This window comes from Streptomyces sp. NPDC055400, assembly GCF_053644375.1.
On the sequence record NZ_JBSHLM010000017.1, the window covers coordinates 1 to 111,838 of the forward strand.

Genomic DNA, 111,838 nt, shown 5'->3' on the forward strand with positions numbered 1-111,838 from the left:
GCCGGTGTTCAGCACCGGCCGCCCACGCGCGTTCCGCCGCTCACATGAAACCGTCCGGCGAACCTGCGTAGGGTGCAAGGAGCCGAGCAGGTGACGACGCGCGGGAGGGAGCCGGAGGGATGGACGAACACAAGGAGACTCTTCGGGTGGGCGCGGCCGTGCGGCGCAGGCGCCGGGCCCAGGAGCTCACCCTCGCCACCGTGGCCGAACGCAGCGGCCTGTCCGTCCCGTTCCTGAGCCAGGTCGAGAACGAACGCGCCCGCCCGAGCCGGCGCTCCCTGGAGAAGGTCGCCGACGCGCTCGGCACCACGGCGGTCGAGCTCCTGGCCGCCGCGGACCCCGCCCACACCGTGGACCTGGTGCGCGCCGACGACACCACGGTCGTCGAGGACGCGTCCCCCGAGGCCGTCGTGCGCTCCCTCGTGCGCGGTCATCACCAGCTGCACGCCGAGGAGTTCATCGGCGACCACGACCCGGGCCGCGAGTTCCAGCTCCGCAACGACGTGCTCATGCATGTCACCGAAGGGGCCGTCGAGGTCGAGGCCGAGGGCAGGGCCTATCGGCTGGGCCGCGGTGACACCCTGTACCTGACCGGTGGCGTACGGCACCGCTGGCGGGCCACCGGCGGGGACGCCCGCGTGCTCGTCGTCGCGGTGGCCGAACACATCGAGGCACTGGACGAACCCGGGCGGTGACCGTGCCCGGCGGCCCGCGCGTCGTCTCCCTCGTTCCCTCGCTGACCGAGGCCGTCGCCGTCACCCTGCCCGGAGTGCTCGTCGGAGCCACGGACTGGTGCACGCACCCGGCGGACCTCGGCAGCGGCCTCGTCCGGATCGGCGGCACGAAGAACCCCGCCGTCGAACGGATCATCGCCCTCGCCCCCGATCTGGTGATCGCCAACGAGGAGGAGAACCGCGCGCCCGACCTCGTGGCCCTGCGCGCCGCGGGACTCGACGTCCTCGTCACCGAGATCCGCGATCTGCCGGGCGCGCTGCGCGAGCTGGAGCGGGTCCTCAGGGCCTGCGGTTCGCCACGCCGGCCCCGCTGGCTGGACGAGGCCGCGGCGGCCTGGGGCGGGCTGGAACCGCCCTCCCGGCGGCTGCGGGCGGCGGTGCCGGTGTGGCGCCGCCCCTGGATGGTGCTCGGCAGGGACACCTTCGCCGGTGACGTGCTCGCCCGGCTCGGCGTGGACAACGTGTACGCGGACCACGGCGAGCGCTATCCGCGCCTGGCGGCCGACGAGTTGCGCTCGGCGGACATCGACCTGGTGGTGCTGCCCGACGAGCCGTACCGCTTCACGCGCGACGACGGGCCCGAGCAGTTCCCGGTGCCCGCCGCGCTCGTCAGCGGGCGTCATCTCACGTGGTACGGGCCGTCGTTGGCGCGGGCGCCTCAAGTACTGGGCGCGGCGCTGCGAGCAGCTCTCCGCTGATCAGGCCGCGGACGGTGGGCACTGCGGCGACGGTCCAGGCGGCGACGAGCACGGCGTACAGGACGACAGCGAGCACGTCGTACACGGCTAGTCCCGTGTGCTTCGCGAGGCCCTGTGCGCCGGTGACACACGTGCCGATGGGGAACGTGAACGCCCACCACGTCATCGCGAACGGCATGCCGCGGCGCCGCGCGCGCACCACGAGCGCCGCCGCGAGCGCCAGCCACAGCAGCGCGAACCCCATCACGGGAACGCCGTACAGCACGGCGAAGACGCCGAACCCCTGCGCGTACGGGGTTGGCAGGACGCCCGGCGCGGTGTCGGCGAACTTGTTGACGGCGGTCGTCGACTGGCCGAGGGGGCCGAGCACCAGGAACAGCGCCGGCGTGAGCATCAGGGGAAGCGGTCCCGCCGTCACCAGGCGCGCGAAGATCACCGGAAGCATCACCGCCGTGGCGATCAGGCTGAGCCCGAACAGGGCGACACAGCCCACGAGCAGCGTCTGCTGCCACTGGCCCGCCGGGAGATGGGGCACGAGGAGCGGGCCGACTGCGGCGGACACCATGGGCGCCACCACCGGCAGCAGCCACACGGGGGAGGCCTGACCCGGCTCGATCCGGTGCCTGGCCACCATGAGGTACGGGACGGTCACCGCCGCGACGAGCCCGATCAGCGTTCCCGCCGTGAACAGCACCGTGTCCAGGGCGACGGCCGCCTGCGTTCCGATCAAGTCCTGGCCGACGAGCATCGTCGCGCCGCCGACGGCCAGCAGTGCCATCGCGAGGCAGCCGTGGAACGGGGCCACGGCCGGGTCGAGCAGATGCTCCTTCGCCCGGTCGCTGTGGTGCCTCCAGTGCAGGGCACGGGCCGCGAGAAGGGCGACGAGCGCCACGAGGGACAGCGCCCACATCGCGGTGCACAGGGCCCGCAGGCCCGGGACGTGTACGGGGAGCGCGGCGCCCGCGTTCGCGATGATCGCGGTGCCCATCACGGACGCGTACCAGTTGGGGCCGAGATGGCGGACGGCGGGACATCGAAGCGACGGGATGCGGGAGGCCCTGATCGGCTGGGCGGCGGTGACCATGACCCCACGGTCGTGGCCGGCCGCTCCCCCCACCAGGGACCATGCCTCTATGAGGGCATAAGCTGGATTTATGAGTGGCGATACGACGGGTACGGCGGACGGTCCGACGACGGGGGCGGGGCTCGCCCACCGGGTCCCGGATCTCGGCGCCCTCGAACTCCTCCTCGCCGTGGCGCGGCTCGGCAGCCTCGGCCGGGCGGCCCAAGAGGTGGGCATCACGCAGCCCGCGGCCAGCAGCCGTATCCGCTCCATGGAACGCCAGCTCGGGGTCGCTTTGGTCGACCGGTCACCGCGCGGCTCACGGCTCACCGACGCGGGCGCCCTCGTCACGGACTGGGCGCGCCGGATCGTGGAGGCGGCGGCGGCCTTCGACGCGGGGGCGCAGGCGCTGCGCGACCGCCGCGACTCGCGGCTGCGGGTCGCCGCGAGCATGACGATCGCCGAGTACCTGCTGCCGAACTGGCTGCTCGCGCTGCGCGCGGAGCGCCCCGACACGGCGGTGTCGCTCCACGCGGGCAACTCGGCCGCGGTCGCCGAGCGCCTGCTGTCCGGCGACGCGGACGTCGGCTTCGTCGAGGGCCTCGCGGTGCCCGCGGGTCTGGACGCCGCCGTCATCGCCCACGACCGGCTCATCGTGGTCACCGCCCCCGGACACCCGTGGGCCCGGCGCAGGAAGCCGCTCTCGGCCGACGAGCTGGCGGCCACCCCGCTCATCCTGCGCGAGCGCGGCTCGGGCACCCGCCAGGTCCTCGACGCGGCCCTCGGCGGCCTGGCCCGCCCCCTCATCGAGCTGTCGTCGACGACCGCGGTCAAGGCGGCCGCGGTGAGCGGCGCGGGCCCCTCCGTCCTGAGCGAGCTGGCCGTCGGCGAGGAGCTCGCCGCCCGCAGACTCGTCGAGATCCCGCTCGAAGGCGTACGGCTGCGCAGGGACCTGCGGGCGGTCTGGCCGACCGGTCACCGCCCGGTGGGGCCGGCCAGGGAGCTGCTCGCGCTCACCCGCGGACCGGCCTGAGCCTCACCCGCGACGTCAGGAGCCGCCCCGCGCCGCCGCGCGTATCAGACCGCCCATCACGCGCGCGTCCTCGCCCATCTCGGGATGCCACTGCACGCCGAGTACCCAGGTGAGGCCCTGGAGTTCGACCGCCTCGACCGTGCCGTCCGCCGCGTGCGCCGACGCGACCAGACCCCGGCCGAGCCGGTCGACCGCCTGATGGTGGTACGTCGGCACGTCCGACTCCTCGGGCACCAGCTCGCCGTACCGCGTCCCGGGCACGGGCGTCACCGCGTGCTTCCCGAAGACGCCGATGTCCTTGACGTGTCCCTCGATGTGCTGGGTGAGCGTGCCGCCGAGCGCCACGTTCAGGAGCTGCATGCCCCGGCAGATGCCGAGCAGCGGCTTGCCGGACGCCAACGCCGCACGGATCAGGGCCAGTTCCCACGCGTCCCGCTCCACCGCGGGCGGCCCCGTGCGGTCCTCGCGCTCGGCGCCGTAGCGGCCCGGTTCCACGTCGGGCCCGCCCGCGACGACGAGCCCGTCGAGCCGCGCGACCACCGAGGGCGCGTACTGGGGGTCGTCGGGCGGCACCATCGCGGCGAGGCCGCCGGCGGACTGCACGAGCCGCGGGTACCCGGCGGGCAGCAGCGCGGCGGGCAACTGCCACACGCCCCAGCTCGCCTTCTCCTCCAGGTAGGTGCTGACACCGATCAGCGGCCTGCTCAACATCTGCCCGTGCTCCCTCACCGTGGTCAATCCCGTTCCAGTTCGGCCTCTGTGGCCGCGAGGCCGCGAACTCCTCCTCGGGGGCCCGCGCACCAGATGCCTGCGGCTGCAGGCCCCGAAGTACCCGATCGCCACCGCGTACACCCCGAGTGCGATCAGCGCCACCGTGACGTCCACCAGGAAGGTGGCGACCAGCGCCGCGCACGCGAGGACCAGCGCCACGGATGACGTGAGCACGCCGCCCGGAGTGCGGTACGGCTGCTCGAGGCCCGGTTCCCGGCGCCGCAGCACGATGTGCGACAGGGACATCAGAGCGTACGAGATCGTGGCGCCGAACACCGCGACGTTCAGCATGCGGGCACCGTCGCCCGTCGCGGCCGCCGGCGCGAAGCCGATCGCGCCCGGCACGAGCAGTCCGAGGTGCGGCGCCTTGCGCCGGCTGGTGAGCGACAGGAAGCGGGGGAGGCGACGAGCAGCGCCGCGACCCCAGCGAGAACACCATGCACGCGTACATGACGCCCATCAGGGCCATCCCGAGGCCGACGAAGCCGCCCTGCGCCAGGCCGAAGTTCCAGCCCGAGCAGTCGCCGGAGGCGACGTACGTGACGCCGAGCCCGGTCAGGAGCAGCCGGCCCGCGCTGCCGCGGCGCAGCGTTCTGCGTTCTGCGTTCCGGATGGTCGTCCCCGTCTCACCGGTGGGGCGGGCGTGCCGGGTGTCCAAGGTCGTGGCGCGGGCTCCCCGTCGTACGGCGGATGCTCAATGGAGCGGATCCATACCTTTGCGGTGAGCGTGCGAAGAAATCAAGACCCCTGCGTTACGCGCCGGTTCATCACCGGCTCAGGTCAGGAAGCCCCGCAGGAGAGCGGCCGTGCCGGCGCAGTGCTCGCGCATCATCTCCCGCGCCCCGTCCGCGTCCCCGTCCAGCACCGCCTCCACCAGGGCCGTGTGCTGGCGCTGCGAATGCTCCAGGTTTCGTACCAACAGCGGGATGCAGTCGAGGAGGTCGTTCACCGTCGCGCGCACCGCCGCGTACTGAGCCGTGAGCGAGGGTGACCCGCACAGCTCGGCGAGCGTGAGATGGAGCAGCGTGTCGAGGCGGCGGTAGTCGGCGAGGGGTGCGTCATGGGTGCGCGCGAGGGCGCCGCGCAGCCGTTCGGCCTGTTCGCCGGTGAGGCCGTGTGCGGCGCACAGGCCGGCCGCCCCGACCTCGAGGACCTCGCGGAAGCGCAGCGCGTCCTCGACGTCGACGTCCTTGAGACGGCGGCGCAGCTCGTCCTCGCCCGGCGCGTCCGTGCGCGCCACCACGAACGTGCCGCCGTAGCGCCCGCGCCGCGACTCGACCAGGCCCTGGTCCTGGAGCACCTTCAGGACCTCCCGCAGCGTCACCCTGCTGATCCCGAGCCGGTCCGCCAACTCCCGTTCGGACGGCAGGCGTTCACCACCCGACACCAGGCCGAGCCGGACGACCTGGAGGATCTGCTCCAGGGCCTCCTCGAATCCGTTGCCCGCCCGCACGGGCCGCAGCACCGGCGTGAGCCGGTCCTCGTCATCGGTGTGCGACATATGGCCGTACCCCCTTCCCAAGCAATGGTTCTCCGCAATACCTTATGGCTTCCGGCTGACCGAAGAAGCCCGAAGGAGGCCTTCCCGTGGCAGACCGCACACCCCCGCTCGGCGTCGAGGAGCTCACGTCCCTCGTCGAGAGTGGAGAGATCGACACTGTCGTCCTGGCCTTCCCCGATATGCAAGGGCGGCTGCAGGGCAAGCGGTTCGCCGCCCGCTTCTTCCTCGACGAGGTCCTCGCCCACGGCACGGAGGGCTGCAACTACCTCCTCGCCGTCGACACCGAGATGAACACGGTCGACGGATACGAGATGTCCTCCTGGGACCGCGGCTACGGCGACTTCGCCATGCACGCCGACCTCTCCACCCTGCGCCGCGTCCCCTGGAACGACGGCACCGCGATGCTCATCGCGGACCTGGCGTGGAACGACGCCTCGCCCGTCGTGGCCGCGCCCCGGCAGATCCTGCGCCGCCAGCTCGACCGGCTCGCCGAACTCGGCTACACCGCCCACGTCGGCACGGAGCTCGAGTTCATCGTCTTCAAGGACACCTACGAGCAGGCCTGGGACGCGGGCTACAAGAACCTCACGCCGGCCAACCAGTACAACATCGACTACTCGGTCCTCGGCACCGGCCGCATCGAGCCGCTCCTGCGCCGCATCCGCAACGACATGGCGGCGGCCGGGCTCGTCGTCGAGTCCGCCAAGGGCGAGTGCAACCCGGGCCAGCACGAGATCGTGTTCCGCTACGACGAGGCCCTCGTCACCTGCGACCAGCACGCCGTCTACAAGACGGGCGCCAAGGAGATCGCGGCCCAGGAGGGTGTCTCGCTCACCTTCATGGCCAAGTTCAACGAGCGCGAGGGCAACTCCTGTCACATCCACCTCTCGCTCCAGGATGCCGACGGCACCAACGCCATGGCGGGGACCGCGGACGACCCCGGCGGGATGTCGCCGGTGATGCGGCACTTCCTCGCGGGCCAGCTCGCCGCGCTGCGTGACTTCTCGCTGCTCTACGCGCCCAACATCAACTCGTACAAGCGGTTCCAGCCGGGCTCCTTCGCGCCGACGGCCGCCGCCTGGGGCTACGACAACCGCACCTGCGCGCTCCGCGTCGTCGGCCACGGCCGCTCGATGCGCTTCGAGAACCGCCTGCCCGGCGGTGACGTCAACCCGCACCTCGCGGTCGCCGGACTCGTGGCCGCCGGCCTGTACGGCATCGAGCAGAAGCTCGAACTGCCCGAGGAGTGCACCGGAAACGCCTACACCGGCGAGTACGAGCACGTTCCCACGACGCTGCGCGAGGCCGCCGAGCTGTGGGAGAACAGTCCCATCGCCAAGGCCGCGTTCGGCGACGAGGTCGTCGCGCACTACCGCAACATGGCGCGCGTCGAACTTGAGGCGTTCGACGCGGCCGTCACCGACTGGGAACTCCGCAGGTCGTTCGAAAGGCTCTAGGGCGAAAGGCTTTAGCGTGCACGACATCCTCAACCCGGCGACCGAAGAAGTCATCGCCACGATCCACGCGACCTCCCGCGACCAGGTCGACGCCGCGGTGCTGCGGGCCCACCGGGCACAGCGCGACTGGGCGGCCGCCGCCCCCGCCGACCGGGCCCGCCTCCTGCGCCGCTTCGCCGCCGTCGTCGACGAGCACGTCGAGGAACTCGCCCGCCTCGAGGTGCGCGAGGCCGGGCACACCATCGGCAACGCCCGCTCGGAGGCCGGCAACGTCCGCGACCTGCTCGACTACGCGGCCGGGGGAGTGGAGCGCCTCACCGGCCGGCAGATCCCCGTCGCCGGCGGCCTCGACATCACGATCCTCGAACCCCTCGGCGTCGTCGGGGTCATCGCGCCCTGGAACTTCCCCATGCCGATCGCCGCGTGGGGCACTGCCCCGGCCCTCGCCGCCGGGAACGCGGTGATCCTCAAGCCCGCCGAGGCGACCCCGCTCACCGCGCTCCGCCTCGCCGAACTCGCCCTGGAAGCAGGGCTTCCCGAGTACCTCTTCCAGGTCCTGCCCGGCGCGGGAGACGTGGCGGGAGCCGCCCTCGTCGAGCACCCGGGCATCGCCAAGATCGTGTTCACCGGCTCCACCCGCGTCGGCAAACAGATCATGGCCAAGTGCGCGGACCAGGTGAAGCGCGTGACCCTCGAACTCGGCGGCAAGAGCCCGAACATCGTCTTCGCCGACGCCGACATCGAGGCGGCCGCCGCCGCGACCCCCATGTCGTTCCTCGACAACGCCGGCCAGGACTGCTGCGCCCGCACCCGCATCCTCGTACAGCGGTCCGTGTACGACCGGTTCCTCGGCCTGCTCGCGCCCGCGATCGAGTCGGTCGTCGTCGGCGACCCCGCCGACGAGAACACCCAGATGGGCCCGCTCATCTCCAAGTCCCAGCTGGAACGGGTCCGTTCGTACGTCGACGGGGGAGCGGCGGCCCTGCGGGGCAGCGCGCCCGAGGGCCCCGGATTCTGGTTCCCGCCGACGGTCCTCACCGAGACGGCACCCGACGCGCCCGCCGCGGCCGAGGAGGTCTTCGGGCCCGTCGCCGTCGTCCTGCCCTTCGACGACGAGGCACACGCGATCCGGCTCGCCAACGCCACCGAGTACGGGCTCTCCGGATCCCTGTGGACCCGGGACGTGGGGCGCGCCCTGCGCGTCGCCGGGGCGGTCCGCGCGGGGAACCTGTCGGTCAACTCTCACTCGAGCGTCCGCTACTCGACCCCGTTCGGCGGGTACAAGCAGTCCGGCGTCGGCCGCGAACTGGGCCCCGACGCCCTCACCGCCTTCACCGAAACCAAGAACGTCTTCATCAGCACGGAGGGTCCCGCACAGTGACAGAGAACATCTGCCGCCGCCTCGTCGGCCGCACCGCCGTCGTCACCGGAGCCGGCAGCGGCATCGGCCTCGCCACCGCCCGCCGCCTCGCCTCCGAGGGCGCTAACGTGGTCTGCGCCGACATCGACGAGAGCGCCGGCAAGAAGGCCGCCGAAGACGTCGGCGGCACCTTCGTCCAGGTCGACGTCACCGACGCCGAGCAGGTCGAGGCCCTCTTCAAGACCGCGTACGACACCTACGGCTCGGTCGACATCGCCTTCAACAACGCCGGGATCTCGCCCCCCGACGACGACTCCATCCTGGACACGGGCCTCGAGGCCTGGAAGCGCGTCCAGGAGGTCAACCTCACCTCCGTCTTCCTTTGCTGCAAGGCCGCCATCCCCTACATGCGGCAGCAGGGCAAGGGCTCCGTCATCAACACCGCCTCGTTCGTGGCGCGCATGGGCGCGGCGACCTCCCAGATCTCGTACACGGCCTCCAAGGGCGGCGTCCTCGCCATGTCCCGCGAGCTCGGCGTGCAGTTCGCCCGCGAGGGCATCAGGGTCAACGCCCTGTGCCCGGGCCCGGTCAACACCCCGCTCCTCCAGGAGCTGTTCGCCAAGGACCCCGAGCGCGCCGCGCGCCGCCTCGTCCACATCCCGGTCGGCCGCTTCGCGGACGCCGACGAGATCGCCGCCGCCGTGGCTTTCCTCGCGAGCGACGACTCCTCGTTCGTGAACGCCACCGACTTCCTCGTCGACGGCGGGATCTCGGGGGCGTACGTCACGCCTCTGTAGGCCGTGCCCCATGTAGGTGTACGGTCCCCAGGCATGCGTAACAGAGATGTTGCCGCGTGGACTTCAGCCGTGGTCACCGCCCTGGTGGCCACGGCTCCCGTCTCTCCTGCGGCCGCCGCCACGTCCGCTCCCACCACCGACCGGGCCTGCCCGCAGCTCTCGGAGAAGCTGCCGTGGTACGGGCAGAACCGGGCCAGTCTCCAGCGCGTGATCGACGAGCGCGGGACCTGCGCAGGCCACCACGGCCCCCGCCCTGTCGCCGCGTTCGACTGGGACAACACCGTCTCCAAGAACGACGTCACCGACGTGACGATCGCCTGGTCGCTCAAGCACGACAAGATCCTGCGGCCCGCGAGCTGGAAGAAGACCGGCAAGTGGCTCACCGACGACGCCGACAAGGCCCTCACCGCCGCCTGCGGCACCGCCGTCCCCGTCGGCGCACCCCTGCCGACGTCCACCGACACCGACTGCACCGACGAGATCTTCAACATCCGTGAATCCGGCAAGACCATGAGCGGAGCGGCCGCGTTCGCCGGCGAGTGGAACCATCGCCGCACCGTGCCCCAGTACGCCTGGGTGCCACAGCTCTTCGCCGGACACACCGTCCCCGAACTGGAGTCGTACGCCGCACAGGCCCGCCGCGAGGCCCTCGCCGCCCCCGTCGGCTCGACCCAGACCCTCGGCACCCACACCATCCCCGGCTACGTCCGCTACTACGAGCAGCAGCGCGACCTCATCCGCACACTGAAGAAGGCCGGGTTCGACGTCTACATCGTGTCGGCCGGGTCCGAGCCCGTGACCGAGGTGTGGTCGCGCGGCCGGGGCGGCGTCGGCATCGACCGCGCCCACACCATCGCCATCCGCTCCGTCCTCGACAGCGAGGGCCGCATCACCACGTACAACGAAGGCTGCGGCGGGGTCGGACGCACCCAGGGCGAGGCCATCCCGTACATCGACGGCAAGCGCTGCTGGATCAACCAGGACATCTTCCGGATCAAGGGCAAGTCCGCCTGGGAGAAGCAGGGTCGGGGCCGGCGCATCGCGCTCGGGGGCGGGGACGCCGACACCGACGTCACCTTCGTCGGCGACGCCTCCGGAGCTCACCTCGTGCTCAACCGCAACAAGAACGAGGTGATGTGCCGCGCCTACGACAACGCCGACGGGCGCTGGGTCGTGAACCCCATGTTCATCGAACCGCTCCCGCGCAAGTCCGGCGGCTACCCCTGCTCCACGGCCGCATACAACAAGCCCGATGGCGGCTTCGGCCCGGTCCTGCGCCCGGACGGCTCCGTCGTGCCGGACCAGGCGGACTCGGTGTACTGACTTTCCCCGCACAACTTAGAGTGCCGGGATGAGCATGACGCCCCCGCCCGGCTGGTACCCGGACCCCGCGGCCCCGCCCACCGAGCGCTGGTGGGACGGGGCCGAATGGACCGAGCACCGACGGCAGCCGCAGAACACCCCGGCCGCGCCACAGGCTTTCGGGCCGCCCGTCGGGCCCCCGCTCCCGGCCACGGGCCCCCAGCGCCCGCCCGCCGCCCCGGGCCGCCGCGCGAAGACCGTCGCCCTGGCCGCCGCCGGGATCGTGCTCGTCGCCTCCATCGCCACCGGCGCCGTCCTGCTCGGCCGCGGCGACGACGACCCCGAGAGCCGTACGTCACCCACCTCGAGCGCCCCGGCACCCACGGACCCGACCGCCACGGCGAGCAGCGCCGGGCCCACCCCCACCGAGGACGCGTCCACCGTCGTCGACCAGCTCAACGGCATCACGCTCCCCGTCCTCGACGGCTGGCAGAAGGCCGAGAACGTCGTCGACGACGACATGCTGATCACCACCCCGCGCACCTACGACTGCCCCGGCGACTCAGGCCTGTGCCGGCACGGCACCGTCGTCTCCCGCACCGTCACCGGGACCGACGAGACCTCACCCGAAGTCATTGCCGAACGGGACATCAAGGACGCCGCCGACGCCTCGTACGACAAGAACGGCATCAACCAGCAGCCCTTCGGCGGCATCGAGTCGCACCAGCAGATCGCTGCCCGCCAGACCGCGGTCGCCGGGCGCGCCGGCTACCTCGTCCGCTGGAAGGTGAAGACCGCGAAGGGACCCGGCGGTTACGTCCAGTCCGTCGTCTTCCCCTCCAGCGCCGGCTCCGAGTCCCTCGTGACCGTCCGCATCACCGTCGACGCCGGCCAGGACGCGCCACCGCTCTCCGACATGGACCGCATCGTCAAGGGCATCAGGGCGGCGGGCGACAGCGGGTCGGACGGCGGCGTGGGCAGCAGCATCGGCCCCACCGTCACGCCGTGAACCGTCCCGGAATCCTCAGAGGAACGTGTAGCCCTCGCCGCGGTACGTCGGCACGGTCGCCGTCACCGTGTCGCCCTCCACCAGGCGCAGCACGTCGAACCGCTCGCACAGCTCGCCGGCCTTCGCGTGCCGGAACCACACCTTGTCGCCGATCAGCAGATCGTCGGCGGGCGCCCCGAGCAGCGGTGTCTGCACCTCGCCCGGGCCCTCCTGGGGGTCGTAGCGCAGGCCCTCCGGGAGATACGGCACCGGCAGCCGGTCGGCTCCCGCGGCGCCCGACGCCGGGTAGCCGCCACCGAGCACGGTCACGACCCCGACGCCCGGCCTGCGCACCACGGGCTGCGCGAACAGGGCTGCGGGCCGGCCCGTGAACGACGTGTAGTTGTCGAACAGGCGCGGCACATAGAGACCCGACCCCGCCGCGATCTCGGTCACCGCGGGCTCGGCCGCGGTGTGCTGCACACTGCCCGTGCCGCCGCCGTTGACGAACTCCAGGTCCGGCGCCACCGTCCGTACCGCGCGCACCACTTCGGCCCGCCTGACCGTCAGCTCCTTACGGGCCGCGGCCTGCATCAGCCGGATCACCCGCGACCGCACCGGGCGCCCCGCGACCGCGTCACCGACACCCGCGACATGACCCTCGTACGCCATCAGGCCCACGAGCCGGAACCCCGGCCGCCGGGCCACGGCGCGTGCCATGTCGGCGACTTGGGCGGGGGAGCGGAGCGGGGAGCGGCGGGCGCCGACCCGCACGCGCCCGCCGAGCACCTGCCACGAGGTGTCCAGTTCCAGACAGACCCTGATCTCCTCGCGCCCGCCGTCCCGCGCGTCGTCGATCAGCCGCAGCTGGGCCGGGTCGTCGACCATGACCGTGACCGCCGCCGCCAACTTCGGATCGTGCGCGAGCTCCGCGAAACCGGCCCGGTCCGCCGACGGATACGCGAGCAGCACGTCCTCGAAACCGGACCGCGCCAGCCACAGGGACTCCGCGAGCGTGAACGACATGATCCCGGCGAAACCGTCCCTGGCCAGGACCCGTTCGAGCAGCGCGCGACAGCGCACCGACTTGCTCGCGACGCGGATCGGCTTGCCGCCCGCCCGCCGCACCAGGTCGTCCGCGTTGGCGTCGAACGCCTCCAGATCGACGATCGCGACCGGGGCGTCGAGATGAGCGGTGGCCCGGTCGTAGCGGGCCCTGTCGGCTGCGCGCGGTGTCATGACCGAAGCCTGCCAGACACGATTACCGCGGGGTAGGGGGAGGATCCGGGCAGATCGTCCTGACCTGCGGTACGGGGTCCCTGCGAGGCCGCGTCAGCCCGTAGAGTGACGCGGACGCAGGACGAGAACGGGACGGAAACGGGGAGGCATGAGCACGCAAGCGCGCCGCGCGCCGATCCCGCCGCGCCCCTCCCAGCCGCCCACGCCGCGCGACGAGTTGACCGACGCCTCGGCCGGCCCGGACGCGTCGATACCCCCGCGCCCCCCGCACACTCCGGCGCCGGACCAGACACCCCCGCCGCCCCCCGCCTCGGCCCGCTTTCCGGACACCCCGCCCGTGCCGGGCGCGCCCGCGGCTCCCGTGAGCGACCGGCCGGCGCACCCCGGCCCCCTGCCGCCCGAGCGCCCGACGGAGACCACGACCAGGCTGCGCCCGATCAGGGACACCGCCGCGCAGAGCCCCGACGGCACGCCCCCGCGCCGCCCCGCCGCGCCGCCGCGCGCCCCCGGCGAACCGCACGTCACCGTCCCCCGCCCCGCCGTGCCCCCGCGCATCCCGGGCGAGCCCCCTGCCGGAAGGCGCCCCGTCGGGGCCGTCGACCTCACCCCGGGACCCGGCACCGGCCGCCCCTTCGTGTTCTTCGCCCGCCCCGCCTCGTACGACGACAGCACCACCCGCCTGCGCCCCATCGGCTCCCGGATACGGCCCCGCGTCGCGGCCGCCGCGGCCTGCGCCGTGCTCGGGCTCGGCCTCATCGGCGGTGCGGCGACCGGGAGTTGGCTGACCGGGGACAGCGGCGGCAGCACCGGCTCACCGAGCTCGTACGCCGCCGCGGGCACCCTGTGGCACAGCGTCCCCGTCGACCGGCTGTTCCCGCCCGTCATCAAGGGCGACGGAGCGGGACCCGGCGGCGCCGACCGCACCTGGACCCGTATCGCCGTCGCCCCGGACAGCACCTGCGAGAACGCCTTCGACCCGCTGCTGCAGAAGGCGCTCAGGCCCGTCGGCTGCCTGCGCCTCCTGCGCGCCACCTACACCGACGCCACCCGCAGCCATGTCACCACCGTCGGCCTGCTGTTCACCAAGGCGGACACGGAGGCCATGAAGGCGCTGCGCACCCGGTTCACCGAGGACGGCCTCGACCGCAGGACCGACCTCGTGCCCCGCCCGTACGCGGCGAAGGGCACCCTCGCCGCCGGATTCGGCGACGCCCAGCGCGCCTCCTGGACCCTCTCCGTCCTCACCGACGCCCCCGTTGTCGCCTACGCCGTCTCCGGCTTCGCCGACGCCCGTACCGTCACCGACCCGCAGCCCGCCGCCGAGGCCATGAAGTCCGGCAGCGTCACGACCCCCGCGCAGGCCGGCCTCGGCTTCGAGGCCCAGGGCATCGCCGACCGCGTCGAACGAAGCCTGCGCGCCGCCGTCGCCAAGGCCACCGAGGAGCCGTCTTGACCCGCACGGCCGCCGCCTGGCGGAACGCCGCCACCGCGCTCACCGCCGCCGCGGCCCTCGCGCTGCTCCCGTCGACCACCGCCCACGCCGACTCCATCCGCGCCCAGCAGTGGGGCCTGGACGCGATGCACACCGAGGAGGCCTGGCACACGACCAAGGGCAAGGGCATCACCGTCGCCGTCCTCGACACCGGCGTGGACGACACCCACCCCGACCTCAAGGGCAACGTCCTGCCCGTCAAGGACTTCGTCGGCTTCGGCGCCGAGCGGGGCGACCGCTCCTGGGCCCGGCACGGCACCGCCATGGCCGGGATCATCGCCGGCCACGGCCACGGCCCGGGCGGCGACGACGGCGTACTCGGCATCGCCCCCGAGGCGAAGATCCTGCCCGTCCGCGTGATCCTCGAGGACGGCGACCCGGCCCGTAAGGAAGCCCGCTCCAGCCGGGGCAGCGCACTCGCCGACGGCATCCGCTGGGCCGCCGATCACGGCGCCGACGTCATCAACCTCTCCCTCGGCGACGACTCCGCCACCGCCCACCCGGAAGCCACCGAGGACGCCGCCGTCCAGTACGCCCTGAAGAAGGGTTCCGTCGTCGTCGCCTCCGCGGGCAACGGCGGCAAGAAGGGCGACCACATCTCGTACCCGGCCGCGTACCCAGGAGTGATCACGGCCACCGCCGTCGACCGCTACCTCCACCGCGCCCCCTTCTCCACGCGCCGCTGGTACGCCACCGTCAGCGCCCCCGGCAACGCCATCGCGATCGCCGACCCCGACCGCACGTACTACTCGGGCTGGGGCACCAGCGCCGCCTCGGCCTTCGTGTCCGGCGCCGTCGCGCTGGTCCGCGCCGCCCACCCGGGGCTCACGCCCGCGCAGATCAAGCAGCTCCTGGAGGACACCGCCCGCGACGCCCCCTCGGGCGGCCGCGACGACTCCCTCGGCTTCGGCTTCGTCGACCCGGCCGCCGCGATCCGCAAGGGCGACTCCCTCAAACCCGAGGGCCTGCGCTCCACCACGTACTCGGAGAAGTTCTTCGGCACGGGACCGGACACCCCCGACGGCGACGCCTCGACCGGCTGGGTGGGTCCCGTAGCGGGAGGCCTCGGCGTCGTGCTCCTCGCGGCCGCCGTCTACCTGTGGCGCGGGCGTCGCACGGTCCTGTGAGCCTCAGCCGGTGAGCACGGTGACGGCCGCCTTCGCGACCCCCTCCACGAGAGCCACCCCCGCGTCCTTGGTCGTATTGCCGTCGGAGAGCACCGAGACCAGATACCGCTTCCCGCCCACGGACACCCGCCCGACGCTGTTGATGTCCCACAGCCCGGTCGCGCTGCGCGGCAGCCACCCGTTCTTCAGCGCGCACACGGACGCGGAGTCGGCCGCCGCGGACACACCCCACCGCTGATCCGCGGCGGTCCGCCCCATCAGCCCGACCACGTACGCGCGCGACGCCTCGCCCAGTTTTTTCGAGTCGGTGTCCTTCGCGCCGAACACGGCCCGCAGCAACGTCAGTTGATCCTCCGCGGTCGTCTGTGTCAGACCCCACTCGCCACCCGCGCCCGCCCTCGTCCCGGTCAGACCCAGCGTCAGGTTCGCCGCGTCGAGCCCGTCCGCGCCGCCGATCGCCTCCCACAGGGCCGTCGCGGACGCGTTGTCACTGTTCTCGATCATCGCCGTCGCGTACGCGCGCTCCTGCGAGGTCAGCGCCCGCCCGGCGTCCTGCGCCCGCAGCAGCAGCGCCGCGAGGATGTCGACCTTGACGATGCTCGCGGTGTCGAACGCGGACGCGCCGTCGTACACCGCGCTGTCCGCCGACCCGTCGAGCGCGGCCACCGCCACGGAGACCCGCGCGTCACCGTCCGCAAGCAGCGGCTTCAGCGCCTTCGCGAGCGCGTCGTCACGGTCCACGGAGACCTCCTCTTCGGATATGGGTGCGGACGCCTCCCCGGAACCGGAAGCGGAACCGGAACTGGAACCGGACGCTGACGCCGACGCCGTGGCGGCGACAGGAACCGGCTGCTCCGCCCCGCCCGGCGAGCAGCCTATGAGGGTCCCCACGAGCGTTCCCGTGAGAAGGGCGGCCCACGCCGCGAGTCCGTTCCGGTGCATGCCCGGATGCTCGGCGCCCGTCCTGTGCGCACCGTGAGACCAGGCTCAGGGTCCGCTGAGAAGAACGCGCCGCCCGGTCGGTAGGGTCGGTGAACGTGGCGAACAAGAACATTCCCGACCCCGGCTTCTCCGACGACGACGGCTCCGCGGACCCGCGCCTGAGCGCGGCCCTCGCCGCGTGGGCGAAGGACCGCACGGCGCACGCCCCGGTCCTGGCCGCCCTCAAGGACGCCCGGCTCCTCGTCCCCATGGTCGCCGTGCTCGGCGAGGTGGAAGTGGACGAGAAGGGACTGCGCCGCGAGAAGACCAGCGACATGGCCGTGCCCACGCTCACGGCGGGCGACCGCAAGGCCCTGCCCGCGTTCACGTCCACGGAGTCCCTGGCCCGCTGGGACCCGGCGGCCCGCCCCGTCGCCGTCCCCCTGCACCAGGCGCTCCAAGCCGCGGCGCACGAGCAGGCCGACACCGTCGTCATCGACCTCGCGGGCCCGGTCGCCTACGAGCTCAGCGGCGCCGCCCTGCGCGCCGCGAACGAGGGCCGTACCAGCGTCGACCCCCTCGCCGACCCGGCCGTCACGGAGGCGATCCGCGCCGCCGTCGCCGCCGAGCCCGGCGTGCTCCGCGCCCACCTGGGCCCGGGGGCCGCCGACGGCATCCTCGCGCTCGTCCTTGACCCGTCGGCGGCTCCCGCCGAGACCGCCCGCGCCGTCGCCGGGCGCATCGCCGCCGACGAAACACTGAGGGCCCGCCTGGTGCGGGGCCTCGACCTGGCACTCCTGCCGGCCGAGACCACGCCACCGGGCGAGCCCCTCTACGTACGCGCGTGAACTACCGGAACGATCAGCCGTAGACCGGGCCCGTGTACTTCTCGCCGGGGCCCTGGCCCGGCTCGTCCGGCACGAAGGACGCCTCGCGGAACGCCAGCTGCAGCGACTTCAGACCGTCGCGCAGCGGCGCCGCGTGGAACGAGCTGATCTCGGTCGTGCTCGCGTCGAGCAGACCGGCGAGGGCGTGCACGAGCTTGCGGGCCTCGTCGAGGTCCTTGTGGGCGTCGCCCTCCTCGGTGAGGCCGAGCTTCACCGCGGCGGCGCTCATCAGGTTGACCGCGACCGTCACGATCACCTCGACAGCGGGGACCTCGGCGATGTCCCTGGTCAGGGCGTCGTAGTCAGTGTTTTCGGCAGCGGGGGTGGCGTCATTCATGTGCCCCACGATATGCCGCCCGCGCACTCGGTTGGGCCCACCCCCCGGGAGCTGCTAACCTTGTGTAACGACCGGCCGGACACGCATGCCACTGGCTTGAGTGACCGGCCCACAAGTGGAGGCTCCGATCTCCCACCTGGCCGCTCCTGAGGGGCGGCGGGTCACCGGTCAGATGGCCCCCATCGTTCCGTACGGACGATGGAGCCGTCCGATGTGCGCCCCACGGTTACCCGTGGCGGTGCTCCGGTAGTCCTTGGAGCCCCGCCTGTGTACCGTCCGGGGCATTTTTTGTGTTTCGGTGCGGTTGGTACTACGAAACAGACGTTACGCGGCGGTCCGCCAGACCGTCGTGTGGTGCTACCGAGGAGGATCCATCAGCGCCGAGCCCCGCATCAACGACCGGATTCGCGTTCCCGAAGTGCGACTTGTCGGTCCCAGCGGCGAGCAGGTCGGGATTGTTCCGCTTGCCAAGGCCCTTGAGCTCGCTCAGGAGTACGACCTCGACCTCGTCGAGGTGGCGGCGACAGCCCGTCCCCCTGTCTGCAAGCTCATGGACTACGGGAAGTTCAAGTACGAGTCGGCCATGAAGGCCCGTGAGGCGCGCAAGAACCAGGCGCACACGGTCATCAAGGAGATGAAGCTCCGGCCGAAGATCGACCCGCACGACTATGACACCAAGAAGGGTCATGTCGTCCGGTTCCTCAAGCAGGGCGACAAGGTCAAGATCACGATCATGTTCCGTGGTCGCGAGCAGTCCAGGCCGGAACTCGGCTACCGACTGCTGCAGCGTCTCGCTTCGGACGTCGAGGACCTCGGGTTCATCGAGTCGAACCCGAAGCAGGACGGCCGCAACATGATCATGGTTCTGGGTCCTCACAAGAAGAAGACCGAGGCCATGGCCGAGGCTCGTGAGGCCCAGGAGGCCCGCAAGGCCGAGCAGAAGGCGCAGCCGACGCACGGCCGCACCCAGCGGGCCAGCGACGACGCCGCGGAGTCCGAGGCCCCGGCCGAGGCGACCGACGAAGCCTCTGCCGAAGAGGCCACGGCCGAGGCTTCCGCCGAGGCCTGATCCGGTCACGTACAGCCCGTACGGACCGGATGCCAATCGATACATCTGGACGTTCCGCATGCCGGTCCGCACCCCGGACCGGCAGGGGAACGCCACTGACGAGGAGAGAACGGCGCTATGCCGAAGAACAAGACGCACAGCGGTGCCAGCAAGCGCTTCAAGATCACCGGCTCCGGCAAGGTGCTCCGTGAGCGCGCCGGCAAGCGCCACCTGCTCGAGCACAAGTCGTCCCGCGTGACGCGCCGCCTCACCGGCACGGTCGAGCTGGCCCCGGGCGACGCCAAGAAGATCAAGAAGCTTCTCGGCAAGTGAGTCCCGGCGCGCAGCAGCGCGCCGGATCTCGGACCGGGACCCAATCGAATTCGGGCCGTGTGAGTCCAACCACGGCCCCGCTACAAGGAGTTAACAAGTGGCACGCGTCAAGCGGGCAGTAAACGCCCACAAGAAGCGTCGGGCGATCCTCGAGGCGGCCAGCGGTTACCGCGGCCAGCGGTCGCGCCTGTACCGCAAGGCCAAGGAGCAGGTCACCCACTCCCTGGTCTACAACTACAACGACCGCAAGAAGCGCAAGGGCGACTTCCGTCAGCTGTGGATCCAGCGCATCAACGCCGCTGCCCGCCAGAACGGCATGACGTACAACCGCCTCATCCAGGGTCTGAAGGCCGCCAACATCGAGGTGGACCGCAAGATCCTCGCCGAGCTGGCCGTCAACGACGCGAACGCGTTCGCCGCGCTCGTCGAGGTTGCGCAGAAGGCCCTTCCGGCCGACGTGAACGCGCCCAAGGCTGCGTGACGCTCCGCGTTTAGCTGGATGCCTTATCGGACCCGCAAGTCATTGGCTTGCGGGTCCGAGTGCGTCCGTTGATCTCTGCGGGTCGTGGGGGCTTGTCGCGCAGTTCCCCGCGCCCCTTTCAGGGGTGCATGTGTCCCGCCCCCTTTCCCCCTTCGAAGGTGAGTTAATGGCCGCCGCCCCCGAGTTGATCTCCCCCAAGTCGCCCCGCGTCGGTGCCGCGCGCCGGCTTGCCAAGCGGAACTTCCGGGGCAAGGAGCGGCTGTTCCTGGCCGAGGGGCCACAGGCCGTGCGGGAGGCCGCCGGGCACGCGGACACCCTCGTCGAGCTGTTCGCGACCCTCGACGCCGCCGAGCGCTACGCCGACATCGTCGCGGAGGCGCGCGACGCCGGCGCCCGGCTGCACCTCGCCGACGAGGACGTCATCGCCGACATCTCGACGACCGTCACCCCGCAGGGCCTCGTCGGTGTCTGCCGCTTCCTGGACACCCCGTTCGAGGACGTCCTCGCCGCCCGCCCCAAGCTCGTCGCGGTCCTCGCCAACGTCCGCGACCCCGGCAACGCCGGCACCGTGCTGCGCTGCGCCGACGCCGCGGGCGCCGACGCCGTCGTCCTGACCGACGCGTCCGTCGACCTGTACAACCCCAAGTCCGTGCGGGCGTCAGTCGGTTCGCTGTTCCATCTGCCGGTCGCCGTCGGCGTACCCGTGGAGCGGGCCGTGCAGGGGCTCAAGGACGCGGGCGTACGCATCCTCGCCGCCGACGGCGCGGGGGAGGACGACCTCGACACCGAGCTCGACCGCGGCACCATGGGCACCCCCACCGCCTGGATCTTCGGCAACGAGGCCTGGGGGCTCCCCGAGGAGACCCGCGAGCTCGCCGACGCCGTCGTGCGCGTGCCGATCCACGGCAAGGCCGAGAGCCTGAACCTCGCCACGGCCGCCGCCGTCTGTTTGTACGCCTCCGCGCGTGCACAGCGAGCCCCCGGAGGGTGCCGTTCCGTCACCCCCAGCTAGTAGTGTGGCGAGCTCGGAGGCCACAGCGCCCTTCCGGGAGGCGGGATACGGGGATATGAACGTCGGCACGAGCAGAGCACCGGGGGCACGGGACACCCTGCGCCCGCCCGCGCCCCGACGCGGCCCCGACGACCTCAGCACCCTCGCCGACACCGGCCTCCACCCCGACGACCTGCCCGACGGGCTCGTCATCGCCGACGAGACCGGGCACGTCATCTGCTTCAACGCGGCGGCCGTCCGCATCACCGCCGTCCCCGCCGCCGACGCCCTCGGCCGCCCCCTGGAGCGCGCACTCCCCTTAGAGGATCTCGAAGGCCGCCGCTGGTGGCAGCTGACCGACCCGTACGGCGGCCTCGCCACCCGCTTCGCCCAGCCCGAGCGGAATCTGCTGCTCCCCGGCGGGCGAGAGGTCCTCGTCTCCGCACGCTATGTCCGCACGGCGCCCACCGGACCCGTCCGCCGCGTCGTCGTCTCCCTCCGCGACACGGAGGCGCGACGCCGCACTGAGCGCAGCCACGCCGAGCTGATCGCGACCGTCGCCCACGAGCTGCGCTCGCCCCTCACCTCGGTGAAGGGCTTCACCGCGACCTTGCTCGCGAAGTGGGAGCGGTTCACCGACGACCAGAAGAAGCTCATGCTGGAGACCGTCGACGCCGACGCGAACCGTGTCACACGGCTCATCGCCGAGCTCCTCGACATCTCCCGCATCGACTCCGGCCGCCTCGAAGTGCGCCGCCAGCCCGTCGACATCGGCGCCGCCGTGGCCCGCCACATCCAGGCCCACGTCGCCTCAGGGCAGCCGGCCGACCGCTTCCTCGTCCGGGTGGAACAGCCGTTGCCCGACCTCTGGGCCGACCCGGACAAGGTCGACCAGGTGCTCAGCAACCTCCTGGAAAATGCCGTGCGCCACGGCGAGGGAACGGTCACCATCGACGTCATGCCCTCGGCATCACCCCGCGAGCGGGAGTGCGCCGGCACGTCGGTCACCGTGAGCGACGAGGGGCCCGGCATCCCGGAGGAGTCCATGAACCGCGTCTTCACCCGCTTCTGGCGGGGCAGCAAGCGCGGCGGCACCGGACTCGGCCTGTACATCGTCAAGGGCATCGTCGAGGCCCACGGCGGAACGATCACGGTTGGCCGCGGACCCGGCGGCGGCGCCCAGTTCCGATTTATGTTGCCCGTGGGGGCTCCGGCGTATCTGAACGCCTGAGCGGGCCCCCACGGGCACCTCGGCACACCACACCCCCGTTAGACTCGGTCTTTGGCACTTTGCGTCCCAATCCTGAGACGAATCGTCTCCGAGTCGTGGACGGGGACCATCCGCCAAACCAACCGGAAGCACGGGAAGAGATGTCGGCACCGAATAAGTCGTACGACCCTGTTGAGGTCGAGGCCTTGAAACCGGAAGAGATCGAGCGCATGCGGGACGAGGCGCTCGCCGCCTTCGCGGCCGCGCAGTCCCTCGGCGCGCTCCAGGAGGCCAAGGTCGCCCACACCGGCGGCACCTCGCCCCTGTCGCTCGCCAACCGCGAGATCGGCGCCCTGCCCCCGCAGGCCAAGGCCGAGGCCGGCAAGCGCGTCGGCATGGCCCGCGGCGCCGTCAGCAAGGCCCTCGCCGCCCGCCAGTCGGAGCTCGAGGCCGAGCGCGACGCGCGCGTCCTGGTCGAGGAGGCCGTGGACGTCACGCTGCCCTACGACCGGACCCCGGCCGGCGCCCGCCACCCCCTGACCACGCTCTCGGAGCGCATCGAGGACGTCTTCGTGGCCATGGGCTACGAGGTCGCCGAGGGCCCCGAGGTCGAGGCGGAGTGGTTCAACTTCGACGCCCTGAACATCGGCCCCGACCACCCCGCGCGCGGGATGCAGGACACGTTCTTCGTCGAGGGCCCCAAGGGCCGCGAGACGGAGTCGAACGTCGTCCTGCGCACCCACACGTCCCCCGTGCAGATCCGGTCCATGCTCGACCGCGAGCCGCCGGTCTACGTGATCTGCCCGGGCCGCGTCTACCGCTCCGACGAGCTGGACGCCACGCACACCCCGGTGTTCATGCAGGTCGAGCTGCTCGCCGTCGACGAGGGCCTGACGATGTCGGACCTCAAGGGCACCCTCGACCACATGGTCCAGGCGCTCTTCGGTGAGGGCATGAAGACCCGCCTGCGGCCGAACTTCTTCCCGTTCACCGAGCCGTCCGCCGAGATGGACATGGTCTGCTACGTGTGCCGCGGCGAGTCCGTCGGCAACCCGGACCGGCCGTGCCGCACCTGCTCCTCCGAGGGCTGGATCGAGCTCGGCGGCTGCGGCATGGTCAACCCCAAGGTGCTGACCGCGGCGGGCATCGACCCCGAGAAGTACAGCGGATTCGCCTTCGGGTTCGGCATCGAGCGGATGCTGATGTTCCGCCACAACGTCGAAGACATGCGAGACATGGTCGAGGGTGACATCCGGTTCACCCGGCCGTTCGGGATGGAGATCTGATGCGTATCCCGCTTTCCTGGCTGCGGGAGTACGTCGATCTCCCCGCCACCGAGACCGGCCGTGACCTGCAGGAGAAGCTCGTCGCCACCGGCCTCGAGGTCGAGACCGTCGAGCAGCTCGGCGCCGGCCTCAAGGGCCCCCTCGTCGTCGGTCAGGTCCTGACCATCGAGGAGCTGGAGGGCTTCAAGAAGCCCATCCGCTTCTGCACCGTCGACGTCGGCCAGGCCAATGGCACCGGCGAGCCGCAGGAGATCGTCTGCGGCGCCCGTAACTTCGCCGTCGGCGACAAGGTCGTCGTGGTCCTGCCCGGCGCCGTGCTGCCCGGCGACTTCGCGATCGCCGCGCGCAAGACGTACGGCCGGACCTCGCACGGCATGATCTGCTCCGGCGACGAGCTGGGTATGGGGGACGACGGCTCCGGTGGCATCATCGTCCTGCCGCCCGAGCACGAGGTCGGCACCGACGCGATCGAGCTTCTCGAGCTCGTCGACGAGGTCCTCGACATCGCCGTCACCGCCAACCGCGGCGACTGCCTGTCCCTGCGCGGCGTCGCCCGCGAGGCCGCCATCGCGTACGGCCTGCCGCTGCGCGACCCGGCGCTCATCGACGTGCCCGCGCCGAACGCGAACGGGTACCCGGTCCAGATCTCCGAGCCGGCCGGCTGTGACCGCTTCACCGCGCGCACCGTCACCGGTCTGAGCCCCGAGGCCCGCTCCCCGATCTGGCTCCAGCGCCGGCTGCAGAAGGCGGGCATGCGCCCGATCTCGCTCGCCGTCGACATCACCAACTACGTGATGCTGGAGCTCGGGCAGCCCCTGCACGCCTACGACCGCTCCCTCGTCCAGGGCACGATCGGCGTGCGCCGGGCCGAGCAGGGCGAGAAGCTCGTCACCCTCGACGGCGCCAAGCGCGTGCTCGACGCCGAGGACCTGGTGATCACTGACGACCGCGGCCCCATCGGCCTCGCGGGCGTCATGGGCGGCGCCAACACCGAGATCGCCGACCACGACGCCGACGCCGGGACCGCCGACGTCGTCATCGAGGCCGCGCACTTCGACCCCGTCTCGATCGCCCGCACCGCGCGCCGCCACAAGCTGTCCTCCGAGGCGTCCAAGCGCTTCGAGCGCGGCGTCGACCCGGAAGCCGCGTCCGCCGCGGCCCAGCGCACCGTGGACCTGCTCGTGCTCCTCGCGGGCGGCACCGCCGACCCCGGCGTCACCGAGGTCATCGCGCCCTCCGCACCGCACACCATCACGCTGCCGGCGGACCACCCCGACCAGGTCGCGGGCGTCACGTACGGCCGCGAGACCGTCGTGCGCCGCCTCCAGCAGGTCGGCTGCGACGTCTACGGCCAGGACAACCTGACGGTCACCGTGCCGTCGTGGCGTCCCGACCTGAGGGAGCCGAACGACCTGGCCGAAGAGGTCATCCGGCTCGAGGGCTACGAGAACCTGCCCTCGACGCTGCCGAGGCTCCCGGCGGGCCGCGGCCTCACCGAGCGCCAGCGCCTGCACCGCCGCGCCGGCCGCGCCCTGGCCGGTGCCGGTTACGTCGAGGCGCTGAACTACCCGTTCATCAGCGACGAGACGCTCGGCAAGCTCGGCATCGAGCAGGACGACCCGCGCCGCACCACGGTCAAGCTGGTCAACCCGCTCTCCGACGAGGAGCCCGCGCTCCGCACGACGCTGCTGCCGGGCCTCCTGGAGGCGCTGCGCCGCAACGACGGCCGCGGCTCGCACGACCTGGCGCTGTTCGAGACCGGTCTGGTCTTCCGGCCGACCGGTGACGAGCCGCAGGCCGTCCGGCTGCCGATCGACCGGCGTCCCACCGACGAGGAGATCGCCGGCCTCGACGCCGCGCTGCCGCGTCAGCCCCGCCACGCCGCGGTCGTCCTCACGGGCGCCCGCGAGCGGGCCGGCTGGTGGGGCAACGGCCGCCCGGCCGACTGGGCGGACGCCGTCGAGGCGGCCCGCACCATCGCCCGCGAGGCCGGTGTCGAGCTGATCGTGCGCGGCGACCAGCACGCGCCCTGGCACCCGGGCCGGTGCGCCGCACTGTTCGCCGTGGTGGACGGCGCGGAGACGCTCGTCGGCCACGCCGGTGAGCTGCACCCGCGCGTCATCAAGGCGCTGCACCTGCCTGAGCGCAGCTGCGCCATGGAGGTCGACCTCGACCGCATCGAGCGGGCCGGCACCGGCGCGCTCCAGGCGCCGCGGATCTCCACGTTCCCCGTGGCCACGCAGGACGTCGCGCTCGTCGTCGACGCCACCGTGCCGGCCGCCGACGTGGAGCAGGCACTGCGCGAGGGGGCTGGTGAACTCCTCGAGTCCCTCCGCCTGTTCGACGTGTTCACGGGCGAGCAGCTCGGTGAGGGCCGCAAGTCCCTCGCCTACGCGCTGCGCTTCCGTGCCGGCGACCGCACGCTGACCGTCGACGAGGCCTCCGCGGCCCGCGACGCGGCGGTGGCGCTGGCCGCTGAGCGGACCGGGGCGGTGCTGCGCGGAGCCTAGGCTCCGCAGGTTGTAGCGGTTCCACCGTTCGTGGCGGGGAGCTGCGCGTCATCGGCTGCGGGGCTTCCGTGGCTTGTCGCGCAGTTCCCCGCGCCCCTTTCGGGGCGCATAAGTGCACCCTCCCGTAAGACTCCTCACTCGTTCGGGTGGCAAGTGGTGGGGATCTGGTTCTCTCTGGGCAGGCGGTCGGCAGAATCATTGCGGCCGCAGGGCCGACCGCGCTGAACAGGGCCTTAGGGAGGCCGTCGGCATGATCCGTAACCATCCGAGGACGCCCTCCCGACCACCCCGCACCTCCTTCAGATCCCGGCTCACCCGCTCCCGCTCCCTTCGCGTACGCCGCGCGCTCGATCTGGCGCTGCCCACGGCCTGGGGCGCCGTGGCGATCACCTTCAAGCTGGCCTGCCCGCTCGCGCAGCAGACCGGACTCGGGGCGCGCATCGCGTCGAGCGCCGTCTTCTTCGCCGTCGGCACGGGTCTGATCCTCCATGTGCGGCGCCGCCTCCAGCGCGAACTGCGGCAGCTGCGCAGGATCGCGGGGGCCGCACAGAACGTGCTGCTGCGCCCGCTGCCGCCCCGCATCGACGGTCTGGCGATCGCGGCGGGACAGCTCTCGGCCGACCGGGGCGCCGCCGTGGGCGGCGACCTCTACGAGGTCATCGCCACCGACCACGGCGTGCGGGTCATCATGGGGGACGTCCGCGGGCACGGACTCGCCGCCCTCGCGACCGTCGCCGCCGTCCTCGGCAGCTTCCGCGAGGCCGCGCACGACGAGGCCGAACTGGCCTGTGTACTGAGACGGCTCGAGCGGGCCATGGCCCGGCATCTGCGTGAGCGCTCGCGGGACGAACACCCCGCGGCCGGCGGCGCCGACCCCGTCAGTCCGGTCGCGGAGGAGTTCGTCACCGTACTGCTCCTGGAGATCCGGCAGGACGGGGAGGTGCTCGCGCTCAACTGCGGGCACCCGTGGCCGTATCTGCTGCGCAGCCACGTGGGTCCCGCGGCTGTTCCGAGTGGCTACGCGGAGCCGGTCATGGGCGGTGAACCCCTGCCACCGCTCGGCCCGTTCCCGCTCCCGGCCGAGCTGCCCGTCGTGGCGTGCGGGCGGCTCCTCCCGGGGGAGGGGCTGCTGCTCCACACCGACGGGCTCGAGGACGCCCGGGACGCGCGCGGCCGGTTCTTCCCGCTGCCCGCCGCGCTCGCCGAGGCCGTGCGCGTCCAGCCGGTCGTCCCCCAGGCCGTCATCCGTGCCGTGTACGCCCAACTCCTGCGCCACACGGGCGGGTTGCCGGCCGACGACGCCGCGCTCCTCGTCCTGCGCAACGACCGCAGGGGAGTTCCCTTGCAGCACGGGGAGCCCCGCGTCCACAGCGCTGCCAAGTGAGCGTGCCACCGTGTGATCCGACCCCAGGGGTCCCGCCCCCCGGGGCGCGCCGTCCGCCCGGCCACGGAGTTGTCGGGCAGGCAGCCGGCCGGACGGCGCGAAACGGGCCGCCGCACTGTACGAGGGGGAGCCGGCGGCCCGGCCGGCCTCTTGCGAGGCAGTTCAGTCAATCGAGTTGCATCACGCCACAAAAGAGTGCGCAACACCCGGATTCGGGCACTCCGTTCACACCCCGTGTGAAGCCCGCTCCACTACGCTGACGGCACCGAGCCACCGGAGGGCCTCCATGCAGCCCAACACCTTGCTCGACGCGATCCTCGACGAGGCCGGGATCTCCCATGCTGGCCTCGCCGCACACGTGAACCAGGCGGGCCGTGCCAGAGGACTCGCCCTGCGCTACGAACACACCGCCGTCGCACGGTGGTTGAAGGGCCAGCGGCCACGCGGCCAGGTGTCCGACCTCATCTGCGAGGTCCTCGCCGCCCGCCTGCACCGCCCTGTCACCCTCGACGACATCGGCCTGGGCGTGCCCGGCGAACCGGCCACCCCGCACGGCCAGAGCCTGTCCGGATTCGTCGAGCGGGCCACCGCCCTGTGGCGCTCGGACGAACAGCAACGGCCCCACATACTGGGCGCCCCCGCCGTCACCGGGACCCCTGCCGTGATGCCCGTATGGGAGTGGGAGAACCCGCCCGAGGACACCGATGTGTCACGCGGCGGACGTCACCGGGTCAGCGCCGCCGACCTGGAGATGATGCGCTCGGCCCGCACGCACTACGAGCAGATGTACCGCAAGGCCGGCGGCATCGCGACGCGCACCCGCATCGTCGGCTTCCTCAACACGGAGGCGGCGCCCCTGCTGCGCGGCAGCTACACCGACGAGACGGGCCGCCAACTGCACCGCGCCACCGGCGGCCTGGTCGCGATCGCGGGCATCTGCGCCTACGACTCCGACGCGCACGGCCTCGCCCAGCGCTACTTCCACCAGGCGCTGCGCCTCGCCAAGGCGAGCGGTGACCGCGGGCTCGGCGCCTATGTCATCGCCCTCCTGGTCAACCAGTCGCTCCACATGCGGCAGTACCGGCAGTCGGTGGCCTTCGCCGAGGCCGCGCTGCGGGCCGCGGGACGGCACATCACGCCCGCGCTCGCCTCGGATCTGTACGCGATGCAGGCCAAGGCGTACGCGCACCTCGGCGACGGCACCAGTGCCCTGTCCTGCATCCGGCGTGCGGAGTCGGCCGCCGACCGCATCCGGCGCGGCCACGAACCGGACGAGACGGGCTATGTCCAGCCCGGACTCGTCAACGTGCAGGTGGCGGAGGCCCTGTTGAGCCTCGGCGACCTCAGCTCGGCGTGCGAGCACGCGGCGGCGGCCGTGCACAACCCCGCCCACGACCGGGGGCGGGTGCACCGCCTCGCCATGCTCAGCCAGATCGAGCTGAGACAGGGAAACGCCGAGAAGGCCGTCGCGATCGCCGTGGAGATGGCGGAACAGGCCCGGGGAATGGAGTCGCAGCGGCTGCGCGACAGACTCCGGGCGGTACGTGAACACCTGGTGCGCAACGGCTGCGCCGGCACCGCCGAGGCGGCCGAACTCATCGACGGGGCACTGCGCGTACCGCTCTGAGCCCGACCTGCACGGCTCTCTCACGCTCCGCTGCTGCGATATTGCCATCTAACTCGGCGGAAGGTGGCAGAACCGTGCAGTGGACGAAACAGAACGAACAAACTGTGTATGAAAACCGCTGGTTCCGGGTCAATCTCGCGGATGTCGAGCTCCCGGACGGCCGGCACCTCGACCACTTCGTCATACGGCTGCGGCCGGTCGCCGTGGCGACCGTGGTCAATCAGGCCAACGAGGTGCTGCTCCTGTGGCGGCACCGCTTCATCACCGACAGCTGGGGCTGGGAGCTCCCGGCGGGGGTGGTCGAGGACGGCGAGGACATCGCCGCAGCGGCCGCCAGGGAACTGGAGGAGGAGACCGGCTGGCGGCCGGGACCCTTACGCCATCTGATGAGCGTGGAGCCGTCCAACGGTCTCGAGGACGCCAGGCACCACGTCTACTGGGCCGAGGAAGGTTCGTACGTCGGCCATCCCGAGGACGACTTCGAGTCGGACCGCCGGGAGTGGGTCCCTCTCAAGCTCGTCCCCGACATGGTCGCCCGCGGCGAGGTCCCGGCCGCCAACATGGCGGCCGCACTGCTGATGCTGCACCATCTCAGGCTGGGGCAGGACGCCCCGGCCTGATCCGGAAGAAGGGCGCTAGCGTCCGAACGCCTGCCAGACGGCAAGGCCGAGGGCGCCGGCCGCGGTGATCGCGGCGACGGCCTGCAGCGGCCATCGGGTGTGCTCGAGCGCGGCGACCCGAGTGCTCAGATCGTCCTGATCCTTGACGCTCTGTTCATCGCGCTGGGTGAGCAGCGCCAGCCTGCCGTCGACGCGGGCGAGACCCACATCGAGGCTGCGGCGTAACTCCGCGAGTTCTTCCGGGACCACGGGACGCTCGGGGTCGGCGGTCACGGGTCGGCTCCTTTCCGTAGTGGGCAGATCCGTTGTCCTGCGCACGGAAAGTCAACTCGCCTGGTGGGTACGGCGGGAGAGTGTGCGATGGGCATATGCGGGCCCGGTGCGCACACGGTGTGCGAATGGTTCGGGCCCGGCACTCCGAAGAGCGCCGGGCCCGAACTTTCGATTACGCAGAGTCAGCGCGGCGTCGAACCGCGCGTGACCACGAGGACGTGCGCGATCACGAGTACTGGTAGAAACCCGAGCCCGTCTTGCGGCCGAGACGGCCCGCGTCGACCATCCGCTGGAGCAGCGGGGGAGCGGCGTACAGGGGCTCTTTGAACTCCGCGTACATCGAGTCGGCGACCGAGGCGACCGTGTCGAGGCCGATGAGGTCGGCGAGCTTGAGCGGGCCCATGGGGTGGGCGCAGCCGAGCTCCATGCCGTTGTCGATGTCCTCGCGGCTGGCGATGCCCGACTCGAACATCCGGATCGCGGAGAGCAGGTACGGGATCAGCAGCGCGTTGACCACGAAGCCGGAGCGGTCCTGGGCGCGGATCGCGTGCTTGCCGAGGACCTTCTCGACCAGGGCCTGGGCGCGGCTGATCGTGCCCTCGGAGGTGGTGAGGGCCGGGATCAGCTCGACGAGCTTCTGCACGGGCGCCGGGTTGAAGAAGTGGATACCGATGACGTGATCGGGGCGCGAGGTCGCCACGGCCAGCTTGACCAGCGGGATCGAGGAGGTGTTGGACGCCAGGATGGCGTCCTGCCGGGTGACGACCTGGTCGAGCACCTGGAAGATCTCGGTCTTGACCTGCTCGTTCTCGACGACGGCCTCGATGACGAGGTCCCGGTCGGAGAACTCCCCGAGGTCGGTGGTGAAGCTGAGGCGGTCCTGGGTCTCGGCCAGCTCCTCCGCACTGATCTTGCCGCGCTCGGCCGCCTTGGAGAGGGAGTTGTGCAGCCGTGTGCGGCCGATCTCCAGGGCCTCACCGGTGGTCTCCGCCACCATGACGTCCAGACCGGCGCGGGCGCAGACCTCCGCGATCCCCGCTCCCATCTGGCCGCAGCCCACCACTCCGACGCGCTGGATGTCCCCCATAGGGTCGGTCACCTCGTGCCTTTCGCTGTTCTCCGGCCGGCAGGACTCCCGGGTTCCGGCGCCTGCCTCGGCCCTGCACGTTACTCGGAACCTCCCGTACACGGCGGGCCGGGTCGGGCACACTGTCCCCAGTGCGGCCCGGCGAGGCCGGGACTGTTGGCCAGGGGGTGCGCGGATGAGGCATTTGTCACGCAGGGGCTTCGCGGTCGCGGCGGCGGCCGCGCTGACCGGGCTCGCCGCCGGGGACGCGGCCGCCGCCGGGTCCGGCCACGCTCCGGTGGCGGCCGACATGCGGGGCATGTGGCTGGCGACGGTGGCCAACCGCGACTGGCCGTCGAAGCCGGGCCTGAGCGCCGCCCAGCAGCGTGCGGAGCTCATCGCCCACCTCGACACGGCGGTGGGCCGGCACCTGAACGCCGTGGTCTTCCAGGTGCGGCCGACGGCCGACGCGCTCTGGCCCTCCCTGTACGAGCCCTGGTCGGGCGTCCTCACCGGAGTGCAGGGCGAGGATCCGGGCTGGGACCCGCTCGGCACGGCCGTCGCGGAGGCGCACCGGCGCGGGCTCGAACTGCACGCCTGGTTCAACCCCTACCGCATCGCGAACCACACGGACCTCTCCCGCCTCGTGCCCACGCACCCGGCCCGCCTGCACCCCGACTGGGTCGTCCCCTACGGCGGGAAGCTCTACTACAACCCGGGCCTGCCCGAGGTGCGCGCGTTCGTCCAGGACGCGATGCTCGACGCCGTGGGCCGCTACGACATCGACGCAGTGCACTGGGACGACTACTTCTACCCGTATCCGGTCGCGGGCCAGGTCTTCGACGACGACGCGGCCTACGCGGCGCACGGCGGGAACTTCCCCGACCGGGCCTCATGGCGGCGCGACAACACCGACCGGCTCGTGCGCGAGATGGCCGCGAACGTGAAGCGGATCAGACCGCGCGCCCAGTTCGGCATCAGCCCCTTCGGGGTGTGGCGCAACGCGGCGACGGACCCGCTCGGCTCGGACACGCGGGCCGGGGTGCAGACGTACGACGACCTGCACGCCGACACCCGTAAGTGGGTGCGCGAGCACTGGATCGACTACATCTGCCCACAGCTCTACTGGAACATCGGCTTCGCCGCCGCGGACTACGCGAAGCTCGTGCCCTGGTGGTCGGACGTCGCACGCGGGACGGGGGTGCGCCTCTACGCGGGCGAGGCGCTCTACAAGGCGGGCGATCCGGCCCAGCCCGCCGAGTGGCAGGATCCGGCCGAACTCTCCCGCCACCTCACCTTCGCCGAGCGCTATCCGCAGGTGAACGGACATGTGTTCTTCTCGGCGAAGGAGGTGGGCGCCGACCGGATCGGTGCCATGGCCCGCGTGGTCGAGGACCACTACTGAGAGGGCCAGGTGTGACTAGGGGGCCGGCTCCTCGTGCTGCACGACGGAGTCGGGACCCGGTGACATCACCGCCTCGTGGCCGTCCTGGAAGCGGACCCTGAACGGCGGCTCGCCGTCGTGGCCCATGATTTCGACGATTTCCGCGACCCGGTCGTGCTCGCCCACGGTCCTGCCGTGCACCCGCAGATGGTCGCCCTTGGTGGCACGCATCGTGAGTGACCTCCTCGTCCGTCGTCGGCCCGTATCTCAAGAGTAGGACCGGGTCCCGTTGTTGGAGACCCTCAGCCGCGTGAGCGTTGGGTTACCGCGATGCACACGAGAACGGCCGCCGCGGTCAGGGGCGCGGCGGGGGAGAGGTGCTCGCCGAGCAGGAACACCGACCACACCAGGGTGAGCAGCGGCTGGGCCAGCTGGAGCTGGCTCGCCTTGGGGATACCGATCACCGCCATGCCGCGGTACCAGACGACCAGGCCGAGGAACTGTGAGCCCACGGCCACCCAGAGCAGCCCCGCGACGGCGTGCCCCGTCAGGTGCAGCGGCTCGTGGCTCAGCGCGACGACGGCCCCCGCCACGGCGAGCGGCAGGCACATCACGAGCGCCCAGGCGATGACCTGCCAGCCCGGCATGACGCGGGCCAGGCGGCCGCCCTCCGTATAGCCGGCGGCGCAGATGAGGAGCGCGCCGAAGAGGTACAGGTCGGCGGTGGTGAGCGTGCCGCCGCTCTGCTGCACGGTGAAGGCGATCACCGCGGCGGCGCCCGCACAGGCCGCGATCCAGAAGCCGCGCGAGGGCCGCGCGCCGGTGCGCAGCGCCGAGAGCAGCGCGGTCGTCAGGGGCAGCAGGCCGACGACGACGGCGGAGTGCGCGGTGGTGGCCGTCTCCAGGGCGAGCGTCGTGAGCAGCGGGAACCCGAGCACGACGCCCGCGCCGACGACGGCGAGAGAGGCCCAGTGCCGCCGCTGGGGTACGGGGACGCGCAGCGCGAGCAGACAGGAGCCGGCGATCACGGCGGCGAGGACGCTCCGCACGGTGACGAGGCTCCAGGGCCCGAAACCTTCGAGCCCCCAGGCGGTGGCGGGGAAGGTGAGCGAGAAGGCGGTGACGCCGAGCGCGGCGAGCACGGTCCCGCCACGGATCGCCTTCGGCGTGAGAGGGGTGGGGGCGGGACGTGGTGAGGGGCCCGGCGCGGGGGCCGCGCTGACGTCAACTGCTATCCCTGTGGCGGCAGTAGCGCTATTCTCGGTGCTCATGCATGAGCGTAGCAGTGTGGGTGAGCTGGCGGAACGGCTGCGAGGGGAGCTGAACCGCTACTCTCCAGGAGGAAAGCTGCCGTCCAGCCGGGCCCTCGTCGAGCGGTTCCGGGTGAGCCCGGTGACCGTGTCGCGCGCGCTCGCGCAGCTCGCCGCGGAGGGGCTCGTCGTGACGCGTCCGGGAGCCGGGGCGTTCCGCGCGGAGCCCCGTGCCGCGTCGCAGCCCGCCGGTGACACCTCCTGGCAGGCGCTCGCGCTGAGCGCCGACTCCGCGACCGAGCTGGTGCCGCGGGCCGTGGACGCCTCCGGAGTCCTGGTCACGCTCTCCGCCCCGCCACCGGGAGTCGTCGAGTTCAACGGCGGCTATCTGCACCCCTCGCTCCAGCCGGAACGCGCCATGGCCGCAGCCCTCGCCCGCGCGGGCCGCCGCCCCGGCGCGTGGGGGCGGCCCCCGGTCGACGGCATACCCGAGCTCCGCGAGTGGTTCGCGCGCGGTATCGGCGGCGCCATCACCGCGGCCGAGGTACTGATCGCGTCCGGCGGCCAGTCCGCCCTGGCCACCGCCCTGCGCGCCCTCGCCCCGCCCGGCGCCCCCGTCCTCGTCGAGTCACCCACGTATCCGGGCATGCTGGCGATCGCGCGCGCGGCCGGGCTGCGGCCCGTGCCCGTGCCGGTCGACACGGACGGGGTGCGTCCGGAGCTGCTCGCCGAGGCGTTCCGGGCGACGGGCGCGCGTGTGTTCGTGTGCCAGCCGCTGTTCCAGAACCCGACCGGCGCGGTCCTGTCCGCACGGCGGCGCCCCGAGGTGCTGCGGATCGCGCGCGAGGCCGGGGCGTTCGTCGTCGAGGACGATTTCGTGCGCCGCCTCGTCCACGAGGACGCGGGACCGCTGCCCAGGCCGCTGGCCACCGACGACCACGACGGGGTGGTCGTCCATGTCTGTTCCCTGACCAAGGCGACCTCGCCGAGCTTCCGCATCGGCTGCCTCGCCGCGCGCGGCCCCGTCCTCGAGCGGCTGCGCGCGATTCAGGTCGTCGACCACTTCTTCGTGCCGCGCCCGCTCCAGGAGGCCGCCCTCGAACTGGTCGGCTCACCGGCCTGGCCGCGCCACCTGCGTACCGTGGCCGCCCACTTGAAGGTGCGCCGGGACACGATGACGGCGGCCCTGCGCACCACCCTGCCCGAACTCACCGTGGGGCACGTGCCGTCGGGCGGCTATCTGCTGTGGCCGCGGCTGCCCGACGGCACGGACGAGGCGGCGCTCGTCGCGGGAGCACTGCGTGCGGGCGTCGCCGTCGCGCCCGGGCGCCCCTACTTCTCCGCCGAGCCCCCGGCCCCGCACATCCGGCTGAGCTTCGCGGCGGTCGCCGGGCCCGCGGAGATCACGGAGGGCGTCCGCCGGCTGCGGGCCGCGTGCGACGAGGTACTGGAGTGAGCGACGACCGGCGCCTGAAACCGGTCGACGGACCCCGGCCCCGCCTGCAAATCTCGCGTCATGACCGACACCCACGCCACAGCGCCCGCACTCCCCGACGGCTACGAGATCTCGGCCGACACCGCCCGCATCGACGCCGACCGCGTGCACCGCTGGCTCTCCACGGACGCCTACTGGGCCATGGACCGCGCCCGCGAACAGCAGGACCGGGCGATCGCCGGATCGCTGAACTTCGGGGTGTACGACTCCGCTTCCGGCTAGCAGGTCGCGTACGCCCGTGTCGTGACCGACCACGCCACCTTCGCCTGGCTCTGCGACGTCTACGTGGACCGGACCGCCCGCGGCAAGAACGTGGGCACCGCGCTCGTCGCCGCCGTCCGCGATCACCTGGAGCCGTTCGGCCTGCGCCGCATCATGCTCGCCACGCGGGACGCGCACGGGGTGTACGAAAAAGTCGGCTTCGCGGCGCTCGCCGAGCCGGAGATCTGGATGGCGCTCACCCTGCGCTGAGCGCGCGGCGGGGCGCATGCGGCTGGCATACGCCCCGTGACCCTTGACCGCAGCCGTGGCACACCCCACGATCACCGCATGCCCGTTCGCGTGACGCTTCTCGCCGCCGCGCGCAGCGCCTCGCTGCTCGCCGAGCGCTTCGACGACGACCGGCCCCTCGACCACACCGGCCGGCACGAGGTGGAGCTGGCCTCGCCCGCGCTGGTGCCGCTCGCCGCGGCGGAGCTGCGCTACTGCGCGCCCACCGCCCGCAGCCGTGGCACCGCCGAGGCGCTGGGCCTCGCGCCCCTGTCCCAGCTCGGCCTGCGTGACTGTGACATGGGCCGCTGGCGCGGGCGCACGCTCGCCGAGGTGACGGCCGTCGAGCCGGGCGCCGTCGACGCGTGGCTGCGCGACCCGCGCTCGGCGCCGCACGGCGGGGAGTCGCTGCTCGCGTTCATATCCCGGGTCGGCGGCTGGCTCGACACGCGGCCGAACGACGACGGCGCGACCGTCGTGGCGGTCGCCGAGCCGGCCGTCGTACGGGCGGCCCTCGTCTACGCGCTCAAGGCGCCCCCGTCGACGTACTGGAACATCGACGTCCGTCCCCTGTCGACCGCCGTCCTGACGGGGAGCGCGGGCCGCTGGAGCGTACGGCTCGACGCCGCGGTCTGATTCGGGCGGTCAGGCCGCCGCCCGCGTGTACTCGGTGGTGAGCACCAGGTCCTTCGCGGGGCCCTTGACCCGCCACTCCATCCGCCAGAGGTCCACTCCCGTCACCTCGAACTCGCCGCGGTAGAGGTCCGCCGCGCAGGGGTGGTCCGCCGTGTGGCGGCCGGTGCGCAGGTCCAGATCGTGGAAGAAGCGGCCGTCGGAGAACCGCACGACGGCCGTGCCCGGGGTGCCGCCCGGCAGGAAGCGAAGGTTGCGCTCGGCGGGCCGGGCGGTGCCGTGCCACACGAAGGTGCCCGCCTCGTGGTGCAGCAGCCCGCCGCCGTCCTCCTCGTACGTGAAGTCGGTGGACCCGGAGAAGGTGCCGACCGCGTCCCCGGCGAGGTCGCGCACCGTCCGCTCGACGTGCCACCGGCCCGCCAGATGGGCCAGCACGTCGGGAACCGGCCAGGCCTCACTCATCTCGTCCCACCCCTCTCGTTGCCCGTGCTCCCCATTTTGCCGTTTGCCGCTGCCGGACACCGCCGCCTGCCTCATCCACCCCGAACACGGCGGCACCGCCATCGCCCCGGCGATCATTCGCATTGCATAAACGTGCATCAGTGCGTATAGTCATGCCATCCAAGAGGAGGGTTCCATGGCGGTACGCGTAGCAGTGGCAGGGGCAAGCGGATACGCGGGCGGAGAGCTGCTGCGTCTGCTGCTCGCTCATCCCAATGTGGAGATCGGCGCCCTGACCGGCAACTCGAACGTGGGGCAGCCCCTCGGCGCGCTGCAGCCGCACCTGGTGCCGCTGGCCGACCGGATCCTCGAGCCGACGACCGCCGAGGTGCTCTCCGGGCACCACGTGGTCTTCCTCGCGCTGCCGCACGGGCAGTCCGCCGCCGTCGCCGAGCAGCTCGGCGAGGACACGCTCGTCGTGGACATGGGCGCCGACTTCCGGCTGAAGGATGAGGGCGACTGGGAGAAGTTCTACGGCAGCGCGCACGCCGGGACCTGGCCCTACGGGCTCCCCGAGCTGCCCGGCGCGCGGGCCGCGCTGGAGGGCACCAAGCGCATCGCGGTGCCCGGCTGCTACCCGACCGCCGTCTCCCTCGCGCTCCTCCCCGCGTACGAGGCCGGGCTCGCCGAGCCGGAGGCCGTGATCGTCGCCGCGTCCGGGACGTCCGGTGCGGGCAAGGCGCCCAAGCCGAACCTGCTCGGTTCCGAGGTCATGGGCTCCATGTCCCCGTACGGCGTGGGCGGCGGCCACCGGCACACCCCGGAGATGATCCAGAACCTGAGCGCCGTCGCCGGTGTACCGGTCTCCGTCTCCTTCACGCCGACGCTGGCCCCGATGCCGCGCGGCATCCTCGCCACGTGCAGCGCCAAGGCGAAGCCGGGCGTGAGCGCCGAGAGCGTACGGGCCGTCTACGAGAAGGCCTTCGCCGACGAGCCGTTCGTGCACCTGCTCCCCCAGGGGCAGTGGCCCTCGACGGGGTCCGTGTACGGCTCGAACGCCGTGCAGGTGCAGGTCGCGTACGACTCGGCGACCGGCCGGATCATCGTGATCAGCGCCATCGACAACCTCACCAAGGGCACCGCGGGCGGCGCCCTCCAGAGCATGAACATCGCCCTCGGTCTGGATGAGACCACGGGGCTTACGACGATCGGAGTCGCGCCGTGAGCGACGCACGCGCGGCCGCCGGGCCGCAGACCGGGGGCACCTCCCAGGCCCTTGAGGCACTGGGGGAGAAAGCCGCGCCGCTGCGCCGCGCGGGCGGAGAAGCGAACAAGGAGTCCCAGTGAGTGTGACGGCAGCCAAGGGATTCACGGCCGCGGGCATCGCCGCCGGGATCAAGCAGAACGGAAACCCGGACCTGGCCCTCGTGGTCAACAACGGGCCCCGCCTGGCCGCCGCGGGCGTCTTCACCTCCAACCGCGTGAAGGCGGCGCCGGTCCTGTGGTCCGAGCAGGTCCTCAAGGGCGGGCTCGTGTCCGCCGTCGTCCTCAACTCCGGTGGCGCCAACGCCTGTACGGGCCCGAAGGGCTTCCAGGACACGCACGCCACGGCGGAGAAGGCCGCGCAGGTGCTCGGCCTCAACGCGGGCGAGGTCGCCGTCGCCTCGACCGGCCTCATCGGCGAACTCCTCCCCATGGACAAGCTCCTGCCCGGCGTCGACACGGCGGCCGCGCAGCTCAGCCCGCACGGCGGTGAGAAGGCCGCCGTCGCCATCAAGACCACCGACTCCGTGCACAAGACCGCGGTGTTCGAGGGCGACGGCTGGACGGTCGGCGGCATGGCCAAGGGCGCGGGCATGCTCGCCCCCGGCCTCGCCACCATGCTCGTCGTCCTGACCACGGACGCCGACGTCGAGGCCGACGTCCTGGACAAGGCCCTGCGGGACGCCACGAAGGTCACCTTCGACCGCGTCGACTCCGACGGCTGCATGTCGACGAACGACACCGTGCTGCTCCTGGCCTCCGGCGCCGCCGAAGTCGCCCCCGAATACGCCGAGTTCGCCGAAGCCGTCCGCACGGTCTGCGACGACCTCGGTCGGCAGCTCATCGGCGACGCCGAGGGCGCCAGCAAGGACATCAGGGTCGACGTCATCAACGCCGCGACCGAGGACGACGCCGTCGAGGTGGGTCGCTCGATCGCCCGTAACAACCTCCTCAAGTGCGCGATCCACGGTGAGGACCCCAACTGGGGCCGGGTGCTGTCCGCGATCGGCACGACGTCCGCCGCCTTCGAGCCCGACCAGCTGAACGTCGCGATCAACGGCGTCTGGGTCTGCAAGAACGGCGGCGTCGGCGAGGACCGCGAGCTCGTCGACATGCGCTACCGGGAGGTCGTCATCACCGCCGACCTGGCGGCCGGCTCCGAGACCGCGACGATCTGGACCAACGACCTGACCGCGGACTACGTCCACGAGAACAGCGCGTACAGCTCATGAGCACGACGCGGAAGCACACCGCGCTGCCCAAGGCGCAGATCCTCATCGAGGCGCTGCCCTGGCTCACCAGGCACCAGGGCAAGACCGTCGTCATCAAGTTCGGCGGCAACGCCATGATCGACGAGGACCTCAAGGCCGCCTTCGCCCAGGACGTCGTCTTCCTGCACCACGCGGGCCTCAGGCCCGTCGTCGTACACGGCGGCGGACCGCAGATCAGCAAGGCCCTCGACCGGCACGGCATCGTCAGCGAGTTCAAGGCGGGCCTGCGGGTCACCACCGAGGACGCGATGGACGTCGTGCGGATGGTCCTGGCCGGCCAGGTGCAGCGCGAGCTCGTCGGGCTCCTCAACGAGCACGGCCCGCTCGCCATCGGCCTCACCGGCGAGGACGCGCACACGATCACCGCCACCAAGCACCAGCCCGAGATCGACGGCGAACTCGTCGACATCGGCCGGGTCGGCGAGATCACCGCGATCGACACCGGCGCCATCGAGGCCCTGCTCGCCGACGGCCGTATCCCGGTCGTCTCCTCGATCGCCCGCTCCCAGGACGACGGACATGTCTACAACGTCAATGCCGATACGGCGGCCGCGGCACTCGCCGCGGCGCTGGACGCCGAGACCCTGATGGTCCTGACCGACGTCGAGGGCCTTTACGAGGACTGGCCGAACTCCGACGAGGTCATCAGCCGGCTCACCGCCACGCAGCTGGAGAAGCTCCTTCCCGAGCTGGCCAGCGGCATGGTCCCGAAGATGGAGGGCTGCCTGCACGCCGTACGCAATGGCGTGACGACCGCCCGCGTCATCGACGGCCGGGTCCCGCACTCGATCCTGCTGGAGATCTTCACCGACGAGGGCATCGGCACGATGGTCGTGCCGGACGCCCCCGAGGCCGCCGACGTACCCACCACCGACGTGCAAGCCATCGACAAGCAGGGGGAGTCATGAGCAACCAGGAGCTGACCGCGCGCTGGCAGGGCGCGCTCATGGACAACTACGGCACGCCCCGGCTGCCCCTCGTCCGCGGCGCGGGCGCCAAGGTGTGGGACGCCGACGGCAAGAGTTACGTCGACTTCGTCGGCGGCATCGCGGTCAACGCCCTCGGCCACGCGCACCCCGCGGTCGTCCAGGCGGTCACCGAGCAGATCGCCTCGCTCGGCCATGTCTCGAACCTCTTCGTCGCCGAGCCGCCCGTCGCGCTCGCCGAACGGCTCCTCCAGCTCTTCGGCCGGTCCGGCCGCGTGTACTTCTGCAACTCGGGCGCCGAGGCCAACGAGGGCGCCTTCAAGATCGGCCGCCTGACGGGCCGTTCGCACATGGTCGCCACGCACGGCGGCTTCCACGGCCGGACCATGGGCTCCCTCGCGCTGACCGGCCAGCCCGGCAAGCAGGAGCCGTTCCTGCCGCTGCCCGGCGACGTCACGCATGTCCCGTACGGGGATGCCGAGGCACTGCGGGCGGTGGTCACGGAAGAGACCGCGCTTGTGATCATCGAGCCGATCCAGGGCGAGAACGGCGTCGTGGTGCCGCCCGCCGGCTACCTCAGGGCGGCCAGGGAGATCACCCGGGCCACCGGCACCCTCCTCGTCCTCGACGAGGTGCAGACCGGCATCGGCAGGACCGGGCACTGGTTCGCGTACCAGGCGGAGGAGGGCATCGACCCCGACATCGTCACGCTCGCCAAGGGTCTCGGCGGCGGACTGCCCATCGGCGCGACCGTCGCGTTCGGCGAGGCGGCCGAGCTGCTCAGGCCCGGTCAGCACGGCACGACGTTCGGCGGGAACCCCGTCGCGTGCGCGGCCGGCCTCGCGGTGCTCGACACCGTCGCGGGCGAGGGCCTCCTGGACAACGTGAAGCGCGCGGAGGCCCGGCTGAGGGACGCGATCGCGTCCCTCAAGCACCCGCTCGTCAGCCATGTAAGGGGCGCCGGGCTCCTCCTGGGTATCGTGCTCACCGAGCCGCTCGCGCCGCAGGTGCAGCAGGCGGCTCAGGACGCCGGCCTCCTGGTGAACGCGCCCGCCCCTGATGTCGTACGGCTCATGCCGCCGCTCAACCTCCACGACGACGAGGTGGACACCTTCCTCCAGGCGCTGCCGGGCGTCCTGGACAAGGCCCTCGAAGGGGCCGACGGGGAAGGACGATCCTGAGGAATGGGACGACGACGATGAGTCAGGGGCAGGACAACGAGCACGCCGCGGGACCCGCCGTGCCGCAGACCCGCACCGCGCGCCACCGCCGGATCGTGGACATCCTCAACCGGCAGCCGGTGCGCTCGCAGAGCCAGCTGGCGAAGCTGCTCGCCGACGACGGCCTCACGGTCACGCAGGCGACGCTCTCCCGGGACCTGGACGAGCTGGGCGCGGTCAAGATCCGCAACACCGGCGGCGAGCTGATCTACGCGGTGCCCAGCGAGGGCGGCTTCCGCACCCCGCAGGCTCCGCTGGGCGGCTCGGCCAAGGAGGAGCGGATGCGGCGGCTCGCGGGGGAACTGCTGATCTCCGCGGAGGCCTCGGCGAATCTCGTGGTCCTGCGCACCCCGCCCGGCGCCGCCCAGTTCCTCGCGTCGGCGATCGACCAGGCGGAACTCCAGGTCATCCTCGGCACGATCGCGGGTGACGACACCTTGATGCTGATCAGCCGCGACCCGGCCGGCGGGCAGGCGCTCGCCGACCATCTGCTGCGGCTCGCCCAGAACGACCACTGAGTGCGCTGGATCCGAGCGCGCTGAATCGTTCTGGCTCGCGCCCCGGACCGCCCGTTGTGCACGGGTGGTCCGGGGCGCTGTCGCGTTCTCAGGTCTGCTCGGCGCGGCGCGCCCGGTACGACATCCAGGCCGCGACCAGGGCGCCCGACACGTTGTGCCACACGGAGAACACCGCCGCGGGGAGCGCCGCGAGCGGGCTGAAGTGGGCCGTGGCCAGGGACGCGGCGAGCCCAGAGTTCTGCATGCCGACCTCGAACGCCATCGCGCGGGACGCGGGCGCCCCGAGACGGGCGAGCTTTCCGGCGCCGTAACCGAGCGCGAGGCCGAGGCCGTTGTGGAGGACGACGGCGAGCAGGACCAGGCCGGCGGCCGACTTGATCGCCGTCGCGCTGCCCGCGACGACCACGGCGACGATGACGGCGATCGTCAGCGCCGACAGCCAGGGCAGGGCGCCGAGCACCCGGTCGACGTACCGGCCGAGGACCAGGCGCACGACGAGCCCCGCGACGACCGGCAGCAGCACGGTCTTGAGGATGTCCGTGACCATCGATCCCGCGTCCACCGGCAGGAACTCGCCCGCGAGCAGCAGCGTCAGCGGCGGCGTGACGAGCGGGGCGAGCACGGTCGAGACGGTGGCGACGGAGACGGACAGGGCGACGTCGCCGCGCGCCAGGTAGGTCACCACGTTGGAGGCCGTGCCGCTCGGGGCGCAGCCCACGAGGATGACGCCCGCCGCCAACTGGGGTGGCAGGTCGAGGGCGTTGGCTATCAGCCAGCCGAGCCCCGGCATGATCACGTAGTGCGCGACGAGCCCGAGGCCGACGGCCCAGGGCCGCTTGGCGACGCCCTTGAAGTCGTGCGGGGTCATCGTGAGCCCCATGCAGAACATCACCACACCCAGCAGGTACGGGACGTTCGTCTTCCAGCTCGCGAAGGCGTCCGGCAAAGCGAGCCCGATGCCACCCGCCGCGAGCACGAGTACGGGGAACACGGTGACGGCCAGGCGCGCCGCGCGGTTGCCGGTGTCCGTCGGCCGGGTCGACTTGGGGGTCGATTGTTCGGTCTGCACCGGGCGATGCAACGCCGCCGCCCGGTGCGCCCGCAACCCTGTCTCGTTATGTGGTCCCTACATCTTCATGAGGCCCTCACATCTTCCCCGTCCTCGTCAGGGAGTCACCGACCAGGTCTCCCCGTCCGCCGTCACCGCGAACGCCGTGACACCGGGCTGCGCCTCCAGCCACGCCCGCGCCCCCGGACCCATCGCGTACGCGGCGGTCGCCCAGGTGTCCGCGTCGGTGAGCCCTTCGTGGACGACCGTGAGGGAGGCGAGACCGCCGACGGGCGCCTGCCCGGTGTGCGGGTCGACGATGTGGCAGCCGCGCTCCGCGGGACCCGACGTGGCCACGGCGAGTGCGCCCTGCCGGGACTCGACGACCGCCGCCACCTGACCCGGGCGCAGCGGATGCGTGACGCCCACGCGCCACGGCCCGCCATGGAGCTGGACGTCGCCGCCGCCGTTCAGACAGACGCCGGTCGCGCCCGCGGAGAGCAGCGCCTCGGCCGCCCGCTCCACCGCCCACCCCTTGACGAGGCCACTCGGGTCGAAGCCCCCGGAGTACCCCGCCGTGAACCAGCCACCCGTGTGCTCCCGCGCCCGCTCGCACAGCCGCAGCACCTCGCGGACCTCGGGCGCACAGTCCCCGGGCGCGAGCTCGCCCCGGGCGATCCGGCTGACCGCGCTGTCCTCGCGGTACGTCGAGAAGACGGCGTCCACGTGACGCAGCCACGCCTCCGCCTCGTCGAGCGCTCGCGGACCCACGTCCGCGCCGCGCACCGTGATCGAGAACACCGTGCCCATGGTGTGCACGACCCGGTGCAGCCCGGCCGCGTCAGCCACGGGCCCGGTCCAGCGCGCTCTGCAGCGACGAGATGTAGCCCTCGCTGGTGAACGTGGCGCCGGAGACCGTGTCGATCCCGGCACTCTGGGCGTCCAGGGTCTCCTGCACGAGGGTCGGCACCGAGGACGAGGCGATGTCCTGGCTGCGCCGGTCGCCCGACGGGGTCTTGACGGCACGGGCGGCGGTGATCTTGGAGCCGTCGACGGTGATCTCCACCTGGACGGGGCCGTAACGCGTCTGCACCGTCTCGCCGGTGAGAGTCCGCTTTCCGGTCGCGCTGCCGGTCCCGGATCCGGTCCCGGTGCCGCCTGAGACCGACGGGGACTGGCTGGAGCCCGGGGCCTGCGGAGCCGCCGTGGCCGGCTGCGAGTGCGGCTTGAGTGCGAGTGCCAGCGTCGTCACGGAGACGGTCGCGACGCAGGTCAGGACGGTACGGCGGATCGGATGGGCTCTCATGGCGCGGCTCACAGCTCGAAGGACTCGTAGTGGATACGGGAAGCGGGCACCCCGGCCTCGCGCAGGGCGTCGTACGAGGCGAGCGCGAGGCCGTGCGGCCCGCACAGGTACACGTCGTGGGCCGCGATGTCCGGGAGCATCCGGCGCAGACCGTCCGCGGTGACGTCCGTCCGGGTGCCGTCGGCGTCGTTCAGGACGTACACCAGGCGGGCGCCGCGGCCGGCCGCGATCGACTCCAGTTCACCGCGCAGCGCCAGCTCCTCGGCGGTGCGCGCCCGGTAGAGCAGCGTCAGGTCGCCCGGCGCCGCCGGCAGCGTCTCGAAGAGCGTGCGCAGGGGCGTGATGCCCGTGCCGCCCGCGAGCAGCAGCACCCGGCGCGAGCGCCGCAGCCCCGCCGTGAGCGCCCCGTACGGTCCCTCCGCCCACACCCGCGTGCCCCGCGTCAGGCCCGCGACGGACGAGCTGTGGTCGCCCAGCGCCTTCACCGTGATCCGCAGGAACCCGCCGCGCGGCACCGCCGACAAGGAGTACGGGTGCGAGGCTCCCCACATGCCGGGCGCCAGGAAGCGCCAGCGGAAGAACTGACCCGGCTGCGCGCCGAGCGCCTCAAGGCGTCGGCCGCTCACCCACACCGACGTCACCCCCGGCGCCTCCCGCACGACGGCCTCGACGCGCAGCCGGTGCCGGACGTTGAGCCGCACCGGCACCAGCACCCGGAACCACAGCACGAGCGCGGCCACCCCCAGATAGAGGGCGTACCAGGCCGCGCTGGCGGCTGCCCCGCCCGCGAAGTCGGCGCCGAGCGCCAGCTGGTGCCCGAACGCGAGGAAGATCGCCGCGTACGTCAGGACGTGCAGGTAGTACCAGGTCTCGTACCGCATCCGGCGGCGCACCGCCCGTGCCGACACGAAGCCCACCAGCGCGAGCACGGCCGCGCCCACCGTGCCCTTCAGCATCTCGGGGTAGTCGAGGACGATCGTGCCGAGCTCCGACACGGGGTCGGTACGGCTCTGCGCCGCGTATCCGAGAGTGATCAGGATGATGTGGCCGAGGAGCAGACCGACCGTCCAGCGGCCGGCCGAGGCGTGCCAGCGCGCCGCTCTGTCGCTGCCCAGCCCCTTCTCCAGAAGCGGCACACGCGCCATCAGGGCGACGAGGAGCGCGCACATGTAGCCGCACATCAGGCCCATGATCCGGCCCGCCCCCGTCAGCCAGCCGTCGGCGCCGGACACGACGCCGGTGCCCTGCCACCACAGTGCGAGCACCGCGGCCCCGCCCGCGCCCGCGGCGGCCAGCAGCGGCACCGCGGGGCAGCGGCGGCGCGCCGGGCGCGGGGCGCGGTGGCGCAGGGGCGGGGGGCTGTGCGTGGTGGTCACCGGGGCGGCTCCTCGTCGGATCGGGGTCGGGTGGGCCGGACAAACGCAACTCTGCGGCCCGAACCTCTGAGCGGGCTCTGAACGGGCGGCCCCGCGCGATCGTCAGAGCGAACTCACAGCAACGCGTTATTCAGAGCGAACTCACAGCAATCCGAGAGAGTCTTGGGACGAGATGAACGAACGCCCCGCCCTCACCCGCCCCGACGGCACCCCCGTGCGCGTCCTCGTCGTCGACGACGAACCCGACATCGCCGAGGTCGTGACCGGAGTCCTGCGCTACGAGGGCTGGGACGTCCGCACCGCCGGGACCGGCCGTGACGCCGTGCGCGAAGGACTCGGCTTCCGTCCCGACGCCGTCGTCCTCGACATCATGCTGCCGGACCGCGACGGCCTGTCCGTCCTGCGCGAACTGCGCGCCGCGCAGCCGCACGTCTGCGTGCTCTTCCTCACGGCCCGCGACACCGTCGAGGACCGGGTCACCGGCATCACCGCGGGCGGCGACGACTACGTGACCAAGCCGTTCAGCCTGGAGGAACTGGTGGCCCGGCTGCGCGGCCTGCTGCGCCGCGCCGGTATGACCAGGGAACTCGCCGAGAGCGCTCAGCTCACCGTCGGTGACCTGGTGATGGACGAGGACGCCCGCGAGGTCACGCGCGGCGGCACGGGCATCGACCTGTCGCCGACCGAGTTCGAGCTCCTGCGCTGCCTGATGCGCAACCCCCGCCGCGTCCTCAGCAAGACCCAGCTCCTCGACCGCGTCTGGTCGTACGACTTCGGCGGCCAGGCCCATGTCGTCGAGCTCTACGTCTCCTACCTCCGCAAGAAGATCGACGCCGGCCGCGAACCCATGATCCACACGGTGCGCGGCGCCGGGTACGTCCTGAAGCCGGCCGGCCGGTGAACCGGCCGCGCCCGCGCATCCCGCACACCCTGCGCGCCCGGCTCACCACCGGGCTCGTCCTGCTGCTCGCCGTCAGCTGCGCGGCCGTCGGTGTGGCCGCGGTCGTCGAGCTGCGCGGCTTCCTCACCGGGCGGCTCGACCAGCAGCTCCACGAGGCCGGCAGCGCCCTGCCCGCCAGCCTCGAACACAGCGGCCGGGCGCCCGACGACCACGACGGGGACGAGCACGCCGACACCCGCCGCCAGGCCACCGGCACCCTCGGCGTCCGGCTCGTCGGCGGCGCCGTCACCGGCGCCGCCGTCGTCCGGGCGGGCTCCGACGCGACCGGCCTGGGCGTGCGCCTGTCCGACGCGGACCGCAGGACCCTCGCCCGCCTGCCCGTCGACGGGCGCGGGCACACCGTCCGGCTGTCGTCCCTGGACCGCTACCGAGTCGAGGCCTTCGAAGGGAGGGACGGCGACGTCCTCGTCACGGGCCTGCCGCTGGAGCCACTGGAAGCCACCGTGCGCCGTCTCGAACTCGTCGCGACGGGCGTCTTCGGGATCGCGCTCGCCGCCACCGGCGTCGCCGGCGCCCTCTGGGTGCGCTGGTCCCTGCGCCCGCTGAGCCGGGTCGCCGCCACCGCCACCCGCGTCAGCGAACTGTCGCTCGCGAGCGGCGAGGTGGCCCTGCCGCCGCGCGCTCCCGAGTCCGACCCGCGCAGCGAGGTCGGCCAGGTGGCGTCCGCCTTCAACCGCATGCTCGGCCACGTCGAGGACGCGCTCACCCGCCGGCACGCCTCCGAGGAACGCCTGCGGAGCTTCTCCGCCGACGCCAGTCACGAGCTGCGCACCCCTGTCGCCTCCATCCGCGGCCACGCGGAACTCGCCCTCCTGCACCGGGGCCCCGTGCCCGCCGAGGTCCGCCGTGCACTGGAGCGCATCGCCGCGGAGTCCGGACGGATGGGCGAGGTGGTCGAGGACCTGCTCCTGCTCGCCCGCCTGGACGCGGGCCGGCCCCTGGAACGCGAGCCGGTCGACCTCACGCGCCTCGTGCTCGACGCGGTCACCGACGCCCGGGCGGCGGGCCCGGACCACCGCTGGGCCATGGAGCTCCCGGAGGAACCCGTCACCGTCACGGGCGACGCGCACCGCCTCCACCAGGCCGTCGCCAACCTCCTGGCCAACGCCCGTCTGCACACCCCGCCCGGCACCCGGGTCACCGCCCGCATCGACGCCGACGAGCTCGGGGTGTCGCTGTCGGTACGGGACGACGGCCCCGGCGTCCCGGAGGAGATCCGCGAAGGGATCTTCGAACGCTTCACCCACGGCGACCGGCCCAGGCCGGCCGGGGCGGGCGGCGGCACCGGACTCGGCCTCGCCATCGTCACGGCGGTCGCGGAGGCACACGGCGGCACCGCGACGCTGCGCAGCGAGCCGGGCGAGACCGTGTTCACGGTCCGCCTTCCGAAGGCGCCGCCTCAGTAGCGCGTGATCGCGGTCGCGCCGCTCGTCGTCCCGATCGCGATGTGCGGCCGCCGGCCGGGCTCGGCCCAGCGCAGGATGCGCCGCATCGCGTCCGCCGGGACCGACACGCACCCGGCCGTCGCCCCGCGCCCGTTCACGTGCAGGAAGATCCCCGCTCCGCGGCCGCGCACCGGCTGGTCGTAGTTGTAGGCGATGACGAAGGCGTGCGCGTACTGGGTCGCGTACGTCACGAGGTGCTCGGACTCGGCGGCGCGGCAGTCGGCCGGGCGCGGCTCGGTCCAGCGGTTGTAGGACCGTGAGTCGTTGTCCTGGCACCACCACGAGTCCTGGTGCACGCGCCGGTAGGCGGTGGCCGTGCCGGTGGGTGCGGGCTGGATCCCGAAGGCGTAGGGCAGGCCGTACAGACCCGTGGGTGTCGTGTACGTGCCCTGCTTGCGTGAGCCGCCGTCGGCGAGGCCCTTCGCGCCGAACCGCGCCGCCGCCGAACCCGCCGCGACCCACTGCCCGTCGCGCCGGTCCCACCAGGTGACGGTGCCGGTGGTGGAGCCCGTGCGTGCGGCCTGTGCGGTGACGAGCTGGGAGCCGCCGCCCGTGTCGGCCATACGCGCGGGCAGCGGCGCGGGCCCGCCGGGCGGTGCCGCACCCAGGATCAGCAGGGCGGTCGTTGCGGCCAGGGACGCGACGGTGACGGATCGTGAACGCATGTGTCAGACGGTAGTCGGGGGCAGTGGAAGCGGCAGCCCCGGAAGTCCGTCGATGCTGCGCTCGATGTGTTCCTTTTTCTTGAAGTACTCGCTCAGGGAGGCGTCGTCCTCGCGCGCGAAGCGCTTCCCGTGCAGATCGCGGTCCGCGTCGTACGACATGAAGGGGACCGCGTATCCGCAGCTGTCGCGGATGAGATCGGCTGTGACGACGATGATCGCGCGCAGGCCGTGCTGGGTCGGGTCGATATGGGGGAAGTGTTCGAGCAGTTCCTCGAACCTGGCGTCGTCACGGAAGACAGGTTCGCCGTGGCCGTGCACCCGGACGATGTTCGGAGGGCCCTGGAAGGCGCACCACATGAGGGTGATGCGGCCGTTCTCGCGCAGGTGCGCGATGGTCTCGGCGGTGCTTCCGGCGAAGTCGAGATAGGCGACGGTCCGCTCGTCGAGCACGGCGAAGGATCCGGTCAGCCCCTTGGGGGAGAGGTTCACCGTGCCGCCCTCGGAGAGGGGAGCCGTCGCGGTGAAGAACATGGGCTGCGCCTCGATGAAGGTGCGCAGCCTGCCGTCTATGCGTTCGTAGGTCTTTCCCATGGTTCTGGATTATCGACCCGAGATCGTTCGCCTGTCTAACTTTCGCGCGCGTCTCGGTCCATGGAGGGCTCGATCATGGGCCATTGACGAATCATGCACTCCAATGCATACTCATGCATGACGTCATCGACGTCTTCGCCCTGTCCTCGAAGAGCGCGGCGAAGCGCGACCTCGCCTGATACCCGTTACGGGAAGGGGCGGGACGGGGAAGAGAAAACCCGCCCCGCGTCACCGCACATCTAGGAGCAACCGTGAGCAGCAACACCGGCGATGTCCGCCTCTGGGGCGGCCGGTTCGCCGACGGCCCCGCCGAGGCCCTGGCGAAACTCTCCGCCTCGGTCCACTTCGACTGGCGCCTGGCGCCGTACGACATCGCCGGCTCCCGCGCCCACGCGCGCGTGCTGCACAAGGCGGGCCTGCTCACCGAGGACGAGCTGACCCGCATGCTCGCCGGCCTCGACCAGCTCGAAGCGGACGTGGCGGACGGCTCGTTCGTCGGGACGATCGCCGACGAGGACGTCCACACGGCGCTGGAGCGCGGCCTCCTTGAACGCCTCGGCGTCGACCTCGGCGGCAAGCTGCGCGCCGGCCGGTCCCGCAACGACCAGGTCGCCACGCTCTTCCGGATGTACCTGCGTGACCACGCGCGCGTCATCGGCGGCCTCGTCACCGACCTCCAGGAGGCGCTCGTCGGCCTCGCCGAGGCGCACGCCGACGTCGCCATGCCCGGCCGTACGCACCTCCAGCACGCCCAGCCGGTCCTGTTCGCGCACCACGTCCTCGCGCACGTCCAGTCCCTGTCCCGGGACGCCGAGCGGCTGCGGCAGTGGGACGAGCGCACGGCGGTCTCGCCGTACGGCTCCGGCGCCCTGGCCGGTTCGTCGCTCGGCCTCGACCCGGAGGCTGTCGCGAAGGACCTCGGCTTCGAGCGCGGCTCGGCCGCCAACTCCATCGACGGCACCGCGTCGCGGGACTTCGTCGCGGAGTTCGCCTTCATCACCGCGATGATCGGCGTGAATCTCTCGCGCATCGCCGAGGAGATCATCATCTGGAACACGAAGGAGTTCTCCTTCGTCACCCTCCACGACGCCTTCTCCACCGGCTCTTCGATCATGCCGCAGAAGAAGAACCCGGACATCGCCGAGCTCGCCCGCGGCAAGTCCGGCCGCCTGATCGGCAATCTGACCGGCCTGATGGCCACGCTCAAGGCCCTCCCGCTCGCGTACAACCGCGACCTCCAGGAGGACAAGGAGCCGGTCTTCGACTCCTGCGACCAGCTCGAGGTCCTGCTGCCCGCGTTCACCGGCATGATGGCCACGCTCACGGTCAACCGGGAGCGGATGGAGGAGCTCGCCCCGGCCGGCTTCTCGCTCGCCACCGACATCGCCGAATGGCTCGTCAAGCAGGGCGTGCCGTTCCGCGTCGCGCACGAGGTCGCCGGCGAGTGCGTCAAGGAGTGCGAGCAGCACGGCATCGAGCTCGACCAGCTGACGGACGCGCAGTTCGCGAAGATCTCCGAGCACCTCACGCCCGAGGTGCGCTCCGTCCTCAACGTGCAGGGGGCGCTCGCCTCGCGAGGCGGCCGGGGCGGCACCGCACCTTCGGCCGTCGCGGTGCAGCTCGCCGAGGTGAAGGACGACCTCGCCGTGCAGCGCGCGTGGGCCGAAGCCAAGTCCTGACCTGCCTTTTGTGCGGCCCGGCCCTTCAGGGGGCCGGGCCGCACTGCGTTGTCAGTGGCTCCCTCCAAAGTTTCCGGCAGTTGATCGACACCGGCTCACAACCGGTGCTCGTGACGCGTGCCTTCGGCGCGCGCCCACGACCGGTGGTCGACATCTGGGGAACGGGAATCGGCTGTCGGGGAGGCAGTGGTGGGGTGGATGTGCGCGGGTGACTATGAAGTCGCCCTGGACGACGGCGGCAAGGTCGTCTGCCGCAACGGGCCTCCTGACCGTCGCCGCCGTCCGCAGTCTCGATGGGCTCACCGGCTCCGAGGACCCGGAAGACGCCCGTGCCCTGGTCGAACTCGCGCGGCGCGCCCGTGAGGCGCTGGCCGCGCTCGACCTCCTGCCCCCGACGCCGAACACACTCCTGCCCAGGACGCCGGACACGTCCGACCGGCCTCATGCACCGTCCCCGTCCGCTGCCACCAACGCCCCCGTCCCCCCTGCCCCCGGGACCAGGGTCCGCGCCATCGCGCGCCTCGTCCCCGCCGGGCACCCCCGGGTCGCCCTCCTCGCCGTCCGTCTCCCCACGGGCCGGTACGACCTCGGCCTGGACCGCCTCCAACGCCAGGACGTGACCCCGACGACGCCCCCCCAGGTCACCCCGGCCGGCACCCGCGCGCACGCCCTCCGCCCCCTCCACATCCTGCGCCGCCGCACGGAACAGGTGGTCGTCGCGGGCCGCCGCGCCCTGACGCACACAGCGCCCGCCGCAGGCCCGCACACCACCGCACCCGACGCCGCGCTCCTGCGCCGCGCGGGCCTGTCCACCGCCGCCGAGCTCCTCGACGCGATGCGCAGATCCGCGGCCGAGCGGGGCCGCGACGGGTTCGGCCGCCTCGTTCCGGCGGACACCGACGCGTTCGCCCGTGCCTGGCTCGCCACGGCCCGTTACCTCGACGAGGGGTCCGCAGCCCTGTGCCGCGGCGCCTGGCAGACCTGACCGCACCCCACGCGCGCACACCCCGCCCCCGCCCGTCGCCGACCGATTGACTCTCTTTCCCCATATATCCACCCGCCCATAAGACGCCCACGCCCCTGGTGAGACAAACATGTCTCACATGGGCTATCCTCGTCTCATGTCAGTCGACCGAGAACAGGTGCTGCGCACCGCCGCCGCCCTGCTCACCCGCAAGGCCACGGCCACGATGGACGAGGTGGCCAGGGCGTCCGGTCTCAGCCGCGCCACGCTGCACCGGCACTTCGCGGGCCGGGACGCGCTCGTCAGGGCCCTGGAAGAGCTGGGGATCCAGGAGTGCGAGGCCGCCCTCGACGCGGCCCGGCTCGACGAGGGCGGCGCCGACGACGCCGTACGCCGGCTGGTGACGGAGATCCAGCCGTGCGCCGGACTCCTCGCCTTCCTCGTCACGGAGAACCAGCTCTTCGAGGGCGAGTCGCAGAACGAGGGCTGGGCCCGGCTCGACGCCCGTATCGCCGCGCTGTTCACGCGCGGTCAGGAGCGCGGCGAGTTCCGGATCGACCTGACACCCGCGTGGCTCACGGAGGCGCTCTACAGCCTGATCGGCGGGGGCGCATGGGCCGTACAGGACGGCCGGGTGGCCGCCAAGGACTTCCCACACATGATCGTCGAGCTTCTGCTCGGCGGCGCCAGACGGAGAGTGGAACCATGACCAGCACACACCAGCGCACATCCGCGGCGGAGGTGGAGCCGAGGCCCGGGCGAGGACGATGGCTCGCGCTCTCCGTCCTCGTGCTCGCGGTGCTCCTGGTCGCGGTCGACGCGACGGTGCTCGGTCTCGCGACGCCGTACATCAGCGAGGACCTGGAACCGACCGGCACGCAGCTCCTGTGGATCGGCGACGTCTACTCGTTCGTGATCGCGGGACTCCTGGTCTCCATGGGCAGCCTCGGCGACCGCATCGGCCGTAAGAAGCTGCTGCTCACGGGCGCGGTCGCGTTCGGCGCCGTCTCGGTGCTCAACGCGTACGCGACGACCCCCGAAATGATGATCCTGGCCCGGGCCCTGCTCGGTGTCGCGGGTGCCACGCTGATGCCCTCGACCCTCGCCCTGATCCGCAACATCTTCACCGACCCGCGCGAGCGTTCCCTCGCCGTCGGCATCTGGGGTGCGGCGGCCTCGGCGGGCGCGGCCGTCGGTCCCGTCGTCGGCGGATTCCTGCTCGAACACTTCTGGTGGGGCTCGGTCTTCCTGATCAACCTGCCCGTGATGGCGGTCCTCGTCCTCGTCGGCATCAAACTGCTGCCCGAGTCGAAGAACCCGGCCGGCGGCCCGTGGGACCTGATCAGCGTCGGCCTGTCCCTCGTCGGCATGATCGGTGTCGTCTACGCGGTCAAGGAGGCCGCGTCGCACGGCCTCGGCTGGCAGGTGCCGGCGTCCGGCGTGCTCGGACTGGCCGCTCTGACCTGGTTCGTCCGCCGCCAGCTCACGCTGCCCGCACCGCTCCTCGACATGCGCCTGTTCCGCCACCGGGGCTTCTCCGCCGCGGTCCTCGCCGACCTGCTCACCATCCTGGGCCTGTCCGGCCTGGTGTTCTTCCTCTCGCAGTTCCTGCAACTGGTCCAGGGGCGTGGCCCGTTCGAGGCCGGTCTCGCCGAACTGCCCGCCGCCATCGGCGCGGTGGCGGCCGGACTGGTCGCGGGTACGGTCGCGCGCCGGTTCTCCGTGCGCTCCGTCGTCGCGGGCGGCCTCGTCGCCGTGGGCCTCGCCCTGGCCGCGCTGACCGCACTCAGCCAGTCGACCGGCTATCCGCTGCTCGGGGCTGTGCTCCTGATCGTGGGCGTCGGCGCGGGGTTCTCGTTCACCGTCACGGCCGACGTGATCCTGTCCAGCGTGCCGAAGGAGCAGGCGGGCTCGGCGTCCGCGGTCTCCGAGACGGCGTACGAACTGGGCGCGGCACTCGGCATCGCCCTGCTCGGCTCCATCGTCACGGGCGTCTACCGGAACTTCACGGCCCCGGCCGGCACCCCGCCCGAGGTGGCGTCGGCCGCCCACGAATCCCTGGGCGGAGCGGTCGAGTCCGTCTCGGCGCTGCCCGCGCACACCGCGAGCGAACTGCTCACGGCGGCGCAGGGCGCCTTCGTCGACGGGCTGCGGGCCGCCGCGGGCGTCGGCGCGGCGGTGCTCCTCACGACGGCGGTGGCGGCGTGGTTCCTGCTGCGCGGCCAGAAGCTGGAGGACGGCGTCGAACACCCGTGACGGACGCGTCCGCACGGATGACGGCGCGGCCGTACGGATGACACACTTTCAGTGGGCGTCCAGACGGCCATACGCATGACGAAGGGCCGCACCCACCGGGTGCGGCCCCTCGTGACGCTCAAGTGCTACCGGCTCAGGCGGCCTTCGCCTTGGTCGCGTACATGTCCACGTACTCCTGGCCGGACAGGCGCATGACCTCCGCCATCACCGAGTCCGTCACGGCGCGCAGCACATAGCGGTCGCGGCCCATGCCGTCGTAGCGCGAGAACTCCATCGGCTCGCCGAAGCGGACCGTGACGCGGCCGGGCCGCGGGAGGCCGCTGCCGCCCGGCTGGAGCTTGTCCGTGCCGATCATCGCGAACGGGACGACGGGCGCGCCCGTCATCAGGGTCAGCCGGGCGATGCCGGTGCGGCCGCGGTAGAGCCGGCCGTCGGGGGAGCGGGTGCCCTCGGGGTAGATGCCGAAGACCTGGCCCTCCTCCAGGACCCGGCGGCCGGTCATGAGCGCCGCGACACCGCCGTTGGCGCCGTCGCGGTCGACCGGGATCATGCCGACGCCGGTGAAGAACCACGCCATGACACGGCCCTTGAGGCCCTTGCCGGTGACGTACTCGTCCTTGCCGATGAACAGGACCTGACGGTCACACACGATCGGCAGCACGATCGAGTCGATGAAGGTCAGGTGGTTGCCCGCGAGAATGACAGGACCCGTGCCCGGGATGTTCTCGGCGCCCTCCACCCGGGGGCGGAACATCAGGCGCATGATCGGTGAGAGCACTGCCTTGATGAACGCGAAACGGGACAACGGGCCCTCCGGTGTCAAGGGGTGGCGGCCTGAGCCGTGGCTGGATGAGCTGAAGTCTGTGCAGGTGAGGACGATACTCGCGGCCCCCCGCCCGTTGCACATCGGGTTCACGCACTCGATACGCAGTGTTGACCCTTATTTACGCTCCGTTGGCCGTCACGCGGCGCGCAGGAGTCACCCCGCATCACCCTTCCGTTCGGCCCAAGGTCTCCCACCGGACACTCCCGCACACCTACGATCGGTGCGCTTTGACAGGTGCAAGGCAGCGATGTGGGAGGAATGCTCAATGGGGATGCGGAAGTCACAGGAGTCCCGGGGGTCGCAGATCGGCCGCCGTTCGGTACTGGGCGCGGCGGTGCTCGGCGCGGGCGGAGCCGTCCTGGGCGCGCCCGGCGCGGCGAGCGCCGACGAGCGGGGCAGTGGCGGACATCACGGCGGTGGCGGCTACAAGAGCCTGCCTGTGCCCACCGTCATCGCCCACCGCGGTACGAGCGGCTACCGCCCGGAGCACACCTTCGGCTCGTACCAGCTGGCCCTGGACATGGGTGCGCACGTCATCGAGGCGGGCGACCTCGTGCCCACCAAGGACGGTCATCTCGTATGCCGTCACGAGCCGGAAATCGGCGGGACGACCGACGTCTCCGCGCACCCCGAGTTCGCCGGCCGCAAGACCACCAAGAGCCTCGACGGGGTCGCCACCACCGGCTGGTTCACCGAGGACTTCACGCTCGCCGAGCTGAAGACCCTGCGTGCCAAGGAGCGCATCCCGGCCAACCGCCAGCGCAACACCCTCTACGACGGCCGCTGGGAGATCCCCACCTTCGAAGAGGTCCTCGAGTGGCGGGAGCAGCAGAGCCGCGAGCGCGGCAAGGAGGTGTGGATCCATGTCGAGACCAAGCACCCCACCTACTTCCGCAAGCTCGGCCTCGGCCTTGAGGAGCGCGTCGCCACGCTCCTGCGCAAGTACGGCGTGAACAGGAAGAATTCGCCCGTCTTCCTCCAGTCCTTCGAGCCGACCAGCATCCAGCGCCTGAACAAGCTGGTCGACAACCCGCTCGTCGTGCTCCTGTCGACCGCGAACTCCCGCCCCTGGGACTTCGTCGACGCCGGGGACCCGCGCACCGTCGCCGACCTCATCACCCCCAAGGGCCTCGACGAGATCGCCTCGTACGCCCAGGGCATCGGCCCCACGCTCGACCTCGTCATCCCCAAGGACAAGGACGGCAAGCTCCTCGCGCCCACCACGCTCGTCAAGGACGCGCACGCGGCGGGCCTGATCCTGCACCCGTACACGATGCGCAACGAGAACACCTTCCTGCCGGCCGACTTCAAGAAGGGCACCGACCCGAACGCCTACGGCGACGCGTTCGGCGCCTTCAAGGCCTATCTGGCCACCGGTATCGACGGCATCTTCTCGGACAACTGCGACACGGCGCTCCTCGCCCGCGAGGACTTCCTGAAGGCCTGACCTCCCTCAGCGCACCGTCAACACCGGGCACCCCGGCCCCGGTCGGGGTGACGCGCGGCCGCCCCGGCAACCACACGCCCGGGCGGCCGCGTCCCGCCCGGCATGACGTACGACCCGGTCATCGACACCCTGCGCCCGCTCATCGCCGCCGAGGTCTCGGCGGAGGCCCACGCCGACGCGGGCGAACCCGGCGACCTCGAACAGGCCGTCTGGCTGCGCCTGCTGGAGCGCATCGACACCGACGGCCCGCCCGCCGACCCCGCGGCCTGGCTCACCGCCGCCGTCAGATCCGAGGCGCGCCGCACCCGCCACGCCGCGCTGCGCGAGATCGCGTACGTCACGGAGCCCGCCGACGACTTCGAACACGGCCCGGAACAGCGGGCGCTGGCCGGCGACCGCCACCGCGCGCTGCACGCCGCCGTGCGCAGACTGCCCGGGCGCTGCCCCCGCGTCGTGGCCGCCTTCCTGTCACCGCAGGACCTCACCTACCGCGAGATCGCAGGGGAGTTGGGTATCTCACAGGGCAGCCTCGGTCCGGAACGTTCCAGATGTCTGGGATGCCTGCGCAGAATGCTGGCAGCAGAGGTTGCGGCTCCTGAACCCTGGGGAAAGGAGCGATAGACAACCGGCGGAGCAGGTGAGCGGGAGGCATGCACACATGGGCATGAGCGTGATCATCTCTGCGGCGACCGAGCAGGACGCCGAGAAGATCCTCAAACTTCAGTACCTGTGCTACCAGAGCGAGGCCGAGCTCTACGGCGACTACTCCATCGAACCGCTCACGGAACCGCTCGCCTCGGTCAGGGCCGAACTCGCGAGCGGCACGGTCCTGGTGGCCCGGCTCGGGGAGGAAGTCGTGGCCGCGGTGCGGGGCGCCGTGGACGAGGACGGCACGGCCCGGATAGGCAAGCTCGTCGTGCACCCGCGCATGCAGCGCCACGGCCTGGGCGGGCGGCTCCTCGACGCCGTCGAGGCGAAGCTCGGCGTCGACGGCGCCGCCAAGCGCTTCCAGCTGTTCACCGGCCACCGCAGCGAGCACAACCTGCGGCTCTACCGGAAGCACGGCTACGTGGCCGTGTCCACGAAGCGCGTCGACGAGCGGCTCACGGTGGTGACGCTCGCCAAGGAGGCGGAAGCGGGCGCCTTCGTCGCCTAGTTGCTGTCGCCCGCTTCCTGTCGGCAGGCGCTAGCGCGTAGCCCGGCGCGCCTTGTTGAGCCAGAACATCGCGGTCACCGGGAGCAGTACCGGAATGAACAGATAGCCCATGCCGTAGTCCGACCAGACCGTGGCGTCCGGGAACGCCGACGGGTCCGCCAGCGTCCAGGTCCCCACGGTCAGTACGCCCAGGAGCTCGGCGGCGCAGCACACCAGCGCCGCCTTGCGGGCCTTCTCCCCGCCGCGCACGAGCGAGTACGTGATGAAGCCGTACACGATGCCCGCGAGCGCCGACAGCGAGTAGGCGAGCGGCGCGTGGCCGAACTCCGTGGAGATCTGGACGGCCGAGCGCGAGACCGCGCCGACCACCATCACGCCGTACAGCCACACCAGCAGGGTGCCGGGGCCGCTGGTCAGTTTCTGCGGCTTGCCGCCGGTCCCGCTCTGTGAGGTCACGGACACCTCAGCCTCCCCAGATGTCGTAGAGCCGCACTTGCAGGACGGCCAGCACGATGCCGCCGGCCGCCACCGTCACCGAACCCCAGCGGGTGCGCTCGGCGAGCGACATGAAGCCGGCCGCCGGGATGCACGCGAACGCGCCGATCAGGTAGGCCACGAAGATCGTCGTGCCCTGGTCGGGCTTCTCGCCGCGTGCCAGTTGCACGATGCCGACGATCAGCTGGACCGTGGCGAGCAGCGACACCACCGCCATGCCGATGAAGTGCCAGTCCTTGGTCGGCTGGTCGCGGTAGGCGGCGAAGCCGCACCAGGCGGCGAGCGCGAGCGCGGCAACAGCGGTCGCGACCGTCAGGGCATCAAGCATGCCGAGACCCTATTACGGCCGAAAAGGCCCGCCGCGCGCGGCCCCGCCACCGTGGCGTTGGCCACAGCGAGCCGGGTGCCGGGCCCGGCCCGTACGAGGGCGGGAACCAGCTCCTGCCCCTGTCCGCACTGGCCGCACGGGGCACCAGGTGCGGCTCGGGCCGGGGCAGGCACTGTCCAGGGCTGTCCGCTATTCGGACAGCGGTTCGGGGATCGCGGCGCACTTCTGCTTTACTTTTCGCATGACCACGACGAGCAGCCGCACCCTTGCGACCGAGGCGACGATGACGCCCGGTGCTCGTTGTATGTGTCGAATGTGCGCCTTCTGAGGGCCCCCGCACCTCCCCCATGGTCTCGGCTTCGCTCGAGCAGGGGGAACCCCAGTTTTCGCGCCCCGAAGCGAAACGCCGTGCCCAGTACGTACTTACGCCGTACGTGACCGGGCCGCCCCGCGCACAGTCTCCCCCAGGTTCCACCGCCACAGCGAGAACCGTGCTGCGTCCAGGCCGATCCCGACCATGAATGCCCGCCGCAGGCGCTCACCCGCGCCGCGCAATCGACAGTGACGGAATCCCACGTGATCACCACCCAGGGCCTCACCAAGGTCTACCGCTCGCGCGGTCGAGAGGTCACCGCCCTCGACGGCGTCGATCTGCACGTCCGCGAGGGCGAGGTGTACGGCGTCATCGGCCAGTCCGGCGCCGGCAAGTCCTCGCTCATCCGCTGCGTCAACCTCCTGGAGCGTCCCACCTCCGGCACCGTGACGGTCGCCGGTCAGGACCTCACCGCCCTCGTCGGCCGCGGCTCCCGCGCCGGCAAGGAGCTGCGCGAGGCACGCAGCCGTATCGGCATGGTCTTCCAGCACTTCAACCTGCTGTCCTCGCGCACCGTCCAGGACAACATCGAGCTGCCGCTCGAAATCCTCGGCAAGTCGGGGAAGGAACGGTCCCGCAAGGCGCTGGAACTGCTCGACCTGGTCGGCCTCGCCGACAAGGCCAAGTCCTACCCGGCCCAGCTCTCCGGCGGCCAGAAGCAGCGCGTCGGCATCGCCCGCGCCCTGGCCGGCGACCCGAAGGTGCTGCTCTCCGACGAGGCCACCAGCGCCCTCGACCCCGAGACCACCCGCTCCATCCTCCAGCTCCTGCGCGACCTCAACCAGCAGCTCGGCCTCACCGTCCTGCTCATCACGCATGAGATGGACGTCGTCAAGACGGTCTGCGACTCCGCCGCTCTCATGGAGCGCGGGCAGATCGTCGAGTCCGGCACGGTCAGTGAGCTCCTCGCCACCGCGGGATCCGAGCTCGCCGCCGCGCTCTTCCCGGTGAGCGGCGACGCCAGCGGTTCGGACCGCACGGTCGTCGACGTCACCTTCCACGGCGAGTCGGCGACCCAGCCGGTCATCTCCCAGATGGCGCGTACGTACAACATCGACATCTCGATCCTCGGCGCCGCGATGGACACCGTCGCCGGCAAGCAGGTCGGCCGCATGCGTATCGAGCTGCCCGGCCGCTTCGACGAGAACGTCGTGCCGATCGGCTTCCTGCGCGAGCAGGGCCTCCAGGTCGAGATCCACGGACATCAGGGCGGCGCGCCCGTACTGCTGAAGGAAGGTGTCACCAAGTGACCTGGTCGGAGATGCAGCCGCTGCTGTCCCAGGCATGTTGGGACACCCTCTACATGGTCGGCTGGTCCACGCTGATCGCCGTCGTCGCGGGCCTGCCCCTCGGCGTCCTGCTGGTCCTCACGGACCGCGGCGGCCTGCTGCAGAACGCCGTGGTGAACAAGGTCATCGGGCAGATCGTGAACATCGTCCGCTCGATGCCCTTCCTCATCCTGATGGTCGCCCTGATGGGCTTCACCCGCTGGATCGTCGGCACCACCATCGGCCGCGAGGCCGCCATCGTGCCGCTGGCGATCGGCGCCATCCCGTTCTTCGCGCGGCTCGTCGAGACCTCCGTACGGGAGGTGGACGGCGGTCTGATCGAGGCCGTGCAGTCGATGGGCGGCAACACCTGGACCGTGGTCCGCAAGGTCCTCGTGCCCGAGTCGCTGCCGTCGCTGATCTCGGCCACCACCACGACGATCATCGCGATCATCGGCTACTCCGCGATGGCCGGCACGGTCGGCGCGGGCGGCCTCGGCGACCTCGCGATCCGCTACGGCTACCAGCGCTTCGAGGCCGAGCTGATGTGGATCATCGTGGCGATCCTCGCCGTCACCATCGCCGTCATCCAGTTCGCGGGCGACAGCGGAGCCCGCGTCCTGCACCGCCGCGCGGGCAAGGGCGGCGAACCGCTCCGCTTCCGCGCCTTCACGGGCCTGCTGCCCGGCGGCCCCGTCACCGCGGACGCCGCCCCGGCCAAGACCCGCTGACCGCTGTCCCTGTCTCCCCGTCCCACCCGGCGGGTTGCACCACCCATGGAGAAAGGCACTTTTCGTGCGTAACACCACCAAGATCACCGCTGCTGTCCTCGCCACCGGCGCCCTCACCCTGGGCCTGACCGCCTGCGGCTCCGACAAGGGCGACACGAAGGCCAAGGCGTCCGACCCGCTGGTCGTCGCCGCGACGCCCGTCCCGCACGCCGAGATCCTCGAGTACGTGAAGGACAACCTGGCGAAGAAGGCCGGCCTCAACCTCGAGGTCAAGGAGTTCACCGACTACGTCACGCCGAACAAGGCGACCGAGGACGGGTCGGTGGACGCCAACTACTTCCAGACCCAGCCGTACCTGGAAGACTTCAACAAGAAGAACGCCACGCACCTCGAGTCGGTCGCCACGGTCCACCTCGAGCCGCTCGGCCTCTACTCCCAGAAGGCCAAGAAGCTCGACGACCTGAAGAAGGGCGGCACCATCGCCCTTCCGAACGACGCCGACAACGAGAGCCGCGCCCTGCGCTTCCTCGCCGCCAACAAGCTCATCACCCTCAAGAGCGGCTCCGAGGCCACCGCGACCCCGCAGGACATCGCGAAGAACCCGAAGGGCCTCCAGTTCAAGGAGGTCGAGGCGGCCCAGACCCCGCGCTCCCTGCAGGACGTCGACGCCGCGGTGATCAACGGCAACTACGCGATCGGTGCGAACCTCAAGCCGGCCAAGGACGCCCTCGCCCTGGAGTCCACGAAGAACAACGCGTACAACAACGTCCTCGCCGTGAAGAAGGGCAACGAGAACGACCCGCGCGTGAAGAAGCTCGCGAAGCTGCTGACGTCGCCCGAGGTGAAGAAGTTCATCGAGGACAAGTACAAGGGCTCCGTGCTCCCCTCCTTCTGATCCGGGACACGAGTACCTACTGATGCGCACCATCACGATTCCCGCCGCCGTCATCGCCGGAGCCCTCGCGCTCGGCCTGACGGCCTGCGGGTCCGGCGACTCGGGGTCCGGCTCCGGCGACAGGAGCGGCAAGCTCGTCGTCGGCGCCACCCCGACCCCGGCCGGCGAAGTCCTCGCGTACGTACAGCAGCACCTGGCGAAGAAGGCCGGACTCGATCTGGAGATCAAGGAGTTCACGGACTACGTCCTGCCGGACACCTCTCTCCAGGACGGCTCCCTCGACGCCAACCTGTACCAGCACAAGCCCTACCTGGACGACTTCAACAAGTCCAAGGGCACCACCTTGAGCGCGGTCACCGAGGTGTACCTGCCGCCCATGGGTGTCTACTCCAAGAAGGTCGACGACGTCACGAAGCTCCGCAGCGGAGCGACCGTGGCACTGCCGAACGACACCACCAACGAGGGCAGGGCCCTCGAACTCCTCGCCTCCAAGGGCGTCATCGGGCTCAAGAAGGGCGCGGGCGCGAACGCGAGCCCGCAGGACATCGCGTCCAACCCGAAGAAGCTCGTCTTCAAGGAGCTCGAACCGGCCCAGTTGCCACGCTCGTTGGCCGACGTCGACGCGGCCGTCATCAACAACAACTACGCGCTCGACGCGAAGTTGAGCCCCAAGAAGGACGCCATCCTCCTGGAGTCCGTGAAGGGCAACCCGTACAACAACGTCCTCGCCGTCAAGAAGGGCAACGAGGACGACCCCCGGGTCAAGAAGCTTGCCACGCTGCTGACTTCACCCGAGGTGAAGAAGTTCATCGAGGACAGGTACCAGGGCTCGGTGCTTCCGGTCACCGCCGGCTGACACCACCCGCAGCCACCGCACCCGCACGGGGTCCTCTTCCGCACCGGGAGAGGACCCCGTGGTGCAGTTATGTGCCTTCATGCTGCATGCTGGGCACTTCACCAGGCCATGAAGGTTACGGAGCGGCGCCATGACTACTGGTACTCGGGGCTTCCCGGACATCTCCATCAGCACGGACCGGCTGGTGCTGCGCGCCCTCGAGGAGGACGACGCCCCCGCCCTCGCCGAGATGATGAACGACGAGATGGTCGCCGCCTGGACCTCCGTGCCCCAGCCCTTCACCGAGGACCAGGCCCGCACCTGGATCACCCGGTACGCCCCCACCGAGCGCATCGCCGGCCGCGGCCTCGACCTGGCCGTCACCGAGTTCCTCACCCAGCGCCTGGTCGGCATCGTCCAGCTCGGCAAGACGAACTGGCACGTGGGCTCCACCGAGCTGTCCTACATCATCGCGCCCTGGGCCCGCGGCGAGGGCTACGCGTCCGAGGCGGCGCTCGCCACCGCCCGCTGGCTCTTCCGCGAGCAGGGCCTCGAGCGCCTTGAGCTGCGCACCGCGGCCGACAACACCGCCTCCCAGCAGGTCGCCCAGAAGATCGGCTGCATCAGCGAGGGCGTCCTGCGCAACGCGTGCATAGCGCGCACCCGTACCGAGGACGGCGGCTGGGAGGACCTGCGGACCGACTTCATCGTGTGGAGCCTGCTGCCCGAGGACCTCGACGGCGTCTCCGACGAGTTCGCCGAAACCAGTGGATACACGTCCTTCTCGGACTGGAACTGACCCCCAAGGTCGCACCCAGGTACACCAGGTACGCTCACCGAGCCCGTTCGACCCGCAAGAACCCCCAGGAGACTGACACGATGGCCGACCGGGTCACGGTGATCGGCTGGGACGGCTCGCCCCTGACCGCGGCGGCACGCTCCGCGCTCGGCGCCGCCACCCTCGTGGCGGGCGCGGGCCACCACCTCGCGCTTCCCGAGGTGCCGGGCCGCGCCGAGCGGATCAGGCTCGGCAGCGTGGCGCTCGCCGCCCGCCGCATCGCCGCCCACCGCGGCACCGCCGTCGTCCTCGCCGACGGAGACCCCGGCTTCTTCGGCGTCGTACGCACGCTGCGCGCGCGCGAGTTCGGCCTCGAGGTCGAAGTGGTCCCCGCCGTCTCCTCCGTGGCCCAGGCGTTCGCCCGCGCCGGCATGCCCTGGGACGACGCCCAGGTCGTCGTCGCCCACCGCCGCACCCTGCGCCGCGCCGTCAACGTCTGCCGCGCCCACCCGAAGGTCGCCGTCCTCACCTCGCCCGGAGCCGGCCCCGCCGAGCTCGGACTGCTCCTCGAAGGCGTCCACCGCACGTTCGTCATCTGCGAGGAACTCGGCACCGACCGCGAGCGGGTCACCGTCGTGACCAGCGACAAGGCAGCCGATCACACCTGGCGTGACCCGAACGTCGTCATCGTCATCGGCGGCCCCACGACCCCGTCCGGCGAAAGCGCCTGGCTCGCCGCAGGCGCCCCCTCGGCCGGCCTGCGCGGCTGGGCCCTTCCCGCCGCAGCGTACGGCGGCGGCCTCGGCGAGGGCGAGACCGAGCCCTTGCGCGCGGCTCAACTCGCCCGCACCGGACCGCGCGTGGGCGACCTCGTCTGGGACATCGGCTGCGGCAGCGGAGCCTTCACCGCGGAGGCCGCCCGCTTCGGCGCCGCCGTCATCGCCGTCGACCGCGACCCCGACGCCTGCGCCCGCACCCTCGCCACCGCCCGCCGCTTCGGCGTGCAGCCGCAGATCGTGCACGGCACGGCGCCCCACATCCTCGAAGACCTGCCCGAACCCGATGTCGTTCGCATCGGGGGCGAGGGAGCGGCCGTCGTCTCCGCCGTCGCGGACCGGCGTCCCGAGCGCATCGTGACGCACGCCGCGACACGCGATGCCGCCGAACTCATCGGCAGGGACCTGACGGAGCACGGCTACCGGGTCGAGTGCTCGCTGCTGCAGTCCGTCGAGCTGGACACTCGTGCCTGGACCGAGAAGGAGCGGACCGTGGGGTTCCTGCTCTCCGGGGAGTTGCCCGACCGCAACCCGTGACCCCGTCGCTCCGGGGCGCGCGGTAGGCTGGCCGATCGTTGTACTGCACCCGGACGTCCGGCATTCCGTCGGTCAATGTCCGGAAAACGCGCCACTTTTGGGGCGCGTGTGGTACGGCAGGACCGGAGGACGCGCAACGTGGCGCAGTCCACAGCGGGCCGTGCCCGATCCAGGTGCGGTGGCAGCCGGCCGACCGGGACAATACCTGTTGTCCTCAGCCGGCTCGTGCCGCACGGCACTCACGCTCGTTCTTCATGACGGGCGGTCGGTGCGCCGCTCCGGTCACTGGGGTCGCATCCCCGGCCGAAGGCCGGGGGCTGCCGAAGAAGCACTAACCGATGGGCGAGGGGTACGCATGACCGACACCGGCCAGGTTCCGGGCGAGGGGCTGCCGGAGAACGCAGGCACGGTGGAACAGCCGGGCGTCCCCGCCCCGGGTGCGTACACCTTCCTCGACCCCTCCGAAACCCCCACCGAAGACGACGATCTGCTGCTGATGCCGGGTTCGCAGGGCGCCTGGGGCGAGCCGCAGGCCGCCCCGATGCCCGCCCCGCACGAGCCGGGCCCGCACGAGACGGCGGGCCGGGACAGCGGCCAGGTCGACCTGAACGGCGTCCGGGTGCCGGGGCCCTCGCCCGCCCCGCACCCCGGGCCCGCGCGTCGCCCGCTGCACATGGGCCCGCCGGTGCCGGACGGCACGGGCAGCCCCGTCCGCTCGCTCGCCGACCGCGGCCCCGCGCACACACCGCCGCACCCCATGCCGGTACGTCAGGCGGGCCCGCCCGCCACGGAGCCCGAGTACCTCGACATCCCGCGCGACGAGACGGGCGCCCCGGCGCCGCAGCTCGGCGAGATCCCGCCGGGTGGCGCCCCTGCCTGGGACGCACAGGAGCCGCAGCAGGTCTTCGAGGCGCCCGCCGCGGAGGTCGCGCAGGAGCTCGCACCAGAGGCCGCAGCAGAAACGGTCGTCCCGGACGCCACTCCTGTCGCACCGGCCGCCCCGACGCAGCAGACCGTCGGCGACGCCCCCGTGTTCGCCCAGGCGCCGCAGCATCCGCAGGACGTGCATGCCGCGCAGGCCGAGCCGGCTGAGCTGACGCCGGAGGCCTTGGCGGCCCCGGCCCCGGAGTCCGCCGTTCCCGAAGAGGTGCCGGTGTACGCCGCGGCTCCCGACGGTGGCCTGTTCGCCGAGGAGCAGGCCGCGCCGGCCGAGTACGCCGTCGACTACTCCTCCGCTCCGAACGGCGTGCAGTTCGCGCCGGTCGCGCAGGGCCCCGAGGGCGCGCAGTTCGCGGTGCAGCCCGAGCCGGTGGGTGCCTATGCGGGGCAGCAGCAGATGGCCGCGCACCCCGGTGAGCTGCCAGTCGACCCGCACTCCGGCCAGTTCGCCATGGCGCCCGAGGCGGGCCAGGGCCGGCACTTCCCGGAGGCACCCGCCGAGGGTCCGGCGGACCAGCCGCCGCAGCCGCTCGGCCAGTTCGTGCCCGTAGAGGGGAACATCCCCACCACGCCGCACCTGGCGCCGACGCCGCCGCAGCACATGGTCGTGCCGCCGCTGCCCGAGCCCGCGGCCGAGCAGCCCGCACCGGCGGCGCCCGCCGCCCCGGCCCCCGTCCTCATCGAGGAGACCCCCGAAACACCCGCCGCGGACCAGGTCCCCCAAGAGCAAGAAGCACACGAAGTCCACGTGGTACCCGAGACACACGAAGCGCACGCGACGAACGACGCGGCGCACGCGATGAACGAAGCGCACGCGATGAACGAGCCGCAGCCGACGCACGAGGCCGCTGCGACCCCCGAGGCCACCGAGCTCTCCGGGACCGCTGAGGTGCCCGAGGTGCCCGAGGCGCCCGCCGAGCCCTTGCCCGTACTCCCCGAGGCCGTCGCCGAGACCCCCGCCCCGGCCGAGGCGGACGCGGCGGAGCGCGAGACCGCTCCCGAAGCCGCCGAGCCCGTCACCGCCGAGGCGGAGCAGGCGGTCGTGGAGGCTGAGCCGGAAGCCCTCGTCCCCGCCCCCCGCGAACCCGAGCCCGCCGTCCAGGACATGGCGGACGAGGCCCCCGAGACGCTGCCGGCCCCGGCCGACGACCTCGCGGGCCCGGCCGCTCCCGGCTACGACGAGGCCGAGCGCGAGGCCGTCCTGCGCGTCATGCGCGAGCGCCGCGACATCCGTAACGGCTTCCGCAGCGACCCGATCCCGCACGACGTGCTGCTCCGCGTCCTGGAGGCCGCCCACACGGCGCCGTCCGTCGGCCACTCGCAGCCCTGGGACTTCGTCGTCATCCGCTCCGCGGAGACCCGGCGCACGATGCACGAACTGGCCATGCGCCAGAAGGACGCGTACGCCAAGTCCCTGCCCAAGGGCCGCGCGAAGCAGTTCAAGGAACTGAAGATCGAGGCCATCCTCGACACCCCGGTGAACATCGTCGTCACCGCCGACCCGACGCGCGGCGGCCGCCACACGCTCGGCCGCCACACGCAGCCGCAGATGGCCCCGTACTCTTCCGCGCTCGCGGTCGAGAACCTGTGGCTCGCGGCCCGCGCCGAGGGCCTCGGCGTCGGCTGGGTCAGCTTCTTCGACGAGCGCGAGATGGTCCGCACCCTCGGCCTGCCCGACCACCTCGAGGTCGTCGCCTACCTCTGCGTGGGCTACGTCGACGAGTTCCCGGACGAGCCCGAGCTGATGCAGGCCGGCTGGTCCAAGCGCCGCCCGCTGTCGTGGGTCGTCCACGAGGAGACGTACGGCCGCCGCGCCCTGCCCGGCGAGGACCCGCACGACCTGCTCGCCGAGACCGTCTCCAACATCCGCCCGCTGGACGCCAAGGCGCTCGGCGAGGCGTGGGAGCGGCAGAAGCGGATGACGAAGCCCGCCGGTGCGCTCGGCATGCTGGAGATCATCTCTGCCCAGCTCTCCGGCCTGTCCCGGATGTGCCCGCCCCCGATCCCGGAGCCCGCGGCCGTCGCGATCTTCGCGGGTGACCACGGCGTGCACGCCCAGGGCGTCACCCCGTGGCCGCAGGAGGTCACGGCCCAGATGGTCGCCAACTTCCTGGGCGGCGGCGCGGTCTGCAACGCGTTCGCGAACCAGGTCGGCGCCGAGGTCTGCGTCATCGACGTGGGCGTGGCGAGCGAACTCCCGGCCACCCCGGGCCTGCTGCCCCGCAAGGTCCGTGCCGGCACGTCCGACATGACCACGGGCCCCGCCCTGAGCCGCGAAGACGTCAAGGCGGCCATCGAGGTCGGCATCGAGACGGCCCGCGACCTCGTCGCGGCCGGCAACAAGGCGCTCCTCACCGGCGAGATGGGCATCGCCAACACCACCGCGTCGGCCGCCATGATCTCGGTCTACACGGGCGTCGACCCGTCCGAGGTGACAGGCCGCGGCACGGGCATCAACGACGAGACCCACGCCCGCAAGGTCGAGGTCGTCCGCCGCGCGCTCGACCTCCACCAGCCGGACCCGGCCGACCCGATCGGCGTCCTCGCCGCGGTCGGCGGCCTGGAGCACGCGGCGATGGTCGGCCTCCTCCTGGGCGGCGCGTCGCTGCGGACCCCGGTGATCCTGGACGGCGTCAGCGCCGGAGCGGCCGCCCTGGTCGCCCGCGCCATCGCCCCCGAGGTCCTCGCGGCCTGCATCGCGGGCCACCGCAGCGCGGAGCCCGGCCATGTGGCGGCCCTGAACAAGCTGGGTCTGCGCCCCCTCGTCGACCTGGACCTCCGCCTCGGCGAGGGCACGGGAGCACTCCTCGCCCTGCCGATCGTCCAGAGCGCGGCCCGTGCCATGCACGAGGTGGCGACGTTCGACTCGGCGGGCGTCACGGAGAAGTAGCAGGGCCGGGGGCGGCAGCCCTCGTGGCCGCAGGGGCGGGCCGGGACAGGGGTCCCGCCCGCCCCGTACGCTGAACCCGCACGTCAAAGGGCCGCTCCAGCGCCGAAGCGAGCCCCGTACAGGCATCACCCGTCACACGCACCACCCGCACGAGGAGCCGCACGCCCATGGCCGCAGAACACCCCGCGTACCCCGTAGGCCTCCGTCTCACCGGCCGCCGCGTAGTCGTACTCGGTGGCGGCCAGGTAGCCCAGCGCCGCCTCCCGGCCCTCATCGCGGCGGGCGCCGACATCCACCTGGTCTCGCCCACCGCGACGCCCTCGGTGGAGGCCATGGCGGACGGCGGTGAACTCACCTGGTCGCGGCGCCCGTACGCGGACGGAGACCTCGCCGACGCCTGGTACGCCCTCATCGCCACCGGCGACCGCACCGCGAACGAGGCGGCCTCCGCCGAGGCCGAGCGCCACCGCGTCTGGTGCGTCCGCTCCGACGACGCCGACGCGGCCACCGCCTGGACACCGGCGACCGGCCGCTCCGAAGGCGTCACGGTCGCCGTCCTGACCACCGACGCCGCCGGCCGCGACCCCCGCCACACGGCGGCCGTGCGCGACGCGATCGTCGAGGGACTGCGTGACGGCACGCTCGTCGCCCCGCACCACCGCAAGCGCACCACCGGCGTCTCCCTGGTCGGCGGCGGACCCGGCGACCCCGACCTGATCACGGTCCGCGGCCGTCGCCTCCTCGCCGAGGCGGACGTCGTCATCGCGGACCGGCTCGGCCCCCGCGACCTGCTCGACGAACTCCCGCCGCACGTCGAGGTGATCGACGCGGCGAAGATCCCGTACGGCCGCTACATGGCCCAGGAGGCCATCAACAACGCGCTCATCGAGCACGCCAAGCAGGGCAAGGCCGTCGTACGCCTCAAGGGCGGCGACCCGTACGTCTTCGGCCGCGGCATGGAAGAGGCCATCGCGCTGGAGGCCGAGGGCATCCCGTACACGGTCGTCCCCGGCATCTCCAGCTCGATCTCCGTCCCCGGCGCGGCCGGCATCCCGGTCACCCACCGCGGCGTCGCCCATGAGTTCACCGTGGTCAGCGGTCATGTCGCGCCCGACGACGAGCGCTCGCTCGTCGACTGGCCCGCCCTCGCCCAGCTGCGCGGCACCCTCGTCGTCCTGATGGGCGTCGACAAGATCGGCAGGATCGCCGAGACCCTCATCGCGCACGGCAAGTCCGCGCAGACGCCGGTCGCCCTGGTCCAGGAGGGCACCACGGCCGCCCAGCGCCGCGTGGACGCGACCCTGGAGACGGTCGAGGACGCCGTCCGCACGCACGAGGTGCGGCCCCCGGCCGTCATCGTCATCGGCGACGTCGTCGCGGTGGGCCCGCAGCACACCGCGTGACCCGTCACGAACCCCCACACGTAACCAGCGGTAACAGAACTCGCTCCGAGCCGTTGGCACCGCACCCAGGACAAGGCAGTATCAACCTGTGGCTGAAGCTCAAGGTCTCATCACCATCGAAGATCCCGACGACCCGCGCCTGCGCGACTACACGGGCCTGACCGACGTCGAGCTCCGCCGCAGGCGCGAGCCCGCCGAGGGCCTGTTCATCGCCGAGGGCGAGAAGGTGATCAGACGGGCCAAGCAGGCCGGGTACGAGATGCGGTCCATGCTGCTCTCGGCCAAGTGGGTCGACGTCATGCGCGACGTCATCGACGAGGTCCCGGCCCCGGTCTACGCCGTGAGCCCGGACCTCGCCGAACGCGTCACCGGCTACCACGTGCACCGCGGCGCCCTCGCCTCGATGCAGCGCAAGCCGCTCCCGACCGCCGGCGAACTCCTCGCCACGCAGCGCCGCGTCGTCGTCATGGAAGCGGTGAACGACCACACGAACATCGGCGCCATCTTCCGCAGCGCGGCAGCGCTCGGCATGGATGCGGTCCTGCTCTCCCCGGACTGCGCCGACCCGCTCTACCGCCGCTCGGTGAAGGTCTCCATGGGCGCGGTCTTCTCCGTCCCGTACGCGCGCCTCGAATCCTGGCCCAAGTCCCTGGAGTCGGTGCGCGAGGCGGGCTTCAGCCTGCTCGCGCTCACCCCCGACGAGAAGGCGAAGAGCCTCGACGAGGCGGCCCCCCACAAGATGGACCGCGTGGCCCTGATGCTCGGCGCCGAGGGCGACGGCCTCTCCACCCAGGCCCTGGTCGCCGCCGACGAATGGGTCCGCATCCCGATGGCCCACGGCGTCGACTCGCTCAACGTGGGAGCGGCGGCCGCCGTCGCGTTCTACGCGGTGGCCACCGGCCGCCCCCAGTCCTGACCTCGCAACCTCAGAGGTAGGGACGGGGCAGGGTCTCCTGCGCGTGCACGCCGTCGCGCGGCTCACCGAGCCCGCGCGACGGCCCCTGGCAGCCCTGCGCCGCCGCGATCCCCAGTGCCACGAGCAGCGTCACCACCACGAACACGAACAACCGCTGGCGCAGCAGCCGCGGATTGGCGGGCCGGCGCTTCCCGGTCCCCGTCGTACGCGGCCCCTGCCGCCCGCCGTTGCTGCGGGGCGCGGGGCGCGAGCCCGAACGCGTCGTGTTGCGGGGCGTACCCGGGCGCGTGTTGCTGCCGGTCCGTGAGGAGCCGTTGCTCGGCCGCGGCGGGGGAGTGCCCTGCGGTGCCCGGCGCTGCGTGCGCTGCTCCGTGTACTGCTCGGTGAGCCGGCCCGTGGGCCGGTCGGTGTCGGCGCGCGGGCCGGGCGGCCTGGCGTCGCCGAGGCCATGCGCCTCGCGCGCCGCGATCTCCTTGAGCCGCAGCGACAGTTGAAGCGTGCTGGGCCGCTCCCCGGGGTCCTTGGCCAGGCACGCCCGGATCAGCGGGGACAACGCGTCCGGTACGCCGTGCAGCTGGGCCTCCTCGTGCACGACCCGGTAGAGCATCACTTCGGAACTGCCGTGCCCGAAGGGCGAGTCGGCCATCGCGGCGTACGCGAGGGTGGCGCCGAGCGCGAAGACGTCCGTGGCGGGCGTGACGGCCGCGCCCCGCACCTGCTCGGGAGCGAGGAACCCGGGGGAGCCGACCGCCGTCCCGACGTGGGTGAGCGTGGAGGCGCCGGTCGCCCAGGCGATGCCGAAGTCGATGATGCGCGGGCCCTTGGGCGACAGCAGGATGTTCGACGGCTTGAGGTCGCGGTGCACGACGCCCGCCTCGTGCACGGCGACGAGCCCCTCGGAGAGCGCCGCACCGACCGAGGCCACGTCGGAGGCGGCCAGCGGCCCCTCCTCCGCGACCTTGTCGTGCAACGAGGGCCCGGGAACGTACTGGGTGGCGAACCACGGCTTGTCCGTGTCGAGATCGGCCGCGACCAGGCGGGCCGTGCAGCCGCCCCTGATCCTGCGGGCCGCGGAGACCTCACGCGCGAAGCGCGACCTGAACTCCTGGTCCTCCGCCAGATCGGGCCGGATCACCTTCAACGCCACTCGCTGGCCACGGCGGTCGGAGCCCAGATAGACGACGCCCATCCCGCCCGCGCCGAGCCGCCGGTGAATCCTGAACGAGCCGACGACACGCGGGTCCTCGCGCCTCAGGCGCATCATCGCCATGTCCATCCCCGCTGCCCGGTCCGTTTGACGAGCGACAGCTTACGTTTCCGCGGCCGGGTGCGCGCATAGGCCGCGCCCTCGCGATCCGATCGATTGTCAGTGCCCGGTGGGAAACTTGAGAGGTGGTCAGGGAAAGCGGGAGCGGTGCGGCCCGCGGCTGCCCTGGTCGCCAACCATCCGTCGTTGAAGGGGGATTGGGCCTGTGAAGGGTGACCGAGTGGAGATAGTCGTGGACGCGGGGGACACGACGCGCACGTACGAGGTGGTGGCGAGCCGGGCGGGCCGCCGGGTCGAGACGGCGGTCCGCAGGGGCGTGGTGGAAGTGAGCGAAGTCACCCGCTCCGGCTCTGTCGTGCGTACGGCGCGATTCATGGCGACCCGGGTGCTCGCCCTGGTCGAGCAGCCGGTACCCAGGGAGGAGCCCTCGGAGGCGGCGGCCCGCGCCGGGCGTCCCCTCCGGGAAGACCCCGAGACCTAGACCGCGACCTAGGTCCTCTTCTCCACCCTGGGGAGTAGGCGAGACGGCGGCGGTCATCCTCCGGGAGGCCCGGCAATCGGTACGAGGGCATGACGACCGTGGCTCCTGACACGCCTAGATTTGAGGTCAAGCGGCGGGTGCAAGCACTCGTCCCCCGAGGTCAGGTACCCGCCGCTGCCAAACCGAAGATCTTGACCGGGAGAGGAACCATGGCGGACACGGCACCGCGGACAATGGTCCGCACGCAGGGACGCAGGGCATTCGCCGCGTTCGGCGGCCGTCGTTCCGAGCGCCGTCACCCCTTGGTGGCGACGGCCATGGTTCTTCCCCTGGCGGCCCTGCTCGTAGTCGTTTTCGGCGGCTGGGAAGCGGTGGTCACACAAGCGTCGTCCGTGGGCGTGATGCTGGGGCGCTGAGCGGCGCCCCAGGCCCGGAAGAGCGGTCCGGGCGGGGACATCCGGCCATGAAACCCCGTGGGGACGGGGGTGCGGCGGACGGCACATGATGGCCGCGCAGCTGGGGAGCTGCGCGGCCATTGTTCTGCCCGCGTACCGGTGAGTCCCACCGGCCGGATGCTGCGTACGCTCGCGGTGACACCACCCGGGGGGAACCACCGATGACCGCACCCGTCCTGCTGTCCGCACTCACCGCCACGGCACGCGGCGCGGCGCACCGCACGCCGGGGCCCTGCGCCTGCCCGGCACCAGGGGCCGTACTCGCCGACCGCGCGGACGGGACGGTCGTCCGCCACGGAGACATCGTCGCCAAGGCCCACGCCCCGGGCACGGACCCCGCCGAGCTCAACGCCCGCCTCGCGGCGGCGGCCGCGCTCCCCGACGTCCTGCTCCCGCCGCTCACGCCGGTCGCGGCGGATCTGCACGAACGGCTCGTCACGTTCTGGCCGCACGGCAGCCCCGTGGACCCCGACGCCCCTGAACACGCGCCGTGGGAGGACGCGGCCACGCTCCTGGCCCGCCTCCACGCGGTGCCCGTGGCGGAACTCCCGGGCCCGCTCCCGCCGATGCGCGGCCCGGTCAAGGCGGCCCTCGCCGTCGCGCGACTCCTGGCCGCCGGCCCTCACCCGGCCTCCGCCCCGATCCTGCGCGCCTGGTCGGGCCTGCCGCCCTGGGCCCGCGCAGAGACCCCCGGCGGGCACGCGTCGGCCCTGTGCCACGGAGACCTGCACCTCGGCCAGCTCGTCCGCCGCCCCGCCGGCACCGGCCCCTGGCTATTGATCGACGTCGACGACCTCGGCACCGGAGACCCGGCCTGGGACCTCGCGCGCCCCGCCGCGTGGTTCGCGTGCGGCCTGCTTCCGGCACAGGAGTGGACGAGGTTCCTCACCGCGTACCAGGAGGCGGGCGGCGCTCCGTCGCTCCAAGGCGACCCCTGGCCCGCTCTGGACGCCCCGGCCCGCGCCCTCACCGTCCAGACCGCGGCCCTCGCCGTGGCCAAGGCAGCCGCGGCCGGCCGCGTCCTCGACGAGGCCGAGGAGGCGTTGGTCGACGCCTGCGACCGAATGGCAGCGGTACGGGCCGAGTTGGCACACGGCGCCGCGAAGTAGGGTGCAACGGACCGATGCCGGGAAGTGTTCCGGCGAAGAAGTGCCGAACGGCGAGGAGTTGAGCCGACCATGCAGTGCCCCAAGTGTCACGCACCGATGCACACGTACAACCGCAATGGCGTCCAGATCGAGCAGTGCAGCGGCTGCCGGGGGATATTCCTCGACTACGGCGAGCTGGAGTCCCTGACCCGGCTCGAGTCCCAGTGGCAGCAGCAGGTGCCGCCGGCGCCTCCGGCCCCGCAGGCGTACCCGTCGGCCCCGGCCCCGGCCTGGGGTGCCCCGCACCACGGCGGGCACCACGGTCACCACGGCCACCACAAGGGCGGCTTCGGCCGGATGCTCTTCTCCTCCTGAGCCGCCCGGCACATGAAGAAGCCCCCGGCCGAAAGGCTGGGGGCTTCTTGACTGTGCGCGATACTGGGATTGAACCAGTGACCTCTTCCGTGTCAGGGAAGCGCTCTCCCGCTGAGCTAATCGCGCGGGACGGGCCAGACTGTATCAGGACCCGTGAGTCGTACTGCGTGCGCGATACTGGGATTGAACCAGTGACCTCTTCCGTGTCAGGGAAGCGCTCTCCCGCTGAGCTAATCGCGCGGGACGGATCTGATACGAACCGGAGTCCGAAGATCCAGTGCGCGATACTGGGATTGAACCAGTGACCTCTTCCGTGTCAGGGAAGCGCTCTCCCGCTGAGCTAATCGCGCATGGAGGTGGAGACGGGATTTGAACCCGTGTAGACGGCTTTGCAGGCCGTTGCCTCGCCTCTCGGCCACTCCACCAGGAGTGTGGGGGTTCGGGAAGATCCCCCACTTCCTGAGCGGACGACCAGGTTCGAACTGGCGACCTCAACCTTGGCAAGGTTGCGCTCTACCAACTGAGCTACGTCCGCTTGTCGTTTCCGTTTCGCTTGCGCGTCCCGGCGACGTGTTGAACTCTAGCGGATTCCCGGGCCAGTACAAAAACGCGTTTGCGCAGCGTGCTGCGGTGCGACCGCCCCAGGTCACGCGGGGGACACCCGCCATAGACTCGAAGACGTGCGCGACTTCCCTCACGACCTGCCCCCTCTGGCCCGCTTCGGCGGTCTCGTAGCGACCGAGTTGCGCGACGTGACCAGCGATCCCGAGGCCCTGGACTCCACCGGCTTCTGGGCCGTCTCCGCCGACTTCGAGGGCCGTCTGGTGTGCGCCCGCTTCGACTCCGTGCGGGAGGAGCCCGTGCCCGCTCCGGTCCCCGGCGCCTGGCAGGGGCCCGCGGCCGGTGACTGGACGACGTCCCTCGACCGGGCCGCGTACACCGAGGGCGTCCGCAGGATCCGCACCCGTATCGCTGCCGGTGACGTCTACCAGGCCAACCTCTGCCGCGTCCTGTCCGCGCCCCTTCCCCCGGGCGCGGACGTGGACGCCCTCACGGCGCTCCTCGCGCGCGGCAACCCGGCCCCCTACGCGGGGACCATCCGCCTGCCCGCGCACGGCGTGGAGATAGCCACCGCGTCCCCCGAGCTCTTCCTGAGCCGTACCGGGCGGACCGTCGAGTCCGGGCCGATCAAGGGCACGGGCCGCACCGAGGCGGACCTTCTGGAGAAGGACTACGCGGAGAACGTGATGATCGTGGACCTGGTCCGCAACGATCTCGGTCGCGTCTGCGCGACCGGTTCCGTGACCGTCCCGGAGCTGTGTGTGGTCGAGAAGCACCCGGGCCTCGTCCACCTGGTCTCCGCCGTCCGCGGGGAACTGCGCGAAGGTGCCGGCTGGCGCGACCTGCTCGACGCCGCGTTCCCGCCCGGCTCCGTCACCGGAGCGCCCAAGTCCAGCGCCCTGCGCATCATCGATGCCTTGGAGACGGCGCCCCGCGGCCCGTACTGCGGCGGCATCGGCTGGGTCGACGCCGACCGGGGCACCGGCGAGCTGGCCGTCGGCATCCGCACGTTCTGGGCCGACCGGGCCGAGGGCGTCCTGCGGTTCGGCACCGGCGCCGGCATCACCTGGGGCTCCGACCCCGAAGGTGAGTGGCGGGAGACCGAACTGAAGGCTTCCCGGCTGCTGGCGGTAGCGTCGGGTACGTACGAGGACAGCGAAGGGATCCCTACGTGAAGATCTGGCTCGACGGCGCACTGCAGGAACCCGAGGCCGCCCGTGTCTCGGTGTTCGACCACGGCCTGACCGTGGGCGACGGGATTTTCGAGACCGTGAAGTCGGTCGACGGGAAGCCGTTCGCGCTGACCCGCCACCTCGAGCGGCTCGCCCGCTCCGCGCGCGGTCTCGGTCTGGCCGAGCCCGATCTCGACGAGGTGCGCAGGGCCTGCGACGCCGTCCTCGAGGCCAACCCGATGCCGCTCGGCCGGCTGCGGATCACGTACACCGGAGGGCTCTCCCCGCTGGGGTCCGACCGCGGTGAGCACGGGACGACGCTGGTGGTCGCGCTCGGAGAGGCCGTCCGGCGTCCCGACTCCACCGCCACGGTCACGGTCCCGTGGACGCGCAACGAACGCGGCGCGCTCACCGGCCTCAAGACCACCTCGTACGCGGAGAACGTCGTCGCGCTCGCCCGCGCGCGCGAACAGGGCGCCTCCGAGGCGCTGTTCGCCAACACGGTGGGGCAGCTCTGCGAGGGCACGGGGTCGAACGTCTTCGTCGTCCTCGACGGCGAGATCCACACCCCGCCGGTCGCCTCCGGCTGTCTGGCGGGCATCACGCGCGCGCTGGCCGTCGAGTGGACCGGCGCCAAGGAGACCGATCTGCCGCTGGACGTGCTGGAGCGCGCCGACGAGATCTTCCTGACGTCCACGCTGCGCGATGTGCAGGGCGTGCACCGGGTCGACGGACGCGAGCTGCCGGGCGCGCCCGGGCCCGTCACCGCCAAGGCGATGCGTGTCTTCGACGAGCGCGCGGCGGACGACCTCGATCCGTAGTCCGGGCGACTCCTAATCCGGGTGACGGGGTGGTCACAGGGCGGGTAGAACACACCTGATGACCACCACTCTGCGGCCGACCGAGCCGCTTCAGCGCGACGCCGACGGGACGCGGTCACGCCACTACCAGGTGTGTGTGAACAGCCGCCCCGTCGGCGAGCTGCGCCTGGACACTCATCCCGTCTACGGCGAGCGGGTGGCCCGGATCCGTGATCTTCGGATCGACGAGCCGGACCGCGGGCGGGGCCGCGGCACCGTCGCCGCCCTCGCCGCCGAGGAGGTGGCGCGCGGCTGGGGCTGCGGCAGGATCGAGGTCTCGGTCCCCGCACCGGCCGAGCGTGCCCTCGCCCTGGCCACCGCCCTCGGCTACGTCGAGCGCAACCGGAACATGGAGAAGGACCTCCCCGCCGAGCCCTCCGCGCTTCCTGCGGGCAGCGCGGGGCGGCGTATGACCGGCCCCGAGTTCACGGCATGGGAAGCGCATACGCGTGTCGGGTACGTACGCAGCCTGGTCGAGCGCGGTGTCCCGGAAGCCCAGGCGCGCGCCAAGGCCGAGGTCGATCACGCCGCGGCGCTCGGGGAAGGGCTCGCCACGCGGGACACCGTCCTGAGCGTGCTCGAGACGGACGGCGCGGTCGTCGGCACGCTGTGGGTCGCGTTGCGCGGCGAGAGCGCCTACGTCTACGACGTCGAGGTCGCGGCCGAGCACCGAGGGCACGGCCACGGACGCTCGCTGATGTTCCTCGCGGAGGCCGAGTCGCGCGCCGCGGGCGCCGCCCGCCTGGGGCTCAACGTCTTCGCGGGCAACATCCCGGCCGTCCGCCTGTACGAGTCGCTCGGATACCGGGCGACCGAGTTCCACCTGTACAAGCCGCTGCTCTGAGCGGCTCGCGGCAGGGGCAGGGGCAGGGGCAGGGGCAGGGCCTGGAGCTACGAGCCGAGCAGCCGGTCGGCGATCTCCTCGATGCGCTCGCGCAGGCCGTCCTGGCTCTTCCCGCCGTCGAGCCGCTCGCCGTCGATGACGTACGTGGGTGTGCCCGTCACGCCGATCGCCTTGCCCTCGGCCTGGTCCGCGTCGACGATCAGGATGTGCCGGCCGTCGACGAGCGCGGTGTCGAACTCCTCGGCGTCCAGACCGAGTTCACCCGCGACCTCGACGAGGAACGGCTCGCCCTTGCGGCTCAACTCCTCGACGCGGCCGAGCACCGCTTCCACGTACGGCCAGCCCTGCCCCTGCTCGAAGGCCTCCTCCGCGGCCTGCGCGCCGGCGAAGGCGTGCTTGTGCTTCTCCAGCGGGAAGTGCCGCAGACGCAGGTCGATGCGGTCGCCGTAGCGGGCCCGCAGCGCGCGCACGTCGTCGAGAGCGGTGCGGCAGTCGGGGCACTGGAGCTCGCACCAGACGTCGAGGACGGGGCGGCCCTGAGGGGCGGAGGCGGGAGAGGCGTCGTTCATGGGACCAGTCTTCCAGTCGGGCGCCGGGGACCCCAACCGGCACCTGCTGAACACGCCCCCTGAACAGACCCCGGCAGGCCCCCCGGCAGAACCCCGGCAGGACTCCGGGCAAGATCCCTGAGAGCCCCCGGACCGGGACCTGCGGAGGAGGCCGTACCCGGAAATGTCCCTGAGGTCCGCCCGGATCGTGGCTTCCGGACCCCGGGGCGGTGCACGATGGAGGGGACGGAACGCTCCGTCGCCCGCTGCCTGTGCCTGGAGGACCGGATGATTGCCGAGACCGTCTGTTCCGCCGTTTCCGTGGCCGGGCTGGGCATCGCCGCGGTCACGGCGTACCGGAAGCGTTTCCTCGCGGCCGCGCGCATAGCCGCCTATTCGCTGGTGCCGATCGGTCTGGTGATGACCGGTGCGGTCGGCTGGCTGGCGGACACCGCGTTCAGCCCGACGGCGTGGGCCGGCTTCGTCGTGCTCGGCGGCGCCTGGCTCCTGTTCATGGTGACCCGCGCGGTCGAGCGTCGCAGCGGTGGCACCCGTAAGGAGCGCAAGGCGGCCAAGGCCGCCGCCGAGGCCCAGGCCGTCGCGCCCGCCGCCTCGGCTCCCTCGTTGGGCCAGACCACCCGGCCCGCGGCGGCCCGCCCCGCCGCGAAGCCCGCCTCCGAGGACTTCAGCGACATCGAGGCGATTCTGAAGAAGCACGGGATCTGACCCGAGGACCCTCGACCGCGGTCGGTCGGCCTCGGCCTGAAAGCGGAAGCTGCCGGACTCCTTCCGGTCGAGCTCCTACCACCCTCGTCACGGGATCCGGCGAACCCCCGCTTCTTTTGAGCGTGTTGATCGACTGCGGTGCGCCGACTGCGTCATCATCGCCGCGAGATGCTGGACACAACACAGGGCGGTTCCGCCCCGCACGCCGACGAGCGGCACGACGCCTTCGAGGCCGACGAACGCCGAGGCTGCCTCTTCGCACTGTCGCAGCCGCCCTTGATGATCTTTCTGGCGGTGATCGGCTGCCTGCTGCTCCTTGCTTCGCTGCACGATCTGTTCGTGCTGTGAGAGCGCGGGCGGGTCAGCCCGCCGCCTCCTTGCGGCGCGCCCGGTACGCCGCCACGTGCAAGCGGTTTCCACAGGTGCGGCTGTCGCAGTACCTGCGGGACCGGTTGCGCGAGAGGTCCACGAAAGCCCGCCGGCAGTCCGGGGCCTCGCAGCGCCGCAGCCGCTCCTGTTCCCCGGCGACCACGAAGAAGGCGAGCGCCATCCCGCAATCGGCCGCGAGGTGGTCGGCGACGGACGCGCCGGGCGCGAAGTAGTGCACGTGCCAGTCGTAGCCGTCGTGGTCGGTCAGACGCGGCGTGGTGCCCGCGGCGGCGACCAGCTCGTTGATGAGCGAGGCCGCGGCGTGCGGATCGGGCGCCGCGAACACGGCGGCGAACCGTGCCCTCACGCTCTGTACGGCGTCGAGGTCACGCTCTGCGAGGATCCCGACGTCGCTGATGTCGTTCTTTCGTACGAATTCGCCCAGGGCTGCCAGATCGGCCAGCCCGTCGGCGGCCTGTTCGTCGTCCGGTGCGGTGTTCACCAGATCCACCACGGTGTCGAGGGCGCACCGGGTGTCGTGGGTGATCAGCACGATTTGCTCCCTGGCCTGGGGGTCGGGCCTGTGCCCGCCGATGCTGGCCGATGTTATAGGTCCGGTCGGCTGTGTGGCGCCTGCCCGTGGACGCGCCGACGCCGCCCCCGTGGAAGATCCCACGGTGGCGGCGCCGGTGTATGCCGTATGCAGTTGTTGTGGCTCGTCCGTCTCCCCGAGTGGACGGCATCGAGCGGCTCTCGCGGTGCGTGACTCCGGCGGTGCGCCGGCGTCGGCTCCAGGCCTTAGCTTTCGGCCAGGATGTGTGAGAGCTCCGTGTCGAGATCGAAGTGGCGGTGTTCCGTGCCGGGTGGCACGGCCGCGTCGGTCCTCTTCAGGAACGACTCCAGCGCCCTCGCAGGGGCTTCGAGCAGAGCCTCGCCCTCAGGGGAACTCAGAGCGATGCAGACGACGCCTTGGCCGTGACTACGGGATGGCCAGACTCGGACGTCGCCGGTGCCGGTGGGCCGGTGCAGGCCCTCGGCGAGCAGATCGCGGGCGAACACCCACTCGACCGTCTCTTCTGCTCCGGTGTGGAAGGTGGCGTGCACGGCGTAGGGATCGGCCGTGTCATACCGCAGTCCTGCGGGTACAGGCAGTGAGGACTCGCTCGACACAACGAGGCGCAGGTGCAGCTCGCAGCTGACCGTGGTGTTCATAAGCGCCAGGGCCTTTCGCTCAGTGTGCGCTCGGGGATTCGCACGTCGGCGAAATCGACATGCCACCTACGGTGCCGTTGTAAACCCCTCTGAGTGTTTTGAGTGGCTTTAGGTAGCTCGGACGGCGGAGTGTTTCTTGTTCCGGAGCGTCCATTCCGGTGACGCGATTCCGTCGGGTAGGTTTGGTTGTATGAATACGGGGAGTGACGAGGCGGCCGAGTCCGAATCCGTGGCCGCGACGACGGGGGACGGGGCGAAGACCGAGCCGGGGCTCGGTTCGCGGGCGCCGGCGTTCATCAAGGCCCGCAGGGCCCTGCACCTGAGCTGGCAGGTCGGCGTCTTCGTGGTCGGGCTCGCGGTGGTGGTGGCGGGCGTGATCATGCTGCCGCTGCCGGGCCCGGGCTGGCTGGTGATCTTCGGCGGCATGGCGATCTGGGCGACCGAGTTCGTCTGGGCGCAGCTCGTGCTCCGCTGGACGAAGCGCAAGGTCACCGAGGCCACGCAGCGCGCGCTCGACCCGGCGGTGCGCCGGCGGAACATCATCCTTACGTCGGTCGGCGTCGTGATCATCGCGGTGCTCGTGGGGATCTACGTGTGGAAGTTCGGCTTCGAGATGCCGTGGAAGATCAAGGAGTGAGCGGGGTGGCCCGCGAGGGTCGCGCCGGGGGTGTCAGGGCTGGTCGGAGCACCCGCTGACATGCGGTAATGTTCTCTCTGCGCCCGGGCGATTAGCTCAGTGGGAGAGCGCTTCGTTCACACCGAAGAGGTCACTGGTTCGAACCCAGTATCGCCCACCCCGGACCGAGGGCCCCGGAGGCTACAAGCCTCCGGGGCCCTCGGCGTTTCCGTGTGTGGCCACCACGATCGGCAAGCGCTTTCTGATGGCGGGAACGCCCCTGGTGTCCGGCGACCGGAACAGGAATCCCATAATCCATTCGGACGCAGGGGATAACCCGGCGAGACGCCTTGGGTAATTCGACGCCCGGACGAACCTGACCCCGTTTCAGAGTTCCCGGACTTCGCGCGGAATCCGGAGTTCTGACGGTGAATCAATGACCGGCGCCGTCGTGTCAATTCACGTTCACGTGAGCCGCCCCGTATCGGGGCAGACTCGCAGCATGGACTGGAGCCACTACCGCTTCCGCAGCGTCTGGGACCTGCCCGCGCAGCCCGCCGACGTGTTCGCGGTCCTCGAGCGCGGCGAGGACTATCCCCTGTGGTGGCCCCAAGTGCGCGAGGCGACCCCACTCGACGAGCGGCGCGGCACCGCCCGCTTCCGCTCGCTCCTGCCGTACGACCTGTTCGTGACGGCCGCCGCCCTGCGCGGCGACCCCGGGGCCGGGGTCCTGGAGATCACCATGTCCGGCGACCTGGAGGGCTGGGCGCGGTGGACCGTGCGCGCGCACGAGGGCGGCACGCGTGCGCTGTACGAGCAGGAGGTGGAGGTGTGCAAACCCCTGTTGCGGCGCTTCGCCCTCGTCGGCAGGCCGGTGTTCCTCGTCAACCACGCGCTGATGATGCGGGCCGGGCGGCGCGGCCTCGTCGCGTATCTGCGGCGGCGCTGACCGAACCGGTTTGATGGAAACCCGCCGGGGCCTGTATGGTTCAACCCGTTCCCGGGCGATTAGCTCAGTGGGAGAGCGCTTCGTTCACACCGAAGAGGTCACTGGTTCGAACCCAGTATCGCCCACCCGGAAGAAAGCCGGTCCGTCAGCAGACGGACCGGCTTTTCTGTGCCCGGGGCCCGAGCCCGGACGGGCAACTCTCAGGCGGCCTCCCGCAGTTCCGTGCGCATCGGCCACGCCGGATCCACCGTCTCCGGATTGCCGCTGCGCGCGAACCACGCCTGGAGCCCGCGCGCCTGCGCGGCGTGCCAGACCGCCTGAAGGGTGTGCAGTTCGGCAGGGGACAGCCGCTCCAGACGGGACGCGAAACGGCGCCCCACAGCCCGTACGACCTCCAGGGAGGCCTGCGCGTCGGCGGCCGCGTCGTGTGCGCCTTCCAGCTCCACCTCGTACTGCGCGCACAGGTCCGTCAGGGTGCGGCGGCCCTTGCGGTAGCGGTCCAGGTGTTTGTCGAGGACGCGCGGATCGAGGACGCACAGCGATGAGCTCTCCATGTAGCGGCCGAGCGCGGACGCGCGATGGCGCCGCAACTCCCGGTCCAGGAGCGTCAGATCGAACGGCGCGTTCATCACCACCAGCGGGCGGCCCGCCGCGGCCTGTTCGCCCAGCAGCCTGGCTATCTCCTCCATGACGGGGGCCGGCCAGCGGCCGTTGCGCTGGAGGTGCTCGTCCGTCAGGCCGTGCACCTCCGTCGCCCCGGCCGGCACCGGCACCCCCGGATTCACGAGCCAGCGTGAGACGCGCGGCCGGCTGCCCGCGGCGTCCTGCACCACTATCGCGGCCGACACGATGCGGTCGCTCTCCACGTCCACGCCGGTGGTCTCGGTGTCGAAGGCGGCCAGAGGACCCTCGTACCAGCACGTCATGTCAATGCAACTCCTCGTTCACACCTGGCAGATGACCCCTCGCGGCTGCCCGTTTCGGTGATACCCGGGCTGTTTGCGTCGTACGCCGACCGGAGACAACACAGATACGGGTCACGGCAGTTCAGAGACCCGCCCAGGGGATTCACCTGTTTCGGAAGGCCAGTTGGACATGGCGCTCGCGCAGCCCGAACAGGGTGGGCTGCTGCCCGAGCGGATCGCACCGCCGCGCGGCACACTCGCCACCACCGCCTGCATGGAGACACTCCAGGTGGGCTATCTGCACGCCGTAGCGGCAGCCGCGGGCTGTTCGCTCTCTCAGCCATTCCCCGACAACGGAATCGACTGGCACGTCAGCCACAGCGCCCCCGGGCACACGGTCGACGACGAGGTCACCATCAAGGTGCAGCTCAAGTGCACGTACCAGATCCCGCCGAAGCCGCCGGGGCCGTCCTTCTCCTTCACGCTCGACAACGCGCATCTGGAGAAGCTCGCCCGCACACCGGTGTCGGTGCACAAGATCCTGGTCGTGATGATCGTGCCGCGCTCGCAGGACGACTGGCTGCGGGCCGGCCACGACCGGCTCGACCTGCGGCACTGCTGCTACTGGATCAACCTGGCCGGCCATCCCGTGACAGGCCGGCGCCGCACCACCGTGCGCATCCCGACCTCGCGGATATTCGACGACCGTGCGCTCTGCGAGATCATGACGCGGATCGGGACGGGCGGAAGGCCCTGAAGCGCGTGACGCCCCGAAGGCGCGGGACGCCTGAAGGCCACGCGCGGGAGGCCCTGACGGACAGGGAGGGAGACCCTGATGCAGCACCGCCCGACCGAGGAGCGCCTGCGCGCCCTGAACACCGCCCGATCCCACCCCGCCGACCTCGAAGGCCCCGGCCCGGAGCAGGTCGACCCGGTCGTGCTCAACGCACTGCTCGACCGGCACGGCTGGGAGCGCCGCGGCGGCGCCACCGGGCGCTATGTGCGCTGGACGCTGCCCGGCGCCTCGGGGCGCACCAGCCTGCTCGTACCGGAGAGCCGTGCCTTCCCCGACAGCGACGACCTGCTCGGCGAGGCGCTCGAGGCGCTGGAGCGCAGCGGGTCGCACTCCGCGCGGGAGGTCCTCGTCTCGCTCGCCGTGCCGAGCGACGAGATCCGCTGGTGGCGCGATGTGCCGGCCGGGCCCGCGGGAAGCACCGCATGGCCGGTGGAGGAGCAACTGCGCGCCGCCGCCCGGCGGATGCTGCTGGCCGCCGCGCTCGCCGCCCGGAGCAAAGCCGGGTACTACGGCGCGCGCCACCGCAGGCCCGCCGCCGCGTCGCTGGAGACCGTCCTCGTCGGTGACGCCCCAGGCGGGCGCAGACTCACCGCGTTCGTGCCCGTCGCCGCGGGCCGCACGCTCGCCGTCCGTCTCCACCAGGCGCTGTACGCGGCCCGCGAGGCCATCGACTACCGGCGGGCCACCGGCGGCATGGACGCCTTCGACGGCGCCGTCGAGGCGGGGGTGAGCCACGAGCTCGTCGAAGCGCTCGTCGCCCTCGTCCGCGGCACGGAGGGGGCCCGGGTCGGCGTCGAGTGGTCACCGGCGGCCGGCGTGCCCGACGAGTGCACGGCCGGGGACGAGCCCGTCGAGTTCTCGCCCGGCGACCTGGCCGTGCTGCGGGAGGCGAGCGCCCGCTATCTGCAGTCCGAGCCCTCCATCGCCGTCCGCATCACCGGCACCGTCGTGCGCATGCGCAGATCGCGGCCGCGCGGCGAGGGCACGGTGCGGCTGCACGTCATAGGGGGCGCCGATGTGCCGCACGTACGGATGACGCTGGACGAGGAGGCGTACCGGACGGCGGGGCACGCGCATCTCGTGGGGCTGCCGATCAGGGTGCACGGGCGGCTGGAGAGCCGGGGCGGCTTCCGGCGGCTGACCGGGGCGAGCGGCGTGGTGCCCGTACAGGTCGAGGAGGCCGAGCGGGACCGGCTGATGAAGTCGCTCCAGGAGAATCTGGACTTCTTCGAGGAGGCGTGCAGCGGGGACGACTGAGCTCACGGGCTCGTGAGCCGGGGGTTCCCGGTGTGTGCGCGGGGAACGTGGCGCGGGCGGTGTCGACACCGTTTCGCGAGTCGGGCCCCGGGCTCGGTACGATCCCCTGTGTATTGCGCGCGTGGCCAGAACATCGCGCGCCCCCTTCAGGCAGGAGAGTCCGGTGTCAGACGTCCGTGTGATCATCCAACGCGATTCCGAGCGGGAAGAGCGCGTGGTGACGACGGGCACTACGGCGGCCGAGCTCTTCGCCGGCGAGCGCACCATCGTCGCCGCCCGTGTGGCCGGCGAGCTGAAGGACCTCGCGTACGCCGTGCAGGACGGCGAGGAGGTCGAGCCCGTCGAGATCTCCTCCGAGGACGGCCTGAACATCCTGCGCCACTCCACCGCGCACGTGATGGCGCAGGCCGTGCAGGAGCTGTTCCCCGACGCCAAGCTGGGCATCGGCCCGCCGGTCAAGGACGGCTTCTACTACGACTTCGACGTGGAGAAGCCCTTCACGCCCGAGGATCTCAAGGCCATCGAGAAGAAGATGCAGGAGATCCAGAAGCGCGGGCAGCGGTTCTCGCGCCGCGTCGTCACCGACGAGGCCGCCCGCGAGGAGCTGGCCGACGAGCCGTACAAGCTGGAGCTCATCGGCATCAAGGGCTCCGCATCCACGGACGACGGCGCGAATGTCGAGGTGGGCGGCGGAGAGCTGACCATCTACGACAACCTCGACGCCAAGACCGGTGACCTGTGCTGGAAGGACCTCTGCCGCGGTCCCCACCTGCCGACCACGCGCAACATCCCCGCGTTCAAGCTCATGCGCAACGCGGCCGCGTACTGGCGCGGCAGCGAGAAGAACCCGATGCTCCAGCGCATCTACGGCACCGCGTGGCCGTCGAAGGACGAGCTGAAGGCGCACCTGGAGTTCCTCGCCGAGGCCGAGAAGCGCGACCACCGCAAGCTGGGCAACGAGCTGGACCTGTTCTCCATCCCCGACCAGATCGGTTCCGGTCTGGCCGTCTTCCACCCCAAGGGCGGCATCGTCCGCCGGGTCATGGAGGACTACTCGCGCCGCCGGCACGAGGAGGAGGGCTACGAGTTCGTCTACACCCCGCACGCCACGAAGGGGAAGCTCTTCGAGACCTCGGGCCACCTGGACTGGTACGCCGACGGCATGTACCCGCCCATGCAGCTCGACGAGGGCGTGGACTACTACCTCAAGCCCATGAACTGTCCGATGCACAACCTGATCTTCGATGCGCGCGGGCGTTCCTACCGTGAACTGCCGCTGCGCCTCTTCGAGTTCGGCACCGTGTACCGGTACGAGAAGTCGGGCGTCGTGCACGGCCTGACCCGCGCCCGCGGCTTCACGCAGGACGACGCGCACATCTACTGCACCAAGGAGCAGATGGCGGAGGAGCTCGACAAGACGCTCACCTTCGTCCTCGGGCTGCTGCGCGACTACGGCCTGACCGACTTCTACCTGGAGCTCTCGACCAAGGACCCGGAGAAGTTCGTCGGCTCCGACGAGATCTGGGAAGAGGCCACCGAGACGCTGCGCCAGGTCGCCGAGAAGCAGGGCCTCCCGCTGGTCCCGGACCCGGGCGGCGCCGCTTTCTACGGCCCGAAGATCTCCGTCCAGGCGAAGGACGCCATCGGCCGCACCTGGCAGATGTCGACCGTGCAGCTCGACTTCAACCTGCCGGAGCGCTTCAACCTGGAGTACACCGGCCCCGACGGCACCAAGCAGCGCCCGGTCATGATCCACCGCGCGCTGTTCGGCTCCATCGAACGGTTCTTCGCGGTGCTCCTCGAGCACTACGCGGGCGCCTTCCCGGCCTGGCTCGCGCCGGTTCAGGCGGTCGGCATCCCGATCGGCGACGCGCACATCCCCTACCTCGAGGAGTTCGCGGCCAAGGCGAAGCGGAAGGGGCTGCGCGTCGACGTGGACTCTTCGTCGGACCGTATGCAGAAGAAGATCAGGAACGCGCAGAAGCAGAAGGTGCCGTTCATGATCATCGCGGGCGACGAGGACATGGCGGCCGGCGCCGTCTCCTTCCGCTACCGCGACGGCTCGCAGGAGAACGGCATCCCGGTCGACGAGGCGATCGAGAAGATCGTCAAGGTCGTCGAGGAGCGCGTGCAGGTCTGACGCCCGCCGCTGACGGCAGCGACGTACGACATCAGGAGGCCCCCGGGAAGTCCCCCGGGGGCCTCTCGTCGTCGCGCCTGAACACCTGGAACATCCAGGACGAGAACGCGCCCGTGATCGCTCCGAGCAGCGCCACACCGCACCCCATCAGAGCCACCGCCACCAGACGCCCGAGCGGGGTCACCGGCACCACGTCCCCGTATCCGACGGTCGCCAGCGTCGAGCAGGCCCACCAAACGGAGTCCCCGAAGGTACGGATCGTGGCGTGCGGCTGCCCGCGCTCGACCTGGTACACGGCCAGTGCCGCCGCGAATCCGAGCAGCGTGGCGGACATCCCGGCGTAGGTCGCCACGCGCGCGTGCAGGCTGAGCCGCGGTTGTGCGTGCCGCCGCCGCACGGCGTCGTAGGTCCGCACGACCTGCAGCGGGCGCAGCAGCGGCAGCATCATGACCACCGCGTCCAGCCAGTGGTGGCGCACGAACGAGAGCCCCTTGCCGCTGTGACGCCACCGGACGGCGAAGTCCAGCGCGAAGACCGCCCAGGCGGCGGAGGTCACCGCGAGACACGCGTCGCGCACCGCGTCCGGAAGCCCGTGCCCCAGGACTCTGACCGCGTACGACGCGAGGAACAGCAGGGACGCCAGCGTCAGCGGGGTCTCCATGCGGTGCTCCCACGGCGTCCGCCGTCTCTCGTCCATCGGTCAAGGATCGCGGCCGGGGACCGGGACCTGCCCCGCCGACACGCTCCGAACGGGCGAAGCCATATGCTGCATCTCATGACGAGTGAGCCGGAGCAGCACACGGGGCCGGTGGGTGAGCCGGACGGGTTCGGGCGCCTTTGGACGCCGCACCGGATGGCCTACATCCAGGGGGAGAACAAGCCGACCGGACCGGGAGCCGACGACGGCTGTCCCTTCTGCGCCGCACCCGGCATGACGGACGAGGAAGCGCTGATCGTGGCGCGCGGCGCGAGCGTCTACGCGATCCTCAACCTCTACCCGTACAACGGCGGGCACTTGATGGTGCTGCCGTACCGGCACGTCGCCGACTACACGGACCTGGACGACGGCGAGACCGCCGAGCTGGCCCTCTTCACCAAGCGTGCGATGGCCGCACTGCGCACCGCGTCCGGGGCGCACGGCTTCAACATCGGCATGAACCAGGGCACGGTCGCGGGGGCCGGTATCGCCGCGCACCTGCACCAGCACATCGTTCCGCGCTGGGGCGGCGACACCAACTTCATGCCCGTCGTCGGGCACACCAAGGTGCTGCCGCAGCTGCTCGGCGACACCAGGACCGCGCTCGCCAAGGCCTGGCCGGACGCCGACTGAGCCGATCGTGACCGGCCGGCCCTGGGCGTGTACGCCCCGGGCCGGCCGCGCCCGGCTACGCGTCGTACACGTCGGCGTTCGTGGGCGTCGGGGCCTGGACCAGGTTGCTGAGGAAAGACGAGCGCGTACCGAACTTCTCCGTGTCCACGCCGTTCTCCTCGAGCACCTTGATCGCCGCCGCGTGCACCACGCGCAGGACCGGGGTGGCCGTGCGCAGCGCGTCGTCCGCCATGAAGCGGTGGCGCCACGGCTTGTCCGCCCACGCGTGCCGCAGGCCGAAGGGCTCGGGCAGGATCAGCTTGCCGCCTATGAAGTCCAGGAGCGGCGGGTACCAGGTGAACGGCGCGCGCACCGCGAGGCGGACCACCTCGTCGGGCTCGATGAGGGGGAGCTTCTTCTCCACCGTCTCCCAGAACTTGATGGCCTTCGCCACTTCCTTCGTCTTCGGCTCGGGCTTCGTCGTGAACAGGGAGTGCACCGGACCGAGCGCATGGCCCGTGACCTCGATGCGCAGCGTCTCGTGCAGCACCGTCACCGTGATCAGCATTGTGATCACCAACTGGCCGTCCCAGAGCGTGAACTGCACGCCCAGATAGTGGCGGTCGCCGCTGCCGAACTGCTGCTCGTTGCCGATCCGCTGTATCTCGTGGTTCTTGATCTGGAAGGCCTCGACGTCGGTGCCGCTGGGGCGTGCCACCTTCTTCGCGTTCTCCCCGATCGGCGAGACGATCCAGTGCTTGATCGACGGCGTCGGGAACCCGCCCGTGTGCAGCGGGCCGCGCTCCAGGAGCCGCAGTTTGTCGTGGACCGCCCGTATGACGTCCCAACTGCGGAACGGGTGGATCTCCGCCCCCTCGTCGCGAGGGATCAGCTCCTCGGCGAGCTGCCAGCTGCCCCAGCGGGTGCCCATGCCGAGGATGCCCTTGGGGCCCGCGTAGAACACGGCGTTCGACTGCTGCTCCGCGGTCAGCTTGGCGAGGCTCTGGCGCAGCTGCTCGGCGGCCGTCTCGCCCGGGCTGCCGGGGACCGCCTCCGGGATCTTGGCGCCGATGCCGCCGCCCGCGAGCAGGCTGTCCCAGCGCTCCCGCATGTCCTGCGCCGTGCGCTCGCAGATCTGCCGGGCCCACAGCCAGCCGACCACGGGCGCCACGATCGCCCCCCGCAGATACCAGGCCCAGAAGCCCGTGAACGGCAGCTTGACCATGAAGATCACGGCGACGGCGGCGACCGCCACCATCAGCGCCGTGAACAGCGCGGCCATGCGCTTGTTCTCCTGGCTGCCGATCATGCGGCGGACCTGGAAGACGAGCAGCCAGACGATCAGGCCGGGCAGGAAGAGCAGGCCGCACAGCGTCATCACGGCCGTGAGCCAGCTGTCGCGCTGCTTACGGATCCGGTTCGCCGCGAGACAGTGCTCCACGACGACCTGCGGCTCGGTGCCGAAGGACTGGATGAGCGGCTTGCGGGCACCGCCGAGCAGCCGGCCCTGGACGGCCCGCGAGAACGCCTCGCCCAGATTCGGCGCGGCCAGAGACCAAATGCCCTTCTTCACATCGGACTTGTGCCACTCGCTGTTGGCGGCGAGCAGATCGTCCACCTTCGCGTCCCGGTACGCCGCCGAAGCGAGGGCGTATGTGGCCGCGGTCTGGCCCGCGGAGCCGTGCAACGGCACCTGCGCCCCGGGCCTGAAGTCGAATACGTCGTCCGCCACTGCCGCCCCCATCGCCGCGCGCCTTCGCTGCTGCGGCTTTTCCCGACTTCCTTGCTCCGCACACCTGTTGATCAGGTCATCGGCTTGATCAGGTCTTCAGCGTATCCGGGCGCACCGACATCCGTCAGGGGACGGCCGAAGCCGCCCGCCCGGAAGGGGACCGGGCGGGCGGCCTGGCTGTCGGGCGGCCGCGGGACGGCCAACTACGAAGCGTCCTCGGCCTGTTCGCGCATCTTGTCGCCCAGCTGCGGGGGCATCGGCTCGTGCCGCGCGTACGCCCGGCTGAACCGCCCCGTGCCGTGCGACAGCGACCGCAGGTCCACCGCGTACCGGCCGATCTCGATCTCCGGGATCTCGGCCCGTACGAGCGTGCGAGACCCCGGTGCCTGTTCCGTGCCGACCACGCGGCCGCGCCGCCCCGACAGATCGCTCATCACCGCGCCCACGTAGTCGTCGGCGACGAGCACCTGCACCTCGGCGACCGGCTCCAGGAGATGGATCCTCGCGTCCGCGGCCGCCTCCCGCAGCGCCAGCGCGCCCGCCGTCTGGAACGCCGCGTCGGAGGAGTCCACCGAGTGCGCCTTCCCGTCGAGCAGCGTGATCCGCACGTCGATGAGGGGATGGCCCGCGGCCACGCCCTTCGCGGCCTGCGCCCGGACGCCCTTCTCCACGGACGGGATGAACTGGCGCGGTACCGCGCCGCCGACGACCTTGTCCACGAACTCGATGCCGGAGCCGTTCGGCAGCGGCTCCACCTCGATCTCGCAGATCGCGAACTGCCCGTGCCCGCCCGACTGCTTCACATGGCGCCCGCGGCCCGCCGACCTGTCGGCGAACGTCTCCCTGAGCGAGACCTTGTGCGGGACGACGTCGACCTGGACGCCGTACCGGTTGCGCAGCCGCTCCAGGGCGACGTCGGCATGCGCCTCACCGAGGCACCACAGGACGACCTGGTGGGTGTCCTGGTTCTGTTCGAGCCGCATCGTGGGGTCCTCGGCGACCAGCCGGGACAGGCCCTGCGAGAGCTTGTCCTCGTCCGGCTTGCTGTGCGCCTGGATCGCCAGAGGGAGCAACGGGTCCGGCATGTCCCACGGCTCCATGAGCAGCGGGTCGTCCTTGGCGGAGAGGGTGTCGCCGGTCTCCGCCCGGCCGAGCTTGGCGACGCACGCCAGGTCGCCGGCGATGCAGTGGGAGAGCACGCGCTGCTGCTTCCCGAACGGCGACGACAGGGCGCCGATGCGTTCGTCGACGTCGTGGTCCTCGTGGCCGCGGTCGGCGAGGCCGTGTCCCGAGACGTGCACCGTGTCGTCGGGGCGCAGGGTTCCGGAGAAGACCCGTACCAGCGAGATCCGGCCCACGTACGGATCGGATGCCGTCTTCACGACCTCGGCGACCAGGGGACCGTCCGGATCGCAGACGTTCACCGTGCGCGCGTCGCCCGACGGGGTGGTGACCACCGGGGCCGCGCGCTCCAGGGGAGTGGGGAAGCCGCCCGTGATGAGTTCGAGCAGCTCGACCGTGCCGATGCCCTGCCGGGCGCCCTGCGCCGCGGGCGCAGCGGCCAGCACCGGGTGGAAGACACCGCGCGCCACGGCCCGCTCCAGGTCCCCGACCAGCGTCTTGTAGTCGATCTCCTCGCCGCTCAGATAGCGGTCCATGAGGGTCTCGTCCTCGCTCTCGGCGATGATCCCCTCGATCAGACGGCTGCGTGCCTCCTCGATGAGCGGCAGCTGACCGGGGTCGGGCTCGGACTCCTTGCGCTCGCCCGACGCGTAGTCGAACACACGCTGTGACAGGAGGCCTACGAGACCGGTCACGGGCGCGTGCCCGTCCGGCCCCGGCTCGCCGTGCAGCGGCAGGTAGAGCGGGATGACGGCGTCCGGGTCGTCGCCGCCGAAGAACGTCTCGCAGGTCCGCGTCATCTGTTCGAAGTCGGAGCGCGCCGACTCCAGATGCGTGACCACGATGGCGCGTGGCATGCCGACCGCCGCGCACTCCTCCCACACCATGCGCGTCGCGCCCGCCATGGTCTCGGGCCCGTCGGACGCCGAGACGACGAAGAGGGCCGCGTCCGCTGCCCGCAGACCGGCCCTCAGCTCCCCCACGAAATCCGCATATCCGGGGGTGTCCAGAAGATTGATCTTGTACCCGTCCCATTCGAGGGGCACCAGTGAGAGCTGCACCGACCGCTGCTGCCGGTGCTCGATGTCGTCGTAGTCGGAAACGGCGGTGCCGTCCTCCACCCGGCCCGCCCTGTTCACCGCCCCCGCGGTCAGTGCGAGAGCCTCCACCAGTGTCGTCTTGCCCGATCCGCTGTGGCCGACCAGCACCACATTCCTCACGGACGAGGGGTGGTCGGCCGCCGTAGCCCTGCCGGCGGCTCCGGGGTGTGCATTCGCCTTGTCGCCCATGCCTTGCCTCCCGGTTACTTGCACGGTGAGGTGGCACCCCTGCTGTGAAGAGGGGGTCCCATTGGGCGCGGACACGCGGGACCCGCGATGGCGGCTCCGACGACGCCCGCGGTGTCTTCGAGCTTTGCACTCCGGTCATGGCGCGTCCATACGTCGTACGCGGTTCCCCGGGGCACGCGGGTGCCCGGCGGTCGTCCACACGCGCGCGTGACTACGATGGGCCAGCCGGTGGCCAGAAGGGCCGCGCGGCCATCCGACCCTCGGGAAGGCCATGCTGAACAAGTACGCGCGTGCATTTTTCACGCGTGTCCTCACACCGTTCGCCGCGTTTCTCATCCGTCGCGGGGTCAGCCCCGACGCGGTCACGCTCCTCGGCACGGCCGGAGTCGTGGCGGGCGCACTGGTCTTCTTCCCCCGCGGGGAGTTCTTCTGGGGCACGATCGTCATCACGCTGTTCGTGTTCTCGGACCTCGTGGACGGCAACATGGCGCGCCAGCTCGGCCGCACCAGCCGCTGGGGCGCGTTCCTCGACTCCACGCTCGACCGCGTCGCCGACGGCGCGATCTTCGGTGGCCTCGCCCTCTGGTACGCGGGATCCGGCGACGACAACATGCTGTGCGCCGTCTCCATCTTCTGCCTCGCCAGCGGCCAGGTCGTGTCGTACACCAAGGCCCGCGGTGAGGCCATCGGCCTGCCCGTCGCGGTGAACGGCCTGGTGGAGCGCGCCGAGCGCCTCGTGATCACCCTCGTCGCCGCGGGCCTCGCGGGGCTGCACGCGTTCGGCGTCCCCGGTATCCAGATCGTGCTGCCGATCGCCCTGTGGGCTGTCGCCGCGGGCAGCCTCGTGACGCTGATCCAGCGGATGGTGACCGTCCGCAGGGAGTCGGCCGAGGCCGACGCGGAGGCCGCGGCCGAGGCCTCCCAGGAAAGCGGGACCGCATCGTGAGCAACGCGCGCGAACGACTCGTCGACGCCCTTTACGGGGCGGGCTGGAGCACGGTCAAGAAGCTCCCGGAGCCCGTCGCCGTCCGCCTCGGCCGCACCATCGCCGACCTGGCGTGGAGGCGGCGCGGCAAGAGCGTCCTGCGCCTGGAGTCCAACCTCGCGCGCGTGGTGCCCGACGCCTCACCAGAGCGCCTCATGCAGCTCTCCCGGGCGGGCATGCGCTCGTACCTGAGGTACTGGATGGAGTCGTTCCGGCTGCCGTCCTGGAGCGCGGACCGCGTACGGAACGGGTTCGACGTCGACGACGTCCACCACCTCACCGACGGCCTCGCCTCCGACAAGGGCGTCATCATCGCCCTGCCCCACCTGGGCAACTGGGATCTCGCGGGCGCCTGGGTCACCGCGAAGCTGGAGACCCCGTTCACGACGGTCGCCGAGCGGCTCAAGCCCGAGACCCTCTACGACCGCTTCGTGGCGTACCGCGAGAGCCTCGGCATGGAGGTCCTGCCGCACGAAGGCGGATCCGCCTTCGGCACGCTCGCCCGCCGGCTGCGCGCCGGCGGCCTGGTCTGCCTCGTCGCCGACCGCGATCTGTCCGAGTCCGGCGTCGAGGTGAAGTTCTTCGGCGACACCGCGCGCATGCCCGCGGGCCCCGCGATACTCGCCCAGCAGACCGGCGCCCTGCTCCTCCCGGTCACCCTCTGGTACGACGGGTCGCCCGTCATGCGCGGACGCATCCACCCGCCCATCGAGGTGCCCGAGACAGGTACCCGCGCCGAAAAGACGTCTGTCATGACACAGGCGCTGGCCGATGCCTTCGCCACCGGCATCGCCGACCACCCGGAGGACTGGCACATGCTGCAGCGCCTGTGGCTCGCTGACCTCGAGGAGCGCCGACCGTGAAGATCGGCATCGTCTGCCCGTACTCCTGGGACGTGCCGGGCGGCGTCCAGTTCCACATCCGCGACCTCGCGGAGCACCTCATCGCCCTGGGGCACGAGGTGTCCGTCCTCGCCCCGGCCGACGACGAGACCCCGCTGCCGCCGTACGTCGTCTCGGCGGGCCGCGCGGTCCCCGTGCCGTACAACGGCTCGGTCGCCCGGCTCAACTTCGGCTTCCTGAGCGCCGCGCGGGTGCGGCGCTGGCTGCACGACGGCACGTTCGACGTGATCCACATCCATGAGCCGGCCTCGCCGTCGCTGGGGCTGCTCTCCTGCTGGGCGGCTCAGGGTCCGATCGTCGCCACGTTCCACACGTCGAACCCGCGGTCCCGCGCCATGATCGCCGCGTATCCGATCCTCCAGCCCGCCCTGGAGAAGATCAGCGCGCGCATCGCGGTGAGCGAGTACGCGCGGCGCACGCTCGTGGAGCACCTCGGCGGGGACGCCGTCGTCATCCCGAACGGCGTCGACGTCGACTTCTTCGCCACCGCCGAGCCCAAGGCCGAGTGGCAATCAGAAGGGGCGCGTAGCTCGGTCGAGGGCGGTGGTGGGAGACGAGAGGGCGGGACCATCGGCTTCATCGGGCGCATCGACGAGCCCCGCAAGGGTTTTCCCGTCCTGATGAAGGCCCTGCCGAGGATCCTGGCCGAGCGGCCGGGGACCCGGCTGCTCGTGGCCGGACGCGGCGACGAGGAGGAGGCCGTCGAGAGCCTGCCCGCCGAGATGCGCGAACGTGTCGAGTTCCTCGGCATGGTCAGCGACGGGGACAAGGCCAGACTGCTGCGCAGCGTCGACGTCTACGTGGCCCCCAACACCGGCGGCGAGAGCTTCGGCATCATCCTCGTCGAGGCCATGTCGGCGGGCGCACCGGTCCTGGCCTCGGACCTCGACGCGTTCGCGCAGGTCCTCGACCAGGGCGGCGCGGGCGAGCTGTTCGCCAACGAGGACGCGGACGCCCTCGCGGAATCGGCCGTCCGCCTCCTGGGCGACGCCGACCGGCGCGAGGAGCTGCGGGAGCGCGGCAGCAAGCACGTGCGGCGATTCGACTGGTCGACCGTGGGGGCGGACATCCTGTCCGTGTACGAGACGGTGACCACCGGCGCGGCGGCCGTCGCCACCGACGAACGCAGCGGACTGCGGGCCCGGTTCGGGCTCGCCCGCGACTGACGGGACGTACCGGCGCGCCACGCGCACAAACCGGTACGTCCCTCCCGTCCCGTACGCGGCTGACCGCCGCTGCGGGGCACGGCTGTAGCCTTTGCGCCCGTGACCTCCACTTTGATCTGGATCGCGGTCTTCCTCATCGCGGTCGGCCTCTACCTGAGCTGGACCGCCGGCCGCCTCGACCGGCTGCACGCCCGGATCGACGCGGCGCGCGCGGCCCTTGACGCCCAACTGCTGCGCCGCGCCTCGGTGGCGCAGGAGCTGGCCACCTCCAAAGTGCTCGACCCGGCCGCCTCGATCGTCCTGTACGAGGCCGCGCACGCGGCACGGCAGGCCGAGGAGGACCACCGTGAGGTCGCCGAGAGCGAGCTGAGCCAGGCGCTGCGGGCCGTGTTCGGCGAGGCAGGGCAGATGGAGGCCGTGCGCGCCGCCCCGGGCGGCCCCGACGCGGCCGAGGAGCTCGCTCAGGCCGTCCGCAGGGTGCCCATGGCCCGGCGCTTCCACAATGACGCCGTACGGGCCGCACGCGCCCTGCGCAGGCATCGCAAGGTGCGCTGGTTCCGGCTCGCGGGCCATGCGCCGTTCCCGCTGGCCTTCGAGATGGACGACGAGCCGCCCGTCGCGCTCGCCGACAGGCCCACCACCTGAGCCGGCAGGCCCACCACATCACAGGGGTGGCAGCCGCGTTCGCGAAGAATGAGCCACCGGTCAGATATTGGCCCTTGATGTGGACTGGTCGCGAGGCGTTTCCTCTGGTGAGTAGCAACCCCCCCTTTTCCACCGAGCGAGGTCACCCGTGTCCAGCACCCCCCAGTTCGTCGAAACCACCGGCACCGCGCGCGTGAAGCGCGGCATGGCCGAGCAGCTCAAGGGCGGCGTGATCATGGACGTCGTCGACGCCGAGCAGGCGAAGATCGCCGAGGACGCCGGCGCGGTGGCCGTCATGGCGCTCGAGCGGGTGCCGGCCGACATCCGCAAGGACGGCGGAGTGGCCCGGATGTCCGACCCGAACATGATCGAGGAGATCATCGAGGCCGTCTCCATCCCGGTCATGGCCAAGTCCCGGATCGGCCACTTCGTGGAGGCCCAGGTCCTGCAGTCGCTCGGCGTCGACTACATCGACGAGTCCGAGGTCCTCACCCCGGCCGACGAGGTCAACCACAGCGACAAGTTCGCGTTCACGACCCCCTTCGTGTGCGGCGCCACCAACCTGGGCGAGGCCCTGCGCCGCATCGCCGAGGGCGCGGCCATGATCCGCTCGAAGGGCGAGGCCGGCACGGGCAACGTCGTCGAGGCCGTCCGCCACCTGCGCCAGATCAAGAACGAGATCGCCAAGCTGCGCGGCTTCGACAACAACGAGCTGTACGCCGCCGCCAAGGAGCTGCGCGCCCCCTACGAGCTCGTCAAGGAGGTCTCCGAGCTCGGCAAGCTGCCGGTGGTGCTGTTCTCCGCCGGTGGTGTCGCCACGCCCGCCGACGCCGCCCTGATGCGCCAGCTCGGCGCCGAGGGTGTCTTCGTCGGTTCCGGCATCTTCAAGTCCGGCGACCCGGCCAAGCGCGCCGCCGCCATCGTGAAGGCCACCACCTTCTACGACGACCCCAAGATCATCGCGGACGCCTCGCGCAACCTGGGCGAGGCCATGGTCGGCATCAACTGCGACACCCTCCCCGAGACCGAGCGCTACGCGAACCGGGGCTGGTAATGACCTCTCCCGTAGTGGGCGTCCTCGCGCTCCAGGGCGACGTACGGGAGCACCTCGTCGCCCTGGCCACGGCGGACGCCGTGGCCAGGCCCGTGCGGCGGCCCGAGGAACTGGCCGAGGTGGACGGCATCGTCCTGCCCGGCGGGGAGTCGACCACCATCTCCAAGCTGGCCGTCCTGTTCGGGCTCATGGAGCCCCTTCGCGCGCGCGTGCGTGACGGCATGCCGGTGTACGGCACCTGCGCGGGCATGATCCTGCTCGCCGACAAGATCCTCGACCCGCGCTCGGGCCAGGAGACGGTCGGCGGGATCGACATGATCGTGCGCCGCAACGCCTTCGGACGTCAGAACGAGTCCTTCGAGGCGGCGGTCGACGTACGCGGCGTGGAGGGCGACCCCGTGGAGGGCGTCTTCATCCGCGCCCCCTGGGTGGAGTCCGTGGGCGCCCGTGCCGAAGTACTCGCGGAGTACGACGGGCACATAGTCGCTGTACGGCAGGAAAACGCCCTCGCCACGTCCTTCCACCCCGAGCTGACCGGCGACCACAGGATGCACGCGCTGTTCGTCGACATGGTGCGGGCGAAGCAGGTGGCCGGGTCCTTGTAGGATCTCGGGGGGTCCCCCGGCCCTTGAGGCCAGGGGGAGTTAGTACTGGGTTGGTTACGCGAAGGAGACAGGCAGATGTCCGGCCACTCTAAATGGGCTACGACGAAGCACAAGAAGGCCGTGATCGACGCCAAGCGCGGCAAGCTCTTCGCGAAGATGATCAAGAACATCGAGGTCGCTGCCCGCACGGGCGGCTCCGACGTGTCCGGCAACCCGACGCTCTTCGACGCCATCCAGAAGGCCAAGAAGAGCTCGGTCCCTAACAAGAACATCGACTCCGCGGTCAAGCGCGGCGCCGGCCTCGAGGCCGGTGGCGCCGACTACGAGACGATCATGTACGAGGGCTACGGTCCCAACGGTGTCGCGGTGCTCATCGAGTGCCTCACCGACAACCGCAACCGTGCCGCGTCCGACGTGCGCGTCGCCATGACCCGCAACGGCGGCAACATGGCCGACCCCGGCTCCGTCTCGTACCTGTTCAACCGCAAGGGTGTCGTGATCGTCCCCAAGGGTGAGCTGTCCGAGGACGACGTCCTCGGTGCGGTGCTCGACGCGGGTGCCGAAGAGGTCAACGACCTCGGTGAGTCCTTCGAGGTGCTCAGCGAGGCCACCGACCTGGTCGCGGTGCGCACCGCGCTCCAGGAGGCCGGCATCGACTACGACTCGGCCGACGCCAACTTCGTCCCGACCATGCAGGTCGAGCTGGACGAGGAGGGCGCCCGCAAGATCTTCAAGCTCATCGACGCGCTCGAGGACAGCGACGACGTGCAGAACGTCTTCGCCAACTTCGACGTGAGCGACGAGGTCATGGAGAAGGTCGACGCCTGACACGCAGGCAGCGCACGGGCCGACGGGACACATACCCGTCGGCCCGTCGCATTGTCAGCGGTACCCGATAGCCTGCACAAACTGGCTATCGAAGGAGGGGCGGGGTGCGCGTACTCGGTGTGGACCCGGGGCTGACCCGGTGCGGTGTCGGCGTGGTCGAGGGGGTCGCGGGGCGGCCTCTGACGATGCGCGGTGTCGGCGTCGTACGGACCCCGGCCGACGCGGAGTTGGGCCACCGCCTCGTCGCCATCGAGCAGGGCATCGAGCAGTGGCTGGACGAGCACCGGCCCGAATTCGTCGCCGTGGAGCGGGTGTTCAGCCAGCACAACGTGCGGACGGTCATGGGGACGGCCCAGGCGAGCGCGGTCGCGATGCTCTGCGCCAGCCGCCGGGGCATCCCCGTAGCCCTCCACACGCCCAGCGAGGTCAAGGCCGCCGTGACGGGCAGCGGACGGGCCGACAAGGCTCAGGTGGGCGCCATGGTGACGCGCCTGCTGAGACTGGACGCTCCCCCCAAACCCGCCGACGCGGCCGACGCTCTCGCCCTCGCCATCTGCCACATCTGGCGCGCCCCCGCGCAGAACAGACTCCGGCAGGCCGTCGCCCTGCACGCATCGAAATCAGCCACAGCACCGAAAGGCCGTATCGCATGATCGCCTTCGTCAGCGGCCCGGTGGCCGCGCTCGCCCCTGACACCGCGGTGGTCGAGGTCGGCGGCATCGGCATGGCCGTCCAGTGCACTCCGAACACGCTCTCCGGCCTCCGCATCGGCCAGCAGACCAAGCTCGCCACCTCCCTCGTCGTACGCGAGGACTCGCTCACGCTGTACGGCTTCGCCGACGACGACGAGCGGCAGACCTTCGAGCTGCTCCAGACCGCCAGCGGCGTCGGGCCGCGCCTCGCGCAGGCGATGCTCGCCGTGCACAGCCCCGACGCGCTGCGCGGCGCCGTCGCCTCCGGTGACGAGAAGTCGCTCACCGCCGTGCCCGGCATCGGCAAGAAGGGCGCCCAGAAGCTGCTCATCGAACTCAAGGACCGGCTCGGTGCGCCCCTCGGCACCGGTACGGGCGTGGGCGCCCCCGTGACGTCAGGCTGGCGCGACCAGCTGCACGCCGCGCTCATCGGGCTCGGCTACGCCACGCGCGAGGCCGACGAGGCCATCGAGGCCGTCGCCCCGCAGGCCGAGGAGGAGGGCGGCACGCCGCAGGTCGGCAAGCTCCTCAAGGCCGCGCTCCAGACGCTGAACCGCACCCGCTGACCGGGCCGCGCCCGCTCCCCGCCCGAACCACCACCACCGCGAGGCACACCTCATGAACTGGGACGACACGACCGACGCGACGCCCGACACCGAGCGGCTCGTGGGATCTGTCGCCGACGGCGAGGACCAGGCGGTCGAGGCCGCCCTGCGCCCCAAGGACCTGGGCGAGTTCATCGGCCAGGAGAAGGTCCGTGAACAGCTCGACCTGGTCCTCAGGGCGGCACGCGCGCGTGGTGCCACCGCCGACCACGTCCTGCTCTCCGGCGCGCCCGGCCTCGGCAAGACCACGCTCTCCATGATCATCGCGGCCGAGATGGGCGCCCCCATCCGGATCACCAGCGGCCCGGCCATCCAGCACGCCGGCGACCTGGCCGCGATCCTCTCCTCCCTCCAGGAGGGCGAGGTCCTCTTCCTCGACGAGATCCACCGCATGTCCCGCCCCGCCGAAGAGATGCTCTACATGGCGATGGAGGACTACCGGGTCGACGTCATCGTCGGCAAGGGTCCCGGCGCCACGGCCATCCCGCTGGAGCTGCCCCCGTTCACCCTCGTCGGCGCCACCACGCGCGCGGGCCTCCTGCCCCCGCCGCTGCGCGACCGCTTCGGCTTCACGGCGCACATGGAGTTCTACGAGCCGGCCGAGCTGGAGCGTGTCATCCACCGCTCGGCGAACCTCCTCGACGTGGAGATCGACCCCCAGGGCGCCGCCGAGATCGCCGGCCGCTCCCGCGGCACCCCCCGTATCGCCAACCGCCTGCTGCGCCGGGTCCGCGACTACGCGCAGGTCAAGGCCGACGGCCACATCACCCGTGACATCGCCGGGGTGGCCCTCGGCGTCTACGAGGTGGACGGCCGCGGCCTCGACCGGCTCGACCGCGCCGTCCTCGAAGCGCTGATCAAGCTCTTCGGCGGCGGCCCCGTCGGCCTCTCCACCCTCGCGGTCGCCGTGGGGGAGGAGCGCGAGACGGTCGAGGAGGTCGCCGAACCCTTCCTCGTACGAGAAGGTCTGCTCGCCCGTACGCCGCGGGGCCGGGTCGCCACGCCCGCGGCCTGGGCCCACCTCGGCCTCACGCCGCCCCAGCAGACAAGGGGAACAAGCGGACAAGGGGACCTGTTCGGGACGTGATCGCGCAGGGTAGTCGCCAGGTCAGGAACCCCGGTGCCATGCTGAGCGTTGTTCCTTGAGTGCGGACTCGCTTAGACTCCGCCGATGCCGCCCTTGTGGACGGCGTGCCCACCCCCATCCAACAGGCCGCCTACGTGCGCGGTCGTGCGAAGGAATTTCCGTCCCGTGAATATCGTGACCCTCCTCCCGTTCATCGTGCTCATCGGGGCCATGTTCCTGATGACCCGCTCCGCCAAGAAGAAGCAGCAGGCGGCAGGCCAGATGCGGGACCAGATGCAGCCCGGTTCCGGCGTCCGCACGATCGGGGGCATGTACGCCACCGTCAAGGAGGTCCACGACGAGATGGTCCTTCTGGAGGTGGCCCCCGGCGTCCACGCCGTCTACGCGAAGAACGCGATCGGCGCCGTCCTGGCCGACGACGAGTACAACCGCATCGTCCACGGCACCGAGAGTGACGACAACGATGACCACGACGCCCTCGGCGCCGATGGTGCGATCGTGCCGGACGACGCTTCCTCCCTCACCGAGACCGACGAGCCCGCCGACGCCTCGGACGACTCGCGCATCGACCTCGACAAGAAGGACGAGGCTGCTGCCACTGACGTAGCCTCCGAGGCCGACGGCGTTGAGCCGAAGAAGACCGACGGCGAGTCCGACGCGAAGTAGTCACGCCCCCAGGACCGCGCGCGCCCGCTCGCGCTCCGCGGTCCCGGACGTGTGATTTCCGCACGGATTCTCGACACCATTTCATGGCCGTCCGGGCACGTACCCCGCTGCGGGACGGATGGAGAGGGAGAACGAGAAGGTGGCAGCACCCAAGAAGGGCCGAAGTCACGGCGCCCAGAGCAGGCCGGGCCGCACACTGGCCTTCATCCTGATCGCGATGGTGGCGCTGACCGGCGGGATGTTCCTGTCCGGCCACACCACGCCGCGCCTGGGCATCGACCTCGCCGGTGGTACGAGCATCACGCTCAAGGCGAAGAGCGAGCCGGGTCAGAAGAACGCGGTCAACCAGACCAACATGAACACGGCCGTGAGCATCATCGAGCGCCGCGTCAACGGTCTGGGTGTCACGGAGTCCGAGGTCCAGACCCAGGGCTCGGACAACATCATCGTCAACATCCCCAAGGGGACGAACGAAGCGCAGGCGCGCGAGCAGGTCGGCACGACCGCCCAGCTCTACTTCCGCCCCGTGCTCACCGTGGCCGCCGGTGCGCCCACTCCCGAGCCCTCCGCCAGCCCTTCCGGCTCGGGCAAGAACAAGGCGACCGACAAGGCCACGGACGGCAGCAAGGACAAGGCGTCCAGCACGCCGACCCCCACGCCGACCGCCTCCGCGACCTCGCAGGGCCGCGCCGTCACCGATGCTCTGAAGGCCGACTCCTCACCGTCGCCGAGCGCCAGCGCCTCCGCGAGCGGCAAGCCCACCCCCTCGGCCAGCCCCACCCCGGACGCGGCCACCGCCGCACTGCAGAAGAAGTTCACGGACCTCGACTGCACCGACAAGGCCGCCCGCAGCCAGGTCACCTCGGGCGTCAAGCCCGAGGACACCGCCGTGGCGTGCGGTAAGAACTCGTCCGGCCAGTGGGAGAAGTACATCCTCGGCCCCGCCGAGGTGAACGGCAAGGACGTCGACAAGGCGCAGGCCACGATCAACCAGCAGACCGGCGCCTGGGTCGTCAACATGGACTTCACGAGCGGCGGCTCGAAGAAGTTCGCGAAGATCACCAGCAAGCTCTCGCAGCAGCAGCCGCCGATGAACCAGTTCGCCATCGTGCTCGACGGCGACGTGGTCTCGGCCCCCAGCGTCAGCTCGACCCTGAGCGGCAGCGCGGAGATCTCCGGCAGCTTCGACCAGCAGTCCGCCCAGGACCTCGCCAACGTGCTGTCCTACGGTGCCCTCCCGCTCTCCTTCCAGGAGCAGAGCGTCACGACGGTCACCGCGGCCCTCGGCGGCGAGCAGCTGCACGCCGGCCTGATCGCCGGCGCCATCGGCCTCCTGCTGGTCGTCATCTACCTGGTGGTCTACTACCGCGGCCTGGCGCTGATCGCGCTCGCCTCGCTCCTCGTGTCCGCGGTCCTCACCTACGTGATCATGACGCTCCTCGGCCCGGCCATCGGCTTCGCGCTGAACCTGCCGGCGGTCTGCGGTGCGATCGTGGCGATCGGAATCACGGCGGACTCGTTCATCGTGTTCTTCGAACGCATCAGGGACGAGATCCGTGAAGGCCGCTCGCTGCGGCCCTCCGTCGAGCGCGCCTGGCCGCGGGCCCGGCGCACGATCCTGGTCTCCGACTTCGTGTCGTTCCTCGCCGCCGCGGTGCTGTTCGTCGTCACCGTCGGCAAGGTCCAGGGCTTCGCGTTCACGCTCGGCCTGACCACCGTGCTCGACGTGGTCGTCGTCTTCCTGTTCACCAAGCCGCTGATGACGATCCTGGCCCGCAAGAAGTTCTTCGCGAACGGACACCCGTGGTCCGGGCTCGACCCGAAGCGCCTCGGCGCCAAGCCGCCACTGCGCCGCACACGCCGTGCCCCCGGCTCTCCCGTAGGCCCTGTCAACACGAAGGAGGCGTGAGATGTCGAAGCTCGGCCATCTCGGCGCCCGGCTCATCCGCGGTGAAGTCGGCTACGACTTCATCGGCAAGCGCAAGATCTGGTACGGCATCTCGATCCTGATCACCATCACGGCCATCGTCGGCCTGGCGGTGCGTGGTCTGAACATGGGCATCGAGTTCGAGGGCGGCGCGGTCTTCACCACCCCGAAGACCAGCGTCTCCGCGGGCGTGGCGGAGCGCTCCGCCGAAGCGGCCTCCGGGCACGACGCGATCGTCCAGGAGCTCGGCACCGGCGGTCTGCGCATCCAGGTCTCCGGCGTGGACACCGCCAAGTCCGACCAGATCAAGACCGAACTCGCCAAGGACCTGAACGTCCCCGAGGCGAAGATCAACGCCGACCTCGTCGGGCCCAGCTGGGGCGAGACCATCGCCAACAAGGCATGGACCGGCCTGATCGTGTTCATGATCCTCGTGGTGATCTATCTGGCCATCGCCTTCGAATGGCGCATGGCCATCGCGGCCCTGGTCGCACTGATCCACGACATCACGATCACGGTCGGGATCTACGCCCTGGTCGGCTTCGAGGTCACCACCGGCACGGTGATCGGTCTGCTGACCATCCTCGGTTATTCGCTCTACGACACGGTGGTGGTCTTCGACTCCTTGAAGGAGGGCACGAAGGACATCACCAAGCAGACCCGCTTCACCTACAGCGAGATCGCCAACCGCTCCATCAACGGCACGCTGGTGCGTTCGATCAACACCACGGTCGTCGCGCTGCTGCCCGTGGCGGGCCTGCTGTTCATCGGCGGCGGCTTCCTCGGCGCGGGCATGCTCAACGACATCTCGCTGTCGCTGTTCGTCGGCCTCGCGGCCGGTGCGTACTCGTCGATCTTCATCGCCACTCCGCTCGTCGCCGACCTCAAGGAACGCGACCCGCAGATCAAGGCCCTGAAGAAGCGCGTGCTCGCCAAGCGCGCGTCGGCTGCCGCCAAGGGCGAGTCGGCCGAGGCCCCGGCGCCGCAGGACGACGACTACGACTACGACGACGACCAGTCGGACGGCGAGGCGGCGACCGCGGTCGTCGGCCCCCGCCACCAGCCGGCGTCGCGCAACCGCGGCCGCGGGCGGCCCTCGGGGAAGCGCCGATGACGGAGCTCGCAGAACTCTCGACGCTGCTGCTCAGCCGCATCCGCGATGTGCCGGACTACCCGGAGCCGGGCGTGATGTTCAAGGACATCACCCCGCTCCTGGCGGACCCGTCGGCCTTCACGGCGCTCACCGGCGCCCTCGCGGAGCTCTGCGTCGCGAACGGCGCCACCAAGGTCGTCGGCCTGGAGGCGCGCGGGTTCATCCTGGGCGCCCCCGTGGCCGTACGCGCCGGGCTCGGCTTCATCCCCGTACGCAAGGCCGGCAAGCTCCCCGGGGCGACGCTCAGCCAGTCGTACGACCTGGAGTACGGGTCGGCCGAGATCGAGGTGCACGCCGAGGACCTGGTCGCGGGTGACCGCGTCATGGTGATCGACGACGTCCTTGCCACCGGTGGGACGGCCGAGGCGTCGGTGCGTCTCATCCGGCGCGCGGGCGCCGAGGTCGCCGGCATCGCCGTCCTGATGGAGCTGGGTTTCCTGAGCGGCCGCGAGCGGCTGCTCCCGGCCCTCGACGGAGCCCCGCTGGACTCACTGCTCATGGTCTGAACACCTGGTCACAGGCGTAAAGGCGGGCCCGGAGGAATCCGGTGCCCGCCTTTTGCGTTTCTCCAGTTGAAAGCCGTCCCACCGGCCGAAGGCGAGCGGGCGGCCCAGTGTCGATACCATGGGCTCTCCGGGACCTGAACGGGGGACCCGTCGCGCACGAGGAGCGCCGTTGCCAGACGAGGCCAAGCCACTCTCCCCCAGCGCCGAGCGCGTGGGGGTACCCACAGCCGCCAAGCCCGACCAGAAGGCCGACCAGGCCGCGGCTGCCCCAGCCGCGCCCGCGAAGCCCGGCAGGACCGGGCAGAGCGCAACCGGCACGCCGGGCGGCAAGGCGGCCGAGCAGCAGCCGCGCCCCAAGCCTCCCGCCGACAAGCGCCCGGCCCCCGGCCCCAAAGCCGCCGCCCCGGCCCCGGCTGCGCCGCCCACGCCGCCCGTGGTGCGCCCCGCGGCGGGCCAGCCCGCCCGCTCCGGCTCCTCGAACCGCGTCCGTGCCCGCCTCGCCCGTCTCGGCGTGCAGCGCTCGAACCCGTACAACCCCGTTCTCGAGCCGCTGCTGCGGATAGTGCGCAGCAACGACCCGAAGATCGAGACGTCCACGCTGCGCCAGGTCGAGCGCGCCTACCAGGTCGCCGAGCGCTGGCACCGCGGGCAGAAGCGCAAGAGCGGCGACCCGTACATCACGCACCCGCTCGCGGTGACGACGATCCTTGCCGAGCTCGGCATGGACCCCGCGACGCTCATGGCCGGCCTGCTCCACGACACGGTCGAGGACACCGAGTACGGCCTGGACACCCTGCGCCGCGACTTCGGCGACCAGGTCGCCCTGCTCGTCGACGGCGTCACCAAGCTGGACAAGGTGAAGTTCGGCGAGGCCGCGCAGGCCGAGACCGTGCGCAAGATGGTCGTCGCGATGGCCAAGGACCCGCGCGTCCTGGTCATCAAGCTCGCCGACCGCCTGCACAACATGCGCACGATGCGGTACCTCAAGCGCGAGAAGCAGGAGAAGAAGGCCCGCGAGACGCTGGAGATCTACGCTCCGCTGGCGCACCGCCTGGGCATGAACACCATCAAGTGGGAGCTGGAGGACCTCGCCTTCGCGATCCTCTACCCCAAGATGTACGACGAGATCGTGCGTCTGGTGGCCGAGCGCGCGCCCAAGCGCGACGAGTACCTCGCCATAGTGACCGACGAGGTGCAGAGCGACCTGCGCGCCGCCCGCATCAAGGCGACCGTCACCGGCCGCCCGAAGCACTACTACAGCGTCTACCAGAAGATGATCGTCCGCGGCCGTGACTTCGCGGAGATCTACGACCTGGTGGGCATTCGTGTCCTTGTCGACACGGTGAGGGACTGTTACGCCGCCCTCGGCACGGTGCACGCGCGGTGGAACCCGGTCCCCGGCCGGTTCAAGGACTACATCGCGATGCCCAAGTTCAACATGTACCAGTCGCTGCACACGACCGTGATCGGCCCCAACGGCAAGCCTGTTGAGCTGCAGATCCGTACGTTCGACATGCACCGCCGCGCCGAGTACGGCATCGCGGCGCACTGGAAGTACAAGCAGGAGGCCGTCGCCGGTGCCTCCAAGGTGCGCTCCGACGCCCCGAAGGGCACGGGCAAGGACGACCACCTCAACGACATGGCGTGGCTGCGCCAGTTGCTCGACTGGCAGAAGGAGACGGAGGACCCGGGCGAGTTCCTGGAGTCCCTGCGCTTCGACCTCTCGCGCAACGAGGTCTTCGTCTTCACGCCGAAGGGCGACGTCATAGCGCTCCCGGCCGGCGCGACCCCGGTGGACTTCTCGTACGCGGTCCACACCGAGGTCGGTCACCGGACCATAGGAGCACGGGTCAACGGGCGGCTCGTACCGCTCGAATCGACCCTGGACAACGGCGACTTGGTGGAGGTCTTCACCTCCAAGGCCGAGGGCGCGGGCCCGTCCCGCGACTGGCTCGGCTTCGTCAAGTCGCCCCGGGCGCGCAACAAGATCCGTGCCTGGTTCTCCAAGGAGCGCCGCGACGAGGCGATCGAGCACGGCAAGGACGCCATCGTCCGCGCCATGCGCAAGCAGAACCTGCCGATCCAGCGCATCCTCACCGGCGACTCGCTGGTCACGCTCGCGCACGAGATGCGCTACCCCGACATCTCGTCCCTGTACGCGGCGATCGGCGAAGGCCACGTCACCGCGCAGAGCGTCGTCCAGAAGCTCGTCCAGGCCCTCGGCGGCGAGGAGGCCGCCAACGAGGACATCGCCGAAAGCGCACCCCCGTCGCGCGGCCGCTCCAAGCGCCGTGCGAACGCCGACCCCGGCGTGGTCGTCAAGGGCGTCGAGGACGTCTGGGTCAAGCTGGCCCGCTGTTGTACGCCCGTCCCCGGCGACCCCATCATCGGCTTCGTCACGCGCGGCAGCGGCGTATCGGTGCACCGCAGCGACTGTGTGAACGTCGAGTCGCTGTCCCGTGAGCCCGAGCGGATCCTCGAGGTCGAGTGGGCGCCCACGCAGTCCTCGGTCTTCCTCGTCGCCATACAGGTCGAGGCACTCGACCGCTCGCGGCTGCTCTCGGACGTGACCAGGGTCCTGTCCGACCAGCACGTCAACATCCTGTCCGCGGCCGTGCAGACGTCCCGCGACCGGGTGGCCACCTCCCGCTTCACCTTCGAGATGGGCGACCCCAAGCACCTGGGTCACGTCCTGAAGGCGGTCAGGGGAGTAGAGGGCGTCTACGACGTGTACCGGGTGACGTCGGCGCGCAGGCCGTAGCCGACAGACATGGGAAGGGCCCCCGGCGCTCGGCGCCGGGGGCCCTTCCCATCATGCGATGACTGCTCAGCCGCCGAACTCGTGCAGGCCCTTGAGCGCCTGGTCGAGCAGCGCCTGACGGCCGTCGAGCTCACGCTCCAGCTTGTCGGCCTTCGCGTTGTTGCCCTGCGCGCGGGCCGTGTCGATCTGCCCCCGCAGCTTGTCGACCGCGGCCTGCAGCTGACCGGTGAGCCCCTCGGCACGCGCGCGTGCCTCCGGGTTCGTCCGGCGCCACTCGGTCTCCTCGGACTCCTGCAGTGCCCGCTCCACGGCGTGCATCCGGCCCTCGACCTTCGGACGCGCGTCGCGCGGCACGTGGCCGATGGCCTCCCAGCGCTCGTTGATCGAGCGGAAGGCGGCGCGGGCCGTCTTCAGGTCCCCGATCGGCAGGAGCTTCTCCGCCTCGTCGGCGAGCTCCTCCTTGAGCTTGAGGTTCTCGCCCTGCTCGGCGTCCCGCTCGGCGAAGACCGAGCTGCGCGCCGCGAAGAACACGTCCTGGGCGCCGCGGAAGCGGTTCCACAGGTCGTCCTCGTGCTCGCGCTGGGCGCGGCCCGCGGCCTTCCAGTCCGTCATCAGCTCGCGGTACCGGGCGGCCGTGGTCCCCCAGTCGGTCGAGCCCGACAGCGACTCGGCCTCGGCGACCAGCTTCTCCTTGGCCTGGCGGGCGTCCTCGCGCTGCGCGTCCAGCGACGCGAAGTGCGCCTTGCGGCGCTTCGAGAACGCCGAGCGCGCGTGCGAGAAGCGGTGCCACAGCTCGTCGTCCGACTTTCGGTCCAGACGCGGCAGACCCTTCCAGGTGTCCACCAGCGCCCGCAGCCGTTCGCCGGCCGCGCGCCACTGCTCGCTCTGGGCCAGCTCCTCGGCCTCGGTGACCAGGGCCTCCTTGGCGTGCCGCGCCTCGTCGGACTGCTTCGCCTTCTGGACCTTGCGCTCCTCGCGGCGCGCGTCGACGGTCTCGACGAGCTTGTCCAGGCGCTTGCCCAGAGCCTCCAGATCGCCGACGGCGTGCGCATCCGTCACCTGCTCGCGCAGGTGCTCGATGGCGGTCGTGGCGTCCTTCGCCGACAGGTCGGTCGTCTGCACCCGGCGCTCGAGGAGCCCGATCTCGACGACCAGGCCGTCGTACTTGCGCTTGAAGTAGGCGAGGGCCTCGTCAGGAGAACCTGCCTGCCACGAACCGACTTCACGCTCGCTGCCGTCGGCCGAACGCACGTACACGGTCCCCGTCTCATCGACGCGGCCCCACGGGTCGCTGCTCACAGCGCCTCCTCCACATGATGCCTGCGGGGCGCCTTGGGGCCCCGGGCATCGTCCACAGTTTCGTCACGGCCAACATAGGCGACCGGCGGGGCGGCTGTCCGCATCCCGCGCGACCGAAATTTCACCGCCGGCGGTCAGGATTTCTTCACGGTCGCCTTGTCGATCACGACAGTGGCGTTCGGGGCGCCGTCGCCCTGCCCGGTGCTCTCACCTGCGGCGGCGATCTTCTTGAGCACCTTCATGCCGGAATCGGAAATGGTCCCGAACGGTGTGTAGCTCGGCGGCAACTGACTGTCCTGGTACACGAGGAAGAACTGGCTGCCGCCGGTGTGCTTCTGGCCCGTGTTCGCCATCGCGATCGTGCCCGCCGGATACACGTTCCCCTTCAGGCTTTTGTCCTTCAGGTTCTCGTCCGGGATCGTGTAGCCGGGACCGCCCGCGCCGGTGCCCTTCGGGTCGCCGCACTGCAGGACGTAGATCCCGTTGGTGGTGAGCCGGTGGCACTTCGTGTGGTCGAAGTACCCCTTGCCGGCGAGGAAGTCGAAGGAGTTGACCGTGTGCGGCGCTTCCTTCGCCTTGAGGTCGATGCCGATGTCACCGCACGTCGTCGCGAGGTTCATCGTGTAGCCGGCCGACTTGTCGATGGTGAGCGCCGGCTCCTTCTTCCAGCTGAGCGGCTTCACCTTGCCCGCGGCGGGCTTCTCGCACGGGTCGGCGGCCTTGGAGGGGCTCGCGCTCGGCTCGGAGGCCGCCGTGTCCTTCGCGTCCTTGCCGTCGAAGGCCCCGGCGGCGAACGCGCCGGCGCCCGCCACCACGACCACGGCCAACGCCGACGCGATCACCGTGTTGCGTGTGCGCGCCCTGCGCCGCGCCGACTCCCGCCGCTGCTGCTGCCGCAAGAACTTCTCCCGGGCGAGCTGTCGCCGCCGCTGATCGTTGCTGACCACCGGGTCTACTCCTCGTACGTCGCGAGACCTGAATCCGCACCGATCCGAAGTGATCGAACGGGACGAACCGGGTCTGAACTGGACCTGTTACGACCGCCTGCTGTGTGCCCGTACCGTATATGGGTTAGCTGTGGAATCGGCAGCGCCGGTAGGCTCTGATCTGCCGCATTCTTCTGCGGACACACTTCCGCCGGACGACATACGAAGGACGATCGTGCTGATTGCCGGGTTCCCCGCCGGGGCCTGGGGCACCAACTGTTACCTGGTTGCCCCCGCCGCGGGTGAGGAGTGCGTGATCATCGACCCCGGCCACCAGGCCACCCAGGGAGTCGAGGACGCGCTCAAGAAGCATCGGCTCAAGCCGGTCGCCGTCATCCTCACGCACGGCCACATCGACCACGTCGCCTCCGTCGTCCCCGTGTGCGGGGCCCATGACGTCCCGGCGTGGATCCACCCCTCCGACCGCTACATGATGAGCGATCCGGAGAAGGCGCTCGGCCGCTCCATCGGCATGCCGCTGATGGGTGAGCTGACCGTGGGGGAGCCCGACGACGTGCGGGAGCTGAGCGACGGCGCCGGACTGAAGCTGGCGGGTCTCGACCTGACCGTGGCGCACGCGCCGGGTCATACCAAGGGGTCGGTGACCTTCACGATGCCCGAGAGCGCGGACGTCCCGTCCGTGTTCTTCTCCGGGGATCTGCTCTTCGCCGGCTCCATCGGACGCACCGATCTGCCCGGTGGCTCCATGGACGACATGCTCGAATCGCTGGCACGCGTGTGCCTGCCGCTCGACGACCGGACCGTGGTGCTCTCCGGGCACGGCTCCCAGACGACCATCGGCCAGGAGCGCGCCACCAACCCGTATCTGCGGCAGGTGGCCGCCGGCCAGGGAACCTCCTTCGAGGCTCCCCGACGAGGAATGTGACGAGAGACTTCCGTGAGCACCTTTCAGGCCCCCAAGGGCACGTACGACCTGCTTCCCCCCGACTCCGCGACGTACCTCGCGGTGCGCGACGCCATCTCCACCCCGCTGAGGAACTCCGGCTACGGCTACGTCGAGACGCCCGGCTTCGAAAACGTCGAGCTGTTCGCGCGCGGTGTCGGTGAGTCCACCGACATCGTCACCAAGGAGATGTACGCCTTCGAGACCAAGGGCGGCGACAAGCTCGCCCTGCGGCCCGAAGGCACCGCGTCCGTGCTGCGTGCCGCCCTGGAGGCCAACCTCCACAAGGCCGGCAACCTCCCGGTGAAGCTCTGGTACTCGGGCTCGTACTACCGCTACGAGCGCCCCCAGAAGGGCCGTTACCGGCACTTCTCGCAGGTCGGCGCCGAGGCGATCGGCGCCGAGGACCCGGCGCTCGACGCGGAGCTGATCATCCTGGCCGACCAGGCGTACCGCTCGCTCGGGCTGCGCGACTTCCGCATCCTGCTGAACTCGCTCGGCGACAAGGAGTGCCGGCCCGTCTACCGCGCCGCGCTCCAGGACTTCCTGCGCGGCCTCGTCCTCGACGAGGACACCCTGCGCCGCGCCGAGATCAACCCGCTGCGTGTTCTCGACGACAAGCGCCCCGAGGTCCAGAAGCAGCTCGTCGGCGCGCCCTCGCTGCGCGACTACCTGTGCGACGGC

The 111,838-nt window shown here is 71.5% G+C and carries 110 protein-coding genes, 7 tRNA genes and 2 pseudogenes (1 of these 119 cut by a window edge); 83 read left to right on the forward strand and 36 right to left on the reverse strand.

The annotated features are described in order from the left end of the window. The first annotated feature begins 119 nt into the window (after positions 1-119). Together ACWIGU_RS35290 and ACWIGU_RS35295 are read left to right on the forward strand one after the other, a co-directional pair. Positions 120-695, forward strand: coding sequence for a helix-turn-helix domain-containing protein (locus ACWIGU_RS35290; RefSeq protein WP_454405761.1), 576 nt, complete (start codon positions 120-122; stop codon positions 693-695). Then, a complete protein-coding gene (locus ACWIGU_RS35295) occupies positions 692-1,432 on the forward strand; it encodes a helical backbone metal receptor (protein WP_454405762.1) in 741 nt (246 codons plus the stop codon). The genes ACWIGU_RS35290 and ACWIGU_RS35295 overlap by 4 nt, the downstream gene beginning before the upstream one ends. On the opposite strand, the gene ACWIGU_RS35300 is transcribed toward ACWIGU_RS35295, so the two are convergent. Next, positions 1,359-2,516, reverse strand: coding sequence for a TDT family transporter (locus ACWIGU_RS35300; protein WP_454405763.1), 1,158 nt, complete (start codon positions 2,514-2,516; stop codon positions 1,359-1,361). The two genes, ACWIGU_RS35295 and ACWIGU_RS35300, sit on opposite strands and share 74 nt — an antisense overlap. Before the next feature lie 70 nt (positions 2,517-2,586). Here ACWIGU_RS35300 and ACWIGU_RS35305 point away from each other — a divergent pair, with 70 nt between their 5' ends. Further along, positions 2,587-3,528, forward strand: a complete 942-nt coding sequence (locus tag ACWIGU_RS35305) for a LysR family transcriptional regulator (protein WP_454405764.1) — start codon at positions 2,587-2,589, stop codon at positions 3,526-3,528. Positions 3,529-3,543: 15 nt separating this feature from the next. On the opposite strand, the gene ACWIGU_RS35310 is transcribed toward ACWIGU_RS35305, so the two are convergent. From ACWIGU_RS35310 to ACWIGU_RS35320, 3 genes and pseudogenes are all read right to left on the reverse strand, one after another. Further along, positions 3,544-4,239 (reverse strand): gamma-glutamyl-gamma-aminobutyrate hydrolase family protein, encoded by a 696-nt coding sequence (locus tag ACWIGU_RS35310; RefSeq protein WP_454405765.1) that lies wholly within the window; start codon positions 4,237-4,239, stop codon positions 3,544-3,546. Between the two features lie 23 nt (positions 4,240-4,262). Next, positions 4,263-4,701 (reverse strand): annotated as a pseudogene (locus ACWIGU_RS35315) (amino acid permease); the annotation flags it as partial. A gap of 373 nt (positions 4,702-5,074) precedes the next feature. Next, positions 5,075-5,800: a FadR/GntR family transcriptional regulator gene (locus ACWIGU_RS35320; protein ID WP_454405766.1), complete on the reverse strand. Its 726-nt coding sequence runs from the start codon at positions 5,798-5,800 to the stop codon at positions 5,075-5,077. Positions 5,801-5,886: 86 nt separating this feature from the next. On the opposite strand from ACWIGU_RS35320, the gene ACWIGU_RS35325 reads away from it, so the two are divergent. From ACWIGU_RS35325 to ACWIGU_RS35345, 5 genes are read left to right on the forward strand one after another with little or no spacing between them, the layout of a single operon-like run. Beyond that, positions 5,887-7,257, forward strand: coding sequence for a glutamine synthetase family protein (locus ACWIGU_RS35325; RefSeq protein WP_454405767.1), 1,371 nt, complete (start codon positions 5,887-5,889; stop codon positions 7,255-7,257). Positions 7,258-7,273: 16 nt separating this feature from the next. Beyond that, complete coding sequence (locus tag ACWIGU_RS35330; RefSeq protein WP_454405768.1) at positions 7,274-8,638, forward strand: aldehyde dehydrogenase family protein; 1,365 nt, start codon at positions 7,274-7,276, stop codon at positions 8,636-8,638. Continuing rightward, the gene (locus tag ACWIGU_RS35335; protein WP_454405769.1) at positions 8,635-9,414 is read left to right on the forward strand and encodes a 3-oxoacyl-ACP reductase; all 780 of its coding nucleotides are present in this window, start codon (positions 8,635-8,637) and stop codon (positions 9,412-9,414) included. Before ACWIGU_RS35330 ends, ACWIGU_RS35335 begins: the two co-directional genes overlap by 4 nt. A gap of 33 nt (positions 9,415-9,447) precedes the next feature. Further along, entirely contained in the window at positions 9,448-10,737 is a 1,290-nt protein-coding gene (locus ACWIGU_RS35340) for a haloacid dehalogenase-like hydrolase (protein WP_454405770.1), read from the forward strand. A 34-nt stretch (positions 10,738-10,771) separates the two neighbouring features. Further along, positions 10,772-11,725 carry a DUF2510 domain-containing protein gene (locus tag ACWIGU_RS35345; RefSeq protein WP_454405950.1) on the forward strand — a complete coding sequence of 318 codons (954 nt, stop codon included), beginning with the start codon at positions 10,772-10,774 and terminating at the stop codon, positions 11,723-11,725. Between the two features lie 15 nt (positions 11,726-11,740). Here the strand turns inward: ACWIGU_RS35345 and ACWIGU_RS35350 are convergent, their stop codons facing one another. Continuing rightward, positions 11,741-12,943: an amino acid deaminase/aldolase gene (locus ACWIGU_RS35350; RefSeq protein ID WP_454405771.1), complete on the reverse strand. Its 1,203-nt coding sequence runs from the start codon at positions 12,941-12,943 to the stop codon at positions 11,741-11,743. A gap of 148 nt (positions 12,944-13,091) precedes the next feature. On the opposite strand from ACWIGU_RS35350, the gene ACWIGU_RS35355 reads away from it, so the two are divergent. Beyond that, a complete protein-coding gene (locus tag ACWIGU_RS35355) occupies positions 13,092-14,396 on the forward strand; it encodes a hypothetical protein (protein ID WP_454405772.1) in 1,305 nt (434 codons plus the stop codon). Continuing rightward, positions 14,393-15,562 (forward strand): type VII secretion-associated serine protease mycosin, encoded by a 1,170-nt coding sequence (mycP, locus tag ACWIGU_RS35360; protein WP_454405773.1) that lies wholly within the window; start codon positions 14,393-14,395, stop codon positions 15,560-15,562. The genes ACWIGU_RS35355 and mycP overlap by 4 nt, the downstream gene beginning before the upstream one ends. Positions 15,563-15,565: 3 nt before the next feature. On the opposite strand, the gene ACWIGU_RS35365 is transcribed toward mycP, so the two are convergent. Further along, positions 15,566-16,303, reverse strand: a complete 738-nt coding sequence (locus ACWIGU_RS35365; RefSeq protein WP_454405774.1) for a serine hydrolase — start codon at positions 16,301-16,303, stop codon at positions 15,566-15,568. 296 nt (positions 16,304-16,599) lie between these two features. On the opposite strand from ACWIGU_RS35365, the gene ACWIGU_RS35370 reads away from it, so the two are divergent. Next, complete coding sequence (locus ACWIGU_RS35370) at positions 16,600-17,331, forward strand: SseB family protein (protein WP_454405775.1); 732 nt, start codon at positions 16,600-16,602, stop codon at positions 17,329-17,331. 13 nt (positions 17,332-17,344) lie between these two features. On the opposite strand, the gene ACWIGU_RS35375 is transcribed toward ACWIGU_RS35370, so the two are convergent. Then, positions 17,345-17,707: a DUF1844 domain-containing protein gene (locus ACWIGU_RS35375; protein WP_100597078.1), complete on the reverse strand. Its 363-nt coding sequence runs from the start codon at positions 17,705-17,707 to the stop codon at positions 17,345-17,347. A 349-nt stretch (positions 17,708-18,056) separates the two neighbouring features. Between ACWIGU_RS35375 and infC the strand changes: the two genes are divergently transcribed. The 10 genes from infC (at position 18,057) to ACWIGU_RS35425 (ending at position 29,197) form a co-directional block, all read left to right on the forward strand. Then, positions 18,057-18,776, forward strand: coding sequence for a translation initiation factor IF-3 (infC, locus tag ACWIGU_RS35380; RefSeq protein WP_356272438.1), 720 nt, complete (start codon positions 18,057-18,059; stop codon positions 18,774-18,776). Between the two features lie 117 nt (positions 18,777-18,893). Beyond that, a complete protein-coding gene (rpmI, locus tag ACWIGU_RS35385; RefSeq protein WP_100597076.1) occupies positions 18,894-19,088 on the forward strand; it encodes a 50S ribosomal protein L35 in 195 nt (64 codons plus the stop codon). Positions 19,089-19,185: 97 nt separating this feature from the next. After that, complete coding sequence (rplT, locus tag ACWIGU_RS35390; protein ID WP_037628363.1) at positions 19,186-19,569, forward strand: 50S ribosomal protein L20; 384 nt, start codon at positions 19,186-19,188, stop codon at positions 19,567-19,569. A 166-nt stretch (positions 19,570-19,735) separates the two neighbouring features. Further along, positions 19,736-20,581 (forward strand): TrmH family RNA methyltransferase, encoded by an 846-nt coding sequence (locus ACWIGU_RS35395; RefSeq protein WP_454405776.1) that lies wholly within the window; start codon positions 19,736-19,738, stop codon positions 20,579-20,581. A gap of 55 nt (positions 20,582-20,636) precedes the next feature. Continuing rightward, the gene (locus ACWIGU_RS35400) at positions 20,637-21,791 is read left to right on the forward strand and encodes an ATP-binding protein (protein WP_454405777.1); all 1,155 of its coding nucleotides are present in this window, start codon (positions 20,637-20,639) and stop codon (positions 21,789-21,791) included. 140 nt (positions 21,792-21,931) lie between these two features. Beyond that, a complete protein-coding gene (gene pheS, locus ACWIGU_RS35405) occupies positions 21,932-23,056 on the forward strand; it encodes a phenylalanine--tRNA ligase subunit alpha (RefSeq protein ID WP_454405778.1) in 1,125 nt (374 codons plus the stop codon). Further along, positions 23,056-25,566, forward strand: a complete 2,511-nt coding sequence (gene pheT, locus ACWIGU_RS35410; protein WP_454405779.1) for a phenylalanine--tRNA ligase subunit beta — start codon at positions 23,056-23,058, stop codon at positions 25,564-25,566. The genes pheS and pheT overlap by 1 nt, the downstream gene beginning before the upstream one ends. 250 nt (positions 25,567-25,816) lie before the next feature. Continuing rightward, positions 25,817-26,950, forward strand: coding sequence for a PP2C family protein-serine/threonine phosphatase (locus tag ACWIGU_RS35415; protein ID WP_454405780.1), 1,134 nt, complete (start codon positions 25,817-25,819; stop codon positions 26,948-26,950). Positions 26,951-27,236: 286 nt separating this feature from the next. Further along, a complete protein-coding gene (locus ACWIGU_RS35420; protein ID WP_454405781.1) occupies positions 27,237-28,577 on the forward strand; it encodes a transcriptional regulator in 1,341 nt (446 codons plus the stop codon). A 74-nt stretch (positions 28,578-28,651) separates the two neighbouring features. After that, complete coding sequence (locus ACWIGU_RS35425) at positions 28,652-29,197, forward strand: NUDIX domain-containing protein (RefSeq protein ID WP_356272423.1); 546 nt, start codon at positions 28,652-28,654, stop codon at positions 29,195-29,197. 15 nt (positions 29,198-29,212) lie between these two features. Here ACWIGU_RS35425 and ACWIGU_RS35430 read toward each other — a convergent pair whose 3' ends face one another. Continuing rightward, the gene (locus tag ACWIGU_RS35430) at positions 29,213-29,470 is read right to left on the reverse strand and encodes a hypothetical protein (RefSeq protein ID WP_356272421.1); all 258 of its coding nucleotides are present in this window, start codon (positions 29,468-29,470) and stop codon (positions 29,213-29,215) included. Positions 29,471-29,696: 226 nt separating this feature from the next. Then, positions 29,697-30,557, reverse strand: a complete 861-nt coding sequence (locus ACWIGU_RS35435) for a 3-hydroxybutyryl-CoA dehydrogenase (protein ID WP_326776646.1) — start codon at positions 30,555-30,557, stop codon at positions 29,697-29,699. A gap of 175 nt (positions 30,558-30,732) precedes the next feature. Between ACWIGU_RS35435 and ACWIGU_RS35440 the strand changes: the two genes are divergently transcribed. After that, the gene (locus tag ACWIGU_RS35440) at positions 30,733-31,941 is read left to right on the forward strand and encodes a glycoside hydrolase family 10 protein (RefSeq protein ID WP_454405783.1); all 1,209 of its coding nucleotides are present in this window, start codon (positions 30,733-30,735) and stop codon (positions 31,939-31,941) included. A 15-nt stretch (positions 31,942-31,956) separates the two neighbouring features. Here the strand turns inward: ACWIGU_RS35440 and ACWIGU_RS35445 are convergent, their stop codons facing one another. Together ACWIGU_RS35445 and ACWIGU_RS35450 are read right to left on the reverse strand one after the other, a co-directional pair. After that, complete coding sequence (locus ACWIGU_RS35445) at positions 31,957-32,151, reverse strand: DUF1918 domain-containing protein (RefSeq protein ID WP_100597064.1); 195 nt, start codon at positions 32,149-32,151, stop codon at positions 31,957-31,959. 71 nt (positions 32,152-32,222) lie between these two features. Next, the gene (locus ACWIGU_RS35450; RefSeq protein ID WP_454405784.1) at positions 32,223-33,191 is read right to left on the reverse strand and encodes a DMT family transporter; all 969 of its coding nucleotides are present in this window, start codon (positions 33,189-33,191) and stop codon (positions 32,223-32,225) included. On the opposite strand from ACWIGU_RS35450, the gene ACWIGU_RS35455 reads away from it, so the two are divergent. The 3 genes and pseudogenes from ACWIGU_RS35455 to ACWIGU_RS35465 all read left to right on the forward strand — a co-directional run bounded on the left by ACWIGU_RS35455 (position 33,190) and on the right by ACWIGU_RS35465 (position 35,790). Further along, positions 33,190-34,626: an aminotransferase-like domain-containing protein gene (locus ACWIGU_RS35455; protein ID WP_454405785.1), complete on the forward strand. Its 1,437-nt coding sequence runs from the start codon at positions 33,190-33,192 to the stop codon at positions 34,624-34,626. The two genes, ACWIGU_RS35450 and ACWIGU_RS35455, sit on opposite strands and share 2 nt — an antisense overlap. A 60-nt stretch (positions 34,627-34,686) precedes the next feature. Beyond that, a pseudogene (locus ACWIGU_RS35460) lies at positions 34,687-35,136 on the forward strand (GNAT family N-acetyltransferase). 78 nt (positions 35,137-35,214) lie between these two features. Then, on the forward strand, positions 35,215-35,790 hold the full coding sequence (locus ACWIGU_RS35465) for a histidine phosphatase family protein (RefSeq protein ID WP_454405786.1): 576 nt from the start codon (positions 35,215-35,217) through the stop codon (positions 35,788-35,790). A 9-nt stretch (positions 35,791-35,799) separates the two neighbouring features. Here the strand turns inward: ACWIGU_RS35465 and ACWIGU_RS35470 are convergent, their stop codons facing one another. Next, positions 35,800-36,249 (reverse strand): DUF6314 family protein, encoded by a 450-nt coding sequence (locus tag ACWIGU_RS35470; RefSeq protein ID WP_454405787.1) that lies wholly within the window; start codon positions 36,247-36,249, stop codon positions 35,800-35,802. A gap of 175 nt (positions 36,250-36,424) precedes the next feature. Between ACWIGU_RS35470 and argC the strand changes: the two genes are divergently transcribed. The 6 genes from argC to ACWIGU_RS35500 are packed head-to-tail and all read left to right on the forward strand — an operon-like array spanning position 36,425 to position 41,426. After that, positions 36,425-37,453, forward strand: coding sequence for an N-acetyl-gamma-glutamyl-phosphate reductase (argC, locus tag ACWIGU_RS35475; RefSeq protein WP_454405788.1), 1,029 nt, complete (start codon positions 36,425-36,427; stop codon positions 37,451-37,453). Beyond that, positions 37,450-37,575 carry a hypothetical protein gene (locus tag ACWIGU_RS35480; protein ID WP_453468523.1) on the forward strand — a complete coding sequence of 42 codons (126 nt, stop codon included), beginning with the start codon at positions 37,450-37,452 and terminating at the stop codon, positions 37,573-37,575. Before argC ends, ACWIGU_RS35480 begins: the two co-directional genes overlap by 4 nt. Continuing rightward, complete coding sequence (gene argJ / locus ACWIGU_RS35485) at positions 37,572-38,723, forward strand: bifunctional glutamate N-acetyltransferase/amino-acid acetyltransferase ArgJ (RefSeq protein WP_454405789.1); 1,152 nt, start codon at positions 37,572-37,574, stop codon at positions 38,721-38,723. Before ACWIGU_RS35480 ends, argJ begins: the two co-directional genes overlap by 4 nt. Then, on the forward strand, positions 38,720-39,670 hold the full coding sequence (argB, locus tag ACWIGU_RS35490; protein WP_454405790.1) for an acetylglutamate kinase: 951 nt from the start codon (positions 38,720-38,722) through the stop codon (positions 39,668-39,670). Before argJ ends, argB begins: the two co-directional genes overlap by 4 nt. After that, entirely contained in the window at positions 39,667-40,869 is a 1,203-nt protein-coding gene (locus tag ACWIGU_RS35495; protein WP_454405791.1) for an acetylornithine transaminase, read from the forward strand. Before argB ends, ACWIGU_RS35495 begins: the two co-directional genes overlap by 4 nt. A gap of 17 nt (positions 40,870-40,886) precedes the next feature. Continuing rightward, on the forward strand, positions 40,887-41,426 hold the full coding sequence (locus tag ACWIGU_RS35500) for an arginine repressor (protein ID WP_454405792.1): 540 nt from the start codon (positions 40,887-40,889) through the stop codon (positions 41,424-41,426). An 88-nt stretch (positions 41,427-41,514) separates the two neighbouring features. Here ACWIGU_RS35500 and ACWIGU_RS35505 read toward each other — a convergent pair whose 3' ends face one another. The 4 genes from ACWIGU_RS35505 to ACWIGU_RS35520 form a co-directional block, all read right to left on the reverse strand. Then, positions 41,515-42,495 (reverse strand): bile acid:sodium symporter family protein, encoded by a 981-nt coding sequence (locus tag ACWIGU_RS35505; RefSeq protein WP_454405793.1) that lies wholly within the window; start codon positions 42,493-42,495, stop codon positions 41,515-41,517. Between the two features lie 96 nt (positions 42,496-42,591). Next, positions 42,592-43,284 carry an FAD:protein FMN transferase gene (locus ACWIGU_RS35510; protein WP_454405951.1) on the reverse strand — a complete coding sequence of 231 codons (693 nt, stop codon included), beginning with the start codon at positions 43,282-43,284 and terminating at the stop codon, positions 42,592-42,594. A 31-nt stretch (positions 43,285-43,315) separates the two neighbouring features. After that, positions 43,316-43,780, reverse strand: coding sequence for an FMN-binding protein (locus ACWIGU_RS35515; RefSeq protein ID WP_454405794.1), 465 nt, complete (start codon positions 43,778-43,780; stop codon positions 43,316-43,318). A gap of 8 nt (positions 43,781-43,788) precedes the next feature. Next, positions 43,789-45,156, reverse strand: coding sequence for a ferredoxin reductase family protein (locus ACWIGU_RS35520; protein WP_454405795.1), 1,368 nt, complete (start codon positions 45,154-45,156; stop codon positions 43,789-43,791). A gap of 172 nt (positions 45,157-45,328) precedes the next feature. Between ACWIGU_RS35520 and ACWIGU_RS35525 the strand changes: the two genes are divergently transcribed. Both ACWIGU_RS35525 and ACWIGU_RS35530 read left to right on the forward strand, forming a co-directional pair. Next, positions 45,329-46,057 (forward strand): response regulator transcription factor, encoded by a 729-nt coding sequence (locus tag ACWIGU_RS35525; RefSeq protein WP_454405796.1) that lies wholly within the window; start codon positions 45,329-45,331, stop codon positions 46,055-46,057. Continuing rightward, positions 46,054-47,523, forward strand: coding sequence for a sensor histidine kinase (locus ACWIGU_RS35530; protein WP_454405797.1), 1,470 nt, complete (start codon positions 46,054-46,056; stop codon positions 47,521-47,523). Before ACWIGU_RS35525 ends, ACWIGU_RS35530 begins: the two co-directional genes overlap by 4 nt. Here ACWIGU_RS35530 and ACWIGU_RS35535 read toward each other — a convergent pair. Both ACWIGU_RS35535 and ACWIGU_RS35540 read right to left on the reverse strand, forming a co-directional pair. After that, entirely contained in the window at positions 47,517-48,227 is a 711-nt protein-coding gene (locus ACWIGU_RS35535; protein WP_454405798.1) for a L,D-transpeptidase family protein, read from the reverse strand. The two genes, ACWIGU_RS35530 and ACWIGU_RS35535, sit on opposite strands and share 7 nt — an antisense overlap. 3 nt (positions 48,228-48,230) lie before the next feature. Then, complete coding sequence (locus tag ACWIGU_RS35540; RefSeq protein WP_454405799.1) at positions 48,231-48,818, reverse strand: pyridoxamine 5'-phosphate oxidase family protein; 588 nt, start codon at positions 48,816-48,818, stop codon at positions 48,231-48,233. Positions 48,819-49,069: 251 nt separating this feature from the next. Here ACWIGU_RS35540 and argH point away from each other — a divergent pair, with 251 nt between their 5' ends. The 4 genes from argH (at position 49,070) to ACWIGU_RS35560 (ending at position 53,717) form a co-directional block, all read left to right on the forward strand. Continuing rightward, positions 49,070-50,497, forward strand: coding sequence for an argininosuccinate lyase (gene argH / locus ACWIGU_RS35545; protein ID WP_454405800.1), 1,428 nt, complete (start codon positions 49,070-49,072; stop codon positions 50,495-50,497). 208 nt (positions 50,498-50,705) lie between these two features. After that, a complete protein-coding gene (locus ACWIGU_RS35550; RefSeq protein WP_454405801.1) occupies positions 50,706-51,482 on the forward strand; it encodes a hypothetical protein in 777 nt (258 codons plus the stop codon). 136 nt (positions 51,483-51,618) lie between these two features. Beyond that, positions 51,619-52,170: a TetR/AcrR family transcriptional regulator gene (locus ACWIGU_RS35555; protein ID WP_454405802.1), complete on the forward strand. Its 552-nt coding sequence runs from the start codon at positions 51,619-51,621 to the stop codon at positions 52,168-52,170. Beyond that, entirely contained in the window at positions 52,167-53,717 is a 1,551-nt protein-coding gene (locus ACWIGU_RS35560) for an MFS transporter (protein WP_454405803.1), read from the forward strand. Before ACWIGU_RS35555 ends, ACWIGU_RS35560 begins: the two co-directional genes overlap by 4 nt. Positions 53,718-53,850: 133 nt before the next feature. On the opposite strand, the gene ACWIGU_RS35565 is transcribed toward ACWIGU_RS35560, so the two are convergent. Next, entirely contained in the window at positions 53,851-54,624 is a 774-nt protein-coding gene (locus ACWIGU_RS35565) for a lysophospholipid acyltransferase family protein (RefSeq protein WP_454405952.1), read from the reverse strand. Between the two features lie 184 nt (positions 54,625-54,808). Between ACWIGU_RS35565 and ACWIGU_RS35570 the strand changes: the two genes are divergently transcribed. The 3 genes from ACWIGU_RS35570 to ACWIGU_RS35580 all read left to right on the forward strand — a co-directional run bounded on the left by ACWIGU_RS35570 (position 54,809) and on the right by ACWIGU_RS35580 (position 57,146). Continuing rightward, positions 54,809-55,990 (forward strand): glycerophosphodiester phosphodiesterase, encoded by a 1,182-nt coding sequence (locus ACWIGU_RS35570; RefSeq protein ID WP_454405804.1) that lies wholly within the window; start codon positions 54,809-54,811, stop codon positions 55,988-55,990. 102 nt (positions 55,991-56,092) lie between these two features. Continuing rightward, on the forward strand, positions 56,093-56,611 hold the full coding sequence (locus ACWIGU_RS35575; protein WP_454405805.1) for an RNA polymerase sigma factor: 519 nt from the start codon (positions 56,093-56,095) through the stop codon (positions 56,609-56,611). 37 nt (positions 56,612-56,648) lie between these two features. Further along, positions 56,649-57,146 carry a GNAT family N-acetyltransferase gene (locus ACWIGU_RS35580; protein WP_454405806.1) on the forward strand — a complete coding sequence of 166 codons (498 nt, stop codon included), beginning with the start codon at positions 56,649-56,651 and terminating at the stop codon, positions 57,144-57,146. A 30-nt stretch (positions 57,147-57,176) separates the two neighbouring features. On the opposite strand, the gene ACWIGU_RS35585 is transcribed toward ACWIGU_RS35580, so the two are convergent. Continuing rightward, entirely contained in the window at positions 57,177-57,608 is a 432-nt protein-coding gene (locus ACWIGU_RS35585; RefSeq protein ID WP_454405807.1) for a hypothetical protein, read from the reverse strand. A gap of 1 nt (position 57,609) precedes the next feature. Then, positions 57,610-57,969 carry a hypothetical protein gene (locus ACWIGU_RS35590; RefSeq protein ID WP_266668480.1) on the reverse strand — a complete coding sequence of 120 codons (360 nt, stop codon included), beginning with the start codon at positions 57,967-57,969 and terminating at the stop codon, positions 57,610-57,612. 576 nt (positions 57,970-58,545) lie between these two features. On the opposite strand from ACWIGU_RS35590, the gene ACWIGU_RS35595 reads away from it, so the two are divergent. The 9 genes from ACWIGU_RS35595 to ACWIGU_RS35635 all read left to right on the forward strand — a co-directional run bounded on the left by ACWIGU_RS35595 (position 58,546) and on the right by ACWIGU_RS35635 (position 70,310). After that, positions 58,546-59,592 (forward strand): methionine ABC transporter ATP-binding protein, encoded by a 1,047-nt coding sequence (locus ACWIGU_RS35595; protein WP_454405809.1) that lies wholly within the window; start codon positions 58,546-58,548, stop codon positions 59,590-59,592. Then, positions 59,589-60,341: a methionine ABC transporter permease gene (locus ACWIGU_RS35600; protein ID WP_356272356.1), complete on the forward strand. Its 753-nt coding sequence runs from the start codon at positions 59,589-59,591 to the stop codon at positions 60,339-60,341. The genes ACWIGU_RS35595 and ACWIGU_RS35600 overlap by 4 nt, the downstream gene beginning before the upstream one ends. Before the next feature lie 64 nt (positions 60,342-60,405). Further along, positions 60,406-61,236, forward strand: a complete 831-nt coding sequence (locus ACWIGU_RS35605) for a MetQ/NlpA family ABC transporter substrate-binding protein (protein WP_454405811.1) — start codon at positions 60,406-60,408, stop codon at positions 61,234-61,236. Between the two features lie 22 nt (positions 61,237-61,258). Further along, positions 61,259-62,092, forward strand: a complete 834-nt coding sequence (locus ACWIGU_RS35610) for a MetQ/NlpA family ABC transporter substrate-binding protein (RefSeq protein WP_454405812.1) — start codon at positions 61,259-61,261, stop codon at positions 62,090-62,092. Between the two features lie 130 nt (positions 62,093-62,222). Continuing rightward, positions 62,223-62,870 carry a GNAT family N-acetyltransferase gene (locus tag ACWIGU_RS35615; protein ID WP_454405813.1) on the forward strand — a complete coding sequence of 216 codons (648 nt, stop codon included), beginning with the start codon at positions 62,223-62,225 and terminating at the stop codon, positions 62,868-62,870. 80 nt (positions 62,871-62,950) lie between these two features. Further along, positions 62,951-64,162 carry a precorrin-6y C5,15-methyltransferase (decarboxylating) subunit CbiE gene (gene cbiE, locus ACWIGU_RS35620; RefSeq protein WP_454405814.1) on the forward strand — a complete coding sequence of 404 codons (1,212 nt, stop codon included), beginning with the start codon at positions 62,951-62,953 and terminating at the stop codon, positions 64,160-64,162. A gap of 355 nt (positions 64,163-64,517) precedes the next feature. Then, positions 64,518-67,991, forward strand: a complete 3,474-nt coding sequence (cobT, locus tag ACWIGU_RS35625; RefSeq protein WP_454405815.1) for a nicotinate-nucleotide--dimethylbenzimidazole phosphoribosyltransferase — start codon at positions 64,518-64,520, stop codon at positions 67,989-67,991. A gap of 167 nt (positions 67,992-68,158) precedes the next feature. Beyond that, the gene (cobA, locus tag ACWIGU_RS35630; RefSeq protein ID WP_454405816.1) at positions 68,159-69,394 is read left to right on the forward strand and encodes a uroporphyrinogen-III C-methyltransferase; all 1,236 of its coding nucleotides are present in this window, start codon (positions 68,159-68,161) and stop codon (positions 69,392-69,394) included. 88 nt (positions 69,395-69,482) lie between these two features. Then, positions 69,483-70,310, forward strand: coding sequence for a TrmH family RNA methyltransferase (locus ACWIGU_RS35635; RefSeq protein WP_383093017.1), 828 nt, complete (start codon positions 69,483-69,485; stop codon positions 70,308-70,310). A gap of 10 nt (positions 70,311-70,320) precedes the next feature. Here the strand turns inward: ACWIGU_RS35635 and ACWIGU_RS35640 are convergent, their stop codons facing one another. Further along, entirely contained in the window at positions 70,321-71,586 is a 1,266-nt protein-coding gene (locus ACWIGU_RS35640) for a serine/threonine-protein kinase (protein ID WP_454405817.1), read from the reverse strand. 196 nt (positions 71,587-71,782) lie between these two features. Between ACWIGU_RS35640 and ACWIGU_RS35645 the strand changes: the two genes are divergently transcribed. The 4 genes from ACWIGU_RS35645 (at position 71,783) to ACWIGU_RS35660 (ending at position 73,976) form a co-directional block, all read left to right on the forward strand. Continuing rightward, on the forward strand, positions 71,783-72,058 hold the full coding sequence (locus tag ACWIGU_RS35645) for a hypothetical protein (RefSeq protein WP_266668466.1): 276 nt from the start codon (positions 71,783-71,785) through the stop codon (positions 72,056-72,058). A gap of 209 nt (positions 72,059-72,267) precedes the next feature. Continuing rightward, on the forward strand, positions 72,268-72,474 hold the full coding sequence (locus ACWIGU_RS35650) for a hypothetical protein (protein ID WP_116503303.1): 207 nt from the start codon (positions 72,268-72,270) through the stop codon (positions 72,472-72,474). Positions 72,475-72,674: 200 nt separating this feature from the next. Continuing rightward, a complete protein-coding gene (locus ACWIGU_RS35655) occupies positions 72,675-73,622 on the forward strand; it encodes a phosphotransferase family protein (RefSeq protein ID WP_454405818.1) in 948 nt (315 codons plus the stop codon). A gap of 69 nt (positions 73,623-73,691) precedes the next feature. After that, entirely contained in the window at positions 73,692-73,976 is a 285-nt protein-coding gene (locus tag ACWIGU_RS35660; RefSeq protein WP_116503309.1) for a TFIIB-type zinc ribbon-containing protein, read from the forward strand. 54 nt (positions 73,977-74,030) lie between these two features. On the opposite strand, the gene ACWIGU_RS35665 is transcribed toward ACWIGU_RS35660, so the two are convergent. The 5 genes from ACWIGU_RS35665 to ACWIGU_RS35685 form a co-directional block, all read right to left on the reverse strand. Continuing rightward, positions 74,031-74,102, reverse strand: a tRNA-Val gene (locus ACWIGU_RS35665). A 42-nt stretch (positions 74,103-74,144) separates the two neighbouring features. Beyond that, a tRNA-Val gene (locus tag ACWIGU_RS35670) sits at positions 74,145-74,216 on the reverse strand. Positions 74,217-74,254: 38 nt separating this feature from the next. Further along, a tRNA-Val gene (locus ACWIGU_RS35675) sits at positions 74,255-74,326 on the reverse strand. Position 74,327: 1 nt separating this feature from the next. Next, positions 74,328-74,401, reverse strand: a tRNA-Cys gene (locus ACWIGU_RS35680). A gap of 37 nt (positions 74,402-74,438) precedes the next feature. Next, a tRNA-Gly gene (locus ACWIGU_RS35685) sits at positions 74,439-74,511 on the reverse strand. Between the two features lie 145 nt (positions 74,512-74,656). On the opposite strand from ACWIGU_RS35685, the gene ACWIGU_RS35690 reads away from it, so the two are divergent. From ACWIGU_RS35690 to ACWIGU_RS35700, 3 genes are read left to right on the forward strand one after another with little or no spacing between them, the layout of a single operon-like run. Continuing rightward, positions 74,657-75,712, forward strand: a complete 1,056-nt coding sequence (locus ACWIGU_RS35690; RefSeq protein ID WP_454405819.1) for a chorismate-binding protein — start codon at positions 74,657-74,659, stop codon at positions 75,710-75,712. Continuing rightward, positions 75,709-76,530, forward strand: a complete 822-nt coding sequence (locus ACWIGU_RS35695; protein ID WP_454405821.1) for an aminotransferase class IV — start codon at positions 75,709-75,711, stop codon at positions 76,528-76,530. The genes ACWIGU_RS35690 and ACWIGU_RS35695 overlap by 4 nt, the downstream gene beginning before the upstream one ends. A 58-nt stretch (positions 76,531-76,588) precedes the next feature. Then, positions 76,589-77,413: a GNAT family N-acetyltransferase gene (locus tag ACWIGU_RS35700; protein WP_454405822.1), complete on the forward strand. Its 825-nt coding sequence runs from the start codon at positions 76,589-76,591 to the stop codon at positions 77,411-77,413. Between the two features lie 47 nt (positions 77,414-77,460). On the opposite strand, the gene ACWIGU_RS35705 is transcribed toward ACWIGU_RS35700, so the two are convergent. Then, positions 77,461-77,982: a DsbA family protein gene (locus tag ACWIGU_RS35705; RefSeq protein WP_454405823.1), complete on the reverse strand. Its 522-nt coding sequence runs from the start codon at positions 77,980-77,982 to the stop codon at positions 77,461-77,463. 216 nt (positions 77,983-78,198) lie between these two features. Between ACWIGU_RS35705 and ACWIGU_RS35710 the strand changes: the two genes are divergently transcribed. Then, complete coding sequence (locus tag ACWIGU_RS35710; protein WP_454405824.1) at positions 78,199-78,687, forward strand: hypothetical protein; 489 nt, start codon at positions 78,199-78,201, stop codon at positions 78,685-78,687. A 168-nt stretch (positions 78,688-78,855) separates the two neighbouring features. Next, complete coding sequence (locus tag ACWIGU_RS35715; RefSeq protein ID WP_454405825.1) at positions 78,856-79,035, forward strand: hypothetical protein; 180 nt, start codon at positions 78,856-78,858, stop codon at positions 79,033-79,035. Positions 79,036-79,048: 13 nt separating this feature from the next. Here the strand turns inward: ACWIGU_RS35715 and ACWIGU_RS35720 are convergent, their stop codons facing one another. Next, the gene (locus tag ACWIGU_RS35720; RefSeq protein ID WP_356272324.1) at positions 79,049-79,609 is read right to left on the reverse strand and encodes a CGNR zinc finger domain-containing protein; all 561 of its coding nucleotides are present in this window, start codon (positions 79,607-79,609) and stop codon (positions 79,049-79,051) included. Between the two features lie 245 nt (positions 79,610-79,854). Beyond that, positions 79,855-80,268: an SsgA family sporulation/cell division regulator gene (locus ACWIGU_RS35725; protein ID WP_003959770.1), complete on the reverse strand. Its 414-nt coding sequence runs from the start codon at positions 80,266-80,268 to the stop codon at positions 79,855-79,857. Between the two features lie 190 nt (positions 80,269-80,458). Between ACWIGU_RS35725 and ACWIGU_RS35730 the strand changes: the two genes are divergently transcribed. The 4 genes from ACWIGU_RS35730 (at position 80,459) to ACWIGU_RS35745 (ending at position 81,958) form a co-directional block, all read left to right on the forward strand. Further along, complete coding sequence (locus ACWIGU_RS35730) at positions 80,459-80,905, forward strand: TIGR02611 family protein (protein WP_454405826.1); 447 nt, start codon at positions 80,459-80,461, stop codon at positions 80,903-80,905. Positions 80,906-80,990: 85 nt separating this feature from the next. Beyond that, positions 80,991-81,062 (forward strand) — tRNA-Val (locus ACWIGU_RS35735). Positions 81,063-81,386: 324 nt separating this feature from the next. Then, on the forward strand, positions 81,387-81,833 hold the full coding sequence (locus tag ACWIGU_RS35740; protein ID WP_454405828.1) for an SRPBCC family protein: 447 nt from the start codon (positions 81,387-81,389) through the stop codon (positions 81,831-81,833). A 53-nt stretch (positions 81,834-81,886) separates the two neighbouring features. Then, a tRNA-Val gene (locus ACWIGU_RS35745) sits at positions 81,887-81,958 on the forward strand. 75 nt (positions 81,959-82,033) lie between these two features. Here the strand turns inward: ACWIGU_RS35745 and ACWIGU_RS35750 are convergent. Then, entirely contained in the window at positions 82,034-82,759 is a 726-nt protein-coding gene (locus ACWIGU_RS35750) for an exonuclease domain-containing protein (protein ID WP_454405829.1), read from the reverse strand. Positions 82,760-82,928: 169 nt separating this feature from the next. On the opposite strand from ACWIGU_RS35750, the gene ACWIGU_RS35755 reads away from it, so the two are divergent. The 3 genes from ACWIGU_RS35755 (at position 82,929) to thrS (ending at position 86,931) form a co-directional block, all read left to right on the forward strand. Continuing rightward, positions 82,929-83,495, forward strand: coding sequence for a DUF4365 domain-containing protein (locus ACWIGU_RS35755; RefSeq protein WP_356272315.1), 567 nt, complete (start codon positions 82,929-82,931; stop codon positions 83,493-83,495). A gap of 78 nt (positions 83,496-83,573) precedes the next feature. Next, positions 83,574-84,791, forward strand: coding sequence for a hypothetical protein (locus tag ACWIGU_RS35760; RefSeq protein ID WP_454405830.1), 1,218 nt, complete (start codon positions 83,574-83,576; stop codon positions 84,789-84,791). Between the two features lie 163 nt (positions 84,792-84,954). Then, positions 84,955-86,931, forward strand: a complete 1,977-nt coding sequence (gene thrS, locus ACWIGU_RS35765; RefSeq protein ID WP_454405831.1) for a threonine--tRNA ligase — start codon at positions 84,955-84,957, stop codon at positions 86,929-86,931. Positions 86,932-86,962: 31 nt separating this feature from the next. Here thrS and ACWIGU_RS35770 read toward each other — a convergent pair whose 3' ends face one another. Further along, positions 86,963-87,628 (reverse strand): potassium channel family protein, encoded by a 666-nt coding sequence (locus ACWIGU_RS35770; RefSeq protein WP_454405832.1) that lies wholly within the window; start codon positions 87,626-87,628, stop codon positions 86,963-86,965. A 66-nt stretch (positions 87,629-87,694) separates the two neighbouring features. Between ACWIGU_RS35770 and ACWIGU_RS35775 the strand changes: the two genes are divergently transcribed. Beyond that, a complete protein-coding gene (locus ACWIGU_RS35775; protein WP_454405833.1) occupies positions 87,695-88,261 on the forward strand; it encodes an HIT family protein in 567 nt (188 codons plus the stop codon). Between the two features lie 55 nt (positions 88,262-88,316). On the opposite strand, the gene ACWIGU_RS35780 is transcribed toward ACWIGU_RS35775, so the two are convergent. Both ACWIGU_RS35780 and ACWIGU_RS35785 read right to left on the reverse strand, forming a co-directional pair. Next, positions 88,317-89,984, reverse strand: a complete 1,668-nt coding sequence (locus ACWIGU_RS35780; protein ID WP_454405834.1) for a hypothetical protein — start codon at positions 89,982-89,984, stop codon at positions 88,317-88,319. Positions 89,985-90,175: 191 nt separating this feature from the next. Beyond that, complete coding sequence (locus tag ACWIGU_RS35785) at positions 90,176-92,383, reverse strand: elongation factor G-like protein EF-G2 (RefSeq protein WP_454405835.1); 2,208 nt, start codon at positions 92,381-92,383, stop codon at positions 90,176-90,178. 271 nt (positions 92,384-92,654) lie between these two features. Between ACWIGU_RS35785 and pgsA the strand changes: the two genes are divergently transcribed. The 15 genes from pgsA (at position 92,655) to ACWIGU_RS35860 (ending at position 107,965) form a co-directional block, all read left to right on the forward strand. Continuing rightward, positions 92,655-93,329 (forward strand): phosphatidylinositol phosphate synthase, encoded by a 675-nt coding sequence (pgsA, locus tag ACWIGU_RS35790; protein WP_454405836.1) that lies wholly within the window; start codon positions 92,655-92,657, stop codon positions 93,327-93,329. Further along, on the forward strand, positions 93,326-94,231 hold the full coding sequence (locus ACWIGU_RS35795; RefSeq protein ID WP_454405837.1) for a phosphatidylinositol mannoside acyltransferase: 906 nt from the start codon (positions 93,326-93,328) through the stop codon (positions 94,229-94,231). Before pgsA ends, ACWIGU_RS35795 begins: the two co-directional genes overlap by 4 nt. After that, positions 94,228-95,436 carry a glycosyltransferase family 4 protein gene (locus ACWIGU_RS35800; protein ID WP_454405838.1) on the forward strand — a complete coding sequence of 403 codons (1,209 nt, stop codon included), beginning with the start codon at positions 94,228-94,230 and terminating at the stop codon, positions 95,434-95,436. Before ACWIGU_RS35795 ends, ACWIGU_RS35800 begins: the two co-directional genes overlap by 4 nt. A 99-nt stretch (positions 95,437-95,535) precedes the next feature. Continuing rightward, positions 95,536-96,081, forward strand: coding sequence for a hypothetical protein (locus tag ACWIGU_RS35805; protein ID WP_454405840.1), 546 nt, complete (start codon positions 95,536-95,538; stop codon positions 96,079-96,081). Between the two features lie 205 nt (positions 96,082-96,286). Then, on the forward strand, positions 96,287-97,135 hold the full coding sequence (gene pdxS / locus ACWIGU_RS35810) for a pyridoxal 5'-phosphate synthase lyase subunit PdxS (protein ID WP_356272560.1): 849 nt from the start codon (positions 96,287-96,289) through the stop codon (positions 97,133-97,135). After that, entirely contained in the window at positions 97,135-97,740 is a 606-nt protein-coding gene (pdxT, locus tag ACWIGU_RS35815) for a pyridoxal 5'-phosphate synthase glutaminase subunit PdxT (RefSeq protein ID WP_454405841.1), read from the forward strand. The genes pdxS and pdxT overlap by 1 nt, the downstream gene beginning before the upstream one ends. A 75-nt stretch (positions 97,741-97,815) precedes the next feature. Next, positions 97,816-98,568 carry a YebC/PmpR family DNA-binding transcriptional regulator gene (locus ACWIGU_RS35820; RefSeq protein WP_266566512.1) on the forward strand — a complete coding sequence of 251 codons (753 nt, stop codon included), beginning with the start codon at positions 97,816-97,818 and terminating at the stop codon, positions 98,566-98,568. Positions 98,569-98,672: 104 nt separating this feature from the next. Continuing rightward, complete coding sequence (gene ruvC / locus ACWIGU_RS35825; protein ID WP_454405842.1) at positions 98,673-99,221, forward strand: crossover junction endodeoxyribonuclease RuvC; 549 nt, start codon at positions 98,673-98,675, stop codon at positions 99,219-99,221. Then, complete coding sequence (gene ruvA / locus ACWIGU_RS35830; protein ID WP_326776702.1) at positions 99,218-99,826, forward strand: Holliday junction branch migration protein RuvA; 609 nt, start codon at positions 99,218-99,220, stop codon at positions 99,824-99,826. Before ruvC ends, ruvA begins: the two co-directional genes overlap by 4 nt. A gap of 52 nt (positions 99,827-99,878) precedes the next feature. After that, positions 99,879-100,952, forward strand: coding sequence for a Holliday junction branch migration DNA helicase RuvB (gene ruvB / locus ACWIGU_RS35835; RefSeq protein ID WP_454405843.1), 1,074 nt, complete (start codon positions 99,879-99,881; stop codon positions 100,950-100,952). Positions 100,953-101,117: 165 nt separating this feature from the next. Further along, on the forward strand, positions 101,118-101,618 hold the full coding sequence (gene yajC / locus ACWIGU_RS35840) for a preprotein translocase subunit YajC (RefSeq protein WP_454405845.1): 501 nt from the start codon (positions 101,118-101,120) through the stop codon (positions 101,616-101,618). Positions 101,619-101,757: 139 nt separating this feature from the next. Next, positions 101,758-103,527: a protein translocase subunit SecD gene (gene secD / locus ACWIGU_RS35845; protein WP_454405846.1), complete on the forward strand. Its 1,770-nt coding sequence runs from the start codon at positions 101,758-101,760 to the stop codon at positions 103,525-103,527. 1 nt (position 103,528) lies between these two features. After that, positions 103,529-104,659 carry a protein translocase subunit SecF gene (gene secF / locus ACWIGU_RS35850; protein ID WP_454405847.1) on the forward strand — a complete coding sequence of 377 codons (1,131 nt, stop codon included), beginning with the start codon at positions 103,529-103,531 and terminating at the stop codon, positions 104,657-104,659. Beyond that, the gene (locus ACWIGU_RS35855; RefSeq protein WP_356272280.1) at positions 104,656-105,204 is read left to right on the forward strand and encodes an adenine phosphoribosyltransferase; all 549 of its coding nucleotides are present in this window, start codon (positions 104,656-104,658) and stop codon (positions 105,202-105,204) included. Before secF ends, ACWIGU_RS35855 begins: the two co-directional genes overlap by 4 nt. A gap of 169 nt (positions 105,205-105,373) precedes the next feature. Beyond that, positions 105,374-107,965 (forward strand): RelA/SpoT family protein, encoded by a 2,592-nt coding sequence (locus ACWIGU_RS35860; protein ID WP_454405848.1) that lies wholly within the window; start codon positions 105,374-105,376, stop codon positions 107,963-107,965. 66 nt (positions 107,966-108,031) lie between these two features. On the opposite strand, the gene ACWIGU_RS35865 is transcribed toward ACWIGU_RS35860, so the two are convergent. After that, on the reverse strand, positions 108,032-109,264 hold the full coding sequence (locus ACWIGU_RS35865; protein ID WP_326776708.1) for a DUF349 domain-containing protein: 1,233 nt from the start codon (positions 109,262-109,264) through the stop codon (positions 108,032-108,034). A gap of 134 nt (positions 109,265-109,398) precedes the next feature. Beyond that, on the reverse strand, positions 109,399-110,211 hold the full coding sequence (locus ACWIGU_RS35870) for a peptidylprolyl isomerase (RefSeq protein WP_356272274.1): 813 nt from the start codon (positions 110,209-110,211) through the stop codon (positions 109,399-109,401). Positions 110,212-110,425: 214 nt separating this feature from the next. Between ACWIGU_RS35870 and ACWIGU_RS35875 the strand changes: the two genes are divergently transcribed. Together ACWIGU_RS35875 and hisS are read left to right on the forward strand one after the other, a co-directional pair. Beyond that, complete coding sequence (locus tag ACWIGU_RS35875; protein WP_454405850.1) at positions 110,426-111,136, forward strand: MBL fold metallo-hydrolase; 711 nt, start codon at positions 110,426-110,428, stop codon at positions 111,134-111,136. 12 nt (positions 111,137-111,148) lie between these two features. Then, positions 111,149-111,838: the 5' portion of a histidine--tRNA ligase gene (gene hisS, locus ACWIGU_RS35880; protein WP_454405851.1), read on the forward strand. It continues 573 nt past the right edge of the window; 690 of the gene's 1,263 nt are visible here — the first part of the coding sequence; it begins with the start codon at positions 111,149-111,151; the stop codon falls past the right edge of the window.

Bases quoted from the DNA above. Each gene is read 5' to 3' on its own strand.
- ACWIGU_RS35705 (WP_454405823.1), bottom strand. From the start codon at position 77,982: ATGAACGACGCCTCTCCCGCCTCCGCCCCTCAGGGCCGCCCCGTCCTC.
- pheT (WP_454405779.1), top strand. From the start codon at position 23,056: ATGCGTATCCCGCTTTCCTGGCTGCGGGAGTACGTCGATCTCCCCGCC.
- ACWIGU_RS35300 (WP_454405763.1), bottom strand. From the start codon at position 2,516: ATGGTCACCGCCGCCCAGCCGATCAGGGCCTCCCGCATCCCGTCGCTT.
- ACWIGU_RS35560 (WP_454405803.1), top strand. From the start codon at position 52,167: ATGACCAGCACACACCAGCGCACATCCGCGGCGGAGGTGGAGCCGAGG.
- pheS (WP_454405778.1), top strand. From the start codon at position 21,932: ATGTCGGCACCGAATAAGTCGTACGACCCTGTTGAGGTCGAGGCCTTG.
- ACWIGU_RS35570 (WP_454405804.1), top strand. From the start codon at position 54,809: ATGGGGATGCGGAAGTCACAGGAGTCCCGGGGGTCGCAGATCGGCCGC.
- ACWIGU_RS35465 (WP_454405786.1), top strand. From the start codon at position 35,215: ATGCCCGTTCGCGTGACGCTTCTCGCCGCCGCGCGCAGCGCCTCGCTG.
- ACWIGU_RS35540 (WP_454405799.1), bottom strand. From the start codon at position 48,818: ATGGGAAAGACCTACGAACGCATAGACGGCAGGCTGCGCACCTTCATC.
- ACWIGU_RS35650 (WP_116503303.1), top strand. From the start codon at position 72,268: ATGGCGGACACGGCACCGCGGACAATGGTCCGCACGCAGGGACGCAGG.
- ACWIGU_RS35770 (WP_454405832.1), bottom strand. From the start codon at position 87,628: ATGGACGAGAGACGGCGGACGCCGTGGGAGCACCGCATGGAGACCCCG.
- cbiE (WP_454405814.1), top strand. From the start codon at position 62,951: ATGGCCGACCGGGTCACGGTGATCGGCTGGGACGGCTCGCCCCTGACC.
- ACWIGU_RS35525 (WP_454405796.1), top strand. From the start codon at position 45,329: ATGAACGAACGCCCCGCCCTCACCCGCCCCGACGGCACCCCCGTGCGC.
- ACWIGU_RS35710 (WP_454405824.1), top strand. From the start codon at position 78,199: ATGGAGGGGACGGAACGCTCCGTCGCCCGCTGCCTGTGCCTGGAGGAC.
- ACWIGU_RS35350 (WP_454405771.1), bottom strand. From the start codon at position 12,943: ATGACACCGCGCGCAGCCGACAGGGCCCGCTACGACCGGGCCACCGCT.
- ACWIGU_RS35615 (WP_454405813.1), top strand. From the start codon at position 62,223: ATGACTACTGGTACTCGGGGCTTCCCGGACATCTCCATCAGCACGGAC.
- ACWIGU_RS35610 (WP_454405812.1), top strand. From the start codon at position 61,259: ATGCGCACCATCACGATTCCCGCCGCCGTCATCGCCGGAGCCCTCGCG.
- ACWIGU_RS35855 (WP_356272280.1), top strand. From the start codon at position 104,656: ATGACGGAGCTCGCAGAACTCTCGACGCTGCTGCTCAGCCGCATCCGC.
- ACWIGU_RS35320 (WP_454405766.1), bottom strand. From the start codon at position 5,800: ATGTCGCACACCGATGACGAGGACCGGCTCACGCCGGTGCTGCGGCCC.
- ACWIGU_RS35640 (WP_454405817.1), bottom strand. From the start codon at position 71,586: ATGGACATGGCGATGATGCGCCTGAGGCGCGAGGACCCGCGTGTCGTC.
- rpmI (WP_100597076.1), top strand. From the start codon at position 18,894: ATGCCGAAGAACAAGACGCACAGCGGTGCCAGCAAGCGCTTCAAGATC.
- ACWIGU_RS35500 (WP_454405792.1), top strand. From the start codon at position 40,887: ATGAGTCAGGGGCAGGACAACGAGCACGCCGCGGGACCCGCCGTGCCG.
- ACWIGU_RS35555 (WP_454405802.1), top strand. From the start codon at position 51,619: ATGTCAGTCGACCGAGAACAGGTGCTGCGCACCGCCGCCGCCCTGCTC.
- ACWIGU_RS35450 (WP_454405784.1), bottom strand. From the start codon at position 33,191: ATGAGCACCGAGAATAGCGCTACTGCCGCCACAGGGATAGCAGTTGAC.
- cobT (WP_454405815.1), top strand. From the start codon at position 64,518: ATGACCGACACCGGCCAGGTTCCGGGCGAGGGGCTGCCGGAGAACGCA.
- ACWIGU_RS35400 (WP_454405777.1), top strand. From the start codon at position 20,637: ATGAACGTCGGCACGAGCAGAGCACCGGGGGCACGGGACACCCTGCGC.
- ACWIGU_RS35575 (WP_454405805.1), top strand. From the start codon at position 56,093: ATGACGTACGACCCGGTCATCGACACCCTGCGCCCGCTCATCGCCGCC.
- ACWIGU_RS35725 (WP_003959770.1), bottom strand. From the start codon at position 80,268: ATGAACACCACGGTCAGCTGCGAGCTGCACCTGCGCCTCGTTGTGTCG.
- ACWIGU_RS35785 (WP_454405835.1), bottom strand. From the start codon at position 92,383: ATGGGCGACAAGGCGAATGCACACCCCGGAGCCGCCGGCAGGGCTACG.
- ACWIGU_RS35580 (WP_454405806.1), top strand. From the start codon at position 56,649: ATGGGCATGAGCGTGATCATCTCTGCGGCGACCGAGCAGGACGCCGAG.
- ACWIGU_RS35355 (WP_454405772.1), top strand. From the start codon at position 13,092: ATGAGCACGCAAGCGCGCCGCGCGCCGATCCCGCCGCGCCCCTCCCAG.
- ACWIGU_RS35820 (WP_266566512.1), top strand. From the start codon at position 97,816: ATGTCCGGCCACTCTAAATGGGCTACGACGAAGCACAAGAAGGCCGTG.
- ruvB (WP_454405843.1), top strand. From the start codon at position 99,879: ATGAACTGGGACGACACGACCGACGCGACGCCCGACACCGAGCGGCTC.
- secF (WP_454405847.1), top strand. From the start codon at position 103,529: ATGTCGAAGCTCGGCCATCTCGGCGCCCGGCTCATCCGCGGTGAAGTC.
- pdxT (WP_454405841.1), top strand. From the start codon at position 97,135: ATGACCTCTCCCGTAGTGGGCGTCCTCGCGCTCCAGGGCGACGTACGG.
- pdxS (WP_356272560.1), top strand. From the start codon at position 96,287: ATGGCCGAGCAGCTCAAGGGCGGCGTGATCATGGACGTCGTCGACGCC.
- ACWIGU_RS35455 (WP_454405785.1), top strand. From the start codon at position 33,190: ATGCATGAGCGTAGCAGTGTGGGTGAGCTGGCGGAACGGCTGCGAGGG.
- ACWIGU_RS35345 (WP_454405950.1), top strand. From the start codon at position 10,772: ATGACGCCCCCGCCCGGCTGGTACCCGGACCCCGCGGCCCCGCCCACC.
- ACWIGU_RS35700 (WP_454405822.1), top strand. From the start codon at position 76,589: ATGACCACCACTCTGCGGCCGACCGAGCCGCTTCAGCGCGACGCCGAC.
- ACWIGU_RS35340 (WP_454405770.1), top strand. From the start codon at position 9,448: ATGCGTAACAGAGATGTTGCCGCGTGGACTTCAGCCGTGGTCACCGCC.
- ACWIGU_RS35660 (WP_116503309.1), top strand. From the start codon at position 73,692: ATGCAGTGCCCCAAGTGTCACGCACCGATGCACACGTACAACCGCAAT.
- ACWIGU_RS35375 (WP_100597078.1), bottom strand. From the start codon at position 17,707: ATGAATGACGCCACCCCCGCTGCCGAAAACACTGACTACGACGCCCTG.
- ACWIGU_RS35290 (WP_454405761.1), top strand. From the start codon at position 120: ATGGACGAACACAAGGAGACTCTTCGGGTGGGCGCGGCCGTGCGGCGC.
- ACWIGU_RS35395 (WP_454405776.1), top strand. From the start codon at position 19,736: ATGGCCGCCGCCCCCGAGTTGATCTCCCCCAAGTCGCCCCGCGTCGGT.
- ACWIGU_RS35565 (WP_454405952.1), bottom strand. From the start codon at position 54,624: ATGTGCAACGGGCGGGGGGCCGCGAGTATCGTCCTCACCTGCACAGAC.
- ACWIGU_RS35775 (WP_454405833.1), top strand. From the start codon at position 87,695: ATGCTGCATCTCATGACGAGTGAGCCGGAGCAGCACACGGGGCCGGTG.
- ACWIGU_RS35590 (WP_266668480.1), bottom strand. From the start codon at position 57,969: ATGCTTGATGCCCTGACGGTCGCGACCGCTGTTGCCGCGCTCGCGCTC.
- ruvA (WP_326776702.1), top strand. From the start codon at position 99,218: ATGATCGCCTTCGTCAGCGGCCCGGTGGCCGCGCTCGCCCCTGACACC.
- ACWIGU_RS35535 (WP_454405798.1), bottom strand. From the start codon at position 48,227: ATGCGTTCACGATCCGTCACCGTCGCGTCCCTGGCCGCAACGACCGCC.
- argB (WP_454405790.1), top strand. From the start codon at position 38,720: ATGAGCACGACGCGGAAGCACACCGCGCTGCCCAAGGCGCAGATCCTC.
- ACWIGU_RS35750 (WP_454405829.1), bottom strand. From the start codon at position 82,759: ATGACGTGCTGGTACGAGGGTCCTCTGGCCGCCTTCGACACCGAGACC.
- ACWIGU_RS35305 (WP_454405764.1), top strand. From the start codon at position 2,587: ATGAGTGGCGATACGACGGGTACGGCGGACGGTCCGACGACGGGGGCG.
- ACWIGU_RS35310 (WP_454405765.1), bottom strand. From the start codon at position 4,239: ATGTTGAGCAGGCCGCTGATCGGTGTCAGCACCTACCTGGAGGAGAAG.
- ACWIGU_RS35740 (WP_454405828.1), top strand. From the start codon at position 81,387: ATGGACTGGAGCCACTACCGCTTCCGCAGCGTCTGGGACCTGCCCGCG.
- ACWIGU_RS35420 (WP_454405781.1), top strand. From the start codon at position 27,237: ATGCAGCCCAACACCTTGCTCGACGCGATCCTCGACGAGGCCGGGATC.
- pgsA (WP_454405836.1), top strand. From the start codon at position 92,655: ATGCTGAACAAGTACGCGCGTGCATTTTTCACGCGTGTCCTCACACCG.
- ACWIGU_RS35730 (WP_454405826.1), top strand. From the start codon at position 80,459: ATGAATACGGGGAGTGACGAGGCGGCCGAGTCCGAATCCGTGGCCGCG.
- ACWIGU_RS35655 (WP_454405818.1), top strand. From the start codon at position 72,675: ATGACCGCACCCGTCCTGCTGTCCGCACTCACCGCCACGGCACGCGGC.
- ACWIGU_RS35495 (WP_454405791.1), top strand. From the start codon at position 39,667: ATGAGCAACCAGGAGCTGACCGCGCGCTGGCAGGGCGCGCTCATGGAC.
- ACWIGU_RS35445 (WP_100597064.1), bottom strand. From the start codon at position 32,151: ATGCGTGCCACCAAGGGCGACCATCTGCGGGTGCACGGCAGGACCGTG.
- ACWIGU_RS35415 (WP_454405780.1), top strand. From the start codon at position 25,817: ATGATCCGTAACCATCCGAGGACGCCCTCCCGACCACCCCGCACCTCC.
- ACWIGU_RS35435 (WP_326776646.1), bottom strand. From the start codon at position 30,557: ATGGGGGACATCCAGCGCGTCGGAGTGGTGGGCTGCGGCCAGATGGGA.
- cobA (WP_454405816.1), top strand. From the start codon at position 68,159: ATGGCCGCAGAACACCCCGCGTACCCCGTAGGCCTCCGTCTCACCGGC.
- ACWIGU_RS35715 (WP_454405825.1), top strand. From the start codon at position 78,856: ATGCTGGACACAACACAGGGCGGTTCCGCCCCGCACGCCGACGAGCGG.
- ACWIGU_RS35515 (WP_454405794.1), bottom strand. From the start codon at position 43,780: ATGAGAGCCCATCCGATCCGCCGTACCGTCCTGACCTGCGTCGCGACC.
- argC (WP_454405788.1), top strand. From the start codon at position 36,425: ATGGCGGTACGCGTAGCAGTGGCAGGGGCAAGCGGATACGCGGGCGGA.
- ACWIGU_RS35510 (WP_454405951.1), bottom strand. From the start codon at position 43,284: ATGGGCACGGTGTTCTCGATCACGGTGCGCGGCGCGGACGTGGGTCCG.
- ACWIGU_RS35470 (WP_454405787.1), bottom strand. From the start codon at position 36,249: ATGAGTGAGGCCTGGCCGGTTCCCGACGTGCTGGCCCATCTGGCGGGC.
- ACWIGU_RS35760 (WP_454405830.1), top strand. From the start codon at position 83,574: ATGCAGCACCGCCCGACCGAGGAGCGCCTGCGCGCCCTGAACACCGCC.
- ACWIGU_RS35440 (WP_454405783.1), top strand. From the start codon at position 30,733: ATGAGGCATTTGTCACGCAGGGGCTTCGCGGTCGCGGCGGCGGCCGCG.
- ACWIGU_RS35780 (WP_454405834.1), bottom strand. From the start codon at position 89,984: ATGGGGGCGGCAGTGGCGGACGACGTATTCGACTTCAGGCCCGGGGCG.
- ACWIGU_RS35755 (WP_356272315.1), top strand. From the start codon at position 82,929: ATGGCGCTCGCGCAGCCCGAACAGGGTGGGCTGCTGCCCGAGCGGATC.